The sequence below is a fragment of the Rhodococcus sp. NPDC006774 genome, from assembly GCF_040636045.1.
Lineage (GTDB): Bacteria > Actinomycetota > Actinomycetes > Mycobacteriales > Mycobacteriaceae > Rhodococcoides.
Map to the genome: position 1 here is coordinate 1 of NZ_JBEYIW010000016.1, position 103,992 is coordinate 103,992.

The 103,992-nt window shown below is 65.2% G+C and carries 88 protein-coding genes; 45 read left to right on the plus strand and 43 right to left on the minus strand.

The features are described from left to right. Positions 1-44: 44 nt before the first annotated feature. The 4 genes from ABZ677_RS20805 to ABZ677_RS20820 all read right to left on the minus strand — a co-directional run bounded on the left by ABZ677_RS20805 (position 45) and on the right by ABZ677_RS20820 (position 3,637). Positions 45-329, minus strand: a complete 285-nt coding sequence (locus ABZ677_RS20805) for a hypothetical protein (RefSeq protein ID WP_037191572.1) — start codon at positions 327-329, stop codon at positions 45-47. 172 nt (positions 330-501) lie between these two features. After that, positions 502-1,956, minus strand: coding sequence for an MFS transporter (locus tag ABZ677_RS20810; protein ID WP_358372763.1), 1,455 nt, complete (start codon positions 1,954-1,956; stop codon positions 502-504). Positions 1,957-2,067: 111 nt separating this feature from the next. Continuing rightward, entirely contained in the window at positions 2,068-2,931 is an 864-nt protein-coding gene (locus tag ABZ677_RS20815; protein ID WP_037191576.1) for a hypothetical protein, read from the minus strand. Further along, the gene (locus tag ABZ677_RS20820; protein WP_358372766.1) at positions 2,921-3,637 is read right to left on the minus strand and encodes a metallophosphoesterase; all 717 of its coding nucleotides are present in this window, start codon (positions 3,635-3,637) and stop codon (positions 2,921-2,923) included. Before ABZ677_RS20820 ends, ABZ677_RS20815 begins: the two co-directional genes overlap by 11 nt. A 70-nt stretch (positions 3,638-3,707) precedes the next feature. On the opposite strand from ABZ677_RS20820, the gene ABZ677_RS20825 reads away from it, so the two are divergent. After that, a complete protein-coding gene (locus tag ABZ677_RS20825) occupies positions 3,708-4,301 on the plus strand; it encodes a suppressor of fused domain protein (protein WP_358372768.1) in 594 nt (197 codons plus the stop codon). Positions 4,302-4,308: 7 nt separating this feature from the next. Here the strand turns inward: ABZ677_RS20825 and ABZ677_RS20830 are convergent, their stop codons facing one another. Further along, positions 4,309-5,277, minus strand: coding sequence for a lipase (locus tag ABZ677_RS20830; protein ID WP_358372771.1), 969 nt, complete (start codon positions 5,275-5,277; stop codon positions 4,309-4,311). Positions 5,278-5,415: 138 nt separating this feature from the next. Continuing rightward, entirely contained in the window at positions 5,416-6,504 is a 1,089-nt protein-coding gene (locus ABZ677_RS20835) for a magnesium and cobalt transport protein CorA (RefSeq protein ID WP_037191578.1), read from the minus strand. Positions 6,505-6,561: 57 nt separating this feature from the next. Here ABZ677_RS20835 and ABZ677_RS20840 point away from each other — a divergent pair, with 57 nt between their 5' ends. The 4 genes from ABZ677_RS20840 (at position 6,562) to ABZ677_RS20855 (ending at position 9,751) form a co-directional block, all read left to right on the plus strand. Beyond that, on the plus strand, positions 6,562-7,398 hold the full coding sequence (locus ABZ677_RS20840) for a PHP domain-containing protein (protein WP_358372774.1): 837 nt from the start codon (positions 6,562-6,564) through the stop codon (positions 7,396-7,398). Then, positions 7,395-8,009: a MarC family protein gene (locus ABZ677_RS20845; RefSeq protein ID WP_094633854.1), complete on the plus strand. Its 615-nt coding sequence runs from the start codon at positions 7,395-7,397 to the stop codon at positions 8,007-8,009. The genes ABZ677_RS20840 and ABZ677_RS20845 overlap by 4 nt, the downstream gene beginning before the upstream one ends. Next, a complete protein-coding gene (locus ABZ677_RS20850; protein WP_094633853.1) occupies positions 8,006-8,293 on the plus strand; it encodes a hypothetical protein in 288 nt (95 codons plus the stop codon). The genes ABZ677_RS20845 and ABZ677_RS20850 overlap by 4 nt, the downstream gene beginning before the upstream one ends. Positions 8,294-8,545: 252 nt before the next feature. Further along, on the plus strand, positions 8,546-9,751 hold the full coding sequence (locus ABZ677_RS20855) for an NADP-dependent malic enzyme (protein ID WP_094741313.1): 1,206 nt from the start codon (positions 8,546-8,548) through the stop codon (positions 9,749-9,751). A gap of 78 nt (positions 9,752-9,829) precedes the next feature. On the opposite strand, the gene ABZ677_RS20860 is transcribed toward ABZ677_RS20855, so the two are convergent. From ABZ677_RS20860 to ABZ677_RS20875, 4 genes are read right to left on the minus strand one after another with little or no spacing between them, the layout of a single operon-like run. Further along, positions 9,830-10,522, minus strand: a complete 693-nt coding sequence (locus ABZ677_RS20860; RefSeq protein WP_358372778.1) for an ABC transporter permease — start codon at positions 10,520-10,522, stop codon at positions 9,830-9,832. Further along, positions 10,519-11,184, minus strand: a complete 666-nt coding sequence (locus tag ABZ677_RS20865; protein ID WP_094633851.1) for an ABC transporter permease — start codon at positions 11,182-11,184, stop codon at positions 10,519-10,521. The genes ABZ677_RS20860 and ABZ677_RS20865 overlap by 4 nt, the downstream gene beginning before the upstream one ends. Next, positions 11,181-12,332, minus strand: a complete 1,152-nt coding sequence (locus ABZ677_RS20870; RefSeq protein ID WP_358372781.1) for an ATP-binding cassette domain-containing protein — start codon at positions 12,330-12,332, stop codon at positions 11,181-11,183. Before ABZ677_RS20870 ends, ABZ677_RS20865 begins: the two co-directional genes overlap by 4 nt. After that, on the minus strand, positions 12,332-13,306 hold the full coding sequence (locus tag ABZ677_RS20875; protein WP_094633974.1) for an ABC transporter substrate-binding protein: 975 nt from the start codon (positions 13,304-13,306) through the stop codon (positions 12,332-12,334). The genes ABZ677_RS20870 and ABZ677_RS20875 overlap by 1 nt, the downstream gene beginning before the upstream one ends. Positions 13,307-13,514: 208 nt before the next feature. Here ABZ677_RS20875 and ABZ677_RS20880 point away from each other — a divergent pair, with 208 nt between their 5' ends. After that, positions 13,515-14,408: a glycine betaine ABC transporter substrate-binding protein gene (locus ABZ677_RS20880; RefSeq protein WP_358372785.1), complete on the plus strand. Its 894-nt coding sequence runs from the start codon at positions 13,515-13,517 to the stop codon at positions 14,406-14,408. Here the strand turns inward: ABZ677_RS20880 and ABZ677_RS20885 are convergent. Genes ABZ677_RS20885 through ABZ677_RS20895 form a run of 3 tightly spaced genes read right to left on the minus strand, consistent with a single transcriptional unit; the run spans position 14,364 to position 17,734 of the window. Beyond that, positions 14,364-15,320 carry an alpha/beta hydrolase gene (locus ABZ677_RS20885; protein ID WP_358372788.1) on the minus strand — a complete coding sequence of 319 codons (957 nt, stop codon included), beginning with the start codon at positions 15,318-15,320 and terminating at the stop codon, positions 14,364-14,366. The two genes, ABZ677_RS20880 and ABZ677_RS20885, sit on opposite strands and share 45 nt — an antisense overlap. Positions 15,321-15,332: 12 nt before the next feature. Further along, entirely contained in the window at positions 15,333-16,166 is an 834-nt protein-coding gene (locus tag ABZ677_RS20890) for an SDR family NAD(P)-dependent oxidoreductase (protein ID WP_358372791.1), read from the minus strand. Beyond that, positions 16,163-17,734, minus strand: coding sequence for an NAD(P)/FAD-dependent oxidoreductase (locus ABZ677_RS20895; RefSeq protein WP_037191600.1), 1,572 nt, complete (start codon positions 17,732-17,734; stop codon positions 16,163-16,165). Before ABZ677_RS20895 ends, ABZ677_RS20890 begins: the two co-directional genes overlap by 4 nt. 69 nt (positions 17,735-17,803) lie before the next feature. Here ABZ677_RS20895 and ABZ677_RS20900 point away from each other — a divergent pair, with 69 nt between their 5' ends. Next, positions 17,804-18,463 (plus strand): TetR/AcrR family transcriptional regulator, encoded by a 660-nt coding sequence (locus ABZ677_RS20900; protein WP_094633848.1) that lies wholly within the window; start codon positions 17,804-17,806, stop codon positions 18,461-18,463. A gap of 217 nt (positions 18,464-18,680) precedes the next feature. Here the strand turns inward: ABZ677_RS20900 and ABZ677_RS20905 are convergent, their stop codons facing one another. The 8 genes from ABZ677_RS20905 to ABZ677_RS20940 all read right to left on the minus strand — a co-directional run bounded on the left by ABZ677_RS20905 (position 18,681) and on the right by ABZ677_RS20940 (position 31,916). Then, a complete protein-coding gene (locus ABZ677_RS20905; RefSeq protein WP_082323634.1) occupies positions 18,681-22,475 on the minus strand; it encodes a multifunctional oxoglutarate decarboxylase/oxoglutarate dehydrogenase thiamine pyrophosphate-binding subunit/dihydrolipoyllysine-residue succinyltransferase subunit in 3,795 nt (1,264 codons plus the stop codon). 110 nt (positions 22,476-22,585) lie between these two features. Continuing rightward, positions 22,586-26,320 carry an ABC transporter ATP-binding protein gene (locus ABZ677_RS20910; RefSeq protein WP_358372913.1) on the minus strand — a complete coding sequence of 1,245 codons (3,735 nt, stop codon included), beginning with the start codon at positions 26,318-26,320 and terminating at the stop codon, positions 22,586-22,588. 192 nt (positions 26,321-26,512) lie between these two features. After that, positions 26,513-27,283, minus strand: coding sequence for an ABC transporter permease (locus ABZ677_RS20915; RefSeq protein ID WP_037190341.1), 771 nt, complete (start codon positions 27,281-27,283; stop codon positions 26,513-26,515). After that, entirely contained in the window at positions 27,280-28,320 is a 1,041-nt protein-coding gene (locus tag ABZ677_RS20920) for an ATP-binding cassette domain-containing protein (protein ID WP_358372796.1), read from the minus strand. Before ABZ677_RS20920 ends, ABZ677_RS20915 begins: the two co-directional genes overlap by 4 nt. A gap of 121 nt (positions 28,321-28,441) precedes the next feature. Next, complete coding sequence (locus ABZ677_RS20925; protein ID WP_094633844.1) at positions 28,442-29,281, minus strand: LLM class F420-dependent oxidoreductase; 840 nt, start codon at positions 29,279-29,281, stop codon at positions 28,442-28,444. A gap of 42 nt (positions 29,282-29,323) precedes the next feature. Beyond that, entirely contained in the window at positions 29,324-30,043 is a 720-nt protein-coding gene (locus tag ABZ677_RS20930) for a hypothetical protein (protein ID WP_094633843.1), read from the minus strand. Between the two features lie 47 nt (positions 30,044-30,090). Further along, positions 30,091-31,107 carry a glutathione S-transferase C-terminal domain-containing protein gene (locus ABZ677_RS20935; RefSeq protein WP_358372800.1) on the minus strand — a complete coding sequence of 339 codons (1,017 nt, stop codon included), beginning with the start codon at positions 31,105-31,107 and terminating at the stop codon, positions 30,091-30,093. A gap of 56 nt (positions 31,108-31,163) precedes the next feature. Further along, entirely contained in the window at positions 31,164-31,916 is a 753-nt protein-coding gene (locus ABZ677_RS20940; protein WP_358372803.1) for a GNAT family N-acetyltransferase, read from the minus strand. A 173-nt stretch (positions 31,917-32,089) separates the two neighbouring features. Here ABZ677_RS20940 and ABZ677_RS20945 point away from each other — a divergent pair, with 173 nt between their 5' ends. From ABZ677_RS20945 to ABZ677_RS20955, 3 genes are all read left to right on the plus strand, one after another. Continuing rightward, entirely contained in the window at positions 32,090-32,293 is a 204-nt protein-coding gene (locus ABZ677_RS20945) for a cold-shock protein (protein ID WP_008714360.1), read from the plus strand. A 272-nt stretch (positions 32,294-32,565) separates the two neighbouring features. Beyond that, the gene (locus ABZ677_RS20950) at positions 32,566-33,183 is read left to right on the plus strand and encodes a PadR family transcriptional regulator (protein ID WP_358372807.1); all 618 of its coding nucleotides are present in this window, start codon (positions 32,566-32,568) and stop codon (positions 33,181-33,183) included. Next, the gene (locus ABZ677_RS20955) at positions 33,180-34,634 is read left to right on the plus strand and encodes a DHA2 family efflux MFS transporter permease subunit (protein WP_358372810.1); all 1,455 of its coding nucleotides are present in this window, start codon (positions 33,180-33,182) and stop codon (positions 34,632-34,634) included. The genes ABZ677_RS20950 and ABZ677_RS20955 overlap by 4 nt, the downstream gene beginning before the upstream one ends. Positions 34,635-34,733: 99 nt before the next feature. Here the strand turns inward: ABZ677_RS20955 and ABZ677_RS20960 are convergent, their stop codons facing one another. Beyond that, the gene (locus tag ABZ677_RS20960) at positions 34,734-35,879 is read right to left on the minus strand and encodes an acyl-CoA dehydrogenase family protein (RefSeq protein ID WP_037190332.1); all 1,146 of its coding nucleotides are present in this window, start codon (positions 35,877-35,879) and stop codon (positions 34,734-34,736) included. A gap of 89 nt (positions 35,880-35,968) precedes the next feature. Here ABZ677_RS20960 and ABZ677_RS20965 point away from each other — a divergent pair, with 89 nt between their 5' ends. After that, entirely contained in the window at positions 35,969-36,760 is a 792-nt protein-coding gene (locus ABZ677_RS20965) for an enoyl-CoA hydratase/isomerase family protein (RefSeq protein WP_358372814.1), read from the plus strand. Positions 36,761-36,770: 10 nt separating this feature from the next. Beyond that, positions 36,771-37,712: an adenosine deaminase gene (locus ABZ677_RS20970; RefSeq protein ID WP_358372817.1), complete on the plus strand. Its 942-nt coding sequence runs from the start codon at positions 36,771-36,773 to the stop codon at positions 37,710-37,712. A gap of 19 nt (positions 37,713-37,731) precedes the next feature. Here the strand turns inward: ABZ677_RS20970 and ABZ677_RS20975 are convergent, their stop codons facing one another. Together ABZ677_RS20975 and ABZ677_RS20980 are read right to left on the minus strand one after the other, a co-directional pair. After that, positions 37,732-39,219 (minus strand): molybdopterin-dependent oxidoreductase, encoded by a 1,488-nt coding sequence (locus tag ABZ677_RS20975; RefSeq protein WP_358372820.1) that lies wholly within the window; start codon positions 39,217-39,219, stop codon positions 37,732-37,734. A gap of 134 nt (positions 39,220-39,353) precedes the next feature. Continuing rightward, complete coding sequence (locus tag ABZ677_RS20980) at positions 39,354-40,667, minus strand: D-arabinono-1,4-lactone oxidase (RefSeq protein ID WP_358372823.1); 1,314 nt, start codon at positions 40,665-40,667, stop codon at positions 39,354-39,356. A gap of 127 nt (positions 40,668-40,794) precedes the next feature. Between ABZ677_RS20980 and ABZ677_RS20985 the strand changes: the two genes are divergently transcribed. Both ABZ677_RS20985 and ABZ677_RS20990 read left to right on the plus strand, forming a co-directional pair. Next, the gene (locus ABZ677_RS20985) at positions 40,795-41,436 is read left to right on the plus strand and encodes a helix-turn-helix domain-containing protein (RefSeq protein ID WP_037190327.1); all 642 of its coding nucleotides are present in this window, start codon (positions 40,795-40,797) and stop codon (positions 41,434-41,436) included. Positions 41,437-41,526: 90 nt separating this feature from the next. After that, a complete protein-coding gene (locus ABZ677_RS20990; protein WP_358372826.1) occupies positions 41,527-42,741 on the plus strand; it encodes an alanine racemase in 1,215 nt (404 codons plus the stop codon). Here ABZ677_RS20990 and ABZ677_RS20995 read toward each other — a convergent pair. Continuing rightward, a complete protein-coding gene (locus tag ABZ677_RS20995) occupies positions 42,711-46,160 on the minus strand; it encodes a TM0106 family RecB-like putative nuclease (protein WP_358372829.1) in 3,450 nt (1,149 codons plus the stop codon). The genes ABZ677_RS20990 and ABZ677_RS20995 overlap by 31 nt on opposite strands. A gap of 79 nt (positions 46,161-46,239) precedes the next feature. Here ABZ677_RS20995 and ABZ677_RS21000 point away from each other — a divergent pair, with 79 nt between their 5' ends. Further along, entirely contained in the window at positions 46,240-46,857 is a 618-nt protein-coding gene (locus tag ABZ677_RS21000; protein WP_358372831.1) for an alpha/beta fold hydrolase, read from the plus strand. Positions 46,858-46,917: 60 nt separating this feature from the next. Here ABZ677_RS21000 and ABZ677_RS21005 read toward each other — a convergent pair whose 3' ends face one another. Continuing rightward, a complete protein-coding gene (locus tag ABZ677_RS21005; RefSeq protein WP_170945939.1) occupies positions 46,918-48,705 on the minus strand; it encodes a long-chain fatty acid--CoA ligase in 1,788 nt (595 codons plus the stop codon). Between the two features lie 277 nt (positions 48,706-48,982). On the opposite strand from ABZ677_RS21005, the gene ABZ677_RS21010 reads away from it, so the two are divergent. The 4 genes from ABZ677_RS21010 (at position 48,983) to ABZ677_RS21025 (ending at position 54,425) form a co-directional block, all read left to right on the plus strand. Continuing rightward, positions 48,983-50,776 (plus strand): DEAD/DEAH box helicase, encoded by a 1,794-nt coding sequence (locus tag ABZ677_RS21010; protein WP_037190318.1) that lies wholly within the window; start codon positions 48,983-48,985, stop codon positions 50,774-50,776. 96 nt (positions 50,777-50,872) lie between these two features. After that, a complete protein-coding gene (locus ABZ677_RS21015; RefSeq protein WP_094741326.1) occupies positions 50,873-51,373 on the plus strand; it encodes a 2Fe-2S iron-sulfur cluster-binding protein in 501 nt (166 codons plus the stop codon). Further along, entirely contained in the window at positions 51,370-52,365 is a 996-nt protein-coding gene (locus ABZ677_RS21020; protein WP_358372837.1) for a xanthine dehydrogenase family protein subunit M, read from the plus strand. The genes ABZ677_RS21015 and ABZ677_RS21020 overlap by 4 nt, the downstream gene beginning before the upstream one ends. Next, a complete protein-coding gene (locus ABZ677_RS21025; protein WP_358372839.1) occupies positions 52,362-54,425 on the plus strand; it encodes a xanthine dehydrogenase family protein molybdopterin-binding subunit in 2,064 nt (687 codons plus the stop codon). Before ABZ677_RS21020 ends, ABZ677_RS21025 begins: the two co-directional genes overlap by 4 nt. Positions 54,426-54,441: 16 nt before the next feature. Here ABZ677_RS21025 and ABZ677_RS21030 read toward each other — a convergent pair whose 3' ends face one another. The 4 genes from ABZ677_RS21030 to ABZ677_RS21045 are packed head-to-tail and all read right to left on the minus strand — an operon-like array spanning position 54,442 to position 57,766. After that, entirely contained in the window at positions 54,442-55,188 is a 747-nt protein-coding gene (locus tag ABZ677_RS21030; RefSeq protein ID WP_037190312.1) for an amino acid ABC transporter ATP-binding protein, read from the minus strand. Then, positions 55,185-56,675, minus strand: a complete 1,491-nt coding sequence (locus ABZ677_RS21035) for an ABC transporter permease subunit (protein ID WP_358372842.1) — start codon at positions 56,673-56,675, stop codon at positions 55,185-55,187. Before ABZ677_RS21035 ends, ABZ677_RS21030 begins: the two co-directional genes overlap by 4 nt. A gap of 39 nt (positions 56,676-56,714) precedes the next feature. Further along, the gene (locus ABZ677_RS21040) at positions 56,715-57,197 is read right to left on the minus strand and encodes a RidA family protein (protein WP_037190309.1); all 483 of its coding nucleotides are present in this window, start codon (positions 57,195-57,197) and stop codon (positions 56,715-56,717) included. 14 nt (positions 57,198-57,211) lie between these two features. Next, entirely contained in the window at positions 57,212-57,766 is a 555-nt protein-coding gene (locus ABZ677_RS21045; RefSeq protein WP_037190307.1) for a histidine phosphatase family protein, read from the minus strand. A 78-nt stretch (positions 57,767-57,844) separates the two neighbouring features. Here ABZ677_RS21045 and ABZ677_RS21050 point away from each other — a divergent pair, with 78 nt between their 5' ends. Together ABZ677_RS21050 and ABZ677_RS21055 are read left to right on the plus strand one after the other, a co-directional pair. Beyond that, positions 57,845-59,020 (plus strand): acyl-CoA dehydrogenase family protein, encoded by a 1,176-nt coding sequence (locus ABZ677_RS21050; protein WP_358372846.1) that lies wholly within the window; start codon positions 57,845-57,847, stop codon positions 59,018-59,020. Between the two features lie 16 nt (positions 59,021-59,036). After that, the gene (locus ABZ677_RS21055) at positions 59,037-60,164 is read left to right on the plus strand and encodes an acyl-CoA dehydrogenase family protein (protein WP_037190302.1); all 1,128 of its coding nucleotides are present in this window, start codon (positions 59,037-59,039) and stop codon (positions 60,162-60,164) included. Between the two features lie 72 nt (positions 60,165-60,236). Here the strand turns inward: ABZ677_RS21055 and ABZ677_RS21060 are convergent, their stop codons facing one another. After that, the gene (locus tag ABZ677_RS21060; protein ID WP_358372849.1) at positions 60,237-61,046 is read right to left on the minus strand and encodes an alpha/beta hydrolase; all 810 of its coding nucleotides are present in this window, start codon (positions 61,044-61,046) and stop codon (positions 60,237-60,239) included. Positions 61,047-61,204: 158 nt separating this feature from the next. Here ABZ677_RS21060 and ABZ677_RS21065 point away from each other — a divergent pair, with 158 nt between their 5' ends. After that, the gene (locus ABZ677_RS21065) at positions 61,205-62,116 is read left to right on the plus strand and encodes a phosphodiesterase (protein WP_358372916.1); all 912 of its coding nucleotides are present in this window, start codon (positions 61,205-61,207) and stop codon (positions 62,114-62,116) included. Here ABZ677_RS21065 and ABZ677_RS21070 read toward each other — a convergent pair. The 3 genes from ABZ677_RS21070 to ABZ677_RS21080 form a co-directional block, all read right to left on the minus strand. Next, positions 62,113-63,612, minus strand: coding sequence for a stealth family protein (locus tag ABZ677_RS21070; RefSeq protein ID WP_170945947.1), 1,500 nt, complete (start codon positions 63,610-63,612; stop codon positions 62,113-62,115). The two genes, ABZ677_RS21065 and ABZ677_RS21070, sit on opposite strands and share 4 nt — an antisense overlap. A gap of 153 nt (positions 63,613-63,765) precedes the next feature. Further along, a complete protein-coding gene (locus tag ABZ677_RS21075) occupies positions 63,766-64,128 on the minus strand; it encodes a VanZ family protein (RefSeq protein WP_037190297.1) in 363 nt (120 codons plus the stop codon). A gap of 9 nt (positions 64,129-64,137) precedes the next feature. Then, the gene (locus tag ABZ677_RS21080) at positions 64,138-64,806 is read right to left on the minus strand and encodes a class I SAM-dependent methyltransferase (RefSeq protein WP_358372853.1); all 669 of its coding nucleotides are present in this window, start codon (positions 64,804-64,806) and stop codon (positions 64,138-64,140) included. Between the two features lie 82 nt (positions 64,807-64,888). On the opposite strand from ABZ677_RS21080, the gene ABZ677_RS21085 reads away from it, so the two are divergent. Next, positions 64,889-65,362 (plus strand): phosphoribosyltransferase, encoded by a 474-nt coding sequence (locus ABZ677_RS21085; protein WP_037190294.1) that lies wholly within the window; start codon positions 64,889-64,891, stop codon positions 65,360-65,362. Positions 65,363-65,462: 100 nt separating this feature from the next. On the opposite strand, the gene ABZ677_RS21090 is transcribed toward ABZ677_RS21085, so the two are convergent. Continuing rightward, entirely contained in the window at positions 65,463-65,837 is a 375-nt protein-coding gene (locus ABZ677_RS21090) for a hypothetical protein (RefSeq protein WP_141216668.1), read from the minus strand. A gap of 525 nt (positions 65,838-66,362) precedes the next feature. Here ABZ677_RS21090 and ABZ677_RS21095 point away from each other — a divergent pair. From ABZ677_RS21095 to ABZ677_RS21145, 11 genes are all read left to right on the plus strand, one after another. Beyond that, complete coding sequence (locus ABZ677_RS21095) at positions 66,363-66,965, plus strand: MspA family porin (protein WP_358372920.1); 603 nt, start codon at positions 66,363-66,365, stop codon at positions 66,963-66,965. Positions 66,966-67,066: 101 nt separating this feature from the next. Then, positions 67,067-67,471 (plus strand): hypothetical protein, encoded by a 405-nt coding sequence (locus tag ABZ677_RS21100; RefSeq protein WP_141216669.1) that lies wholly within the window; start codon positions 67,067-67,069, stop codon positions 67,469-67,471. A gap of 110 nt (positions 67,472-67,581) precedes the next feature. Beyond that, positions 67,582-67,866, plus strand: a complete 285-nt coding sequence (locus ABZ677_RS21105) for a hypothetical protein (protein ID WP_358372857.1) — start codon at positions 67,582-67,584, stop codon at positions 67,864-67,866. Next, positions 67,863-70,640 (plus strand): Tox-REase-5 domain-containing protein, encoded by a 2,778-nt coding sequence (locus ABZ677_RS21110; RefSeq protein ID WP_358372860.1) that lies wholly within the window; start codon positions 67,863-67,865, stop codon positions 70,638-70,640. Before ABZ677_RS21105 ends, ABZ677_RS21110 begins: the two co-directional genes overlap by 4 nt. Further along, complete coding sequence (locus tag ABZ677_RS21115; RefSeq protein WP_052047600.1) at positions 70,637-71,404, plus strand: hypothetical protein; 768 nt, start codon at positions 70,637-70,639, stop codon at positions 71,402-71,404. Before ABZ677_RS21110 ends, ABZ677_RS21115 begins: the two co-directional genes overlap by 4 nt. 115 nt (positions 71,405-71,519) lie before the next feature. Next, a complete protein-coding gene (locus tag ABZ677_RS21120; RefSeq protein ID WP_037190289.1) occupies positions 71,520-72,101 on the plus strand; it encodes a TNT domain-containing protein in 582 nt (193 codons plus the stop codon). Positions 72,102-72,175: 74 nt separating this feature from the next. Then, positions 72,176-72,811 carry a hypothetical protein gene (locus tag ABZ677_RS21125; protein ID WP_358372863.1) on the plus strand — a complete coding sequence of 212 codons (636 nt, stop codon included), beginning with the start codon at positions 72,176-72,178 and terminating at the stop codon, positions 72,809-72,811. Beyond that, positions 72,787-73,500, plus strand: a complete 714-nt coding sequence (locus ABZ677_RS21130; RefSeq protein ID WP_358372866.1) for a hypothetical protein — start codon at positions 72,787-72,789, stop codon at positions 73,498-73,500. Before ABZ677_RS21125 ends, ABZ677_RS21130 begins: the two co-directional genes overlap by 25 nt. Beyond that, positions 73,476-73,670 carry a hypothetical protein gene (locus tag ABZ677_RS21135; RefSeq protein ID WP_358372869.1) on the plus strand — a complete coding sequence of 65 codons (195 nt, stop codon included), beginning with the start codon at positions 73,476-73,478 and terminating at the stop codon, positions 73,668-73,670. The genes ABZ677_RS21130 and ABZ677_RS21135 overlap by 25 nt, the downstream gene beginning before the upstream one ends. Beyond that, positions 73,667-74,434 (plus strand): hypothetical protein, encoded by a 768-nt coding sequence (locus tag ABZ677_RS21140; protein ID WP_358372872.1) that lies wholly within the window; start codon positions 73,667-73,669, stop codon positions 74,432-74,434. Before ABZ677_RS21135 ends, ABZ677_RS21140 begins: the two co-directional genes overlap by 4 nt. A gap of 172 nt (positions 74,435-74,606) precedes the next feature. After that, positions 74,607-75,086 (plus strand): hypothetical protein, encoded by a 480-nt coding sequence (locus tag ABZ677_RS21145; RefSeq protein ID WP_358372875.1) that lies wholly within the window; start codon positions 74,607-74,609, stop codon positions 75,084-75,086. A gap of 224 nt (positions 75,087-75,310) precedes the next feature. Here ABZ677_RS21145 and ABZ677_RS21150 read toward each other — a convergent pair whose 3' ends face one another. Then, positions 75,311-76,345, minus strand: a complete 1,035-nt coding sequence (locus ABZ677_RS21150; protein ID WP_358372878.1) for an NADPH:quinone reductase — start codon at positions 76,343-76,345, stop codon at positions 75,311-75,313. 97 nt (positions 76,346-76,442) lie between these two features. Here ABZ677_RS21150 and ABZ677_RS21155 point away from each other — a divergent pair, with 97 nt between their 5' ends. After that, positions 76,443-76,964, plus strand: coding sequence for a DinB family protein (locus ABZ677_RS21155; protein ID WP_094633549.1), 522 nt, complete (start codon positions 76,443-76,445; stop codon positions 76,962-76,964). Here the strand turns inward: ABZ677_RS21155 and ABZ677_RS21160 are convergent. Together ABZ677_RS21160 and ABZ677_RS21165 are read right to left on the minus strand one after the other, a co-directional pair. Then, positions 76,955-77,449 (minus strand): SRPBCC family protein, encoded by a 495-nt coding sequence (locus tag ABZ677_RS21160; RefSeq protein WP_358372881.1) that lies wholly within the window; start codon positions 77,447-77,449, stop codon positions 76,955-76,957. The two genes, ABZ677_RS21155 and ABZ677_RS21160, sit on opposite strands and share 10 nt — an antisense overlap. Beyond that, a complete protein-coding gene (locus ABZ677_RS21165; protein ID WP_358372884.1) occupies positions 77,446-78,282 on the minus strand; it encodes an SDR family oxidoreductase in 837 nt (278 codons plus the stop codon). The genes ABZ677_RS21160 and ABZ677_RS21165 overlap by 4 nt, the downstream gene beginning before the upstream one ends. A gap of 101 nt (positions 78,283-78,383) precedes the next feature. On the opposite strand from ABZ677_RS21165, the gene ABZ677_RS21170 reads away from it, so the two are divergent. After that, complete coding sequence (locus tag ABZ677_RS21170; protein WP_358372887.1) at positions 78,384-79,439, plus strand: iron-siderophore ABC transporter substrate-binding protein; 1,056 nt, start codon at positions 78,384-78,386, stop codon at positions 79,437-79,439. A gap of 158 nt (positions 79,440-79,597) precedes the next feature. Here ABZ677_RS21170 and ABZ677_RS21175 read toward each other — a convergent pair whose 3' ends face one another. Both ABZ677_RS21175 and ABZ677_RS21180 read right to left on the minus strand, forming a co-directional pair. Then, complete coding sequence (locus tag ABZ677_RS21175) at positions 79,598-80,911, minus strand: DUF222 domain-containing protein (RefSeq protein WP_358372890.1); 1,314 nt, start codon at positions 80,909-80,911, stop codon at positions 79,598-79,600. 192 nt (positions 80,912-81,103) lie between these two features. After that, complete coding sequence (locus ABZ677_RS21180) at positions 81,104-82,576, minus strand: cryptochrome/photolyase family protein (RefSeq protein ID WP_037191532.1); 1,473 nt, start codon at positions 82,574-82,576, stop codon at positions 81,104-81,106. Positions 82,577-82,754: 178 nt separating this feature from the next. Between ABZ677_RS21180 and ABZ677_RS21185 the strand changes: the two genes are divergently transcribed. The 4 genes from ABZ677_RS21185 (at position 82,755) to ABZ677_RS21200 (ending at position 86,409) form a co-directional block, all read left to right on the plus strand. Then, positions 82,755-84,356 (plus strand): alkaline phosphatase D family protein, encoded by a 1,602-nt coding sequence (locus ABZ677_RS21185; RefSeq protein WP_230596294.1) that lies wholly within the window; start codon positions 82,755-82,757, stop codon positions 84,354-84,356. A gap of 18 nt (positions 84,357-84,374) precedes the next feature. After that, complete coding sequence (locus tag ABZ677_RS21190; protein ID WP_037191530.1) at positions 84,375-85,217, plus strand: rhodanese-related sulfurtransferase; 843 nt, start codon at positions 84,375-84,377, stop codon at positions 85,215-85,217. A 3-nt stretch (positions 85,218-85,220) separates the two neighbouring features. After that, the gene (locus tag ABZ677_RS21195) at positions 85,221-86,096 is read left to right on the plus strand and encodes a pseudouridine synthase (RefSeq protein ID WP_358372895.1); all 876 of its coding nucleotides are present in this window, start codon (positions 85,221-85,223) and stop codon (positions 86,094-86,096) included. A 97-nt stretch (positions 86,097-86,193) separates the two neighbouring features. After that, positions 86,194-86,409 (plus strand): hypothetical protein, encoded by a 216-nt coding sequence (locus ABZ677_RS21200; protein ID WP_141215313.1) that lies wholly within the window; start codon positions 86,194-86,196, stop codon positions 86,407-86,409. 136 nt (positions 86,410-86,545) lie between these two features. Here the strand turns inward: ABZ677_RS21200 and ABZ677_RS21205 are convergent, their stop codons facing one another. The 3 genes from ABZ677_RS21205 to ABZ677_RS21215 all read right to left on the minus strand — a co-directional run bounded on the left by ABZ677_RS21205 (position 86,546) and on the right by ABZ677_RS21215 (position 93,698). After that, positions 86,546-92,023: a carboxyl transferase domain-containing protein gene (locus ABZ677_RS21205; RefSeq protein WP_358372923.1), complete on the minus strand. Its 5,478-nt coding sequence runs from the start codon at positions 92,021-92,023 to the stop codon at positions 86,546-86,548. Between the two features lie 386 nt (positions 92,024-92,409). Next, on the minus strand, positions 92,410-93,081 hold the full coding sequence (locus tag ABZ677_RS21210) for a TetR/AcrR family transcriptional regulator (protein ID WP_358372898.1): 672 nt from the start codon (positions 93,079-93,081) through the stop codon (positions 92,410-92,412). 14 nt (positions 93,082-93,095) lie between these two features. Continuing rightward, positions 93,096-93,698 (minus strand): dihydrofolate reductase family protein, encoded by a 603-nt coding sequence (locus ABZ677_RS21215; RefSeq protein ID WP_358372901.1) that lies wholly within the window; start codon positions 93,696-93,698, stop codon positions 93,096-93,098. Between the two features lie 222 nt (positions 93,699-93,920). On the opposite strand from ABZ677_RS21215, the gene ABZ677_RS21220 reads away from it, so the two are divergent. From ABZ677_RS21220 to ABZ677_RS21240, 5 genes are all read left to right on the plus strand, one after another. After that, positions 93,921-99,146: an AAA domain-containing protein gene (locus tag ABZ677_RS21220; protein ID WP_358372904.1), complete on the plus strand. Its 5,226-nt coding sequence runs from the start codon at positions 93,921-93,923 to the stop codon at positions 99,144-99,146. 106 nt (positions 99,147-99,252) lie between these two features. After that, positions 99,253-100,467 (plus strand): metallophosphoesterase, encoded by a 1,215-nt coding sequence (locus ABZ677_RS21225; protein ID WP_358372906.1) that lies wholly within the window; start codon positions 99,253-99,255, stop codon positions 100,465-100,467. Between the two features lie 28 nt (positions 100,468-100,495). Next, on the plus strand, positions 100,496-101,335 hold the full coding sequence (locus tag ABZ677_RS21230) for a Cof-type HAD-IIB family hydrolase (protein WP_037191519.1): 840 nt from the start codon (positions 100,496-100,498) through the stop codon (positions 101,333-101,335). 400 nt (positions 101,336-101,735) lie between these two features. Continuing rightward, complete coding sequence (locus tag ABZ677_RS21235; protein WP_094633562.1) at positions 101,736-102,281, plus strand: LpqN/LpqT family lipoprotein; 546 nt, start codon at positions 101,736-101,738, stop codon at positions 102,279-102,281. A gap of 50 nt (positions 102,282-102,331) precedes the next feature. After that, positions 102,332-103,741 (plus strand): plasmid pRiA4b ORF-3 family protein, encoded by a 1,410-nt coding sequence (locus ABZ677_RS21240; RefSeq protein WP_358372910.1) that lies wholly within the window; start codon positions 102,332-102,334, stop codon positions 103,739-103,741. Positions 103,742-103,992 lie beyond the last annotated feature (251 nt).

The following is a 103,992-nucleotide window of genomic DNA, read 5'->3' on the forward strand; positions in this document are numbered from 1 at the left end:
GTCGAGTGCCTTGGAGGGCACTCGACCACACCACTGCGCAGCACTCAGAACGCAGAGCCGGTGCTCGGCAGCTGGTAGCCCTGGAAGAAGTCGAACGGCACCACGTTCGGTGCCGGGTTCTGCAGCTGCGGTGCCGGTGCCTGGGGGAACAGCTCGGGGAGCTCGAATTGGTTCGGTTGGTCGTTTCGGTTGTCGTCGTATCGGGTGTGGTTGTCGCCCCGATCGGTCCACAGCGGATCGGCCGACGCGGTGCCCGCCATCGCCACCAGAGGAATGGCCACCAGAGCCCCGGTCACTGCTGCGCGGGTGAGAATCTTTCGGGTGTTCATGTGTTCCCTTTCGTCGGTGTTCGTACTTCTCCGACGTTAGGTCGACACGGTGGGCCCGCGACAGGGAAAACGGCTGACTCCCAGGAGATTACGAGCGTTCTCCCAAGGGCGACGACCGGTGTTTTCGTTGTTCCCGGCCTGGTCGGACCGGTGCGGTCGTCGTCGGTTGTCGTCAGACGCCTGGCAGTGCTCCCAGCTTCGGCCCCGACTCATCGGTCGATTCGGAATCGGCAACGACGGTCGATTCCCGATCCGGCGGGGTGCTCTTGATGGCGAGGGCCGCAAGGGCGACGACGGCGCATGCTGCAGCACCGGTGAGGAAGGCCGCGGTGTAGACGATTTCGCGGGCGACGGTCGTTCCGTCGATCGTGAACATGGCGAGCACGGTGGAGAGCGTGGCACTTGCGATCGAGGTGCCGACGGTGCGCACGATCGAGTTGACGCTGTTCGCCACTCCGGTGTCCGCTGCGCTGACCTCGGCCATGAGCAGGTTGGGTAGGGCCGCGAACGCGAGGCTGACGAACAGGTTGATGACGATACCGGCGGTGATCAGTTGCCAGGTCCGATCATGGGCGAGCGCGACGAACACGAACCCGATCAGGCCGATCAGCGCTCCCGCCACCAGGACCCGGCGAGGTCCGTACGACCGAATGAGACGGCCACTGACGACAGCCGCGACCACGCCCACCGCCGCGCCGGGCAGGAGGTACACGACGCTCGCTTCGAGCACGTTGGCGGTGAAGCCATAACCTGCCACCGCGCGGGGGGTCTGCACGAAGAACGAGCACGCGAGAAAATTGACGAACATCCCGACGCCGACGAAGAGCGTGGCGACGTTGGTGGCGAGCAACGGCCCGTGAGTCAGCATGCGGGGTGCGACGAGGGGTTCGTCGGTGCGGTTCTCGAAGACCCACCAGATGGTTCCCACCAGCACACCGGTGACGGCGCAGCCGATGGTGGCAACCGAACCCCACCCCCACGTGCGGCCCTGGGTCAGGGCGAGGAACAGCAGAAGCAGAGTCACCGCGAGCAGTGCAGCGCCCCACCAGTCGACGGAGCCGCCGCTGGTTCTCGGCCGCGAGGGAACGCCGAACCAGGCGATCGCGAGCGCGACCACGACGAACGCAACAGTGAGCCAGAACACGCGGTGGTAGTCGGCACCGTTGGCGGTCAGCAGTCCGGTCAACACCAGTCCGAACCCGCCGCCGACACCGAGTGTGCCGGACAGGATTGCCATCGACCCGACCAGTTTCGCGGGCGGCATCTCGTCGCGCAGCACGGCCAGTGCGATGGGGAACAGGGCGTACGAGACGCCTTGCAACACCCGACCGACGAGCAGCCACAGCAGTGAATCCGTCAGGGCGGCCAGCATCGATCCGGCGAGCACCACGGTCAGGACACCGACCAGGACGGGACGCTTGCCGTGCAGGTCGGCGAGCCGTCCGATCACGGGAGTGGCGATCACCGCGGCGAGGAGGTTTGCCGTCAGTACCCAGCCGGCTGCGGTGGTGCTGACCCCGAGCTGGGTGCCGATGGTTCCCACGATGGGTACGACCATCGTCTGCAGGACGGCGAGGGTCATGACGACGAAACAGAGTCCGGGCAGCAGAATGCGGCGGGTGGACATGAACGAACTACCTCGTTACGTGATGGAAGTGCACAATCGCGTGAAAACAAAAATGTTGAACGCATCTAAGTAGTTACCAGACATCGGTCGACTACGGAAACGAGAACGGGGTTACTGCGGACGGGTGGGCTTACCCAGCGCCTTCTGCCGCAGTTCGCTGACGATCTCGTCGTTCCAGACGTGTTCGCGCACCAGGCGGTAACGCTCCCGGCTCATCCAGAGGTACGCCTCGGCGTCGGTGCGGTCTTCGAGGATTTCGGCCGCGCGCACCATGCGCACCACCGGCAGGTATTCCTCACCGAACCAACGTCGCGCGACGGTACCGCGGTCGACGAATTCACCGACCTCCTGCATCAACCGGAAGCCCCATGCCTCCACCGATTCGCTCAGCTGGGCGTAATCGAACGGATCGGTCACCTGAACGGCCTCGCGTGCCTTGCCCACCAACGGCACTCGACTGAGGAAGATGCGCCGGTGATCCTTGATCAGCAGATCGCCACGTCGGGTGATGCCCTCGGGGGAGATGCGCGTGATGATCTCGGTGACAACGGCGTCGATCGACGTTCGGTGCATGGCGAATGCGATGGAGACTCGGTGATGGCCGTCGACGACGAAGTGCATTCCGCCGATGCGATAGACCTGAATCGGCGGCATCGCTTCGCCGCGACGTTGAGCAGCCGCGAGTCGCTGCCAACGTTCGCGGATGCGCGCCGATGTCGGGCGGAAGAAGCGATCGAAGTCGCGTGTGCGATCGACGCTGCCGACGATGGTGTCGACGCGAATGACCTGCAGTCCGAGGTGACGCTCACCCACCTTGCCGAGGGCCGCAACGACCTCGTCGAACGGCAGGATGGTGTTGACGTCGTCGGGTTGACGACGCAGCCACCCGACCAGACGTGCGACGTCGGCGCGTCGGCGCTGGCGGGTGAAGTCGTTCTCCGCATCGGCGGCCGGGAATCCGGTGTCACGTGCCATGTCTGCGCCTCACGATCTTCGGTGTCTCGAAATCCGTTCTCTCGCCGCCCGGTTCGATCTCGAGAAGGGTGTATCCGACGGTGTTGATCACCGTCGCGCCGTGCAGGGTCAGATCGTCCGGGGTGTGACCGTGCGGATGAATGTGGCCGTGCAACAACAACTGTGGGGACAGTCGGCGCGCCACCTCGTCCAGGCAGTCGAAGCCGATGTGCGCGGGGTCGGTGTCGTCGCCGACGCCCAGAGGTGGACTGTGGGTGAGCAGGATGTCGACGGGCCGAAGATCCTTGCGCACATTGCGATGCCATGCGAACGTCCGGGTCAGGGTGCGTGATCGCCGTCGCTGCTGCCGTTGGGTCCACTGATTGGGCCCACCGTTGTAGCGGATGGACCCGCCGAGACCGGCGATCCGCACGCCTGCCGCGGACACGATGCGACGGTCGACGTTGACGGCACCGACCGGTCCGGGCCAGGTGGCGGGCAGCCCGGCGCGCATCCAGCCTGCACGTCCGGCCGAGTAGCCGGTGAGGTCCGCGTCGTGATTGCCCGGCACGAACACGCACGGTGCGTTCAACGCGTCGGTGAGGTACTCGAGATAATCGAACGGAAGGTCGCCCGCGCCGAGAATCAGGTCGACTCCGAGCGACTTCACCTGCGGACTCCACAGGGATTCGATCGTTTCGTCGGCGACTGCGAGAACGGAGACCACGGGTACGACGGTACCCACCTCCGGTGCGGTGGTACCTCCGAACGGACTTCTCGGGCATCGGTGGTGTTGGATGGGTCAGGTGAGCGACAGTGTCATTGCAGCGGTACGCGCACATCTGGTGACCGAGATCGGCGACGAGAATCCGTCGTCGGCGTCGGTGACCTTCCTCGGCCTCGAGTCGCTGGACGTGCTGAGATTCGGCGCGGACTCCGACGTGGTCCGGTACGTCAGTCTCGGCTGCTCTCGTCACCCCATGGCCGATCCCAACGAACTCGTCGCAGATCCCTCGCGCGGCCCCCGCGCCGAACTGGTGCTCACCCTTCGCGGTGGGGCAGGCGTGGCGTCGGGCGTGCACAAGTCCCTGGCCGTGCTCGCTGCCTCTCCCGCGGTGGAGGGCGTCGTTCTCGTCGAGGATGCGCTGCTGGACCTGGGCGAGCCGCTGTGGACCAACGCGCCGTTCACCGCGGTGCTGCTCGGAGCCAGTGATATCGCCGATCTGACGCTGCCCGAGCCCTACGATCCGGTTCGCTTCCTCGCCGCAGTGCCGTTGACCGGTACCGAGGCCGCGTGGGTGCGGTTACGCGGTGCCGCAGCCCTGCGAGAGGCCTGGACCGAGGCAGGGATCGACGTGCGCGATCCGAATCGGTCCGCGGCCAGTCTTTGACGCCCACTCACCGCGCGTAGGACGCCAAATCCGGTTCGGCACCGACGGAATCGTCGATCAGGTGCCGAGGTACCTGGGCCAGATACTTCAGTCCGGTGATCGCCGCACGCGCGTCGTAGCGCAGGTTCGGCATCGCGGTGCTGAAACACAGGTTGTCCGAGATGCGCTCGCGCACAGCAGGTCCGTCGTGGTCGAGCGCGTCGAGGACGAGATGAAAAGCGACGTTGTCGCCGATGATGTCGAAGTGTTCGACGGGCCGCAGCGGACAGATGTCCTGGACGGCGATGTTCGCGGCTCCGGCCAGAGTGCTCGCGTGCGGTTGCGGGTAGATCAATTGGTCGAATGTCGTGAAAATCGAGGTGTAACTGGGTCCCGCAGGCAACGGACGCGCCGCCAGCGCGGTGAGGAATTTCGATCCGGTGGCGATCTGCCAGTTCGCCGGCGGGCACTCCTGCGAGTCGTCGCATCCCGAGCGCGCCGAGTCGGTGCCGTTGTACGGGGTGGCGAGCGAGACGAAATCCGACACCAGAGCGGGCAGGTCCGGCCAGAACGTCAACGCCCAGAGCTCGTCCAGTGGACCGTGTTGGTGGCCCATCATGACGACCTGGCGACCGCTGTCGGCGGCCATGGTGCGGACTGCGTGCACCACGTACTGGGCGGCGATCTGCAGGTCGCCGTACCCCTCGTCGGGAAGGGAGAGGCTGCACACCGGTATCCCTTCGGCCGGCAGTGACTGCAGGTAGTTCCAGCCGAAGGACTGCTGATCGGTGGCGAAGGCCGGTGTGAGCAGGACCGGATCGCGGGTGGCGTCGTGCAGATCGGTGGTGCAGGTGAGGGCCTCGTCGAGATCGGCCTTCGCGACGGTCAGCGGCGGGCCGGCTGGATCTGCGAGAACCGGCTGAGCCGACGCGGCCCCTTGGGCGTACGAAAAGATGATGGCCACGGCCGAAGCCAGTACCAGCGAGCGGATTCTCATCGATCCCTTCCGGATGACACTGCAGGACTTCTGCAGTCTCATCCGGGACGAACCGGTGGGTTCGTCACGTGGAAGCAGTCGGGACAATCACCAACGACCGCTCGATTCGGTTGGACATCGTCCAACCGGGCCCACCTCCTAGAGCCAGTTGTTCTTGTGGAACGTCCGCCACAGTCCGATACAGACACACAACACGACCGCGACCATCAAGTGGTAGCCGTACGTCCAGTGCAGCTCGGGCATGTTGTCGAAGTTCATCCCGTAGATGCCCGCGACCATCGTCGGCACAGCGGCGATCGCCACCCACGACGAGATCTTGCGCATGTCCAGGTTCTGCTGCATCGTCACTCGCGCCAGCGCCGCGTCGACCAGTGAGCTGAGCACCTCGTCGTACTCGGAGATGCGTTCGGCGACCGTCGTGTGATGGTCCTGCACGTCCCGCAGATACCGTCGCACGGCCTTCGGGACGCTCGGCTCCTGCACCAGACGCGCCAGCGGCGTCGACAGAGGTGTCACCGATCGGCGAAGCTCGACGACCTCCCGCTTGAGGAGGTAGATGTTCTCGATGGGCACGTGGTGATGCGGCGAGAACACTTCCTCCTCCATGCCGTCGACGTCTCGCTCGATCGAGTCGGTCACCGCGAGGTACTCGTCGACGACGTGGTCGGCCACCGCGTGCAGGACCGCCGACGGGCCGAGGGCGAGTTGTTCGGGGTTCGCTTCGAGGCGCTGACGCACGCCGGCCAACCCCGAATGCTCTCCGTGCCGGACGGTGATGACGAAGTCACGGCCGACCATCACCATGATCTCGCCGCTCTCGACGATCTCGTTGGCGGTCGTCACCGACTCGTGCTCGACGTACTTCACCGTGCGCAGCACCAGGAACGCGACGTCGTCGTAGCGCTCGAGCTTGGGCCGCTGATGGGCGTGGACGGTGTCCTCGACCATCAGCTCGTGCAGGCCGTAGCACTGGGCGATCGCGCTCATCTGGTGCTCGTCGGGTGCGTGCAGACCGACCCACACGAATCCCTCGCCGCGGGCACGCACCTCTGCGATGGCCGAGGTGTGAGTGAATCTGCCGGGAAGTCGAGCACCGTCGACGTAGACCGCGCAGTCGACGATCGCGCGGGCCGTGGGCACCGGAATCCGCGGTGTCGGCTCGGGACCGGCCTTGGCCGATCGTCGATGCAGTGACGGCAGCGACGGGCGTGGTGGAAGGGACGGCATGGCGGGCAATCGTACGCCAGCAAAACGACGAGAGAGTGGGCCTGGAACACTGTGCAGGTGCTCATCGATCTCCACACCCACTCGACGGCGTCCGACGGCACCGACAGCCCGACCGAGCTGGTCCACGCCGCAGCCGAGGCAGGACTGTCGGTGGTGGCTCTGACCGACCACGACACCACCTCGGGGTGGGACGAAGCGGCCTCGGCACTGCCGCCCGGTCTCACGCTCGTGCGCGGCATGGAACTTTCCTGCACCGGGCGAGGCGAGGACGGCGAGCCGGTTCCGGTGCACCTGCTCGCGTATCTGTTCGATCCCGCGAACGAGGCGTTCGCGGGCGAGCGCGCTCGGTTGCGCGGCGAGCGGGTCACTCGATTGCGTGCCATTGCCGAGAAGATGGCGGCGGACGGTCTGCCCATCGACCCCGACGCGGTGCTGGCCTCGGCCGGAGACGCTGCCGGACGACCGCACCTGGGCCGCGCGCTGATCGACGCCGGCTACGTTCCGAACATGGATGCCGCGTTCGCCGGTCCGTTGGCGACGAGCGGCAAGTACTACGTCGAGAAGGTCGACACCCCCCTCGAGGTCGCGGTGGACATGATCGCCGCGGCAGGCGGTGTCAGTGTGCTCGCGCACGCCAGAGCTCGTGCCCGCGGTCGCATCCTCGACCTCGATCACATTCGCGAACTCGCAGCGCGCGGTCTCGGGGGAGTGGAAGTGCACCACATGGACCACTCGCCGCAGGACACCGCGGTGATGGCCGATCTCGCCGCCGAACTGGACCTGATCGTCACCGGATCCTCGGACTACCACGGCACCAACAAGACGGTGAAGCTGGGCGAATACACCACGGCCCCAGAACAATACGACCGTCTGATTGCGGCGGCACTCCCATGACATTCGACGTGACGCTCTACCTGACCGTGTTGATCACCCTGTTCGTCATCATGGACCCACCGGGCGCGATCCCGGTGTTCCTGTCACTGGTGGGCCGCAAGAGCAAAGAAGCACGCAACAAGGCCGCGTGGCAGGCACCCGCGGTCTCGCTGACCGTCATCTCGGTGTTCGCGATCGGCGGTCAGGCGATCCTGAGCTACTTGCACATCGGCATCCCGGCACTGCAGGGCGCAGGCGGGTTGCTGCTGCTGCTCATCGCGTTGTCGCTGCTCACCGGAAAGGGTGCGGGCGGCGACACCGCCGCGGAGGACGTGAACGTGGCACTCGTGCCGCTGGGGACTCCGCTGATGGCCGGCCCCGGTGCCATTGCCGCGGTGATCGTCTACGTCAGTCAGGCCGACGGTGACGTCGGTTCGTTCCTGGCAATTGCGTTGGGCATCATCACCATTCACGTTCTGTTCTTCCTGGTGCTGCGATTCTCGACGGCGCTGATCCGGCTCCTCGGGGAGGGCGGCATCTCGCTGTTGGCGCGCATCGCAGGTCTGTTGCTCGCCGCCATCGCGGTGCAGTTGATCGCGGATTCGGTTCGCGGATTTGTGGCCGGCGGATGACCGGGGCGTCGTACGGGCTCCGATTCCTGCGCGGGCTCAGCGGCATCGTCACCGCGGGACTGGTGGTACTCGCCATCGGCGTCGCCGTCACGCAGTACCTGGGCCACTCCCGCGGCTTCCCCGGTCCGGGCGGTGTCTCGGTCGCCGCGCACATCGTCGCCGCGGTCGTGGCCGTGTTCGCGCAGCGCATCGCCGATCACCGTCGCGGTTTCTCGGCTGTTCTCGGGGCGATCGTGGTCTTCGTCGTCACCGGCCTCGTCCTGTGGACACAATGGTGGCAGTAGAAGCCGTGGTGGCATAAATCTGCCCGCTCTCGACTCTGTGGTCAGGTGGGGTGGCGATGTGGCACACTGGGGCACCGACAGGGCTACAGCCCATCGCTGATCGTGCAGGCACACCCGCCTCACATGCGAGACACGCTCTCGGCAGTTTGCAGCCAGCACTGGCGCACTCCGACGGCCCTCATTTCCACCACTCACTTCGTTGACATTTCGTCGCCTTGCTGGTCGAGGTCGACAGTGCGAGGAGCTTTCACCGTGACGGCAGTCGAAGACACCGCAGCAACACACACCGCACCGGCAGGGCCGGCAGCGATCACCGACGAGGAGATCTTCGCCGGGCACCTCGGCGGCAAGCTGTCGGTCGAGTTGGCAGCGCCGCTCGACACGCAGCGCGATCTCTCGATCGCCTACACCCCAGGAGTGGCCCAGGTCAGCCGCGCCATCGCCGCCGATCCCGCGCTGGCCAAGCGATACACCTGGACCGATCGCCTCGTCGCCGTCATCTCCGACGGCTCCGCAGTGCTCGGCCTGGGCGACATCGGTCCTCGCGCATCGTTGCCGGTGATGGAAGGCAAGGCCGCACTGTTCAAGAAGTTCGCGGGCCTCGACTCCATCCCGATCGTGCTCGACACCAACGACGTCGACGAGATCGTCGACACCATCGTGCGGTTGCGCCACAGCTTCGGTGCCGTCAACCTCGAGGACATCTCGGCGCCGCGCTGCTTCGAGATCGAACGCCGCGTCGTCGAGGCGCTGGAGTGCCCGGTCATGCACGACGACCAACACGGCACCGCCATTGTCGTCCTCGCCGCGCTCAACGGGGCCGCGAAGGTGCAGGGCCGCAACACTTCCGAACTGAAGGTCGTCATCTCCGGAGCCGGGGCAGCAGGTGTGGCGTGCGCCAACATGCTCCTTCTGGCCGGCATCCGGGACGTGGTGGTGCTGGACTCGAAGGGGATCGTCTCCTCCGATCGCCTGGATCTCACCGGCGTCAAGACCGATCTCGCTGCGCGTACCAACCCCCGTGCGCTGGCAGGCGGAGCCGCCGACGCCCTGGCCGGAGCCGACGTGTTCCTCGGTCTGTCCGCGGGCAGGATCGACGAGAGCTACATCGCTTCGATGGCCGCGGACTCCATCGTGTTCGCGCTGTCCAACCCGGATCCGGAGATCCATCCGGAGGTTGCTAGGAAGTACGCCGCCATCGTCGCGACCGGACGCAGTGACTTCCCGAACCAGATCAACAATGTTCTCGCCTTCCCCGGTGTGTTCAAGGGCGCGCTCGACGCGGGTGCCCGTCGCATCACCGAAGGCATGAAGCTCGCCGCTGCCGAGGCAATCCTCTCGGTTCTCGGCGACGAGTTGGCTGCGGACAAAATCGTGCCCAGCCCGCTCGATCCTCGTGTCGCCCCGGCCGTTGCGGACGCAGTTGCGGCAGCAGCGCGAGCCGAGGGCGTCGCGTAGGAAAACGGAAAGAAACACCGGCGAACCCGGCCCCCACCCGGGCCTGTGGTTCGCCGGTGTCTTTCGTCGTGGGACGAGTCAGACCTTCGCGAGTCCGGTCGGCATCCGCCGCAGGCGACCGGTTCCCGGAACGGACGTCCACACCGCGAGGGCGAGAAGGCCGTCGACGATCAGGGTCAGCAGAGCCACCAGGATCGCGCCGACCAGCACGCGGCCGTAGTCGTAGAGCGCGAGTCCGTCGAAGATGTAGCGGCCGAGCCCACCGAGGTTGACGTAGGCCGCAATGGTCGCGGTGGCGATGATCTGCAGCGTGGTGTTGCGTAACCCGCCGAGGATCAGAGGCAGAGCGTTGGGGATCTCGACCCGAAACAGCACTTGGGTCTCGGTCATCCCCATCGCCCGGGCGGCGTCGACGACGTTGGCGTCGACGTTGGCGATACCGGAGTACGTGCCTGCCAACAGCGGAGGAATGCCGAGCAGCACCAACGCGATGATCGGTGGGACCAGACCCAATCCGATCACCAGAACCAGGAACACGAGAATGCCGAGGGTCGGCAGCGACCGCAGCGCGTTGACGAGCCCGACGACGACGGCCTCACCGCGGCGCAGGTGACCGATGAGCAGACCGACCGGAACCGCGACGGCAGCCGAGAGCAACACTGCCAACAGGCTGTACCACATGTGTTCGGTCAGTCGAGTGCCGATTCCTGTGGGACCGGCCCAGTTTCCGCCGTCGAGAATGTACGAGAACGCCTCGGAGAAGAGATTCATGCGCGTGCCTTCTTCTTCGACGAGCCCGTGCTCAGCCGCGTCCACGGAGTGAGTCGACGGCCCAGCAGGTACAGGGCCGCGTCGAAGATCAACGCCAGGAACACGATCGAGATGATGCCTGCGAAGATCTGGTCGGGATAGTCGCGCTGGTAGCCCTGGGTGAACAGCTGGCCGAGACCGCCGATACCGATGACCGAGCCCACCGACACCAGCGAGATGTTCGTGACCGCCACGACTCTGATGTTGGCGATCAGCACCGGAAGCGCCAGTGGCAGTTCGACGGTCACTGCTCGCCGCAGCGACGAATAGCCCATCGCCTCGGCGGAATCGACCACGGCGAACGGTACCGAATCGAGTGCCTCGGGCACCGCGCGCACCAGTAGCGCGGTCGAGTACACCGCAAGGGCGATCACGACGTTCAACGGATCGAGCACCGGTAGCCCGACCACCGCGGGGATGGTGACGAACAGCGCGAGCGAGGGAAGGGTGAACGCAATGCTGGCCACCGTCAACGTGATTCGACGAACCCAGCGAGTGTTTCGAATGACGGTGCCCAGCGGGATGGCAATGAGCAACCCGACCAGCAGCGGGACGAGCGAGAGATACAGGTGCGTTTTCGTGTAGCCGAGAACCACATCGAAGTTGTCCAGCAGCCAGGTCACTGTTCGGTGTCCCCGCTGGCGAGGAAGTGGTGCCGGTTGCGCTCGGAGTCCTCCGACTTACGTTGTGCAGCAAGGTGTTCGAGGATCTCTGCGCCGTCGACGCTACCCACGGCCGCTCCGGCCGAATCGACCGCGACACCGATTCCCGAGGGCGAGGAGATCGCCGCGTCGAGTGCCTGACGCAGATCGCCACCCTCGAGGAACAGCGAGCCGCCCGCTGCCGTGCTGTCGTCGATGCTCCGGCCGTCGCGCACCTTCTCGACTCCGGTCGCGTCGATCCACCCGAGTGGACGGCGCTGCTCGTCGACGACGAGGACCCACTGCCCCTGGTCCAGTCGGAGGCCGTGGATCTCGTCCTGCGTCGCCGTGTGGATCGGGTGCATGGTCACCGCCTGTGCCGACCGAAACGACAGGCCACGGTAGCCGCGATCGCGGCCCACGAACGACGCCACGAAAGACGTTGCCGGGGCGGCGAGTACGGTCTCCGGCTTGTCGTACTGCTGCAATCGGCCCTGGGGTCCGAAAACCGCGATGCGATCGCCGAGCCGGACGGCTTCGTCGATGTCGTGGGTGACGAACACGATCGTCTTCTTCAGATCGGCCTGCAGTCGCAGCATCTCGATCTGCAGTTCTTCACGAACCACCGGGTCCACCGCGCTGAAGGGCTCGTCCATCAGCAGGATCGGCGGGTCGGCGGCCAGCGCCCGGGCCACGCCCACTCGCTGTTGCTGCCCGCCGGACAGTTGCGCCGGGTAGCGCGAGGCGAATGCCGGGTCGAGGCCGACGCGCTCGAGGACGTCGAGTGCAGCCTTGCGCGCAGCGCGACGTGATTCTCCGTTGAGTACCGGCACCGTGGCGACGTTGTCGACGACGGTGCGGTGCGGCAACAACCCGGCACTCTGAATGACGTACCCGATGCCGCGGCGCAACTTCACCGCGTCGATGTCCGCGATGTTGCGACCGTCGACCGTGATCACGCCCGAGGTGGGCGTGATCATGCGGTTGATCATTCGCATCGACGTGGTCTTGCCGCAGCCGGACGGCCCCACGAACACGGTGAACGAGTGTGGCTCGATCACCAGGTCCAGCGAGTCGACGGCCGTGGTGCCGTCCGGATACGTCTTGTTGACCTGCTCGAAAGTGATCATCAGCTGACCGGCTGGTCCAGACCCTTGTCCTTGACCCAATCCGCCGCTGCTGCCGCGGGTTCGACCTTCTCGTCACCGGACACTCGCGTGTTCAGCGCAATCAGCTCCTCGGTGGTGATCTGTGCCGATACCGCGTCGAGAACCTGGGTGAGCTTGTCGGACTGCTTGGCCGTACGCAGCACCGGAATGATGTTCTGGGCAGCGAAATTGTTCTCCGGGTCCTCGAGGACGACAAGATCGTTCTGTGCGATCGAGGGCGCGGTGGTGAAGATGTCCGCCGCGACGACCTGTCCGGAGACGAGTGCCTCGACCGTGGCCGGGCCGCCGCCGTCGGAGATCGGAATATAGTTGCCGGGCGAGATGTCCAGGCCGTACTTGTCACGCAGACCGGGCAGGCCGCCGACGCGTTCCTGGAATTCCGGGGTACCGGCGAAGGTCACCTCGGAGGAGAACGGGGCGAGGTCGCCGATGGTGGTGAGGTTGCGCTCGGTGGCGGTCTGGCGAGTGACGACGACGGCGTCCTTGTCCTCGCCCGGTGCCTGCGCCGTCACGGTGAGGTCGTCGCCCAGTGCAGCAGGCAATGCGGCCAGGACGTCCTCGGAGGACGTGGCGGTCGCGGATTCGTCCAAGTACTGCAGCAGGTTGCCGGTGTAATCGGGGATCAGGTCGATCGACCCGTCTCGCACTGCGGGAATGTAGGCCTCACGGCTGCCGATGTTGAGCTTGGTGCTCACCTCGAAACCGTTGGCGCGCAGGGCCTCGGCGTAGATGTTCGCCACGGTCTCGGACTCGGGGAAGTTGGCCGAACCGATGATGATCGAGTTGGTGTCGCTGTTGCTCTCGCCGCCCCCGCTGGACAGTGGATCCGAATTTCCGCCGCAGGCGGTCAGAGCGGTGACCGAGAGAGCGAGTGCGGCCACGGCGGCCACTGCCCTCGGAGCGGAGAACGCGCGCGTGATTCGGGAGGTGGTCATGGTGTCCTTCCATCGGTTCGGGCACAGTCCTACCCATCTCCTGTCGACCCCACCCGCGCTGCGGGGGCATCGAAGGAACCAGGACTCGGGCTGCTCGGGATGGTAGTCGAAACCAGCGTGCCCATAAGGTTGGTTCGACTACCGTCTCGTTCGCACTAGTGCCCCGCGGCCGAGATCGGTAAACCACCCGGGCAGTGAACAGGAGAAAATGACAGTGCGATCGTCGGTTCTGGCAGCGGCCGTGGTGATGTCGATCGCTGGACTGGTCGGTGGTTGCAGTGCCGGCGCGTCGACCGACCCTGCTGCCGTGCCCGTCGTCGTCGGATCGGGCAGCTCGGATCTTTCGCGGCTGCTCGCGCAGATCTACGCCGGGGGACTGCGGTCGACGGGAGCGGACGTCCAGGTGAAGGAAGACCTGGGAGATCGGGCCGACTACCTCGCGGCGCTGGACCGCGGTGAGGTGACGATGGTTCCCGACCTGACCGGAGAGCTGTTGCGCACGTTCGACACTCTGTCGGCGGCAACCGAGGCCGAGGACGTGTACACGGAACTGAACCGATCACTACCTGCCGGGTTGTCGGTGGGGGACTACGCCACCGCCGAGGACCGACTTGCCATCGCGGTGGCTCCTGGCACGTCGGCAGCCGACGGGGAAACGGTGACGGACTTTCTGCGTCGAAACGAAGCAACGGTGGGGACGGTCGAGGGGCAGGTACATCCGATGGACGTGATCTCGGAAGGCGTGGGAAGTCCCTCTTTCACCGGGGCCGGTTTCTCCGAGTTCATGGTGTACCCGGACGCACAGTTCGCGGTCGACGACCTGAATTCCGGTGCGGTGGCCGCGCTCGCGATTCGCACCGCGTCGTTCGGCCCGTCGGCGAAGGATCTGACCACGCTGCCCGACGACGATCATGTGTACCCGGCGCAGAACGTGGTTCCGCTCTACGTCGACGGAGTGCTCAGCGAGAGCGCTCTGAGGTCGTTCTCGGTGGTGGCGGGGGAGCTGACGACTGCGGACCTCGCCGACATGATCGGCGAGGTCCGTAGTGGTGTTCCGTCAGGCGAGGTCGCCGGCCGCTGGCTCGGTGAGCGCAACCTGTGACACTGAGCTCGTCTGCGTTGCCCTGACCTTGCGGCCCAGGTACGAGCCCATGTGATGGACGGCCTGGGCCGCCTCCCGCAGGATCGATGCCTGCAGATGGGCCACGTGCCAGAGCTTCTTGTATTCCACGTGTTCGAGCTCGACACCCGACAGTCGCAGCTTGTCCGCGAACGCGGTGATCTGCGCGTACAACACCTCGTCGGTACCGACGTGCATGACGATCGGGGGCAACCCGTCCAGATTTCCCAACAGTGGGGCGAAACCCTGGTCCAGTGGGTCGCCTGCGCCCAGATAGGCGTCGGCCGAGCTGTACGACCACCCGGTGTTGACCACGAGATCGCGGTCCTTGGCTGCGTCGCGCGCACCGGGATCGACCCACGGCGAGATCAGGCCGAGGGCGGCCGGGCTGGTGCCGTCGTCCACCAGACGTCGGGCGGTGGCCACCGTCAGACCTCCACCCGCCGAATCGCCTGCGATGGCGATACGGTCCGCAGTGAATCCGTGCACTCGGACCAGCTCGCGGAACGCCGCCACGGCATCGTCCAGACCTGCCGGGTACGGATTCTCCGGGGCCAACCGGTAGTCGAGCACGTAGACCGCGCTGGCCGATTCCCGGGCCAGATGTGCGGCCAGTGACCGATGCGTGTTGATCGAACCGATCGTGTACGCGCCGCCGTGCAGGTACAGAATCGCGGTGTCGCGTTCGGTCGCCCCGACGGTGATGCGCTCTGCCCGACGCCCGGCGAGCGTCAACTTCTGCGCGACGGTTCCGTGCGGGAGCGTCTGCAGCGGAGCCCCGGCTTCGAGGATCAGCCGCTGCGTGCGGAACGAGAAGCGCGAATTCAGCGCGACGCGATAGAACGGCTTCAGAGCGGCCGCGACGATCGGCAGGGGAACGTAGAAGGACTTCACGATGCGACCCGCCTACTTCTTGGAGCGTGGCATGGCACGCTTGGACACTGCGGCGATCAGGCCTTGGTATCGCGAACCGGTGATGCGCTGCAGCAGATCGAGCGCAATGGCGTCGGACCCGATGAGCACCCGCCCCTTGCCCTTCTCGACGCCCTTGAGGATGGTCTTCGCCGCGTCGATCGGGGTGGTCTTGGCGAGCTTGCTGTCGAAGAACTTGGCCACGTCGGCCTGATCGAAGTTCTCTGCGACGGTGGCGTTGCGGGCGATGGCGGTCTTGATGCCACCGGGGTGCACCACGGTCACCTTCACCGGAGCCTTGGCGATCAGCATCTCCATCCGCAACGATTCGCTGAACCCGCGGACGGCGAACTTCGCCGCGTTGTACGCGGACTGCGACGGCATTGCCAACAGGCCGAAGAGGCTGGAGATGTTGATGATGTGTCCGTCGCCGGAGGCCTGGATGAGCGGCAGAAATGCCTTGGTGCCGTTGACGACTCCCCAGAAGTCGACGTCGACGATGCGCTCGATGTCCTTGAACGAGGACTTGTCGACGTCACCGTGGTAGGCGATACCGGCGTTGTTGTAGATCTGGTTGACCTTGCCGAAATGCGCGACGACGGCCTCGGCGTAATCCAGCACGGTCTCGCGCTGGGAAACGTCCAAGAAATCCGATTTGACCTCGGCACCCAACGCCTCGACCCGTCGAACGGTCTCGTCGAGTCCGGCGGTGTCGACGTCGGACAGAGCCAACTTCGCTCCGCGTCCGGCCAGTTCGAGGGCCAGCGCGCGGCCGATTCCCGAGCCCGCGCCGGTGACGACGGCCACCTTGCCTGTGAATGTGCTCATCGTGCGGACACCTTGTCTGTGTTGTTGCCGGCGGAGTTGTTCGCCGACGATCCGGAGGGCAGGTCTGCGGTAGCGACGCTACGGTACGCATCGAGATCGAAGTTCCTGGTGATTCTGCGGAACTCGAAGGTGAAGCCCGGCCACAGCGTCGTGTTGTTGCCGTGCTTGTCGAGGTACCAGCTGGCGCACCCGCCGTTCATCCAGACGCTCTTGGCGAGCTGATCCTGCAGCGTCACGTTGTACTCGTCCTGCACGTCCTTGCGCACCTCGATGGTGCCGATGTCGTGCTTGTCGATCGTGTTCAACGCGTCGACCAGGTAGTTGATCTGCGACTCGATCATGAACACCATCGACGTGTGGCCCAGACCGGTGTTGGGGCCCACCAGGAAGAACATGTTGGGGAAGTTCGCGACGGCCGCGCCCTTGTAACCCTGCTGTCCACCGTCCTCGAAGGTTTGGGCCAATGTGCGGCCGTCCTTGCCGGTGATGCCGTGGTATGCGGGGGAGTCGGTGACGTGGAATCCGGTGGCGACGACGAGCGCATCGATCGGGCGCTCGGTGCCGTCCTTGGTGACGATCGATCCTTCGCGTACCTCGGCGATGCCGTCGGTGACGAGGTCGACGTTGCTCTGAGCGAGTGCCGGGTAGTACGCGTTCGAGATCAACATGCGCTTGCAGCCGATGCGGAAGTTCGGGGTGACTTTGGCGCGCAACGCCTTGTCCTTGATCTGGGTGCGCAGGTGATTCTCCGACGCCCATTGCAGCGGCTTCATGAAGGCCGGGGCCTTGGCCAGCCCGACGACCTGGGTCTCGCGCATCGCGTAGATGCCGGTGCGGGAGAGGCGCTGGAAACCGGGAACGTGCTTGAAGGCGAAGCGCTCGAGCTTGGTGTACGGGCGGTCCGCGCGGGGCAGGATCCACGGCGCGGTGCGCTGGTACACGTCCAGGTGCTCCACCTGGCCTGCGATGGCGGGCACGATCTGGATCGCCGACGCGCCGGTCCCGATGACGGCGACGCGCTTGCCTGCGAGCGAGACGTCGTGATTCCACTGAGCCGAATGGAAGACGTCGCCCTTGAAGTCGTGAATTCCCTTGATGTCGGGCAGGTTCGGCTCACACAGCGCGCCGACGGCCGAGACGACGATCTTGGCGGTGTAGTTGCCGGTGGTGGTCTCGACATCCCAGCGGCTCGTCTCGGCGTTCCAGCGTGCCGAGGTCACATCCGTACCGAACACGTGCTTGTCCATGACGCCGTACTTGCGCGCCACCCCGGCGATGTACTTCTGGATCTCGGGCTGCGTCGAGAACGAGCGCGTCCAGTCCGGGTTCAGCGCGAACGAGTAGGAGTACAGGTGCGACGGCACGTCGCAGGCGGCACCGGGGTAGGTGTTGTCGCGCCAGGTGCCGCCGACGTCGTGGCCGCGTTCGATGACGACGAAGTCCTTCTTGCCTGCCTTCGTCAGCTTGATCGCGGCACCGAGGCCGGCGAATCCGCTGCCGATGATCAGCGTATCGACGTGACGCGGCGTCGTTGCACGGTCCGAAGTATCTGTTACGGGAAGACTCATGTAGGGGAGCGTAGAAGCTTATTGAGTGTGAGTCAATAGTTATTGACTAACATTCAGTAGGGTGGTTGCATGGCGTTCGTGAACAGCCCCGGCACATCGACAACGAAGAGGACCAGACTCAGTCCGCAGCAACGACGAGCGCAACTGATCGACCTCGGCACCGAGATGCTCGCCGACCGCCCCCTCGAACAGATCTCCGTCGAGGACATCGCAGACCAAGCAGGCGTCTCCCGAGGCCTTCTGTTCCACTACTTCGCCTCCAAGCAGGAATTCCACCTCGAGATCGTGCGTGAATCCTCGCGCGTCATGCTCGAGCGCACCGCACCCGATCCGTCGCTGCCACCGTACGAGATTCTGCGCGATTCCATCGCGAACTACGTCGATTACGTCACCGACAAGCGGCAGATGTACGTCTCGCTCCTGCGCGGCACCCCCAGTGGCGACCCACAGATGCGCGCGGTGTTCGAGGACACCCGCTCGGCGATGGCCGAGCGAACCGTCGCGCAACTCGGGGGACTCGACATCGAGGTCACCCCCACCATCGTGTTGGCCGTCCGCGGCTGGATCGCATTCGTCGAGGAAACGACCATCAATTGGCTCACCGCGCCCGAACTGAGCCGCGACGAACTGATCGACCTCAACGTCAACGCCCTGCCCGCCGTCGCACTGGCACCGGGCATGATCTCCGCGCTCCTGGGAGCCGACGCGACGCCGACGCCTGAGACCTGAGCGCGCCCGCCCGCCCCCCGCCCCCGCACGCGTCAATGGACCCTTGCACTCCTCAGACGTATGCAGGGGTCCATTCACGCAGCCGCTGACTCTGCGTGAATGGACCGTTGCACTGCTCAGACGTATGCAATGGTCCATTGACGCGGAACGGGGAGCCCAGCAACGACAACAGCGGCCCACTTCCGAAGAAGTGGGCCGCTGTTGTTATCGAGTGTTTCTAGCCTTCGCCGACTGCGTTGAAGGCCTCGTCGATGATTTCGAGTTGCTCGACTGCGTGCACCTTGCTCGAGCCAGACGACGGGGCGGACATTGCGCGACGCGAGATGCGCTTGATGCCGACCAGCTTCTCGGGCATGAGCTCGGGCAGTGCGAGACCGAAGAACGGCCAGGCACCCTGGTTCGCAGGCTCTTCCTGAACCCAACGGAATTCCGTTGCGTTCGGGTAGCTTTCGAGTGCTTCCCTGATGCGGCGGACCGGCACGGGGTAGAGCTGCTCGACGCGAACGATCGCGACGTCGTCGCGGTTGTCCTTCTGCTTGCGAGCGAGCAGTTCGTAGTAGAGCTTGCCGCTGACCATCAGCACTCGCTTGACCGCACTGCGGTCACCGGTGCCGGTGTCGTAGGTGGGCTCGTCGAACACCGAGTGGAACTTGCCGTCCGTGAAGTCCTCGATGTTGCTCACTGCTGCCTTGTTGCGCAGCATCGACTTCGGGGTGAAGACGATCAGCGGGCGACGGATGCCGTCACGCGCGTGCCTGCGCAGCAGGTGGAAGTAGTTCGCGGGGGTCGAGGGGAGTGCGACGGTCATCGAGCCCTCGGCGCACAGTGTCAGGAAGCGTTCGATGCGTCCGGACGTGTGGTCGGGACCCTGGCCTTCGTGGCCGTGCGGCAGGAGCAGCACGACGTCGGAGAGCTGGCCCCACTTGGCTTCACCGGACGAGATGAACTCGTCGATGATGGACTGCGCGCCGTTGACGAAGTCGCCGAACTGCGCTTCCCACATCACCAGTGCGTCCGGGTTGCCCACCGAGTAGCCGTACTCGAAGCCGACGGCTGCGAACTCGCTGAGCGCGGAGTCGTAGACCATGAACTTGCCGGGGTTGTCGCTGCCGATGTTCTGCAGCGGCGTGTACTCGGCACCGGTCTTGCGGTCGATGATCACCGAGTGACGCTGGGTGAACGTGCCGCGGCGGGTGTCCTGGCCGGAGAAGCGGATGTTGCGTCCCTCGTCGACCAACGATCCGAGCGCCAACAGTTCGCCGAAGGCCCAGTCGACCTTGCCCTCGTGCGCCATCTCGCGCCGCTTCTCGAGCACCGGCTTGACGCGCGGGTGCACGTTGAACCCGTCGGGAACGTCGAGGTGCGCATCGCCGATGCGGTGCAGCACGGCCTTGTCGACGGCCGTGGTGAGCTTGGCAGGCAACTGCTGGTCGAGTTCGACCGATTCGCTGGGCTCCGGGGTGTACTTCTCGAGTTCGCGTACCTCGTTGAAGACGCGTTCGAGCTGGCCCTGGTAGTCGCGGAGTGCGTCCTCGGCTTCCTTGAGCGAGATGTCTCCACGGCCGATGAGCGATTCGGTGTAGCTCTTGCGGACGCTGCGCTTGGTGTCGATGACGTCGTACATCGCCGGCTGCGTCATCGAGGGGTCGTCACCCTCGTTGTGGCCGCGACGGCGGTAGCAGATCATGTCGATGACGACGTCCTTGTGGAACTTCTGACGGAAGTCCACCGCCAGCTGAGCCACCCAGGCGCAGGCCTCGGGGTCGTCGCCGTTGACGTGGAAGATCGGCGCGGCGATCATCTTCGCCACATCGGTGCAGTACTCGGACGAACGCGAGAACTCCGGTGACGTGGTGAAGCCGACCTGGTTGTTGACGACGATGTGCACGGTGCCGCCGGTGCGGTAGCCCCGCAGATCGGACAGGTTCAACGTCTCGGCGACCACGCCCTGGCCTGCGAATGCAGCGTCTCCGTGCAGCATCAGCGGCAGGACGGAGTAGCCGCCCTGGCCGGTGCCCTTGTCCAGCAGGTCCTGCTTGGCGCGGACGAGGCCTTCGAGAACCGGGTCGACGGCTTCGAGGTGCGACGGGTTCGCGGTGAGCGAGACCTTGATGTCGTTGTCACCGAACATCTGGATGTACGTGCCCTCGGCACCGAGGTGGTACTTCACGTCGCCGGAGCCGTGTGCGGCGGCCGGGTTCATGTTGCCCTCGAACTCGGTGAAGATCTTCGAGTAGGGCTTGCCGACGATGTTGGCGAGCACGTTCAGTCGGCCGCGGTGCGGCATACCGATGACGACCTCGTCGAGGGCGTACTCGGCGCTCTGGTCGATGACGGAGTCCATCATCGGGATGACCGACTCGGCACCTTCGAGCGAGAAGCGCTTCTGCCCGACGTACTTGGTCTGCAGGAACGTCTCGAACGCCTCGGCTGCGTTGAGCTTGCTCAGGATGTACTTCTGTTGCGCCACAGTCGGTTTGACGTGCTTGGCCTCGACGCGCTCCTGCAACCAGGTGACCTGCTCGGTCTCGAGGATGTGGGTGTACTCGACGCCCACGTGGCGGCAGTACGAGTCACGCAGAACGCTGAGCACGTCCCGCAGCTTCATCTTGTCCTTGCCGTGGAATCCGCCGACCTTGAATTCGCGGTCGAGATCCCACAGCGTGAGGTCGTGGCTGATCACGTCGAGGTCCGGGTGCATCCGGAACTTGTCCTTGGTGAACTGCAACGGATCGGTGTCGGCCATCAGGTGACCGCGGTTGCGGTACGCCGCGATGAGTTCGAGCACGCGAGTGTTCTTGTCGACCGTGCCCTCGGGCAGATCCTTGCGCCAGCGAATCGGCTCGTAGGGGATCTTGAGCGAGTGGAACAGCTCGTCGTAGAACTCGTCGCTGATCAGCAGGTTGTGGATCGTCTTGAGGAAGTCGCCCGACTCTGCACCCTGAATGATGCGGTGGTCGTACGTCGAGGTCAGCGTCATGAGCTTGCCGACGCCGAACTCGGCGAGACGCTCGTCACTGGCTCCCTGGAACTCTGCCGGGTACTCCATGGCACCTGCACCGATGATGGCTCCCTGGCCGTTCATCAGACGCGGCACCGAGTGCACGGTTCCGATTCCACCGGGGTTGGTCAGCGAGATGGTGACGCCCTGGAAGTCCTCACCGGTGAGCTTGCCGTCGCGAGCACGACGCACGATGTCCTCGTACGCGTTGTAGAACTGCGTGAACGTGAAGTCCTGCGTGTTCTTGATGGCCGCGACGACGAGGGAACGGTTGCCGTCCTTGCCGGGCAGGTCGATCGCGAGACCGAGGTTGATCGCTGCCGGAGTGACGGCGTTCGGCTTGCCGTCGACCTCGGCGAAGTGGCGGTTCATGTTCGGGAACGCCTTGACGGCCTGCACGATGGCGTAGCCGAGCAGGTGCGTGAACGAGATCTTGCCGCCGCGGGTGCGAGCGAGATGGTTGTTGATCACGAGGCGGTTGTCGACCATGAGCTTGGCCGGGATTGCACGCACGCTGGTCGCGGTCGGAATCTGCAACGAGGCGGACATGTTCTTCGCCACCGCTGCGGCAGCGCCGCGCAGAATCTTGCTCGACTCTTCACCGAACTCGGCTGCGGCGGGCTTTGCGGGAGCGGACTTCGCAGGCGCTGCCTTCTTCTCGGCAGGCTTGGCGGCAGCGGCGGGCTTCGAGGCCTCGGCCTTGGGAGCGGCGGCCTTGGGTGCTGCGGCCTTCGGCGCGTCGGTCTTGTCGGGAGCAGAGGCGGCCGGCTTGGCTGGTGGCGCGGGAGCTGCGGGAGGCGCGGACTTGGTGGAGCTACCGTTCGAGGCTGCGCCGTTGCCGGCCGCACCGTTGGATCCGGCGGTCTCGTCGGTCACGGCATCGGGGTCGTAACCGGTCAGAAACTCGTGCCAGCTCGCGTCGACGGATGAAGGGTCCTGCTTGAATCGCTGGTACATCTCGTCGACCAGCCATTGATTTTGTCCGAATTGGGTAGTAGAGCTGCTGCTCACGGCAGTAGTTCGCCTCGTTTCTGTCTTCGTTCCCGTTCAGCGCGCGTACGTGTCCAGGCTAGACCGTTGGTCCAGCTCACGTGCGTCCGGGACGTAGCTGTGATATGTACTCACCGGTAACCATCGGCCTCGTTGTCGATGACTCCTTGGACTATCGAATTATTCCCTCGGTTCGTTTCGGCTGCAGTCCACAGTTGCGCGTAGAAGCCGCCCCGCGTGCGGAGCTCCGAATGTCGACCTACTTCCACGATACGGCCGCCGTCGACCACCACGATCAGGTCTGCTCGTGCGGCGGTCGCCAAGCGGTGCGCGACGACCACTGCGGTTCGGGTCCGGGCGACGGCACTGCTGGCTGCCAGCACGGTGCGTTCGGTCGCGGGATCGAGCGTGGCGGTGGCCTCGTCGAGCAGGAGAAGGTCGGGGTCGACCAACTCGGCCCTGGCCAGTGCGATCAGCTGCCGTTGACCCGCGGACAGCCCTTGCCCGCGCTCGCCGACGGGTTGGTGCATACCGCCGCGAAGTGCAGCGATGGTGCTCAGAGCACCCACCGAGCGGGCAGCGTTCTCGATGTCGGCGCGGGTGGCGTCGGGCCTGCCGTAGGCGATGTTCGACGCGACGGTTCCGGTGAACAGGTGCGCTTCCTGCGGTACGACGCCGAGTCGGTGCCGGTAGTCCGAGAGGCGATAGTCACGTAGATCGTGGCCGCCGACGCGCACAGATCCGGAGGTCGGATCGTAGAAGCGGGCCAGCAGTTTCACCACGGTGGATTTGCCCGCGCCGGTGCGTCCGACCAGCGCGACGGTGGTGCCGGCGGGAATCGTGAGATTTACCTCACTCAGCGCGTCGCTCTGGGCTCCGGCGTAGCGGAAACCGACGTCGACGAGATCGATGTCGGCGCGCAGACGTCCGCCAGGGAGGGCTGTGGCGTGCGCGGCGGTGGCAGTTTCGATGGAGCTGGTGGTGCGCAGCAGATCCCCGATCCGGCCGACACCGACACGTGCCTGCTGGTAACCGTCGAACACCTGCGAGAGCTGCTGGATCGGTCCGAAGAGCAGCCCGAGATAGAGCACGAACGCGACGAGGGTGCCCGCGGTGGTGGTGCCGGTGGCGATCTGATGTGCGCCGACGAACACGACGACGGCGAGGGCGACGTCGGAGAGCAACGTGATGAGAGGGAAGAACACCGAGATCGCGGTCTGCGATCGCATTCGGCTCGCCCGGTAGCGGTCGGAGCGTTCGGCGAACCGGGTTGCGGCGTACTCCTCGCGCCGATACGCCTGTGCGGCGCGCAGTCCCGTGACGTTCTCCTGGAAGTCGGCGTTGACGATCGAGATGCGCTCACGGGACGTCGAGTACGCCGCCGAGGAGATGCGCCGAAATATCACGGTGGCCACGGCGAGGGGCGGTACGACCGCCAACGCCACCAGGCCGAGAGTGGGGTCCGTGACGAGCAGGGCGGCCGCTATACCGACTACGGTCAACACGCTCACCACAGCGGTCGACGCCCCGGTCTGAATGAACGACGACAGTGCATCGACGTCGGTGGTCATTCGGGTCATGATCCGACCCGAGAGCTCACGCTCGTAGTAGTCGAGGCCGAGCCGCTGAATGTGCGCGTAGCTACGCACACGGAGACCGAAGAGGACTCGCTCGCCTGCCCGCGCAGTGATGACCGTCGTCCAACAGACGACGAACCAACTCGCCGCTGCCAACACGACGCCGATCGACGTGGCGATCCACAGCGTGTTCGAGTCTCCGCTCGCCACTCCGCTGTCCACCGCATAGCGAACGAGCGAAGGGAAGGCGATCGAGGCCAGTGAGTCCAGCGCGAGGAGCACCACAACCGCTGCGAGCAACGAGCGCACCGGGCTCAGCAGTCTGGACAGTCGAAATTCAGGGTCGGGTCGACGCAGGTCGGATCCCGATGTGCCCGGGTCCTCGGTAGCGGGAGGCAGGGCCGCGACTGCCCGGGAGATGGCCGGTGTGGGTGCGAGTGAGCCGAATGCCCCGGCCATCGCAGTTCCGTGACCACCTCCACCTCCGGGCGCGGGTGTCGCGGTTGCGCCGGGTGCGACCGTTGCCTCCGGCGGCGAATCGGGCCAGAGGGTGTCGGCGGACGGGTCCACGATCGGCTCCGCACCGGGGGCGTCGTCGAGTTCGCCATCGCCGCCGGCCAGGAGCGCCCGGAACAACGGACAACGCTGATCCAGTTCGTCGACCGTTCCGGTGTCGATGATGCGGCCGTTGTCGAGCACGGCGACGCGGTCGGCCAGGGTCAGGGTCGAGCGGCGATGAGCGAGAACGAGAGTCGCGCGCGTGCGGACGCCGCGCAACGCGTCGAAGATGGCGGCCTCGGTCTCGGCGTCCACGGCGGAGGTGGCGTCGTCCAGGATCAGAATTCGCGGCTCGACGAGAAGAGCGCGGGCCAGTGCGATGCGTTGGCGCTGACCTCCGGACAGGGTGAGTCCGCGTTCACCGACGAGGCTGTCGTATCCCTCGGGCAGCGCGTCGATGAAGTTGGAGGCCTGCGCCAGCCGTGCCGCACGCTCGATGTCCTCCGCCGTCGCGTCGGGCCTGCCGAGCGCGATGTTGGCGGCGATGGTGTCGGAGAAGAGGAACGGCTCGTCGAACACCAGGGAGATCGCCTCGCGTAGTGACGTCGAGTCGAGGTCGTCGATATCGATCGACGTTCCGTCGGACGTCAGCGCAATCTGTCCCCGAGAGGGGCGGTAGAAGCGGGGGAGCAGCAGCGCGAGTGCGGTCTTTCCCGAGCCCGCGTTGCCGACGACGGCCACCGTCTCGCCGGGCGAGATGGTCAGGTCCAGGCCGGTGAGCACGTCGCGTTCGGGCTCGAATCCGAAGGTCACCTCGGAGATACGGACCCCGAGCGGGCCGTCGGGCAACGCGACGGGTTCGGCCGGTTCCGGGTCGGACGGCTCGGTGTCGACCACCTCGTAGACGCGCTCGACGGCCGCACGGGAGAGCTGAGCCATGATCACCACCGACGAGACGGTCCGGGTCACGGCCGACAGGGTCGCGACGTAGGTGGCGAAGGCCAGGAACGTGCCGATCGTGATGTGGCCCTGTAGGGCGAGATAGCCGCCGAGGGCGATGACTCCGACGAGCCCGAGTTGAGGAATGGTGGCCATCGACGGTGCGAACCGCGAGTTGATCCTGGCCGATCGCATCCACTCGGCGAACAGCGTGCGCCCCAGTGTCTCGATGCGATCCACCGCGCGTGCTTCCTGTCCGAAGCCCTTCACCACTCGGACGCCGGTGACTGTTTCCTCGACGTGCTGAGCCAGATCGGCAGCGCGTTGTTGAGCCGACCAGGTCGCCGCGAAGAGAGTGGGCCGCATTCGGTAGACCACGATGCCGACCGCAGGAACGATGAGTACCGCGACGACCGTGAGCAGCGGCGACAGATACGCCATGACCACCAGCGCCAGCACGAACTGCAGGACGGCACCCGCCGACAACGGCACCATGGCCAGCAGCCCCTGCACCAGTTGAAGGTCGGTGATGGACCTCGAGACGACCTGACCGGTACGGATTTCGTCCTGCTTGCGCCCGTCGAGCCGCTGCAGTGACGCGAGCAGGTCGAGGCGTAGATCGTGCTGGACGTCGATCGAGAGCCGGCCGGCGAGCATGCGTCGGCCGAATTGGCACGCGAACCGCACCAGACCCAACAGAGCGATGGCGGCTGCAACGGTGGCGATCTTCTCGCCGTTGCCTGCGGTCGCGTCGTCGATCGCCACTCGGGTCAGCAGCGGGAACGAAATGTCGATGACGGCCGCGATCATCGTCACGCCCAGGGCTCCCAGTGCGGTACGGCGATGCAGCATGCACTGCGCGATCAGACGTCTGATCCATCCACGCCGGGTACTCGACGCGGGTTCTTCGCTACCGAGTGTCGACGAGCTGCGTCGGGGTGCCGCTGCACGGTCTTTCACCGCATTACTGTGTGCCATCGATTCACCACGGTAGACCCGAGTACCGACACGGTCCGCCTGCGAACATAGGCACCGGCACCGACCTCAGCCGATGTCGCGGGTTCGAGCCAGGAACCAGCCGACGCCGACGAGGATCGCCGCCCACAGCGCGAGTCCGAGCGGTGCCCACGGCCACGACGCCAGGTCGCCTGCGCCGTCGAGTTGAGTCGCTGCCATCGTCGGCAGAGTCAGGTTCGACGGAAGCGCCACGGCGACCGATCCGAGCCCGACTCCGAACAGGATCAACGAGAGCAGACCCTCGCCGAACGGCAGCCAGGCAACGAGCACGACCGCAGCCCACGTCGGGGATTTGAGCAGCAGACCGAGGCCGGCGCCGATCAGCGACCACAGCACGACGGCGAGGAGGCACGACGCCACCACGCCGATGAACGCGCCGTCGAGCAGCACGGTCCGCTCGTTGAAGATCAGCAGGCAGATCAGGCTGGCCAACAGCACCACCAGCCCGTATCCGAGGCCGAACAGCGCAGTGACGATGAGTTTGGCGGCGATCACTCCGTCTCGGCCACGAGCGGTGAGGAAGCTGGTGGTGATGGTCTGGTGGCGGAATTCGGTTCCGGTGTTGACGGCACCGAAGATGCCTGCGAACAGAATTGCGGCACCGGCGGCGACGTACAGGCCGATCGAGGCGACCCCGCCCGAGATATCCAGGTCTTCCTCGAACTCGCCCAACTGGTTCGCGATCACCGACGTGATGACGGAAGCGAAGATTCCGACGACGAGCGGTGCGATCGCCAGCGCCCACCAGAATTTCAGTGTCGTGACCTTGCGGATCTCCGACGTCAGCAACGCGTTCATCGCGGACCCCCGTTCCAGTTCTGCGGCGCACCGTAACCGGGCGGCGGGCCGTAGCCCTGGTGGTGACCCGGCGGCGGGCCGTAACCATGCGGCGGCCCGCCGTACGGATTCTGCTGAACGGGTGCAGCGTTGTACTGACCCGCGGTCATCGACAGGAACACCTGCTCGAGGTCGACGTGTTCACCGGTGGTCCCGAAAATCGTCACCTGGGCGTCGGCAGCGATGCGAGCGATCGTTGCCGCGTCGGTACCGGCGACGCCGATGCGTCCGTCGGGCAGCAGTTGACTGTCGTTGAATCCATTCGATGCCAACGCCAATGCCAATGCCGCGGGGTCCGATGCGGCCACGAGTACGCGGCTCGGACGCGTCGATCGCAGTTGCGCGATGGATCCCTGGTAGACGAGTGCACCGGCGCTGACGATCACCAGATTGTCGACGGTCTGCTCGATCTCGCGCAGGATGTGACTCGACACCAGCACGGTGCGTCCCGACGCGGCGAATGCCTTCAGGAAGTCGCGCAGCCAGGCGATGCCCTCGGGGTCGAGACCGTTCGCGGGTTCGTCGAGCACGAGGATTTCCGGATCCCCCAGCAGCGCGGTTGCCAACGTGAGGCGTTGACGCATGCCGAGGGAGTAGCCGCCCGCGGCGCGGTCGGCGGCGTCGCCGAGGCCCACCAGGTGCAGCACGTCGTGGGCGCGACTGTCGGGTACGCCGATCGCGGCGGTGTAGATCTTCAGGTGATGTGCAGCGCTGCGCTTGGGGTGCAGGCTCAGCGAGTCGAGGACGGCTCCCACCGTGCGAGCCGGGTGGGTTGCCGTGCGGAACGGAACGCCGTTGACGAGGCCGACGCCGGAGGTGGGTGCAACGAGCCCGAGGAGCATGCGCAGTGTCGTCGATTTACCCGATCCGTTGGGGCCGAGGAATCCGGTGACGGTTCCGCGTGGAACCGCGAAGCTCAGGTCCGAGACCGCGCGAACAGTACCGAACTGCTTGGTCAGTGCGTGCGCTTCGAGCGCTACTCCCGAGTAGCTGGTCATCCGTGCGCACTCCCCCTCACCGTGAAACACCTCGTGTACCGGCTGCGCGCGGCAACCGGTACACGAGGCTACGGGGTGTGACCGACATCCGGGCCGACCACTCGCACACGAGCCCTCCGCGTCAGCGATGCAGCGCGGCGGCGATCTCTCGGTAGGTCTCGAGCGGATCGGCCATGTCGGGTAGAGAGTGCAGTGTCACGTGCGATGCACCTGCGTCGAGGTGCTCGTTCAATCGTGCTGCGATCGCGTCGGCCGTGCCGTGCGCAACCAACGCGTCGATCAGTCGGTCGCTGCCGCCGTCGCCGATCTCCTCGTCGGAGTAGCCGAGTCGGTTCAGATTGTTGGTGTAGTTGCGCAGATGCAGGTACGGGTTGTTGACCGGTGGCCGGCCGATCGAGCGGGCCTTCTCCGGATCCGACTCGAGGACCACTTTGTGCTCGGGTGCCAGAATCTTGTTCGGTCCCAGTGCTTCTCGCGCTTCGCGGGTGTGCTCGGGGGTGGTCAGGTAAGGATGCGCACCTGCGGTGCGGTCGGCCGCCAGCGCGAGCACCTTCGGGCCGAGAGCCGCCAGGACGCGTCGTTCCACCGGGACCCCGGCCTCGTCGAGAGCGTCGAGGTACGCCACCAGAGCGTCGTACGGCTTGGTGTATTCCTGCGTCGCCTCCGGGTGGCCTGCGCCGATGCCGAGGACGAAACGGCCCGGGTGCTTGCTCTCCAACCGGTGATACGACGCCGCGACGTCGGCCGCTGCGTCCGACCAGATGTTGACGATGCCGGTGGCGACGACGACCGTCTCGGTGGCGTCGAGGATCTCTTCGGTGGTGGTCAGATCCGCAGGCGGCGAGCCGCCGAGCCAGATCGTTCCGTAGCCGAAGGACTCGATCGCCCGGGACAGTTCGGGAGTGAACGCCGAGTGCAGTCGCCAGACGCCGTACGTGCCGAGTTCAGGTGTGGAAGTCATGCTCGTGTCAACGCGTCCGACTCGTGAAGATTCCGTGAGCGCTCATTCGTCCGGCTCGATGATGCGATTCTCCGGGAACCGGGCCGGTGGCGGACCGAACGCGTCGCGGGCGTTCTTGATGACACCCTTGCCGACCGCGCGGTTGCCTGCGCCGCCGATCGCCGCACCGATTCCGGCGGGGAGCATCTTGCCGACCAACAGCGCGCTGCGCTTGGCGAGGTACTTGGTGATGAACTTCTTCACCAGCGACTTGTTCATCGTCGCCATCGAGCCGCCCGGGATGCGGGAGGTGATCAGCGGGCCCCAGTTCTTGGCCGTCTTGCCGACTGTTCGTTGCACGATCTGCATGCCCGATTCGCCGAGCGCGACCGACAGCACCAGAGCGCGCCGTTGCTGGTGGTTCTCGACGGGAATGCCGTGCACTGACGCGACCGAGAGTGTCAGCAGCGCCGAGGACTCGATGAAGAACGCGGTTTCGGCACCCACCGCGGCGAGCGAGGCGGCGGTCCCGACGCCGGGGATCGCCGCGGCACCGCCCACTGCCGAGCCGCTGCCGGTGACCGCCAGCAGGAACCGCTTCTCGAGGCGTTCGATGATCTGTGCCGGGGTGTCGTACGGGTGTGCTCGACGCACGTGCGCGACGTACTTGTCGACGGCGGGTCCCTGCAGGCGGCTGGCGTTGTCGAGAATGTTGACCAGCGCGCGTTCGAGCTTGCCTCCGCCCCCGACCTCGACCTGTGCGTCGTCCTTCTTGCCTGCCATCGATCTCTCTTTCGGTTGCGAGTGTGGTGGCCGGTCGATCCGCAGGGTCAGCGCACCCAGTGATCGGGCGGAACGAGCTCGTCGGGCTTCGGCGGTGGGGGAGCGGTGCCGTCGCCGAAGGGTGATCCTCCCAGGGATTCGCGACCGTGGGGTTCGAGCCAACCGGTCAGGTCCGGGCCCTTGGGCACGATGCCCGACGGATTGATGTCGGTGTGCACCTCGTAGTAGTGCCGCTTGATGTGGTCGAAGTCGACGGTGTCGCCGAATCCGGGGGTCTGGAACAGGTCGCGTGCGTAGTTCCACAGCACCGGCATCTCGCTGAGCTTGCTCCGGTTGCATTTGAAATGGCCGTGATAGACGGGATCGAAGCGAACGAGCGTGGTGAACAGTCGTACGTCGGCCTCGGTGATGTGGTCACCGATCAGGTAGCGCTGTGTCGACAAGCGTTCGACTAGCCAGTCGAGGCGGGCGAACAGTCGGTCGTAGGCCTTGTCGTACGCCTCCTGGGAGCCGGCGAATCCGCAGCGATAGACGCCGTTGTTGACGTCCCGGAACACGAGATCGGCAACCTCGTCGATCTCGCCGCGCAGCGCCTCGGGGTACAGATCCGGGGCTCCGTCGCGGTGGTACTGCGTCCACTCGGTCGACAGGTCGAGGGTGATCTGTGGGTAGTCGTTGGTGACGACCTCACCGGTGGGGACGTCGACGATGGCAGGGACGGTGATGCCGCGCTCGTAGTCCGGGAAGCGGGCGAAGTACGCGTCCTGCAACCTCTGGATCTGCAGAACGGAGTCGACGCCGCCCGGCTCCTCCTGGAAGTTCCAGCTGCGCGGGTCGTGGGTCGGTCCCGGAATGCCGAGGGACAGCACATCTTCGAGCCCGAGCAGTCGACGAACGATGATGGACCGATGCGCCCACGGGCAGGCGCGTGCGGCGATCAGTCGATATCGACCGGGCTCGACCGGGTAGCCGTCCCGGCCGTCCGCGGTGATTCGAGTCGGAATGTAATTGGTGTCGCGCGTGAATTCTTTACCCGGCTTCACGTAGGCGGCATCGTCGGCCATGCTGTTCACTCCTCGCATCGAACTGTTCTGTCGACGCTACCCAGTTCGGAGCCGACTCAACCTCGATCAGCGCGAAGCACTGCGGTGTGACACGCGCCGATCTCGACGTAACCCAGCCGCGCGGCGAGGCGTCGAGCAACGGCGTTCTCCGGTCGCGATCGCCACTGCGGAATCAGGCCGTCGTCGATGGCGTCGTTGGTTGCCAGCCTGCCGACCACCTGGGCGTGGCCCCGCCGGCGATGGTCCGGGTCCGTCAGGACCCGCATGTCGGCCAGTATCAGCTGCTCCTCCGAGTAGCCGGCCGAGGCAAGGGAGTGCGCCGAGTCGGCCGGTCGGTCATCGCCGAGCAGAGTGAACCAGTTCCGCGAGACCGGTTCGCCGAATGCTTCGGCGACGTCGGCGTCACTGCAGTGCGCGGCGAGGTTGCGGGCGTGCTCCGCGTCGTGGGAGATCAGCGGGTCGTGGACGTCGATGGTGTGGCCGATGTCCGATCCGTAAGCCAGCGTGTGGGTGCCGATCTCGTAGCGATCCGAGCGGTCGCCCAGCAGCGACGAGATCCAGGTGCGGTCGATATGGGCGTGGCCGGCGATCGCCCGCGAGGCGTCCACGGCCCAGGACGGACCGGCGATCAGGGTGGTCTCGGCCAGTCGCAGGACGGTGATGTCCTCGGTGGCACCGACATGTTCGACGCGGTCCGCATCCGTGTCGAGGGCACGATCGTCCATCTGCAACCGTCGACACCAGGCCAACCGGACGATGTCGAGACGGTGGCGATCGAACGGGCCGGCATCGAGAAGGGGGAAATCCACGTCTGAACCCTAGCCACAGAGACGCTGGGCGACGTTTCGGTTTCACCGTCCCAAAGCAATCTTTCGAACTTTTTTGCCCCCGGTGTTTCGCTCAGCGCCGATAGATGGCAGACTCGCATTTGAGATTAGAGCTTCGACGTGAAGATCTAGCTCGCTTACAGAAGGTTTACAGAATGACGCAGGGCAGTGTGAAGTGGTTCAACGGCGAAAAGGGCTTCGGCTTCATCGAGCAGGATGGTGGCGGACCGGACGTTTTCGTTCATTACTCGGAGATTCAGGGTAGCGGCTTCAAGTCGCTCGACGAGGGCCAGCGCGTGGAGTTCGAGGTGGGCCAGGGTCAGAAGGGCCCCCAGGCTACCGGCGTCCGCGCCATCTGATTCAAGCTTCGTAACCCGATTTCTCCTGGTGGAGTGAACTTCTCGAAGTAAGTTCCGCCAGAAACTCGGTGACAAGGCCGGATACACGGAAGTAATTCCGAGTATCCGGTCTTCGTCTGTTCGAACGGGACATCGACGGTGGTCGGTGTCCTTTTTCGTCTGTATGTCCGGATAACCCCAGGTCAGAGCATTGTCCGGGTTGCCAATCCCAGATCTGTCGGTCTATATTCCAACTGGAATAATTCAGCCGGGACATTCAGATCTGAGGTGCGATGCGAGGCGAGGCAGTGAACCCGCTGGGCGTCTCGGTTCTCGCCCTGTTGTCCGAGAGTCCGATGCATCCCTACGAGATGTATCAACTTCTGTTGGAGCGCAAAGAGGATCGGATCGTCAAGGTTCGACCCGGATCGCTCTACCACGCCGTTGCTCGCCTCCATGGGCAGGCGCTGGTCGCCGAGGTCGGCACCGACCGCGGCGGCAACCGACCCGAACGCACCACGTACGAGATCACGCCCGCAGGCCGACGAGTTCTCGTCGATCGCCTCGCCGAGATTCTCCGCACCCCGGTGCGCGAATATCCGCAGTTCACCCTCGGCCTGTCCGAGATGCACAACCTGGCGGCGTCCGAGGCGATCGCGTTGCTCCGCGCACGCATCGAGGACCTCGAGGTGGAGATCGAGGAACTGTCCGGCTATCAGCGGTTGACGGCCGACCGCAACATATCCGAAATCTACTGGGCTGGAATCGATTACACGTACCACATGTTGTCAGCCGAAGTGAACTGGTTGACGAGTTACATCGCTCGGGTCGACAGTGGCGAGCTGGCGTGGCCGCACGAGATATCCACACACCACACGACCCTGACGGATCGAAACCAGGAGAGCACATGAACGTCGTCGAGACCGCTCCGCCACAACGAGAGATCAAGCCGTGGCCCGCCCTGTGGGCGCTTTGCCTGGGCTTCTTCATGATTCTGGTCGACACCACCATCGTGGCCGTCGCGCAGCCGGCGATCCTCACGGGCCTGAACACCGACATCAACAACGTCATCTGGGTGACCAGCGCGTATCTGCTGGCCTACGCGGTGCCCCTGCTCGTCACCGGGCGTCTCGGTGACAAGTTCGGTCCGCGAAACCTCTACATCGCCGGCCTCGTTCTGTTCACACTCGCGTCCGCCTGGTGTGGCCTCTCCGGGTCCATCGAGATGCTCATCGCGGCGCGTGCGGTCCAGGGTCTCGGTGCTGCGATGATCACTCCGCAGACGATGGCCGTGATCACCCGGGTGTTCCCCGCCGAGAAGCGCGGAACGGCCATGGGCGCGTGGGGTGCCGTTGCAGGCGTGGCGACACTCGTCGGCCCGATCCTCGGCGGCGTCCTGGTCGACTCGCTCGGCTGGGAGTGGATCTTCTTCATCAATCTGCCGGTCGGTGTTCTCGCAATCGTGTTGGCGCTGAAGTTCGTTCCCGTGCTGCCCACCCACGATCACAAGTTCGATCTGCTCGGCGTGGCGTTGAGCGCCATCGGACTGTTCTGCATCGTGTTCGGTATCCAGGAGGGACAGAAGTACGACTGGGGAACGGGCATCTGGATCCTCATCGGCACCGGTTTGCTCGTCTTCGCCGGGTTCGTCTACTGGCAGGCGGTGAACAAGAGCGAACCGCTGGTCCCGTTGGCGCTCTTCCGTGATCGCAATTTCTCGCTCTCCAATATCGGTATCGCCGCAATGGGTTTCGCGATGTCCGGCATGATGCTGCCGATCATGTTCTACGCGCAGAGCGTCACCGGGCTCACCCCTACCCGTTCGGCACTGCTGTTCGTCCCGATGGCGCTGCTGACCGGCATTCTCGCCCCCAATGTCGGCAAGCTCGTCGACAAGACGCATCCCCGCTACATCGCTGGTTCCGGATTGTTCATCCTGGCGGCCTCGCTGCTGTGGTTCGCGTACGAGATGACGCCCACCACCGCGATCTGGAAGCTGCTTCTGCCCATCGCGGCGATGGGCGTGGCGAACGCGTTGATCTGGTCTCCGTTGGCGGCCACCGCAACTCGTAACCTGCCGATGAGTCAGGCGGGCGCAGGTTCGGGTATCTACAACACCACCCGCATGATCGGCTCGGTTCTCGGTAGCGCCGGCATCGGCGCGCTCATCCAATCGCGCTTGGCCGCCGAACTACCTACCGGTGGATCGACTTCGGGGGCAAACGAATTCGCCGGCCGAGTGCCCGAGATGCTGCGTGACGGCTTCACCACCGCCATGGCGCAGTCTCTGATTCTGCCCGCCGTCGTGCTCCTGGTCGGCATGGTCGCGGTCTGCTTCTACGCCCGGCCTGCGTTCGAGTAAGTGCCTGCGGCAGTGGTGCGGTCATGCGCCTTCCACGGCACCTGACCGCACCACCGCTCATCGGGTCGTTCCGCAGGCTCCACTCCTACGCGAAGCGCACTACAGGCCCAGATCGCGTCCGATCAGTTCCTTCATGATCTCGTTCGATCCGGCCCAGATCTTGGTCACGCGAGCGTCTTTCCACGCCCGAGCGGCGCGGTACTCGTTCATGAATCCGTAGCCGCCGTGCAGCTGTACGCAGTGGTCGAGGATTTCGTTCTGCACCTGCGAGCTCCACCACTTGGCCTTGGCTGCATCGATGGCCGTCAGCTCACCGATTCCGTGCGCGGCGATGCAGTTGTCGATGTATGCCTGTGCCACATCGAGTTTGGTGACGAGCTCGGCGAGCAGGAACTTGTTCCACTGCAGTGAACCGATCTGCTGGCCGAATGCCTTGCGGTCCTTGGCGTACTGCAGTGTCTCCTCGAGAATGGGGCGGACGTGTCCGAGGTTGGCCACCGAGCAGCTGATGCGTTCCTGGGGGAGTAGCTGCATCATGTGGATGAAGCCGCCGTCGAATTCGCCGATCATGTTCGAGCTCGGAACACGCACGTTCTCGAAGAACAGCTCGGCCGTATCGGATTCGGGCTGGCCGACCTTGTCGAGCTTGCGGCCGCGGGAGAATCCTTCGGTGCCGTTCTCGACGGCGAAGAGCGTGATGCCCTTGGCCTTCTTCTCCGGCGTCGTGCGGGTGGCGACGATGACGAGATCGGCGGAGTTGCCGTTGGTGATGAAGGTCTTGGAGCCGTTGATGATGAAGTCGTCGCCGTCCTTGACGGCGGTGGTCTTCAGCGCGGCCAGATCGGAGCCACCGGAGGGTTCGGTCATCGCGATCGCGGTGAGGATTTCGCCGCTGCAGAAGCCGGGCAGCCAGCGCTTCTTCTGCTCCTCGGTGGTGAGCTTGACCAGATACGGCGCGACGATGTCGACGTGAATACCGAAGCACGACGCCACCGCGGCACTCGAGCGGGCGAGTTCCTCGGCGAGGACGGCGTTGAATCGGTAGTCCTCGGCTCCGCTGCCGCCGTATTCCTCCGGTACCTCGAGGCCCAGGAAGCCGTTGCGTCCGGCTTCGAGCCAGATCTCGCGGTCGATGTATCGCTGTTCGACGAGCTTCTCCTCGACCGGCGTGATGGTTCGGGTGACGAATTCTCGAACCGATGCGCGGAAGTCCTCGTGGTCGGACTCGAACAGACTGCGCTTCATCTAGGTGTTCCTCTCGGTAACGTTCACTTTCCTGCGCACAATACTCGGTGGTAACAAGGTCCTCGGACGGGTGTGGCACTATGCGAACCATGGCTGACGCACCCACTTCGCTCGTTCGATCGACCACCACGGCCGGCGCGGAGGTCGCCGTCCTCACCTTCGACCACGGTCCGCTCAATCTGTTCGATCAGGCCATGTTCGACGCGGTGGCCGCGAACGTTGCCAATCTCGTCGCGCGACCTCCGCGTGCGGTATTGCTGCGCGCCGAGGGCAAAGTCAACTCGGCAGGCGTCGACGTTCATGTCTTCGAGGGCCTGTCCGCCGCGCAGGGCGCCGATCTGTGGCGTGGTCTGTTCGCGCAGATTGCTCATCCGCTCGAGGCGTTGCCCTGCCCGGTGATCTACGCCGCGCACGGGTTGACGCTCACCGCGGCGTTCGAGATTTCGTTGGCCTGCGACATCATCCTGGCCGGACCGAAGGCGAAGTTCGGTCTGGTCGAGACCGTCGTCGGTCTGACGCCGTCGATGGGTGGGCCGCAGCGTCTGGCCGAGCGGGCCGGTTCGGGTCGGGCTCGCGAGCTCGTCATGACCGGTGATCTGTACGACGCCCAGACGCTGAAGGAGTGGGGCGTGGTCAATCAGATCCACGACGACGTCGACGCCGCCGCGCTCGCGCTGACGCATCGACTGGCCGACGGCCCCACCGTCGCGCACGCGGCAACCAAACAGATTGTGGCAGCGTGGCGTTCCGGTGGTGTGGCCCACGCGGACGAGATCACCTCGGAGGTCTCCGGGGCACTCTTCGAGACCGAGGATCTGCGCGGCGCAGTGAAGAGCTTCCTCGAGGTCGGCCCGGGTAAGGCGACGTACACGGGCAAGTAGAATCGTATGAGTGAGTAATGATCAGCTGGCCGAACTGCACCTGCACATCGAAGGGTCGCTCGAACCTCCGCTGATCTTCGATCTTGCCGAGCGCAACGCAATCACGCTGCCGTACAACGACATCGAAGAACTGCAGGCGAAATACGAGTTCACCGACCTGCAGTCCTTCCTCGATCTGTATTACGCGAACATGGCCGTGTTGCAGACCGCCGAGGATTTCGCCGACCTGGCCCGCGCGTACTTTCGCCGCACCGCGCAGGCCGGGGTGACGCACGCGGAGATCTTCTTCGACCCGCAGGCGCACACCGAGCGTGGTGTCCCGCTCGCGGCCGTCGTCGAGGGATTGGCCGACGCCTGCGCATCCAGCGAGCGCGAATTCGGCGTCACCAGTGGGTTGATCGCGTCGATCCTGCGCGACAAGCCGGTGCTGCACGCCAATCAACTGCTGGAGGATCTGTTGGCGATGCAAGCCCCGATCATCGGGCTCGGTCTCGACTCCGCCGAGGTTGGCTATCCGCCGTCGCTGTTCGTCGACGTATTCGCCAAGGCCCGCGCCGAGGGTTTGCATGTCGTCGCCCATGCCGGTGAGGAAGGCCCGCCCGACTACATCTGGCAGGCACTGGATCTGCTGAAGGTCGAGCGCATCGATCACGGTGTGCGGTGCCTCGAAGACGAGGCACTGGTGAATCGACTTGTCGAGGAGCAGATTCCGCTCACCGTCTGCCCGCTGTCCAATGTCCGGCTCAAGGTGATCGACGACGTCGAGCAGCTGCCCTTGCGGCAGATGCTCGAGCGCGGCCTGTCGGTGTCGATCAATTCCGACGATCCCGCCTACTTCGGCGGGTACGTCGACGACAACTTCGCTGCCCTCGAAGCTGGCATGGGTCTCACTGCGGCCGAGCGACAGCAGTTGGCCGAGAACTCGATTCGCGCGAGCTTCGCAACTGTCTAGATCAGCGCGACTGTCTGGATCAGCTCGCCGTCACCGAGATCCTCGGGTAGCCGGTCGCTCCGTCGGGAACGGTGTCGGCGGTCTTGTTGGTCTGCAGCTCTCCCGCGGAGTTGGTGGCCCGGGCGCGGATCGCGTGCTGCCCGGCAGGCAGGTCCAGCTCGACCGTCCATTGCCGCCAGGTGTCCTTGGAGTACTCCTCGGAGAGAGTGGCCGGCACCCAATTGCCCTCGTCCACTTGCACTTCCACGCCCTCGATGCCGGTGTGCTGATCCCAGGCGACGCCCGCGATCACCGACTTCCCGGCCGGCACCGAGCTGCCCGATCTCGGGGTGTCGATTCGTGAGGCGGTCTTGATCGGTCCGAGTGCGCCCCAGCCGCGATCGGTCCAATAGGCCGTCACCTTGTCGAATCGGGTGATCTCGATGTCGGTGACCCACTTGGTCGCCGAGACGTATCCGTACAGACCGGGGACGACGAGTCGCGCCGGGTAGCCGTGCTCGACGGGCAGCGGCGCACCGTTCATCCCCACAGCCAGTAAGGCGTCGCGGCCGTCGAGCAGAACCTCGAGGGGCGTGCCGGCGGTGAAGGCATCGCTGCTCGACGACAGCGCCATGTCGGCGTCGGGCGAGATGCCCGCTTCTTCGAGAATGTCCTTGAGCGGGTAGCCGATCCACGTCGCATTGCCCACGAGATCGCCGCCGACGATATTGGACACGCAGGTCAGGGTGACCGTCTTCTCCACTGCCTGGCGCTCGGCGAGGTCGGCGAATGTCAGCTCGATCTCGCGGTCCACCATGCCGTGGATGCGCAACGACCACGTATCCGACGCCAGGCGCGGAACGACCAACGCGGTGTCGATGCGGTAGAAGTCGTCGTTCGGGGTGATGTACGACGCGAGGCCGTCGATCTTCAGGTCCGCCCCCTCCGGAATCGGGGGTTGCGGCGTCGGCGTGGGCAGCATGAAACCGAGTCGATCCGCGGTGACAGCTCGGGCCGAGGTCAGCATCCGTCCGGCTGTTCCGGCGACGACGCCGAGCACCGCAGCACCGGCGGCGAGAGTCAGGAAGCTGCGTCGGGTCATTCCTTCGGTCGCCGGGGTGGCGGCACCGATGAGGGCGTGCAGCACGACGATGCCGACGATGACGCCGCCGATGGTCGGGACTGCGGACAAGGCCGTCGCGTCGGGTCGGGTCATTGCCGCGAGTACGCCCACGACGCCCAGAACTGCGAACACCACGGCACCGATGGGTTTGCGGGCAATGCCTGCCGCTGCGGCGATAGCGCCGATCACCACGGCCATGCCGATGAACAGGGCGAGCTTGTCGGAGGTGCCGAACGTGTCGATGGCCCATTCACGGACCGGGGCCGGACTGTGGTCGACGGCCGAGGACCCGACGGCGGTCAGCGGTGACGAGTTGGGTCCGATGGGGACGGCGATCAATTCACCGACGCCGAGGACGACTCCGGCGGCGATGATGCCGGACAGCGCGCGTTTTCCTGTGCTCACTCGTTCCAATGTAAGCGTGCGGGGAGTGGCTGCGTGCACGGGACGCTCCACTCGGAGCGTTGGCCTGGGGAAACCCACTCGAAGGTCGCAGAAGTGGAGCACAAATTGCGCGCATCGTCACGCCGATCAACCGCTCAGGACAGCAGGTGTTCGAGGTAGTCGCTGCCGAACAATCGTTTCGGGTCCATCGAATCCCGAACACGCAGGAAGTCGTCGAAGTGTTCGTAGGTATCGCGGAGCTCATCGCCGCCGAGGGAATGCAGTTTGCCCCAGTGCGGCCGGCCGCCGACGCTGCGGCAGATGGCTTCGACGGCGTCGAAGTATTCGCGGTGATCTCGTCGGTGGTACTGGTGCACGGCGATGTACGCCGTCGGGCGCCCATAGGCCGTGGAGAGCCAGATGTCGTCGGCTGCGGCGAATCGTACTTCGACGGGAAACGCGATGGAGATCGAAGACTGCTCGAGCCAGCGATCGACCTCGCGCAGCACCCAGCCGATCTCGGCTGCAGGAACGGCATATTCCATCTCGACGAACTTGACGGTCCGCGACGACGCGAACACCCGGTACGAGCGGTCGGTGTACTCGCGGGCCGACAGTGCCCGGGCCGAGACCGCGTTGAGCCGGGGGATCAAGGCCGGCATACGCGTCACCACGCGGTTGAGGCCCTCGAAGACCGTGTTGGACAGCAGTTCGTCGTCGAGGTACGAACGCACCTTGCCCAGCGGGCGCAGCGCAGCGTCGCCGGGCAGGCGGGTGTTGTGTTTGGTCAGCACCCGGTCGGTGTGCGGAAACCAGTAGAACTCGAAGTGGTCGACGCCTGCGACGGTCGCATCGAGCTCGGCGAGCGTTGCCCGTAGCGTCGACGGCTCCTCGACGGCCCGTAGGGCGAAGGCCGGAACGCAGTCGAGCGTGACCCGGGTGATGACGCCGAGCGCACCGAGCCCGACGCGGGCCGCGTCGAACAGATCCGTGTTCTCGTCGCGAGAGCACCGAACGAGCCGGCCGTCTGCGGTCATCAGCTCCACCGCGCACACCTGCGTGGCGATGCCGCCGAAGCGGGCTCCGGTTCCGTGAGTACCCGTGGAGATGGCACCGGCAACCGATTGTTCGTCGATGTCGCCCAGGTTGGTCATGGCAAGGCCGAGGTCCCACAGCCGCGCGGTCAGCTCGCGCAACCGGGTGCCGCCGAGCACCGTCACCTGGGCGGACCCGTCGTCGTGGCGGGCGACCGATTCGATCCCGCGCAGTGAATCCAGGCTGACCTGAACGCCGTCGGTGACCGCGATCGGGGTGAAGGAGTGTCCGGCACCCACGCATCGCACCGTTCGAGACCTGTCGACGGCACGCTGCAGAACGCTGCGCAGTTCGTCCACCGATGCGGGCTCGGCACGCTGCGCCGGATACGCATGCTGATTGCCCGCCCAGTTCTGCCACGACCACTCGATCATCCGATCACTATCGCACTCCCGAAACCCCAGGGTCATTCCGCAGGCTCCACTCCTGGGTCCGCCCCACACCGAGCTCCCCGTGGGTCAATACGAGGCACAGACCTCGGCAGCGCCCTAGTATCGGGTCATGCAATCGAGGCTGCCCGCTGATGTGCGACGCGCACAACTGGTGCAGTCTGCGATCGACGTCGCCGAGCGGGTCGGGATCGAGTCCCTGACCGTGCGTGCTCTCTCGGAACAAGCCGAGGTCACCAAGGGCATCGTGCAGTACCACTTCGAGACCAAGCAGGATCTGGTGATCGCGATGGGGGAGCACCTCATCGTCGATGTCACCGAGATTCTGCACGCCGCGTTGGACAGTGCCGTGGGCACGCGCGAACTCCCAGGCGTTCGTGGCCTGCGCGAGCTGGTGCACGGCGGTCTGAGCGCGGTGTGGTTGCTGATCGAGAAGTCGCCGGATCGGCAGTTGCTCGCCTACGAGATCAAGACCTATCTGCTGCGCCATCGCGCGCTCGGGTCCGCCACGGCCGCCGAGATCGCCAGTGGGCAGTACCGAATCCGGGACTCCGAGGCCCGGTTGTTCTTCGAGAAGTGTTCCGCCCACACCGGGACGCGATGGATCGAGCCGGTGGCGTCGATCGCGCGTTTCGGGATGGCCACCCTCGACGGGCTGGTGCTGCGGTGGTTGGTCGACGGCGACGATCTCGAGGTGCTGGCGCAGATCGACGACCTGTCGGGGCTGATTGCAAGCAAGGCCTTGGACTGCTGAGGACCGGCGTGGCAGATGCTCGCTGGGACTTCTGGGCTGCGGAGTGTTTGACTGTGTAGGCCTGGCAACGACGACGAAGGAATACGCCGCATGAGTTCGATCGCCGGTGTCGCAACCACCGACACGACACCACTGTCCCGTATCGCCGCTGCCACCGAGGGTCTCGAATCACCTTTGGCTGCAGTCGATTCCGCCGCTCTCGATGCCAATGCTGCTGCTCTGCGGGCACGGGCGGACAGAGTGCCGATCAGGATCGCGAGCAAGTCGGTTCGGTGCCGGGCGGTACTGGATCGGGTGCTCGCATCCGACGGCGTGAGCGGGGTCATGGCGTACTCGCTGCGTGAGGCGATCTGGTTGGCGCGCCACGGCGTCGAGGACATCCTCATGGGGTACCCGACGGTCGATCGCACCGCCCTCGCCGAGGTCGTGAACGATCGTGTTCTGTCGGGGCGCATCACGCTGATGGTCGACGACGTCGCACAGCTGGACATCGTGCGCGACGCGACCGCCAGCGATCTTCTCAAGCCGCGTATCTGTATCGACGTCGATGCCTCGCTGCGGATCGGTCCGCTGCACATCGGTGTCAGACGTTCGCCGCTGCGCGAACCCGAGCAGGTCGCCGCCTTCGCGCGGGTGGCGCAGGCGCGTGGGTTCCGGGTGGTCGGTCTGATGTTCTACGAGGCGCAGATCGCCGGTGTGCCCGATTCCAATGTTGCGGTGGAATGGATGAAGTCGCTGTCGTCGCGTGAGATCTCCACGCGCAGAACGGCGGTGGTCGAGGCCGTGACCGCGGCCGTCGGGCGGATCGAGATCGTCAACAGTGGCGGTACCGGGTCGATCGACTTCTCGGCGGCCGATCCGGTCGTCACCGAGGTGACCGCGGGATCGGGCTTGTTCGCGCCGACGCTCTTCGATCGGTATCGCGCATTCTCGGCCGAGCCCGCGTTGTTCTTCGCGCTACCCGCGGTGCGCAAGCCGACGCCGCAGATCGCCACGCTGTTCGGTGGTGGCTACATCGCGTCGGGTCCGGCGTCGACGTCGAGGTCCCCGCGGCCGATCGCCTGGTCGAGAAAGGCCAGGGGCGTGGTGACGTCCGGTCTGAGGCTGCTGCGCAACGAAGGTGCGGGCGAGGTGCAGACTCCGGTCAGTGGAGCGGAAGAGATCCGGATCGGTGATCGCGTCTGGTTCCGGCACGCCAAGGCGGGCGAGCTGTGCGAGCGATTCGACACCCTGCATCTGGTGCACGCCGACGGGTCCGTCGAGGCGGTCCCCACTTATCGTGGTGAGGGCATGGCGTTCGGCTGAATTCCGTTCTCGCACAGGCTCATGAAGGTGCCGAGGGTGACCAGTCCGGCCGGGGTGGACGGCAGGTATCGGGTCAGTGCCCGCGACCGGATCAGTATCGCGGCCCACTGGCCACGCGAGACGGCGACGTTGAGTCTGTTGCGGGACAACAGAAAGCCCATGCCTCGCGGAACGTCTTCGATCGCCGACGCGGCCATCGAGATCAGCACCACCGGTGCCTGTCGTCCTTGGAACTTGTCGACGGTGCCCACCGAGACCTCGTCGAGTCCGGCGGCCGCGAGTCGTTCGACGATGACGGCCACCTGCGCGTTGTAGGCCGCGACGACCAGGAAGTCGCCCTGGTCCATGGGCCGCGCACCCTCGAAGGACTGCGGGTCGCTCCACGGTCGGCCGAGCAGATTCTGCACGTGAGTGACGATCTCGTCGGCTTCCTCCACCGAGTCGGTGGAGTTGCCGTGGTGGTCGAGGTAGACGATATGCAGGCCGGGCTCGAGCGAGTCCAGTGAACGTGCCTGTGTCACAGCACTGTTGGATTCGAGCTTGCCCTCGTACGACAGTGCCGAGACCGGCGCGCACAGATCGGGATGCATCCGCCACGTCGTGGCCAGGAAGTACCCGCGGTCGGCGGGCAGCGTCGGGTGACCGCTGGTGATCCAGCCCAGCGCCGACTCGTCGACGGGTTCGGGGTGGGTGCCCTGGCTGACCTGCGGCAGCTGGGCCGGGTCGCCGAGCAGCAGCAGGTTGCGTGCGGACACCGAGACGGCGATGGTGTTGGCCAGCGAGAACTGCCCGGCCTCGTCGATGACCAGGAGATCGAGCGACTCGGGCGGGATGCGGCCGGGGTTGGAGAAGTCCCAGGCGGTACCGCCGATGACGCAGCCGTCCTCGGCGTCGGTGACGAAGCGGGCGTAGTCGGTGGGTTCGACGACGGTGTGGGCGGTCGGTGCCTTCTTGCCCACCTCGGCCGGGTCCACCCCTGCCGCCACGATGGTGTCGAGCAGATTGTTCACCACGTGATGCGATTGGCCCACCACGCCGACCTTCCAGTGATGTACATCGACCAATTCGGCGATCACCCGTGCAGCGGTGTACGTCTTCCCGGTCCCGGGCGGACCCTGCACGGCAACGTAGGAGTGATCCAGATCGAGCAGCGCCGCCGTGACGGCCGTCGCGTAGTCACCGGCGTGCACCTCGGGAAGGCCGGTGCCGGAACGGGTTCGGGGCGGCGACAGCGTCAGCAGATCGGCGACGGCCGCGCGTGGAAGGTCCGGCAGTGCGGCGTGGACCTCGGCGGCGACGGCAACGATCGCCTGCTCCAGATACTTGGTCGCCGGGGGCGGTTCGGGTGCGGTGGCGACGGGGAAGTCGGGGTACTCGTCCACTCCCTTGCGTAGGTTCTCCTGCACCACCACCATGTCGAGGGTGCCCTCGTAGCCCGCCTCCACGATCTCGACCGTCGTGGTCGCGCGATGGGTCGGCTGCTGTTTCGGTAGTCCTTCCGGGGCCGGGTCGTCGTAGAGCAGCTTGACCTTCGAGCTCGACAGGACGCCGCTGCTCAGGTGTCCCAACAGCTTGATCTGTCGTCGCATGACCCGTTGCTTCGGTGCAGTTTTCATCCAGTCGTGCACCAGCTCGGCGCGCTCGACCTTCAGCACGTCGGCCGCGTCGGCCCACTCGTCGAGCGGGTGGGTCAGCCGATCGAAGTGAGCCCACCAGAACGGCTTTCGTTCACGTCGGTGATACCCGATGGAACCGGAGAACAATGCGACGGCCTGCTGCGTCGAGGTGCGCTCCCACGGCAGACCGGCGTAGTCGGCGAGTTCGAGCTCGAGCGGGCTCGCGGTGTCGGGTGCACCGTCTTCGAGCTCGAGATGCTGCGTTGCCCGTGGGTGCACACCGGCATCCGACGCGCGCGCGAGCAACCAATCCCGCAGTCGCAGCGTCGATTCGCAGTCGGTGCGGTTGTACTCGGCGATATCGGCGAGCAGAGCAGCGGCCTCGGCGTCCTTCCCCTGGTCTCGTAGATCGCACCAGTTCGCGTATTCGACGATCGACGCGGCCGCGTCGGTGACGTCTCCGTCGCGGGCCGCGGGCATGTACAGGGGTTCGAGCTTCTTGATGCTGTAGGACCTGGCACCGATGCGCACCGCAGATCGCACGATCGGATAGAGGTCGACCAGAACGTTGTCCCGCAGTAGGTCGTCGACCGCGTCCTCACCTACTCCGTAGCGACCGGCGAGGCGCAGTAGCGCGGTCTTCTCGTACGGCGCGTAGTGGTAGACGTGCATGTTCGGGTACGCGGCACGGCGCGCGGAGACGTAGTCGAGAAAGTCGATCAGGGCGCGGCGTTCCTGTGCGCGATCGTGCGCCCAGAACGGGAGGAAGTCGCCGTCGGCGGTGTAGACGCCGAACAGGTACTCGAGACCCCATTCGGCACTGCCGGCCTCGGCCCACAACGGGTCGCCCTCGAAGTCGAAGAAGATGTCGCCCGGATCGGGCTCGGGGATCACGCCGAGTGCATCGGCGTCGAAGATCTCGAACTCGGCGTCGCCGCTGTGTTCCTGGCGAACCTGCAGCGCGGCCTGAGCTCGCAGATTCGTGACCGTGCGAGACGACATGCCGTCCACGTTCGCGGTCGATGCAGCGAGTTCGTCGACCGTCGAGATGCCGGCGTCGAGCAGTCTGTCCCTGGTACTCGCGCGCATGCCGGCGACGAGTACCAGGTCGCGGTGCTGTTCCACCTCGACCGTGCATGCCTCGCATTGCCCGCAGCCGGAGTAGCGCGAATCGAACCAGTCGACGACGGTGCCCTCGGCGTGGTGTTCGTCGAGTATGTGTTGCAGGTGTTCCCGGGACTGCCGGTAGACCGGAAGGATCTCGGTGAGCGAGTGCGCGGAGTCGCTGCCGTCGCCGAGCATCAGGTGTACCTCGTCGCTCGGGACGATCCCGCCGGATCGGAGCGCGTCCGCGTAGGCCGCCAGCTGCAGCAGGGCCGACACCTTCGCGTGCCGCGACAGTTTGGTGTCGTACACGGCGTACCGATCGCCCTCGGCCACCAGAAAGTCGCAGAATCCGAGAAATCGGCCGTCGAAGAAGGTGGCCTGATACACCACGGGTGTCCGGGAGGTGAGGGCGGTGAACGTCGCCCAGGCCGCGTCGGCCAATTCCTGTGCGGTGCGTCCCGGTCGGTCCATCGTCAGGACACCGCCGGGAAACCGCTGCTGGAATGTCTCGAGCTGGCGGCGTTCGTGCTCGAATCCGAGTGCAGAGGTGCGGTCCAGCATCGGATCCGGCGCGGCGGTTGCGCGCGGGATCAGACCGGTGAGGCCGTCGAGTCGGCGCAGCAGTCCGAATTCGCACGACGCTGCCGAGGCGAGGTCGCTGGCGCTGTAGATGACGCGATCGCCGATGAGGAACACGCGCCCACCCTAGTCACCACCACGCGCGGTACCGGTCACGTTGCGCGCGGATGCCGCCGCGAGGAGGCAAAATGATCGAATGCCTTTTTTCGACGGAGCCACCGGTGCTGTCCATTACCGAAACTGGACTGTTCCCGATGCTCGTTTCGGTCTCGTTTTTCTGCACGGTCTCGGCCAGAACAGCGGCCACTATCACCGTTTCGCCCGGGTCCTCAACGGACGCGGAGTCGACGTGTGGGCGGTCGATCACGTGGGCCACGGCCTCACCGAGGGTGAGTTGACGGATGCCGCTCAGATCCCCGCACTCGCTCGGAACGCGCTGCAGTTGCTGGACATGGCCGAGGCCGAGCACCCGGAACTGTCGTTCGCTCTGATGGGTCATTCGTTGGGTGCGGCGACGGCCATCGCTGCCCTCGGCGCGCATCCGGAGGCAGTGCGGTGCGCCGTGCTGTGCGGAACGCCCAAGTCGGTGACCGGCTCGGTCATCGACCTCGCAGACAATGTGATTCCGCTTCTGGCCGTGCACGGCGTGGACGATCGTCTGGCTCCGATCGATGCGGTGCGCGAGTGGATCGGCGGTGTTCCCGACGCGTCCCTGCGTGAGTTCGAGGACGGTGGTCACGACCTGCTGCACGAGAAGATCCACCTGCAGGTGACGTCGGTGGTGGCGGAGTTCCTCGACGACCACATGTCCTGACAACGAAGAAAAGAAGGGCCCGGCGCGAACATCGCGCCGGGCCCTTCTCGTGTGGTCGATCTACGTGTAGATGGCTTCGATGTCGCTGCCGCGCTCGGCGTGAATGATGTTGCGCTTGAGCTTCATCGTCGGGGTGAGCTCACCGGTTTCGACGGTGAAGTCGTTCTCGAGGATCGTGTACTTCTTGATCTGCTCGGGGTTGGAGACCTTCTTGTTGGCCTCGGCGACGGCCTTGTCGATCTCGGCGACGAGGTCGGCGTTCTTGGACAGTTCGGAGAACGGAATGTCCGCGGACAGATCGTGCCGTTGGAGCCAGCCCGGCATGGCCTCGGGGTCGAGGGTGATCAGCGCACCGATGAACGGCTTGGCGTCGCCGACGACGAGGCACTGGCTGATGATCGCGTTCGCGCGGAGGGCGTCCTCGAGCACTGCGGGGGCGACGTTCTTGCCGCCCGCGGTCACGATGATCTCCTTCTTGCGGCCGGTGATCGAGACGTAGCCTTCCTGGTCGATCGCGCCGAGGTCGCCGGTGTGGAACCAGCCGTCGACGATGGCCTCGGCCGTGGCCTTCTCGTTGTGCCAGTAGCCGCTGAACACGACCGGTCCCTTGAGCAGCAGTTCACCGTCTTCGGCGACCTTGACCGAGTGGCCGTCGATGGGCTTGCCGACGGTGCCGACGCGCTGTTCCTTGGTGGTGTTGACGGTGATGGCCGCGCTGGTCTCGGTCAGTCCGTAGCCCTCGTAGACCGGGACGCCTGCACCGCGGAAGAAGTGGCCGAGGCGGGCACCGAGAGGTCCGCCGCCGGACACCGCGCGGGTGCAGTTGCCGCCGAGTGCTGCGCGCAGCTTGGAGTACACGAGCTTGTCGAACACTGTGTGCTTGAGGTTCAGAACCAGCCCGGCTCCGCCCTTCTCCTGGGCCTCGCTCCACTCGATGGCCGTCGCGGCGGCCTTGTCGAAGATCGAACCCTTGCCGCCGTCGTGCGCCTTCTGCTTGGCGGAGTTGTAGACCTTCTCGAACACGCGCGGCACCGACAGGATGAAGTCCGGCTTGAACACGGCGAACTGATCCACCAGAGTCGTCACGTCCGAGGTGTGTCCGACGGTGACCTTGGACTCGAACGAGCCGAAGGACACGGCACGGGCGAACACGTGCGCCATCGGGAGGAACATCAGTGTGCGGTTGCCCTCCTTCATCGAGTCGTGCAGCGCGATCTGGGTGGCCTGAACCTCGGCGTAGAAGTTGGCGTGGGTGAGCTGAACGCCCTTGGGGCGGCCGGTGGTGCCCGAGGTGTAGATCAGGGTCGCGGGCGATGCGGCGCTGACCTGATGGCGTCGCGCATGCAGATCCTCGTCGCTGACTCCGGCACCGCGGGTGGTCAGTTCGTCGATGGCTCCGGCGTCTATCTGCAGAACCTCACGCAGATCCTTGGCACCTTCGGTGACCTCTTTGAGGTTCGAGGCGTGCGCTGCGGTCTCGACGACGAGCAGCTTGGTGGCGGAGTCCTCGAGAATCCACTGCGCCTGGTCGGCGGAGGACGTCTCGTAGATCGCGACGGTGCATCCGCCTGCGGACCAGATGGCGTAGTCGAGGACGACCCACTCGTAGCGCGTCGCGCTGAGGATGGCGACGCGGTCGCCGAGTTCGATCCCGGAGGCGATCAGTCCCTTGGCAGCTGCCGCGACCTCGGCCGCGAACCGAGCTGCGGTGACGTCGGTCCAGTTGCCATTCACCAGACGTTGGAACGGTACGAAATTCGGCGATTCCTTCTCGTACCTGTAGACGGTGTCGGCCATGGATGCGTCGTCAGGAATGGTGAACGACGCCGGCACAGAATATTCGCGCACTGCTGGACCCCTTACGGAAAAATAGCGTGGTAGTTGTGCATTTCATCACATTCGGGGCCGTGGCGCACCATCCGGGGTGTCCGGTTTGTCGACTTTGCCGCGAGTCCGAGGGGGTTGAGTGTGACTCGGAGTACAACTTAACCGCCTGCGCGTGCGCTCGGGTGTCGGGTCGCCGGTGTGAGGCCGCTCGCACCGCACGCCGCCGCGGCCGTTTTCGTCACCTGATCAGCGTAGAAGGGTTCGCGGGGGCCGAGCAGGTACTAAACTCGTGCGACATATGAGCACTTCAGAAACTGATCAGGATGCCGCCGTGACGTCTGACGAGACGAGTTCGCCCCTTTCGGAGTCCGCTTCCGTCCCAGCCGGCGACGACATCACCTTTGCCGATCTCGGAATCGACGAGCGGGTCCTGAAGGCCCTCCGCGATGTCGGCTACGAAAGCCCGTCGCCCATCCAGGCGGCCACCATCCCGCCGCTGATGGCAGGCAACGACGTCGTCGGCCTCGCGCAGACCGGTACCGGCAAGACCGCCGCGTTCGCGGTGCCGATTCTGTCCCGTCTCGACGTCTCGCGTCGGACGCCGCAGGCATTGGTGCTGGCCCCGACGCGCGAGCTCGCGCTGCAGGTCGCCGAGGCGTTCGGTAAGTACGCCACCCACATCCCCGGTCTGCATATTCTGCCGATCTACGGCGGTCAGGCGTACGGCATCCAGCTCTCGGGTCTGCGTAAGGGCGCGCAGATCATCGTCGGCACTCCCGGTCGAGTCATCGACCATCTCGAGAAGGGCACGCTCGACCTGTCCGGGCTCGAGTACCTCGTGCTCGACGAGGCCGACGAGATGCTCAAGATGGGCTTCCAGGAAGACGTCGAGCGCATTCTCTCCGATACCCCGGAGTACAAGCAGGTGGCGTTGTTCTCGGCCACGATGCCTGCCGCGATCCGCAAGATCTCCAAGCAGTACCTGCACGACCCGGTGGAGATCACCGTCAAGACCAAGACCTCGACGGCACCGAACATCACCCAGCGGTACGTCCAGGTGGCCCATCAGCGCAAGCTCGAGGCACTGACTCGAATCTTCGAGGTCGAAGAGTTCGAGGCCATGATCATGTTCGTGCGCACCAAGCAGGCCACCGAGGAACTCGCCGAAAAGCTGCGCGCACGGGGCTTCTCGGCCGCTGCGATCAACGGCGACATCGTGCAGGCCCAGCGTGAGCGCACCATCGGGCAGCTCAAGAACGGCCAGATCGACATCCTGGTGGCCACCGACGTCGCGGCCCGCGGTCTCGACGTCGACCGCATCTCGCATGTCATCAACTACGACATCCCGCACGACACCGAGTCCTACGTGCACCGCATCGGTCGTACCGGTCGCGCCGGTCGCGCCGGTCAGGCTCTGCTGTTCGTCGCACCGCGCGAGCGGCACCTGCTCAAGGCCATCGAACGTGCGACGCGTCAGCCGATCACCGAGATGCAGCTCCCGAGCGTCGACGACGTCAACGCGCAGCGCGTGACGAAGTTCAAGGACTCCATCACCGAGAGCCTGGGCAACGAGAATCTGGCGCTGTTCCGTCGTCTCATCGAGGACTACGAGCGTGAGCACGACGTGCCCTTGGTCGACATCGCAGCCGCTCTGGCCATCCAGTCCCGCGACGGCGAAGCGTTCTTGCTCAAGCCCGAGCCGCCGGCCCCGCCGCGGGCACCGCGCGAGCCTCGCGAACCGAGACCACCGCGCACGTTCGACGAGGACGCGGCCAGTTCGCACCACCGCAAGACGGGCCAGGAGATGGCGACTTACCGCATCAGCGTCGGCAAGCGGCATCACGTCGCTCCGGGTGCCATTGTCGGTGCCATCGCCAACGAGGGCGGTCTGCGTCGAAGCGACTTCGGGCACATCAGCATTCGTCCCGATCACTCGTTGGTGGAGTTGCCTGCCGACCTCGCCGACGAGACGGTCGAGGCGTTGCGCCGCACCCGCATCAGTGGCGTGTTGATTCAACTGCAACCCGATTCCGGCCCTCCCGGACGCAGCGGCGGTCCACGCGGCGGCGGAAAGTTCAAGGGAAAGCGCTGACGCACGTGCGCGGCAATTCGTAGTCCACTACGAGTCTCCGCGCACGACCTCGGGGTCGAGCGTTTGACGGTCGAGGCCGCGGGTATCCACCCGCCCATGACCCACGTCACTCTCCGTGTCAACGGCACCGATCGCGAGTTCGACTGCGACACGCGAACCACCCTGCTCGACGCCCTTCGGGAAAACCTCGACCTGATCGGTGCCAAGAAGGGGTGTGACCACGGGCAGTGCGGAGCGTGCACGGTGTTGGTCGAGGGGCGGCGTATCAACAGCTGCCTGACGTTCGCGGTTGCGCAACAGGATCGCGACATCACCACGGTCGAGGGACTGTCCGACGGCGACACGCTGCATCCCGTGCAGCAGGCCTTCGTCGACCGTGACGCGTTCCAGTGCGGGTACTGCACTTCCGGGCAGATCTGTTCGGCGGTGGCGGTGATCGAAGAGGCCAAGCAGGGTTGGCCGAGCGCGGTCACCGAGGACATCGAGGCCGCCGATGTCGAACTCGATTCCGACGAAGTACGAGAACGGATGAGCGGCAACCTCTGTCGTTGTGGTGCCTACTGCAATATCGTCTCGGCAGTACGGGACGCATCGTGAAGACCTTCGAGTACGACGCAGCCACCGCAGTCGACGACGCCGTGGCCCGCCTCGCCGAGAACGAGAACGCGATGCTGCTCGGCGGGGGAACCAACCTCGTCGACCTGATGAAGCTCGGTGTCGTGGGCCCGACGACGCTGATCGACGTGACGCGTCTTCCGCTGCACGACATCGACGTGTCGGACGACGGCTCGCTTCGTGTCGGTTCCGGCGTGACCAACAGCGATCTCGCGGTGCACCCGGTGGTGCGTCAGCGTTATCCGGTGCTCTCGCGGGCGGTGCTCTCCGGAGCCTCGGGCCAGTTACGCAACATGGCCACCACCGGCGGAAACCTGTTCCAGCGCACCCGGTGCGTCTACTTCATGGATTCATCGAAGCCGTGCAACAAACGCGAACCCGGTTCGGGCTGCCCGGCCCGGACGGGTGAGCACAGGAATCTCGCGATCCTCGGGGCTTCGGAGGCGTGCGTGGCGACGCATCCGTCGGACATGGCGGTTGCGCTGTCGGCTCTCGATGCGCGTGTCGTCGTGCGCGGAGTCGACGGTGAGCGTGTCGTGCCGATCGACGACTTCTACCGACTTCCCGGCGACGATCCGGAACGTGACAACACGGTCGCGCGGGACGAAATCGTCACGGCCGTGGAAATACCGGAATTGGCGGACGGCACCGTCTCCACGTACCGCAAGGTGCGGGATCGGCAGTCCTACGCGTTTGCGGTCGCATCCGTGGCCGCCGTACTCGATGTCGAGGACGGGATCGTGCGTGGGGTGTCGATCGCGCTGGGCGGTGTGGCGCACAAGCCGTGGCGGGCTCGCACGGCCGAGCACGCGCTGCTCGGCGCGGCCGCCGACGAGGCGTCGTTCCGGCGGGCGATCGCATTGGAACTCGACGCGGCAGAGCCGTTGCGCGACAACGCGTTCAAGATTCCGCTGGTGACCAACCTCGTCGCCCGCACCCTGGTGGAACTCACAGATTCGGGGGATCGGTCATGACCGCATCGATCGGGCAACCGATTCAGCGCACCGAATCGATAGCGAAGGTGACCGGCCGGGCTCGGTACGCCGCCGAGCAGCCGCCGGCCGTCGGGCAGTTGTATGCCTGGTACGTGCCCGCGACAGTCCCTGCAGGCACGGTCGAGCACGTCGAACTCGCTACCGACCCCGCGGTGCACGCCGTCCTGTGGCACGGCAACGCCGAGAAGCTCGGCGAGGTCGAGGACGCCGAATTGCATGTGCTGCAGTCGAACACCGTCGCGTACCGCGGCCAGATCGTTGCCGTCGTCGTGGCCGAGACCCTGCAGGCCGCGCGGGCCGCCGCTGCCCAGGTGCAGGTGCAGTACGCCGACGTCCGCTCTCCCGACAACACATTGACGGCGGAGCACAGCACGCTCTACGCGCCCGAGTCCGTCAATGCGGGGTTCCCCACCGACGTGACCGTCGGCGATCCCGACGCTGCGCTGGCATCGGCCGAGCACCTCGTCGACAATTGGTACTCCACCGCGCCGATGCACAACAGTCCGATGGAGCCGCATGCCACCACGGCGCAGTGGTCCGACGGCGTTCTGACGCTGTGGGATTCGACGCAGGCACCGTCCGGTGTTCAGGGCGACCTCGCCACGGCGTTCGACCTCGAGCCCGAGAACGTTCGCGTGATCGCGGAGAACGTCGGCGGCGGATTCGGAGCCAAGGGCAGTACTCGGCCCAATGCGATCCTCGCGGCGATGGCTGCACGGGCCACCGGCAGGACAGTGAAGCTGGTCCTGCCGAGGCAGGCCCTGTTCGATGTCGTCGGCTATCGCACCCCGACGCTCAATCACGTTCGTCTGGGCGCTGATTCGACCGGAACTCTGCAGGCGATCGCACACGATTCGTTCCAGCAGACCAGCACGATCTTCGAGTTCTGTGAGCAGACCTCGGAATCGACTCGGCACATCTACGCGGCTCCGAACCGTCGCACCACCCACCGGCTCGCACAGCTGGACGTCGGAACCCCGCGGTGGATGCGGGCACCCGGCGAAGCGCCGGGCATGTTCGCCGTCGAGACGGCCATCGACGAATTGGCCGTGGCCACCGGTATCGATCCGATCGATCTGCGGATTCGCAACGAGCCGGACGTCGATCCGGCCAGTGGTAACCCGTTCAGCTCACGCAGCGTGGTGCAATGCCTCCGCGAGGGAGCCGAGAAGTTCGGCTGGGACCGCCGCAATTCCGCGCCCGGTCAGCGTCGAGAAGGCAACACTCTGGTCGGCATGGGGGTCGCGACGGCCAGCTACCCGGTGCTGATCTCACCGAGTACCGCGTCGGCGCGCGTGGAGCAGGACGGCACGATCACGGTCTCCGTCGCCGCGTCGGACATCGGAACCGGCGCGCGCACCGTGCTGCGCCAGATCGCGGCCGATGCGCTCGGGGTGGACGCGGACACCGTCACCCTCGAACTCGGCGACAGCGCACTGCCGAAAGCGCCTGGAGCAGGCGGCTCCTCGGGCACCTCGTCGTGGGGCTGGGCCGTCACCAAGGCATGCCACGCGCTGAAGGCTCAGGGTTCGTACGAGCCGGGGAACTCGGCCGAGGCCGACACCACCGACGACGTCGAGGGTCAGAAGGAGCTGGCGCGCATGGCTTTCGGTGCCCAGTTCGCCGAGGTGGCGGTCGACATCGACACCGGTGAAGTGCGGGTACGAAGGATGCTCGGCGTCTTCGGTATCGGCGCGGTGATGAATCCGCGGCTGGCCAGGTCTCAGCTCATCGGCGGCATGACGTTCGGACTCGGCATGGCGCTGATGGAGAACGGCATCACCGATCGCGAGTTCGGTGGATTCGCCAATCATGATTTCGCGGAGTACCACATCCCGGCGTGTGCGGACGTCACCGATCTCGAGGCCGTATGGGTCGAGGAAGTCGACACAGAACTGGTGCCCATGGGCGGCAAGGGAATCGGTGAGATCGGTGCAGTCGGATCCTCGGCGGCCATCGGCAATGCCGTCTACAACGCCACCGGCGTCCGAGTCCGTGACCTCCCGATCACCCTGGACAAGGTGCTACCGCACCTCTAGAACGGGCGCAGCCCCTCTACGCCAGTATCCGCTGCAGGAATTGACGGGTCCGGGGCTCGGTCGGGTTCACCAGCACCTGTTCCGGTGTGCCTCGTTCCAGGACGACGCCGTTCTCGATGAACAGCACCTGATCGGCGACCTGCTGGGCGAAGCGGATTTCGTGGGTGACGATCACCATCGTCCAGCCCTGTGCGGCAAGGCCTTTGATGACGGCAAGAACTTCGCCGACGAGCTCGGGATCGAGTGCCGAGGTGGGCTCGTCGAACAGCATCAACTTGGGGCGAAGTGCGAGAGCTCTCGCAATTCCGACGCGTTGTTGCTGGCCGCCGGAAAGCTGGAACGGGTACTGGTCGGACTTGGCGTCGAGTCCGATCTGATCGAGGATTGCGTGCGCGTCCCGAATGGCGTCGTCCTTGGCGCGCTTCTGCACGATCACCGGTCCCTCGATGATGTTCTGCAGCACCGTCTTGTGCGGAAACAGGTTGTGGCTCTGGAACACCATGCCGCTCTGGGCGCGGAAATGTCGGAGCTGCGCCGCGCTGACGGAGTCTGCGAAATCCACCGATACGTCCCCGATACGGATGATGCCTGCGTCGGCCTGATCGAGTGCGTTCAGTGTGCGCAGCACCGTGGTCTTACCGGATCCGGACGGTCCGATGATGACGGTGACGGTGCCGGAGGGCACGGTGAACGAGATGTCCTTCAACACTTCGAGTGGTCCGAACGATTTCTTCAGTGCGGATACTTCCAGCAGGTCTGTCATTTGGCCACGTACCTGTCGAGTCGGACTTCGAGTTTGCCTTGGAAGAACGAGAGAACGATGCAGATCACCCAGTAGTAGAGCGCTGCAACTGTGTAGAGGGTGAAGAAGTCGAATGTCGGGGCCGCCGCGAGTTGCGCGACGCGCAGCAGCTCGGTCACCAGGATGGTCGACGCGAGCGAGGTGTCCTTGACCAACGAGATCAGCGTGTTCGACAACGGTGGTACCGCGGTGCGCAGTGCCTGTGGAAGCACGATGCGCTGCAACGTCGTTCGGTATCCCATCCCGATGGTCTGCGCGGCCTCCCACTGGCCCTTGGGAACGCTCAGGATCGCGGCACGGATCACCTCGGCCGCGTAGCCACCGACATTCAGCGAGAACGCGACCACCGCGGCCGGGAACGGCGAGATCACGATGCCGAATTGCGGGAGCCCGTAGAAGATGATGAACAGCTGCAGCAGCAGGGGAGTACCGCGGATGATCGAGACGTAGAACCGGGCGACCGCAGCGAGCGGCGTGATCGACGAGATGCGAGCGAGCGCAACCGCGAGAGCGATCACGAGTCCGATCACGAAGCTGATGGCGGTCAGCGGAATCGTCATGGTCACCGTGGCTTTGAGCATCGGCCACAGGTTGTCGAGAACCAGCTGTGTCTTCGAGGGCGCAGTCGAACCCTCGTCGTCGCTCACCGGGACCACGGTGTCGGCCGTCGGTGCGGCGACGTCGCTGCCGAAGTACTTGTTCGAGATCTCGGCGATGGTGCCGTTCTCGCGGAGTGTGTCGATGGCGGCGTCGACCTCGTCCATCAGCCCACTGTCCTTGCGAGCCACGAAGGATTGCAGGGTCGTGTCTCCGGTCTCGCCTGCGATCTTGACTCCGGTGTCGCCGGTCTGCTGCAGGTACTCGGCGATCGCGAGGGAGTCGTTGACGGTGGCGTCGACGCGGCCGTCCTTGACGAGCGTGACGGCCTGGACGAATCCCTCGACGGCTTCGACGTTCGCGCCCGCGTCCGCCGCGACCTCTGCCCAGTTGCTCGTCGAGGATTGGGCGGTGGTCTTGCCGGCCAGGTCGGCGAGAGAGGTGATGGTGGACTCGTCTGCGGCGGTGAGGATCTGGCCTTCCGACACCGTGTAGGGCGTCGACAGGTCGTAGGCCGACTGGCGCGCAGGGGTGATCGAGACCTGGTTGGCGATGAGGTCGAAGCGTTGGGATTGCAGTCCGGCGAAGATCGAATCGAACGGGGTCTGCACGAAGTCGACGCGTACGCCCAACTCGGCACCGACGGCGTTGATGACGTCGATGTCGTAACCGGTGAGTTGTCCGTCGCCGCCCTGATAGCTGAACGGGCTGTAGGTGCCCTCGGTGCCGACGACCAGTACGCCCTCGTCCTTCACCCGGTCCAGCAGCGACTGTGAGGACGAACTGCAGCCGGACAGCCCCAGGATGCCGATAAGGATCGCGACCAGAGCAAGAATCGATCTGCGCACCATCTGCGCCCGCTTTCGCCGTATGTACGAGTGGAGAAAAACCTACCCGTCGATCTCCAGTTCCGCTGACACCACGACGGTGTTGTTCATCGGCAGGGCTGCCACCCCGAGTGCGGTGCGGGCATGGGCACCGATCTCCGGACCGAAGATTGCGAGCACGAGATCCGAGAAGCCGTTGACGACCGTGGTGGTCTGAGTGAAGCCGTGGTCGGCGTTGACCGATCCGGTGACGGTCAGCCACGCGCTGATTCGATCGAGATCTCCGACGGCACGGGCGACGCTACCGAGGAGCGCCAGTGCGGTGTCGCGGGCGGCGTCGGTTGCGGCGTCGAGATTCACCTGTGACGGCACAGCGCCGAACGGGCCGGCCAGAGTTCCGTCCGGTGCCAACGGAGAATGCCCGGACGCGAAGACCCGGTTGCCGCGCACGCGCACCCATTCGAACGAGAACTCGAAACCGGGCGGGGCGGTCGGTTCACCGGGCAAGGTGAAGCCCAGTTCGGTGATGCGACGTTCGATCTCCATGGAGGAAAACTCTGTCAGACCGGGATGCCGTTGATGGTGCGAACGGTCCAGCGAGAACCGTCGTGTTCGAGGGTGGAGACGCCCGCGTTGAGGATGCGCGGCGAGTGCCGCCGCCGAATCGCGTCGAAGATCGCCCGGATGACGCCGCCGTGCGCCACGGCGATCACCGCGGAGTCCGGGTAACGCGCGGCGATGTCGTCGACGGCGCGCACGCCTCGGACGATCAGATTCGAGCGGGGCTCCAAGCCGGGGTACATGCCGTTCGGCCAGTGCGAATACGCATCCCAGTCGGTGAATCCTTCGGCCTCGCCGAAGTGTCGTTCGGCCAGATCGGGGAACTCGGCGGTGCGCGTCAGGCCGAGGTGCGCACCGATGATGTCGGCGGTCTCGGCTGCTCGGATCAACGGTGAACTGACCAGGTGGTCCCACTGGCGGTACTCGAGTTCGTAGCCGGCCTCGCGGGCCTGAGCACGGCCGGTGTCGTTGAGAGGAATGTCCGACGAGCCCTGCAGACGCCCGTGCAGATTCCAGTTCGTTTCACCGTGCCGAACCAGTGCCAGAAGAGTCATAGTGAGCGGAGAATATCCCAGAGTTACCAGGGAGTACGGTCGATACGAAGATACGTGAACGAGCTTGGAGGATTGTCGATGAATCTTGCCCTGACAGAAGAAGAGGCCGCGTTCCGTGACGAGATGCGGACGTTCTTCACCACGAAGGTCCCCGCCGAGATTCGCGAGAAGAGCGCGACGGGTCAGGAGTTGAGCAAGGACGAGGTGGTGACGACCATGCGAATCCTCAACGAGAACGGCTTGGCGGTCCCACATTGGCCCGCCGAGTTCGGTGGCCGCGACTGGACCGCTGTGCAGCGCCACATCTGGCTCGACGAAATGCAGCTGGCGTCGGTGCCGGAGCCGCTGGCGTTCAACGCCTCGATGGTCGGCCCGGTCATCGCGACGTTCGGCTCTCAGGAGCTCAAGGAGAAGTTCCTGCCCAAGACGGCGAATCTCGACATCTGGTGGTGCCAGGGCTTCTCCGAGCCCGAGGCCGGATCGGACCTGGCGTCGTTGCGCACCACCGCCATCCGCGACGGTGACGACTACATCGTCAACGGACAGAAGACGTGGACCACGCTCGGCCAGTACGCCGACTGGATCTTCGCGCTCGTGCGCACCAACCCGGACGCGCCGAAGAAGCAGGCCGGAATTTCGTTCCTGCTCATCGATCTGAACACTCCCGGCATCGAGATGCGCCCCATCAAGCTGATCGACGGCAGTGTCGAGGTCAACGAGGTCTTCTTCGACAACGTCCGCGTTCCGGCCGAGAACCTCGTCGGCGAGGAGAACCAGGGTTGGAGCTACGCCAAGTTCCTGCTCGGTAACGAGCGCACCGGCGTCGCCCGCGCCGGACACACCAAAGTGCATCTGGGACAGGCGAAGAAGCACGCCGCGCAGACCAAGGTCGGCAGCGGCACGCTGCTCGAGGACCCACTGTTCGCGGCCAAGATGGCCGAGGTCGAGAACGAACTGCTCGCCCTCGAGCTGACTCAGCTGCGCCTGGTGTCCAGCTCGGACGACGGCAAGCCGAATCCGGCGTCGTCGATCCTCAAGCTGAGGGGATCGGAATTGCAGCAGACCACGACCGAGTTGCTGATGGACGTTGCCGGGCCGGACTCACTGCCCTACGAGGCGGGCGAGGACATCGAGAGCGAAGGCTGGGCGCAGCGCTCGGTACCGGGGTATCTCAACTTCCGCAAGGTGTCGATCTACGGCGGCTCGAACGAGGTTCAGCGCACCATCATCGCCTCGGCGATTCTCGGACTGTAAGGGAGCATCTGAAGACATGGATTTCGAACTCAACGAAGAGCAGAAGCTGCTGCGCGACACCACTCGTGAGGTGCTCACGCGGGCGTACGACACCGAGAAGCGCAACAAGATCGTTGCCGGTGAGCTGGGCTGGAGCACCGACGTCTGGAAGCAGTTGGCCGAGGTCGGCCTGCTGGGTCTGACGTTCAGCGAAGAGGACGGCGGCATGGACGCCGGTCCCGTGGAGATCATGGCAGTGATGACCGAGGTCGGACGACGGCTCGCGCCGGAGCCGATTCTCGACGCCGTGCTCGTCCCCGGAGGGTTGATCTCCGAACTCGGCAGCGCCGATCAGCGCGCGCGGCTCCTGCCGCCCGTCGCCGAGGGGTCGTCGATGTTGGCGTTCGCGCACAACGAATCCGGCAGCCGCTGGCCCAACATCGAGGTCGCGACCACCGCCACCGAGGACGGTGGATCGTGGTCGATCAACGGCGTCAAGAACCCGGTTCCGCACGGCGGTAGTGCAGACGTGATCGTGGTCAGTGCCGCGCTGCCCACCGGTGGAACAGGACTGTTCGTCGTCGACGCCGACGCGACCGGTCTCACACGCAAGTCCTACGCCACCCATGACGGTCAGCGCGCCGCGCAGATCGAATTCGTCGACGTCGCAGCCGAACCGCTCGGCACCGCCGAGAACGCAGCTGCAGCGATCACCGGTGCCGAGGTGCGTGCCCAGGCCGCGTTGTGCGCCGAGGCGATCGGTGCCATGGAGGAGGCGCTGCGGCTGACCACCGACTACCTGAAGGCGCGCAAGCAGTTCGGGGTTCCGCTGGCCAAGTTCCAGGCGCTCACCTTCCGTGCGGCGGACATGTACGTGCTGCTCGAACTCGCCCGCAGCATGAGCCTGTACGCCACGATGTCGTTGGCCGACGGCAACGTCGACCCGACGATCGCCTCGCGCGCGAAGCTGCAGATCTCACGGTCCGGTCGCAAGATCGGCCAGGAGGCGATTCAGTTGCACGGCGGAATCGGCGTCACGGCCGAATATCCGGTCGGGCACTACACCAGTCGGCTGGTGGCCATCGAGCACACCCTCGGCGGCGCCGACGAGCACCTGCGCATCCTGGCGTCGAAGGTCGCCGATCACGATCTGATCGGGATCTGACGCTCGTCAGAAGACTCCTCGGGCCCGGCCACCGTCGACAGGTGGCCGGGCCCGAGGTCGTTGTGCGAGGTGTCAGCTGCCCGAATCCGCTTCGGCGACAAGGTCGGCCACAGCAGCGGGGTTGGAAACCAGGATCGCGTGCGAACCCGGCACCTCGGTCACCTGGGCACCGGCGCGCTGCGCCATGAACCGCTCGGCCGATGCCGGGATGATCTGATCCTGCTGGGGGATCAACGCCCACGACGGCGTGTGTGCCCAGGACGGCGGACCGCTCGGCTCGAGCAGTGCTCCGGCGGCGATGGTCTTCTGATGCGCAGCCATGCGCGCGGCTTGCTCCTCGGTGACGTCAGGGGCGAAGAACGGCCGGAACAGGGCGGGTGTGATGTACGAGTCGACGTTCTTACCGATCAGGTTGGAGGAGTCGTCGACGATCGACAGGCCGATCACCGGCGGCACCAGCGCGGTCACCGGGAATCGGATGGGGTCGAGTTCCAGGGCGACGGGTTCGCCTTCGACCGGCATGAAGGCCGCGACGTAGACCAATGCTTCGACGTTGTCGGCGTGCACGTTACTGATCACCGTGCCGCCGTAGGAGTGGCCCACCAGGATCACCGGACCGTCGATACTCTCGACCACATCGGTGACCGAGGCCGCGTCGACGGCCGGTCCGCGCAGTGAGTTGTCCGCAGTCACCACGGAGTAACCGCGGCCGCGTAGGTTCTCGGCGACGCCGTCCCAGCTGGTGTTGTCCGCGAAGGCTCCGTGCACCAGCACCACGGTCGGCAGCTCCTGCGCGGCGGCGGGCGCGACGCCGATGCCGACCATCGACCCCACTGTCACTCCGGCAGTTGCGAGAAGGGTGGTCAGCTTCGGTTTCGTCATGCTCTCAACCTGTCACACGCCGGATGTTCGTGCGGTGTTCACCACGTAGATCCGACCAGCTTTTTCTCAGTGAACGCTCGTATGCTTGGCTTGCAGCAGTGGCGTTCGCCCGGCCGGGTGAACGTGAAACGGTAGGTCCGATCGTGAGCGAGAGTTCGATGAAGTCTCGGATGGCCGAGTACCCACGTCCCCATCACTGCTTGCTGCATGTGAGCGACACGCATCTCGTCGACGGCGGAGGTCGGTTGTACGGCGGCGTGGACAGTCAATTGCGGCTCGAGCAGGTGATGACCGACGTACGCAACTCCGGTGTGCGGCCCGACGCATTGGTGTTCACGGGGGATCTGACCGACAAGGGTGAGCCGGGCGCGTACGAGAAGCTGCGGGCGTTGGTCGAGCCGGTGGCCGAGGAACTCGGCGCACAGATCGTCTGGGCGATGGGCAATCATGACGACCGGGCGACGTTCCGTCAGAAGCTTCTCGACGCAGAGCCGAGTGGCCAGTCCATCGATCGCGTGCACGACGTCGATGGCCTCCGTGTCGTCACGCTCGACACGACGGTCCCGGGAAGGCACCACGGCGAGCTCGGCGACGAGCAATTGGCCTGGCTGGCCGACACACTCGCGACGCCCGCCGAGTTCGGCACGATCCTGGCGATGCATCATCCGCCGGTGCCGACGGTGCTCGATCTCGCAGTGCTGGTGGAGCTGATCGATCAGCCGCGGCTCGCGGACGTGCTACGCGGAACCGATGTGCGGTCCATTCTTGCTGGGCACCTGCACTATTCGACGACGGCAACCTTCGCGGGTATACCCGTCTCGGTGGCGTCGGCCACGTGCTACACCCAGGATCTCAATGTGCCCGCGGGCGGATTACGCGGACGCGACGGTGCCCAGGGATACAATCTCGTCCACGTCTACGAAAACACCGTAGTCCATTCGGTGGTGCCCACAGGGTCGTACGACACTGTGGGAGAACCGGTCTCGGCGGAGGAGACCGCACGCAGGCTGAGTGCAGCGGGGGTCACCATCGCAGACAGTGCCCGCCGAAAGACGTTCAGCGACGCCTAGCGCTGTTCGCGTTCCCACGGCGCGACGATGGGGAAGTACTTGTCCAGGAACTGAGTCACGGTCCTGGTGCGCAGGTCCAGGTCGACTTCCGGGAAGCTGCCGTCGTTGAGGCAGAAGAAGTCGACCGATCGCTTGGGGAGCAGCTTCTCCATCAAGTCGAGACCTGCCACGGACGTGGTGTCGATGTACCGAACCTTCGCGTCCTTCTGCACCACCGCGCGCCCGCTCATCAACGCGTAGTAGTGGTACAGCGAGTTCGTCACCGAGATGTTGGTACTCGCTCGGAATGCGCTCGCCGCAGTCGAGGCGAACTCGTCCGGAAACTCGTTTTCCATCTGCTGCATCACGCTGCGGCGCAACGGAGTTGCTGCATGTTCGAGATGCCGGGTTGTGGTCATCCCGAATCGGTCCTGCAGGATCCGACGGTTCACCCGCGCCGCGTTCTCGAAGCCGCTGCGGTCGGCGTCGCTGTAGCCCAACCCGATTCGCGTTGTCGCTTCGATGAACATACTGATTCCGCCGGGGGAGAAGAACATCGACGGGCTGACCGGTCGGCCGAAGAACATGTCGTCGTTCGAGTACAGGAAGTGCTCGGACAATCCGGGGATGTGGTGCAGCTGGCTTTCGACGGCCTGCGAATTGTGGGTCGGCAGAACGGAGGTGTCGACGAAGAAGGCCTCGCTCGGCACAAAGGTCACCTTGGGGTGGTCGGCGAGCCACGCCGGCCTCGCCGAGTCGGTGGCCACGAAGATGCGCCTGATCCACGGTGCGTACATGTGAATCGACCGCAGCGCGTACTTCAGTTCGTCGATCTGCCGGTATCGGGCAGCCGAATCGTCGCCCTCACCGACGACGTAGTTCGCCATCCGCCGCGCACGCTGAGCCTGGAACTCTGCCGACGAGCCGTCGACCCAGGAGAACACGATGTCGATGTCGAAATTGATGTCCGACGCGTGGTCGGCGAACATGTTCTCGATGGTCGGCCAGGTTCGTCCGAAGCGTTCGACCGTGCCGCGGACGGCCTCGTCGGGCCGGATGTTGCGTCGGGTCAGCGAGTTCTCGATCGGCAGCACGATCTCGGCCGGGGAGAACGACCACAGCTCGATCTGCACCGCCGTCGACGCGCCGTAGTACAAGCCGCTGAACGGCTCGACGCGCGGTCGGTACAGGCGCACGATCCGTGCGTTCGCGGACGGCGAGAGTGTGCCGTCGGCGACCAGTACTGCTTTCCCGCGGGCGTCGACGGTCTTCGAGTAGAACGGCTCGGCGCGGCAGGCGTGTACCAGTGCGGTGGTGAGCGCGTCTCGGGCAGCCAACTCGATGGCAATGACCGGGCGTTCGTCGTTGCCGCGAACGAGTAGGTACTTGATTCGCGCGGAGTCGAGCACGGCGCGGACGAACAGTAGATCCTCGACCATCGCCTGGTGTGGGGTGGTGGAGGTGATCGTCAGGGCGTAGCGGCCGTCGTGGCTGACCACGTCGGATCGTTCGCTCAGGCGTGCTGCGGATGCTGCTGATTCTCTGGTGACGGCATCGTTGGTCTCGTGCTCCGGTGGAACGAGGTAGATATCGTGCGGGGCAGAAGACGAGGTGATGGCGTTCCTTCCGGAGTGAACTCGCTGGCCGAGGAAACCCGGTGCAGAATCAGTCTAGTGCAGGTCCGCGGCTTTCCTGACGCGCTGCGGTAGAACCCGGCTCGCCGCGACCGAGCCCACCGCGACTCCGGCAGCGTCGGCCAGAGCGTCGGCGACCGATCCGGAGCGCCCCAGAGGCAGGTTCGCCTGCAGGACCTCCGAGATCGCCGCGAATGCCAGTACCCACAGCGCGGTCCTGACCCAGTCGATTCCGGCCAGTCGCGACGTATACGCCAGGGCCGCGAACAGTACGAAGTGGATGATCTTGTCGCTGTGCTGAAATCCCGAGGGCACCCCGGACGCGGGGGTGAACAGTACGATCAGCGCAACCACGAACGTGACCGCCAGGGGAATTCGATACGTCGACGGTGAGAACACCGCCCGAGTTTAGCGGCGCTGCAGCACCACGACCGTGTCGATGCGTTCGTCACCGTCGGGCGTGATGCGGGTGCGATGTTCGGCGTGGATCACCTCGAACCCGTCGCCGGCCGCAGCGACGACCGGTTCCGGAGCGAACAGTCGGTGCTTGGCCGGGTGCTGCGAGGCGTGACTGTCGCTGGGGCTGTGGCCGACGATCAGCAGTCGTCCCTTCGGTGCGACCGCGGCGGCGAACCTGCGGGTGGTCAGTTCGAGTTCGTCCGGTGGCACCTGGAGGAAGTGCACCGACACCAGATCGAACGCCGTTGCCGGCGGAGTCCAGTCCAGAACGTCCTCCTGTTGCCAGGTCACCGCGAGTGTCCGCGGCTCGAGTGCTTGTTGTGCTGCGCGAGCGCGGCCGAGGGCGACGTCGGAGATGTCGACACCGGTCACGTTCCAGCCTCGACCGGCCAACCACAGTGAGTCGGCACCTTCCCCGCAGCCGATGTCCAGGGCGCGTCCCGGAGTCAGCGCGGACGCTTCCTGTACCAACACGGCGTTGGGATTTCCGCTCCAGATGGTGGTGCGCTGGTTGTAGAGGTCGTCCCAGAATGCTTCGTCGAAGGCACCGTTCTCGAAATCCGGCTCTGCGTGGGTCCGGTCGGCGGGATGGGTGTGAGCATGTGTGTGGTCGGCCATGGTTCGAGACTGCCCGCTGCCGGCCGTTGACGCAAACCTATTTGCCGTATCGGCAAAATTGCTGTGGGTAGAGTGATGCGGCATGACCGAACCGGAACGTGAAGTGCTGACGTGGGCGACGTTCGGAGACGCGTCGCGCGACCTGACCGAGAAGATCGTCGACGACGGGTTCGTTCCGGACATCGTCATCGCGATCGCTCGCGGTGGGCTCATCCCCGCGGGTGCGATCTCCTACGCGATGGGCGTCAAGGCTGCCGGCACCCTCAATGTCGAGTTCTACTCCGACATCGAGGAGACCCTGCCCGATCCTGTTGTCCTCGAACCTCTTCTGGACACCGACGCAATCGTCGGCAAGAAGCTGCTCGTCGTCGACGACGTGGCCGACTCCGGCCGCACGCTGGCTCTGGTCATCGACCTACTGAAGGCTCATACCGCCGACGTGCGGTCGGCAGTCATCTACACCAAGCCGAGAACCATTGTGCAGCCGGATTATTCGTGGCGCGAGACCGACAAGTGGATCAACTTTCCATGGTCCACGCTGCCGGTCATCACCTGAGCTGCCGGTCTGGGCGACTGCGCCGTCGGGCCGGGGTGGTCGACGTGATCGATCGTGTCGGCCGGAGTTCGAAAGATCATCGGCGCACCGTGTTCGACTGCTACGTGTAGCCCCAGGTGTGGAATCTGGTGGCCGAGCAGTCTGGGCAATACTGCTCGTCGTCACCCATGGTCCAGCCAGGTTCGGGCGCGATCATCGCAGCAACTCGGCGGCCGTCGTAGACGACCAGACCGCACCCGCTGCAGCCTTCGGTGCTGTGCTGGACGCCTTCTGTGCGGCCGGCGCGAGCTACGACCGTTCTGGCCAGAACGGTCACCGTGGCCGGAACGAGAAGGAAGGTCGCTGCGCAGCCTGCCGCTCTCAGCAACTGAGCACGCCTGCTGTGGGAATGATCGGCGTCGACGCTGCCGAATTCAGGTGTCGTGTCACCGTTGAAGCTGCCTCTCGAACTCGCACAGTGCATGCCCGCGGGCATCGCGGTACGACAGATAGTACATACGGTGCGTGGAGGGTGCCGCCTCGGAGCCGCGGCAAACAGCAGTTCTGTGAAGCCCGTCGAGTGGCTCGAAACCGACTCGCTGGGGAAGCGCGGCTTCGGACATTGCAGAGCGTGCCCTCGTAATCCCTACTGCGTCAGGGTTACTGGAAGTTTTCGTTCTCTATGGGTCGTCACCATTCTGTGACTATGAGGCGCGTCACTCGCTGTGGTGCGGTAAATCGCCTGGTCGTGCGTGTCCGGAGATGTTTCTGTCACGTCCGGGTGGGGGTGTCGCCGGCGTGATTCGGGTGTCGAGGGCCTGTCGTGGATGCGTGGGGTGTTGTACCGTCCCGGGCAGATCTTCAGTTATCTTTCAGCAATCATTGTGGTCGATGGAATCACCGAATCGTGTACGGAGACTCGCTCATGGAAACGATGGCACGCGCTACGACTGGTTCGGCGGTGCGGGGACGTGGCGTATCGAGGGCTGTGGCTGGTTGTGTGGTGGTGTCGGCGGCAGTGATGGTGGGTTCGCTTGCGTTCGCGGGCAGTGCGTCGGCGACGCCGACGCCGTTGGCCGACAAGTTCGCGAGCACGGTCACCGATGACGGCTGGACGTTGGATCTCACTGCCAGCAACTTGTCGGTGAACCCGGTTCCGAACGTGGCGACGACGGCGTTCACGCGGGAGGGGTTCGTCTCGGCGAAGGTCACCGGCACCATCACCGGTGCCGGTGGCACGGCGGTGAAAACCGGGTACATCGAACAGGGCCTGCAGATCGGGTGTCAGATCGATGTCTCCTCCGGACTCGGTGTGGGGCTCGGGTTCTCGTTCGGTCCGTCGGTGGGTGTGTCCATCTCGGGGGTTCCCTCGGCGAACCTCGGTGTCAACGCGTCGGTGAACCCGAGTATTCAGGCCACCATCGCGCCGGGAACGATCACCACGATTGCGCTGGGCACGAAGGATCTCGAGGCGTCGAAGGCCTCGATCACGGCGGAGAACGTGCACGTGAAGGTCGATGCGTGCGCGGGCCCGGTCACGGTCCGCTCCTATGCGCAGTTCGCGGTGTCGACGGCGACCTCGGACAACAGTGTGTTCGTGTACTCCGACCCGACTTGGCTCTGACACACAACATCGATTCCAGCCGGCAACGGCTCTACATGCATGCGCAGCGATTTCGATTGTCGACCAACAATTTCCGCACTCACCCTTACCTGAGGAGCATCATGTCTTTCACTCGTACGAAGCGAATCGCAGCCACCACCACAGCAGCCACGCTTGCTGCCGGCGGGGTTCTGCTTGCCAACGCCCCGGCCGCTGCAGCTGTTCCCGTGACGACCGAAGGGCCGCTTCCGGCGTACTACGGCGCGCCGGTGGTGCAGGTTCCCCTCAATCACGCCCTGACCGTCGCGGCCCGTGACAGTGGTATCCCAGCCGCTCTGGCCAACGCGGATATCACGATTCCGGTGCAGGGGTGGGAGAGGGTGATCGACTCCTCGGCCAACGTCCTGGCAATCGCGACCGCTCGGGCTGCGCAGTACCCCAACGGTTGCGCTTCCTACGAGTTCTACCTTCCGCCGAGCGGGAAGTGGGCAGCCGCAGCCGCCTCGTACATCAACTGCCCCTGGTAGAGAACACCTTCTTCCTGTCCACATGCATCTCCTCCCGCTCTCCGACCCAGCGGGTTGCGGGTATCTCGAGTCCCGCGTTTCTGTCTGGAAGAGAAAGGCATTCACTTTCGATGACCACTTCACCGGCCGACCCGATGACCCCACCGACCCGCCGCCACGGTGCAGTAGGCAACGAAACCTCGACGGCGGTGATCGCGACAGTGTTCGGGCTCGGGTTGTTGATTGTGGCGTTCGCGGTGATCGGACGCCTCGCCGGATGGGCTGCCGATCACGGGACGATCCTGGTGTATCTGGCGTTCTTTGTGTGGATGTCGATCGCAGGGCGGGTGTTCTGGTGGGGCACCGACAAATTGGTTGCCACGGTCCGGAAGACGGCGGCCCAGGACCACCGATGAGGCCGGAACCGATATCGAAACCGACTGCGGCATCGAGGAACCCGACGCTGCGTAGGTCGGTGGCGGGAGTCCTCGCTGCCGGGGCATTGTTGACCGGGGCTGCCGGGGTGATCGGTGCCGCGATCGTGCTCACAGCGGGACCCGCCTCGGCGGGACCGGCGGAGGATTGTGCGGCGGTGCGGGCGCGGGATCATCAGATCTACCTGAACTTGATTGCCTCTCTACCGCCGGGCTCTCCGGTCCCACCGGAGTACATCAATCCGTGCCTGACCGCGCCGTCGACGACCACGACTGCTCCGCCGACGAGCACCGCGGGACTGCCGGGCGCGCAAGCACCCGGCGGTGGCCCGAACGTCGGAGCGAACGCTCCGACGAACTTTCCCACCTACAACGGCACCCCCATCGTCCCCGGCCCCGGCCCTGTCCCTGTGCCGGGGGTGGTGCAGACCGTGACACCCGGCGCACCAGCGGCCCCGGGTGGTGAGAGTCCTGCAGGAGTCCCGGCTGCGACGGCGACCAGTGGTGGTGCTCCGTCGTCGCCGCAGCCTGCGGGATCGACTGCACCCACTGCGGTTCCCGATCGGGGGCCGGGACCGATACCCACCGATACCGATTCGAATACCGCACCGGCGCAACCGGTTCCGGACGCTGGATCCCCGACTGTGGGGGTCGGCCAGGGCGACGGGCGTGAGCGCTATCTCGAACTGGTGTTGGTCGGTGCTGCCGCGTTCACTGCCGGCGGGATCGGTGTGCGTGGGCGTCGTTCCCCGTTCGGTGCCCGGACTCCGGAATCGGTACTGTCCCAAGCGGTCGGCACTGTTGCTTCGCCGTTGATGCAGTACGACAAGGGTGGGCAGTCGAAGATCACCGTCCCCGATCCGGGTGGGGGACAGCGCACGTTGTTCTTGATCCACGACCGGTCGTCGTCGCACGAATCGGTGATTCCTGTCGACGTGCCGCCCGGGGGGCGCATGTCGGTCGATCCGGACGGTTCGGTGACCGTCGTCGACGCCGACGGAAACCCGGTGTCGACGGTCGCCGCGCCGTGGGCGTACGACGCCGACGGCACACCGATTCCCACGCACTTCGAGATCCGCGACGGACATCTGGTCCAGGTCGTCGACACTGTGGGCATCGAGAACATTCTGTATCCGATCCTCGCGGACCCGCCGTCCGGCGGTGAGAACATCGCTACCGGCAGAGAGATGACGGCGATACCGTTGTACAACGGGCAGGACGCGATCAGTGGTCAACCCGGCGGTATCGCCGTCGTCGGTGATCCCGACCCCGGATACAGCCCATATCAACCGACCACCGACACCGTCAAGGACGGTACCGACCTCACCGTCGACCAAGGTAACGGCACCACCAACCGCTACACCGGCACCGGCACCGATGCCGGTTTGCCTTACACCACCGAAGCGACCACCGACACCTATCAGCAGATGGCCGCAGACCAAGCCGCCGCTGAGCAGGCCGCTGACGATGCCGCGGCGCGGCTCGAGTCTGCGCAGGCCCCGCCGGTGAGTGAGAGCGGGATCGAGCCCGGCGACCTCGAGGGCCGTGCCAGCGAGGTGGACAACGTCTGGGCCTGGACCTACACCGACCCGGACGGGCTGACCCGCAACTTGCAGGTCACCTACGACGACGACGGTCGACCGTGGCGGGTCTTCGACCATGCCACCGGAAATCTGTACCTCTACGACTGGAGTACCGGCGAGCCGGTCCTGCGTCAGTCGCAGCACCTCGACTCCGGCTCCGTAGTGGATCAGACCCCGGAACTCATGAGCTTGATCGTTCCCCCACTGCGCGGGACACGCGCGATCTCGGGAGCTCTACGCCTCGACGACCTGATCATCTCGGCCAAACCACCCACCCGGCCGAACCTCGGTCCCGGAACATCGACCCGGCCTCGAGACCGGCCCGTACCCGCTCTCGACCCCACCGGCATCCCCATGGACCCGACATCGGGTGATCCCGCCGCCATCACCCCGGCACCGACCGAGACCGACCGGGTCGTCCCCGATCCCGAGGCTCCCGGGGCACCGCGCCGGCCCGGCCTCGACGACTTCGACCCCTACGCTCTCGACCCCACCGACCTCGACGACCCCACCGCACTCGACGACCCCACCGACCTGCCCACCGTCACCGCACCCCCGACCTCGTCCACCCCTGCCGCACCGACATCGCCGCCGGAATCGAGCTACGCCCCGAAACTCGGCGACGGCGAGAGCGCACCGAACTTCATCGACGTCCCCGGTCACGGCACCCTCGACATCGGTGCACTGGCACGCCCCGAGATCGGCGATCCCGACCTCGGGAACTATCCGGACCTCGGCGAACCCCGACTCTGGGCACCCGCAGGCGAAGGTCCCCGCTACACCCCCGACGGTCGACTCAAGGATTACCGGGTGATCCAGGAATTGGCCACCGGGATCGACGGCGACGTCGCGTACACCATCAACGGAGTCAAATTCGACGGCTGGTTCCCCGACGACGGCATCGTCACCGAAATCAAAGGCAACTTCGCGTTCCTCTTCGACTCCGCCGGCAACCCCACCACCTGGGGCGCAGACATCTGGCAGGTCAAATGGCGTGATCAAGCCCAAGCACAAGCCCGAGCCCTCGACACCACGGGCCAGAACATAGAACACATCTGGGTAATGTTGCAGGAGAACACCATCGACCTCGCCGAGAGAGTATTCAGTGCGAACGGTCTAGAAAATATCGACGTATTGTCACTTGCCGACTGGCTCGAAAGGATCCGACGATGATCGATCTGCACGCTCCGACGGTGATCGGCTACTGGCACGATCGCTCGCAGAGCGTCGATCGTCCTCGGAGCGCCGAGGACCTCGCCGCCACGACCCGGGCGTTCCTCGATACCCTAGCCGCGATCGATCCCGCTCTCGTGCCGGAGCTGTTGCTGCTCGGGGAACACCAGAGCGGTCACCCGGCGGATCTGAGTATCGAGGGACTCCGCCGGATCTACCACCGCAGAAAACAAGACGATCCCCCCTCGGGGTCCTACGTCTCCGGCTACTCGGTGCACCTCGTGCACCCCGATCACCGGCAGAGACAGTCGGTGAGCTTCTCGGTCGGAGCGACCGCGGGAACGAACGTCGTCCATGTGACTCTTCCTCGACCGGAGCACGCCGTCGGGGACGCATCCGAACTGCTCACCGCCCGCGTCGGGGATGCGGTACTCAAGGCGATCCTCGACCACTGGAACGCCACTGAAGCTCACTGGGACCTGGAAAAGTATTCCCGACCTCAGCGAGACTTGGTCCTCGGTAAAGCATCGAGCACATCATGGACAGAGCGACGCGAGGCCAGGAAACGATGGGCGAAGGAACTTCAGATCGGGTGGGAAACTCTCATCCCACCGCAGGTGCCTCTCGACCGCACTCTGTTGCCTGCTGTCGCCGACATCGAGACAGTGACCGCCGGTACTTTGGTTCGGCTCGGTGACGCGCCACTCGATGTCGACTTCGAGGACATTCTCGATCTCCGCCGCGCCCTCGGCTACCCGACATGATCCTCCGTCGCTTACTGTTTCGGTTCTCTCCGAATGTGAGCGGTAGCAACAGAATAGACGGACGTGCCGAAGTGGGGTCGGATCTGCGGGGATCGGGCGAGGCCATAAAGCAGTCGTGGACTACAACCGGGACCCCAGCGGTACTGCCGGTGACGCGCTGTTTAGTGCTCTGCGGCTCGATTCCGTGGTTGCTTTGCCCTCCGGTCCGTTCGCCCAAGCCGGAGCGTCGTCGAGAACGGAGCAACGTCGAGGGCGTGTCCACTACCCCAAGCACTACGGTTTCGATTGCGACACCGTCACGAAAAGACCGATCTACGAACGGCTATCGCAGTTCCCGGCCGGAGCGGCCTTCGACCGCTTCGGCTCACCCAACGGCTACTTCCTCGGGGCGGACCACGATATGTTTCCCACTCGGAGTGTTCCGCCGGAGAGTGCGGCCGAGGAGTACTACCGATACATCGTCGGTCAGCCGCTACCGGCGAATCTCGCGGTGCTCATGGGCGAAATTGAGGAGGCATTCGCTGCTCCTGGCGGTGGGACCCAATACATGGTCATCCGCATCGACACAACGACCGGACTCCCGACCCTGCGTCGGAGTACTGACTACGCGGACATCACGAACTACTTCCGGCTGACCATCGAGCAAATGATGGATGCGGACATCATCGAACTGGTCTATCCGCGAGCTACCCCGTGACCTGCGGCCTTGCGCGTATTCGGCGGGCCGCGGGAGATTGGCATCGACAGGTGTCACCACAGTCAGGAGCGAGTATGACCAGGAATCCTCTTCGTGAGGCGGAGGAGAACAATTCCCTTGGTGTGGGGTCGTTGACCGATGACGAGGTGGCTCAGTTCACGGCGGCGGTGGAGTATTTGCGGTCGGTGATTGTTGCCGCGTTCGGGGTGGAGTGGACCGATCCGGTGTTTTCCGGTGACGGGTACGTCGTGACCGAATTTCCACGCAGTGGTGGTGGGTACTTCGACGGGTATCGCGGGGTGCGCAAGACTGCGCGTGGGTATGCGCTGATGTCAGGCGACGAGCGGGGTTACGAGGGTGGGTCGGTGACGTTCGGCCGGTTCGAGGATGCGGTGAAAGGCTACGCAGCTGGGGTGATTCGTTCGTTTCGGATGGAGCGCAGTGGCCTTTACCTGGGCAGTGTGGCGTGGATGTGGAACGGCACGACCGGACCCGGTGTGGTGAGGCAGTCGTTGAATCCGCCGTACGACACGGATTTTCGCTATTTCCTCGAAGATGATCCGAGTGCATGGCTCGAAGGCGACAAGGTGGTTGCGACGTTGTCGCATGGTTTGGGTATGTCGGTTGCGGCGTTCATTGCGGTGATCGTCGCGCATCCGAAGGTGACTGCCGAGGATGCGACGGCATGGCCGAAACCGGTGCGACCCTGACCCTTCGACCGGTATGGCTGGTTCGGCATCGTGAGAAGCACATCCAGTCAGGAGTGAACATGATCAGGAACCCTCTTCGTGAGGCGGAGGAGAACAATTCCCTTGGTGTGGGGTCGTTGACCGATGGCGAGGTGGCTCAGTTCACGGCGGCGGTGGAGTATTTGCGGTCGGTGATTGTTGCTGCGTTCGGGGTGGAGTGGACCGATCCGGTGTTTTCCGGTGACGGGTATGTCGTGACCGAATTTCCACGCAGTCGTGGGTACTTCGCCGGGTATGACGGGGTGCGCAAGACTGCGCGCGGGTATGCGGTGATGTCGGGCGACGAGCGCAACCTCGAGGGTGGGTCGGTGACGTTCGGCCGGTTCGAGGATGCGGTGAAAGGCTACGCAGCGGGGGTGCTCGATTCGTTTCGGACGTGGCGCAGCGGCCGTTACCTGGGCAGCGTGGCGTGGATGTGGAACGGCACGATCGGGCCCGGTGTCGTTGCGCACCTGTTGGGTCGGTCGAATACTCAGTTTCGTTATTTCCTCGAAGATGATCCGAGTGCATGGCTCGAGGGTGACAGGGTGGTTGCGACGTTGTCGCACGGTTTGGGTATGTCGATTGCGGCGTTCATCGCGGTGATCGTCGCGCATCCGAAAGTGACTGCCGAGGATGCGACAGCATGGCCGAAACCGGTGCGGTCCTGACCTTCTCGACCCGTATCGATGGCGGCGCGCCCGCGGTTCGACATCCGATGTCAGGAGTGAACTCGAGCAGGAACCCTCTCGGTGAGGCGGAGAAGAACAGCTTCGAGGACGACCTCGAGCAGATCGACGTACTGTCACTTGCCGACTGGCTCGAAAGGATCCGACGATGATGGATTTACACACTCCGACGGTGATCGGCTACTGGAGTGATCGCTCGCAGAGCGTCGGTCGTCCTCGGAGCGTCGACGAGCTCGCCGCCACCACCCGGGCGTTCCTCGATACCCTCACCGCGATCGATCCCGCTCTCGTGCCGGAGCTGTTGCTGCTCGGGGAACACCAGAGCGGTCGTCCGGCGGATCTGAGTATCGATGGACTCCGCCGGATCTATCAACGCAGAAAACGAGACGATCCACCCACAGGGTCCTACGTCTCCGGCTACGGGGTCCACTTCGTGCACCCCGACCGTCGGCAGAGGCAGTCGGTGAGTTTCTCGGTCGGAGCGACCGCGGGAACGAACCTGGTCAATGTGACTCTTCCTCGACCGGAGCACGCTGTCGGGGACGCATCCGAGCTGCTCACCGCCCGTGTCGGGGATGCGGTACTCAAAGCGATCCTCGATCACTGGAACGCCGAGAACGGGCGCTGGAGCGTCAGCAAGTATTCCCGACCGCAACGGGAACTGGGCATCGATTTCACCGGCCTCGACGCCCTCGACCGGCAACGCGCCATCAACACCCGACTGGCGAAGGAACTCAAGATCGGGTGGGAAACTCTCATCCCACCGCATGTGCCTCTCGATCACACTCTGCTGCCTGCTGTCGCCGACACCGAGACCGTGACCGCCGGTACTTTGGTTCGGCTCGGTGACGCGCCACTCGATGTCGACCTCCAGGACATTCTCGACCTCCGCCGTGCCCTCGGCTACCCGACCTGACCCGCATTGGCACCCGGATCCTCGCTCGGCCCGCTCTGCCGGTCACCCCTGCCCCACTGTCTGGGCGCAGTGTCTCGACGCCCGTCGTTCGCCCCGTCTGGCGGGTACACCTCAGGTGTGGACGTCGCCGTACCGGCGATGAGTCGACACCACCGCCTCAGAAGGGAGCCTGATGTTTCTGTTCGTATCCAACGGCGGCAAGCAAAAAATGATCGAGCATCGGATCGACGCTCCCTGGCAGTTCGGTCAGCTGCTCTCGCGGTTCGATGGAATACAGCGATCCGCGTTGACGGTCTCGAAGGTCCCAGAGGGCCGGTACTACGAGGATCTCAGCGACGACGAGAAAACCGCGATGAGCGAAAGCTACATCCAAGCCGCTGGGTCGGCGCAGGCGATGTCGGTCGAGTTGAGGTTTCTCATCGACGGTGTTCATCGCCTGTTCGTCATCGGCCGACCCGGCCCCCGATATGGCGAACCCGCCGTCGAAATCCCCTTCTTCGGCGGCAAACACTCCCTCACCGTCTACTCCGAAGAGGTGTTCACCGCTGATGACGCGGCGCAGTTGTTCTTCGAGTGGGCCACCAACGGAGACATCGACCGCACGAAACACCACCTCCGCGAATTCGACCTCGACGCCTTCTACCCAACCTGAGGCCAGCCTGGTCTTCTCCGATCCGACCGGGCGTGCACCCGACTTGTGGTTGCCCGCATCGACGATTGTGCCGGTCGCGATCACCCCGAAGTCGCAGCCTCCGATGTTGGGGCGTTTGTCAGCGCCTGCCGATCTCAGAATCGTTGAGCAGCAGTACTACTGGCAGCGTATGACCGGCAGGTGGATCGTTTTCCCGTGGTCCACGTTGCCGGTCATCATCTGACTTATTCGCTGGAGACGTCGATCAGCACCTTGCCGACGGCACCGTTCTCCACGGCGTCGTGCGCTGCGGCGGTCTCGCTCAGCGAGAAGCGTTGCAGCGGTAGACCGGTGGCCTCGCCCACCTCCAGAACACCTGCGGCTGCCGCAGCACTGACGTCCGCCTCGGCGTTGCGAAGAGCCTCGTCGCCCACGGTGTACAGGAGGACGAACTGGTAGCGAGTGTTGAGCACCATGTTGGGTCGAACGTCGAGGGTCACGGTGTCGCCACCGTTGTTGGCGTACACAGCTATCGAGGCGCGGTTCGCTCCCACGGCCGCGTTGAGTGCGGCGTTCTGTGCGGGAGCAACCTCGACGATGAGATCGATTCCGGCAGGGACCAATTCACGAATTTCGACGGCGGCGTCGCCGGCCTTGTAGTTCACCACGTGGTGCGCGCCCGCCGCGGTCGCCAGCGCGCCCTTCTCCGGTCCGCTGACCGTCGTCACCACGGTCGCGCCCGCCCAGCGGGCCAATTGGATCGCGGCATGGCCGACGGCACCGGCACCACCGGCGACGAGTACCGACTTACCCTCGAGTGCGCCCGGGTGCAGCCGGGTGGGTCCGTCCTCGGAGACGGTCAGCGCGCGGTGCGCCGTCATCGCGGGCACTCCGAGGCTTGCGCCCACGTCGAATCCGACGCCATCCGGCAGCGGAACCACTCGGGAGGCAGGCAGGATTGCGAAAGACTGGGCTGTACCGGTCGGGCGCTGATGCTGGGCCAGGTATACCCAGACTCGATCTCCAACGGAGACGCCGTCGACGTCGGGGCCCACGGCGTCGATCACTCCGGCACCGTCCTGGTTCGGAACCACCTCGTCGAATGCCAGCTTCTCACCCGGTCCGGAACCGGTTCTGTTCTTCCAGTCCGTCGGATTCACTCCCGAGACCACGATGCGCACGCGGACTTCGCCTGCGGCAGGTTCGGTCACCTCGCGATCTTTCAGTTCGAGGACGGACGAGTCGCCGGTGCGGGTGTACACAATTGCTGGAGCAGTCATATCCGGTCCAACGCGCTCGGGCCGCCCCGATGTTCCCTGCGAGGCAATCGGGGTATGCATGACTGGTTATCAGTGCTCGACGAAAGAGGCGTAATCAATGAACCACAACGACCTGCTCACCGACGCGTTCGGCCGCATCAAGGAACTCGTCCACGCGGTACTGGACGACATCCCCGCGGCCGCGCTGACGTATCGACCCGATTCCGACGCCAACAGCATCGCGTGGTTGCTGTGGCACCTGACGCGGGTGCAGGACGATCACATCGCGGGCGTGGCCGGGAGTGAGCAGGTCTGGACGTCGGACTCGTGGTTCGAGCGTTTCGGACTATCGTTCGACAAGTCGGACATCGGGTACGGCCAGTCGTCCTCGGACGTCGCTCAGGTCACCTCGAGCGCCGAGCTGCTGCGTGAGTACCACGATGCCGTGTACTCGAAAACCGTTGCCTACCTGAGCAGCATCTCGACCGACGATCTGGACCGGATCGTCGACGAGAACTGGGATCCGCCGGTCACACTGGGTGCGCGGCTGGTGTCGGTGGTGTCCGACGACCTTCAGCATGCCGGGCAGGCGTCCTACGTTCTCGGCCTGTACACCCGGCAGGCTCGAGATCAGGCGTAGACCTTCTGCAGGTTCTCCAGCGTCTTGCGAATGTTGCGACGCTGGAACTGCGGGAACGTCTTACCGCTGGTGACGATCTTGTCGAACACGAGAGCCAGCGCGTCGGGCCACTTCGTCCGGTCGTCGGTCCAGGTCTCGGTGACTTTCGTGCCACCTGCGACCGGTTCGAAGTCGTAACGCCAGGTTGCGTTCGCGCCTGTGATCTTCGGAGCGCTCTTGCCGATGGCGTGGACGCGGAACTCGAAGGTCTTGCCAGGCTCGGCCGCTGTGACGGTGCAGCGAGTGACCCACTTCGCTCGGCCGCGCTTGTTGGTTCCGTCGAACACCATTCCCACGTAGGCACTCTCGCGGGGTTCGTGGACGGTGGCACCTCTGTTTTCGGGGCTCCACTCACCCATCCGCGTAGGGTCGCTGATCGCGGCGTACAGCGTGTTCGGATCGGCAGCGATGACGATGCTGTCCGAAACGGTGAGTTCGCGGCTCATGACGAGGCTCCCTTGCGGGCGTTCTTGCCCAGGCCGGGGTGAATGCGAGTGAGCATGGGCACCAACACTGTTCGCGGGGTGATCTGCGCGAAGATGGACCCGATGCGGTTGGCCGCTCCCGGAATCGACACCATGCGCCCCTTGGCCATGTCGTCGACGGCAGTCCTGGCCACCGTTTCCGCGTCCACCCACATGATCGGTGGAAGTGCTTTCTCAGCATCGTCTTTCGCGAATCCTGCGGCCTCGCCGAATCCGGTGTGTACCGGTCCGGGGCACAGTGCGGTGGCGGTGACGCCGGTTCCGCGCAGTTCACCGGTGAGAGACTGCGTGTACGAGAGCACGAATGCCTTGCACGCGCCGTAGCCGGCCTGACCGGGCAGAGGTTGAAAGGCGGCAGTCGAGGCGACGTTCAGCAGTGCGCCGCGTCCTCGCTGAGTCATGCCGGGGAGAAATCGGGTGCAGAGGTCTGCAACTGCGACCACGTCGACCTCGATCATGTTCATTTCCGCATCCGGATCCGATTCTGCGACCGGTCCGAGCGTGGACAGTCCGGCGTTGTTGATCAGGATGTCCGGGATGAGGCCGAGCTCGGTGATGCGGTCCAGTAGTTCGGCGCGAGTGCTGCGATCGGACAGGTCTGCTGCGAGCACGTCGGCTCGGACTCCCCGAGCGCGGATTTCCTGTGCCAAATCTTCGAGCTTGTCGGCACGCCGGGCGACGAGGGTGACGCCATGGCCTCGGGACGCGAGCACGCGCGCGATCGCGGCTCCGATTCCCGAGGACGCTCCGGTCACGACGGCTGTCCGATCAGGGGCGGGACGAGGAAGGCTCATGGCTCCCACCGTAGCGAACGCCCAATGTGCAGTGCATTCGAACGGCTCTTGTAGGTTAGCCTTGACTTACTTTCAACCCGCTAGTCTGTCGAGAGGTTTCCATGTTCTCTGCTTCAACTGCCGGTCGACGTTTCACTCGCCGCGCGTCCCTCCTGTCCGCGCTCGCGGTGTCGGCCCTGGTGGCCGGTGCGTGTTCGAGCACCGATACTGCCGAGTCGGAACAGGGCGACTCCGGAGACTTCGCCACCGTCACCATCGACTCGGCCTTGGGCCAGGCTGTCATCACCGAGAAGCCGGAGCGCATCGTCACGCTCGGCCAGGGCTCGGCCGAAACGGCGATCGCGCTGGGCACCGTTCCCGTCGGCGTCGAGGAGTATTCGTGGGGTGCCGACGACACCGGGTATCTGCCGTGGGTTCACGACGCGGTGACCGAGCTGGGTGCCGAACTTCCCCAACAGTTCACCGGTGGAACCGAACTGAACATCGAAGCCGTGGCTGCCCTCGAACCCGATCTGATTCTGGCCCCGTGGTCCGGCGTTACGCAGGATCAGTTCGACAAGCTGAGCGCATTCGCACCGGTGGTCGCGTACGAGGAGCAGCCGTGGACGATCACCTGGGAAGACCAGATCACCGTCATTGGCAAGGCCATGGGGGAGGAGCAGAAGGCGGCGGAAGAGATCGAGAAGATCAAAGGCCGCTTCGCCGACGCCACCACCGAGCATCCCGAATACGCGGGGGTGAGTTTCTCGTACATCTACAACACAGGGCCGGGGACACTCGGAGTGTTTCTTGCCGACGAGCAACGCGTTGCGATGGTGCGAGCACTCGGGTTGCAGGTCGATCCGGTGGTGAACACGCTCGACGAGACGGAGGGCACCGACTCGTCGGTCATCGGGTTGGAGAACGCGAATCTGTTGAACGACTCGGATCTGATCTTCACCTTCTACTCGGATCCGCAGAACCGCACCGACACCGAGAATCAGCCTGCCTACAAGCAGATCCCGGCCGTGTCCCGCGGTTCGGTCGTGGCGCCGACGGATCAGTCGTTCGTCACCGGGTCGTCCATCATCAATCCGTTGACGGTGCCGTGGGCACTCGAGCGATACGTGCCGATGATCGACGAGGCTGTCGCGAAGCTCGACGCCCGCACGTCATAGCTTGATCGAGCGAAGCGGAGAAACCACGCGACTCGTGGTCGAGGTGATGTGGCACTACCGCGATGACTGATCCCTGATTCGGCCCTATCGATTTGTAAGACAATCGCTTCCAGCCCCGCACCGTGTTCTCGGTGCGGGGCTGGAGTCTTTCCTGGGGTTCAGGCGATGTGGGGGCCTGCGCGGGCGTGGGATGGTCTCGGTTGTCGGTAGGGATCCACGGTTGCGGGTGGTACGAACCAGGGGTGGTTGTCGGTGCCGATGAACACTTCCCAGTCGGAGTGGTGGATGAGGCGGTGGTGGAATCCGCAGAGCAGGACGAGGTTGTTCATGTCGGTGGGGCCGCCGTCGCCCCAGTGCCAGATGTGGTGGCCTTCGGTCCAGGCGGCGGGTTTTCCGCAGCCGGGGAACGCGCAGCCGTGATCGCGGGCGGTGAGAGCTTTACGTTGTTTGGCGGTGACGGTACGGGCAGTGCGGGCGAGGTTCAACGGGTTGCCGTTCTCGTCCATGACGATGGCGGTGAGGACACAGTCGCAGGCCAACTGGCGGGAAGTATTGCGGGAGAGGGGTCCCATCCACGGGAGCCACCCGACCGTGGTGCCGTCGCCGAACAAGTCGCGATACGCGCCGCGATCGGCGGTAGGCCCGGCAGCGGGTTCGGTTGCAGTGCGGGTGTTCTCGTCGTCGGTGATGTCGTCGGCGTCGCCGCAGTTCTGGAGGTCGGTGAGATCGCGCAGGCTGATGTGCAGGTTCAGATGCGGGCGTTCACCGCCTTCGATGGGGCGATCACTCGAGGCGAGGTATTGGTCGAGGATGTGTCCGAAGGCGTCGGCTCTGCGCTTGGCGGGGCTGCGGTCGTCTTGGGTTCCGTCGGCGGCGGGGTGGGGTTCGGTCAACGGCGAGAGTGCGGTGAGCAGCTTTTCTCCGGTGATCGCATCGAAGTCGCCTTTGAGTACCAGTCGCCCGTTCAGGGTTGTGGAGGCGAAGAGTTCGTTGCGGTCGGTGTTCTCGGCGGGTGGTTTCTTGCTGCCGAAGCTGTCTTCGAGTCTGGTGATCGCTGCACGGATCCGGCCAGTACGAGCGTCGGGTCCTGTCGCAGCCTTGATCAGAGCTTTACGTGCGGCATCGCGACCCTCTTCCGGCAGGTTCTCCGGGGGTGTTTCGGCGAAGGTGAGGATCAACGCGGCGTGATCGATCGACATAACACCGGTGTTCACGGCGTCGGCGATGTCGGGAAATGCAGCCATGCCGCGGGCGAGGGCGACGATCTTGGTGGCCTTGGACGGTGAGAGCAGGGTGGTGTAGGTCAGCCAGCCGGCGGGTCCTGGGAAACCGAGCTTCTCCCGGCTCACGCGGGTGTCGATCTCGGCGACGAGAGCAATCCGCCGGGCCTCCAACAACTGGATCCGGTGAGAGACCGCAGCGGCATCGGCGAGGAGTTCACTCTCGCTCAGTTGCCAGATCTCCGTGGTCATGCGAGCAAGTGTATCGAACGCGCGTTCGACTGGCAACCATAGTGCAATCGAAAACTATTGCTGTGCATAATGATTCGCGAATCGGAACCTGTCGGTACGTCGTGGTAGAGGACCGGCGGCACCCAAAGATTGCGCGTCTCGGCCACTTTGCTGTGACGAATGCACCCGAACATCGGTGCATTTCCTGATGCGTCAGTACACCTCGCGTTGCCGTTCCTGTTCCAACACCTGCTCGAGGTCGCTCAATCGGTTCATCGACGACACCTGACGCGCCGTCCGGTGATTGAGCGCCAACATCTCGCGGTGCCGGTGGACGAAGGCCCAGTAGCCGGCGGTGAACGGGCAGGCGTCGTCGCCCAGTCGCTTCTTCGGGTTGAACTCGCACGGCTTGCAGTAGTCGGTCATGCGGTTCAGGTACGCCCCGCCCGAGGCGTAGGGCTTGGTTGCGATCACTCCGCCGTCCGCGTGCTGACTCATGCCGATGACGTTCACCGGCATCACCCAGGCGAACCCGTCGACGAAAGCCGTTGCGAACCAGTCGGTCAACGCTCGCGGATCCCAGGCATGTTGCAGCGCAAAGTTTCCAAGGATCATCAGTCGGGGAATGTGGTGCACCCAGCCGCGGTCGCGCACGCCGTCCACCGTCGACGACAGGCACTTCGCCACCACGGCGTCGCCGTCCAACTCCGTCAGCCAATTCGGCAGTGGCTCATGCGCTTCGAGCTTGTTGCGCTCGAGGTACTCCGGCCCCAGATGCCAGTACAGGTGCCACACGTATTCGCGCCAGCCGAGGATCTGCCGAACGAAACCCTCTACGCTCGCCAGCGGGGTGCCGTCTCGGTGGGCGTCCTCGGCGGCGTGCGCCACGTCCAGCGGTTGCAGCAGGCCGAGGTTCAGCGGGACCGAGAGCAGTGAGTGCGACATCGTCCAGTCGTCGGCCATCACTGCGTCCTCGTACTTGCCGAAGTCGTCCAGGCGATAGTTCACGAAGTGCGCCAATGCTTCCGACGCCTCAGAAGCAGTCACCGCGAACACGCGAGGTCCGTCGACCCCGACGGTGTCGAGGCCCCAGTCATCGAGGTCGGCGCGCACCTGGTCGTCGATCGCGTCCTCGGTCGGCCACCAGGGTTCCTCGACGCCCAGGGTCAGGCGTCCCTTCGGTGGCGGCGACTGGTTCTCGGCGTCGAGGTTCCATTTGCCCGAGACCGGTTCGGATCCCTCCATCAGCACCCCGAACTTCTTACGCTGTTCGCGGTAGAACGTCTCCATCCGAAAGGTGCCGCGCTCGGCTGCCCACTCCGCGAAATCGGCGCGGGGAAGTGCGAACATCGGCGTCGGCAGAATCTCCGAAACCAGGCCCTCCTCGTGCAACGCGGCGACGAACTTCTCCGCCGCGTGTGAGGTGGGCTCGAACACCACCACGGGCTTTCCGTACTCGGCCAACCCTTCCCGATATGTCTCGGTCTGCAGGTAGGTGACGCGATCACCCAGCTCCTCGGCCAGGTGACGCATGCCCGACAACACGAGATGCAGCTTCTGCCGGTGGTATCTCCGACGCCGGAACACGCGCCGGGACTCGATCATCAGCACGTCTCGCTCGGCATGCTCGTCCACCGAGTGAAAGTGCGGGCCGAGCTGATCACCGAACAACCACAGAGCGTCCATTCTCGGAGTGTTCTCCCGCAGCGACGAAGGCAAACCAGTATCCGGCTCATGGCCGGTCGGTGAACACTGTGGCCGACCCAGGCGCGCCTTACTTGACCATCGACCGTCCATCGCATGGACTGACCCGATGCACGCTGAGTCTGCGCTTTCCAGAAGGACGTTTCTTCGCTCGTCGTCGGTGGCGGTCGCAGTGGCCGGAGTGGCCACGACCCTGCCGGCGACTGCCCACGCGCAGGGCAGCGATCGAGGCTTTCTGCACGGGGTGGCGTCGGGAGATCCGTTGCCCGACGCGATCGTCCTGTGGACCCGCATCACCCCCACGCCCGACGCCACCCCGGGCTCCGGCGTCGGCCCGCAGGTATCGGTGACGTGGCGCATGTCCCGTAGTGCGGACATGGGCGACGTGGTTGCCTCCGGAACCGTCGCAACCGGTCCCGACACCGATCACACCGTCAAGGTCGACGTCGACGGCCTCGCAGCAGACACCACGTACTTCTACGACTTCCGGACGAGCGACGCGGCATCGGCCGTCGGCACCACGCACACCGCCCCGGCCAACGATGCCGATATCGACGCGATGCGATTCGGGGTCGTCTCGTGCTCCAACTGGGAGTCGGGCTACTTCGGGGCCTACCGGCATCTGGCCGCCAGGACGGACTTGGACGCCATCGTCCACCTCGGTGACTACATCTACGAATACGAGACGGGCGGGTTCCCGGGCCGCGACGGGGTGATCCGCCAGCATTCGCCCACGCACGAGATCGTCACGCTCGCCGATTACCGTCAGCGCCACGGTCAGTACAAGTCCGACCCGGATCTGCAGGCCGCCCACGTCGACGTGCCGTGGATCTGCACGTGGGACGACCACGAGTCCGCCAACGACGCCTACGACGGCGGCGCGGAGAACCACACTCCGGCCACCGAGGGTGATTGGTACACGCGCAAGGCCAATTCCGAGCAGGCGTACTACGAGTGGATGCCGGTGCGCGCCGCAGGCACCGCGACCAACCGTCATCTGTACCGCAGGCTCCGGTTCGGCAACTTGCTCGAACTCTCGATGCTGGATCTGCGTACCTACCGCTCGCAGCAGGTGTTGCCGTTCAACGGGCCCGAGGTCGATTCGCCCAACCGGACCATCACCGGTGCCGAGCAGATGCAGTGGCTCACCGACGGCATTGTCTCGTCGCCGACGCAGTGGAAGATCGTCGGCAACCCGGTGATGATCACGCCCACTCTCATCCCACCGCTCGACCGGGATGCAGCCAGGGCCGTCACCTCGCTTCTCGGAATCCCGGAGGGCGGCCTGCCGTACAACGCGGATCCGTGGGACGGGTACACCGCCGACCGCCGCAAGCTGCTCGGTGCCATCGTGGACGCAGGCGTCGACAACACCGTCTTCATCACCGGCGATATCCACTCGGCCTGGGCCTGCGAGGTGCCGCTCGACGCGGCGCACTACGCAACGACGGAGCCTGCTGCCACCGAGCTGGTCGTCACCTCGGTGAGCTCGGCCAACATCGACGACCTGACGCGTACTCCGCCGCACACGCTGGGCCGGGTAGCCGAGGAGGCGTTCAAGGCGCTCAATCACCACGTGAAGTTCGTGGACCTCGACAGTCACGGCTTCGGCGTCTTCGAGGTCACCAAGACGGCGGCTCGGATGGACCACTGGTTCCTCACCGCCAAGGAGGATCCGCAGACCGCGGTCTACTGGGGAGCGGGCTTCACCGTCGACTCCGGCACCCAGCGCGTCCGGGCGGCGGCACCACCTGCCGGGTAACGCGCCATACTGGTCGGCGTGGCTGTACCGAAAATCGTCCTGTTCTACGTCTTCACTCCGCTGCCCGATCCCGAAGCGATCAGGCTGTGGCAGCAGACGCTGGCCGCGTCGAACAATCTGACCGGACGCATCCTCATCTCCGAACACGGCATCAACGCGACCGTGGGCGGCGACGTCGACGACGTCAAACGCTATGTGCGCGGCACCCGTAGCTACCCGGCGTTCAAGTCGGCCGACATCAAGTGGTCCGAGGGGCTCGGAAACGATTTTCCGCGCCTGAGCGTGCGAGTCCGGGACGAGATCGTCACCTTCGGTGCCCCCGGGGAACTGAAGGTCGACGCCGACGGGGTTGTCGGCGGCGGCACTCACCTGAGCCCGGAGCAGGTGCACGAGCTCGTCGATTCCCGCGGGGACGACGTCGTCTTCTTCGACGGCCGCAACGCTTTCGAAGCCGAGATCGGAAAGTTCAAGAACGCGGTGGTGCCCGACGTCGAGACGACGAGGGATTTCGTCTCCCAGCTCGATTCCGGTGCCTACGACCATCTGAAGAAGTCCCCGGTGGTCACGTATTGCACCGGGGGAGTCCGCTGCGAGGTGCTGTCTTCGCTGATGGTGGCCCGTGGTTTCGAGGAGGTATATCAGCTCGACGGCGGAATCGTTCGGTACGCAGAAACTTTCGGCGACGACGCGCTCTGGGAGGGGTCGTTGTTCGTCTTCGACAAGCGGATGGCGCAGAACTTCTCCGACCACACCGCCGTCATCGGTCGCTGCAGTGCCTGCGGCAACCCGACGTCCCGGTACCAGGACTTCGACGGCGACGCCGGCCGTGGTCTGCGGTTGATCTGTCTCGACTGCGCCTAGACAATGCTGCCCTTCCGGGACGGTCTCGCTCCGCTGAGACTGCTGTTGCCGCATGGTGATTCGGCCACAACCATTGTGGAATATCTCGAACGACAGATGCCCGAAGACGACTGGCGACGGGCCATTCGCGACGCCGAAGTGGTCGACGAGAAGAGCAGGCCGATCTCCGTCGACACGCGGTATCGCGCCGGCAGTCAGGTGTACTTCTATCGTGTTCCAGCGCAGGAGGTTCCGGTGCCGTTCGAGATCGGTATCCTGCACGAGGACGAAAATCTGCTGGTGGTCGACAAGCCGCACTTCCTCGCCACCATTCCACGCGGTCGGCACGTCACCGAAACAGCGACCGTGCGCCTACGCAGGCAGTTCGACTGCCCCGACCTGACGCCCGCGCATCGACTCGATCGCGCGACAGCCGGGGTGTTGCTCTTCACCAAGACCAAGCATGCCCGACGGCCTTATCAGGAGCTCTTCTCCTCGCGCAACGTCACCAAAGAGTACGAGGCCGTTGCGGGATTCGATGCAGCACTGGATTTTCCGCGCGTGGTGCGAAGCCGAATCCTCAAAGAGCATGGGGTCATGACGGCATACGAGGAGCCGGGGGAGCCGAACAGTGAGACCCTGATCGAACTGGTCGATACGTTCGGTGCCGCCGCCCGATATCGACTCTTCCCCAAGTCGGGCAAGACGCATCAGCTGCGAATCCATCTGTCGTCGTTGGGAATTCCGATCGCGAACGACCCGTACTATCCGGTGTTCTCTTCCGTCCCGGCCGATGACTTCACCCGGCCGTTGCAACTCCTCGCCCGGGCTCTGAACTTCACGGATCCGCTCACAGGCGAGCCCAGGCGCTTCGTCAGTGCCCGAACCCTCGAGCTCTGACGGCCGGCCATCGTTCGTTCGGACGATTGTGACAATTGGGACGCGAGGTTAGCGTGTCGAGCGAACCATGTCCGATGGAAGAGAAGAGGAGAACAGCGTGAAGCGTCGTATTGCTGTTGTGTTGGGAGCCGCAGTCATCGCTATCGCGTCGCCGGCAGTCGCGGTGGCCGATACCGGCAGCGCGAGCACCGGAAGCTCGAGCGGAGTGTCGAGCTTGTTCTCGGATCTGTCGCGGCTCTGGGAGGCCTGCGCGGTGACCATCTTCACCGGTCAATGCACCGGTATCGTCGCAACGGACGTGACCTACTGGTAACGCGTGCCCTGAGCCGAACCCTCCGCCGAACCCCCTCAACCGACAAACGCGCGCGCATTCGCCAGACGCTCGCGGAACAGGTAGCCATTCCGCGAGCGTCCAGCAAACGCGCGCGCGTGTGCGTGGAGCCAGAGCCCTACTTCGCCAAAGACCGCGCCATTCCGCGTTCGATTGCGGCGACCAGTTGCGGGCGCAGCTCGGCGGCGGGGACGATGTGGTGCACCGATCCGACGTTCTGTGCTCGCTGGATGTTGTGGATGGCCTCGAATTCGGCTGCCACTTCACCCAGTTTGGCGTTGCGTGCGTTCGCTCGCACGGCGGCCAGCTCGACACGCAGGGCCGAGCGGGTGGCGTCGTCCTCGGCGGTGTTCAGCGCCGTCTCGAGTTCCTTGACGGTCGGGTCCGCTGCGGTGCGGGCGTTGACGTCGCGGGTGAACACCACTGCTGCGGCCGGGGCTCCACCGAGCACGGAGGCGAAGGAGCCCTCCACTGCGAGGACCTCCATGTTGTCGTTGAGCGCTCCGGAGAACACCACGAAAGCGCCTCCGTGGTAGCGCGAGACGACACAGAACACGACCGGTCCGTCGAAGTTGACGATGGCGCGGCCGATCTCGGCACCGTATTCGAGCTGGATGTTGCGCAGCGATTCCGGTGATCCGTCGAAGCCGGAGAGGTTGGCCAGCACCACGATCGGCCGGCTTCCGCTGGCGGCGTTGATGGCGCGGGCCGTCTTCTTCGACGAGTTCGGGAACAGGGTGCCCGAGGTCCACTGATCGGGGCCGTCGGACGGGAACCAGCCCTTACGAGGGATGGCTCGCGATTCGATACCGATGACGGACACCGGGATTCCGGCGAGGTGGGCGTCGAACACCACGGAGGTGTCGGCGTCGGCCATGTCGGCCCAACGCTCGAGTACCGAGTGGTCCTGGTCCACCACGGCGCGCATCACGGTGCGAATGTCGAACGGCTTCTTGCGGTCCGGGTTGGTGACCGAGGAGAAGATGTCGCCGACGGTGGTGAAGTCGCTCGATGGGTGGACGTGCGGGTAGGTACGCACGTCGCGCTCGGTCGGGTCCGCGGTGGCAGCGCGGCGTGGGAAGCGTTCTCCCGGTGCGGCATACGCGTGGTCGTAGTGCGCGAACAGGATGTCGCACGCGGCCCGCAGGTTCGGTGCCCAGTACTGCGCCTGGCCGTTGGGGCCCATGACGCGGTCGTAGCCGCCGATGCCGAAGTTGTCCTCGGCCGAGACGCCACCGGAGTAGTCCAGGGACTGCTTTCCGGTGAGCACCATCGCACTGTCGGGGGTCATCACCAGGATGCCCTTGGTGTGGGTGAGCATGGTGGCTTCGGCGTTCCAGTACGGCTGCGCGCCGACGTTGATGCCCGCGACGACGATGTTGATCTCACCGCCTGCCTGGGTGAAGGTGATGATGCGACGCAGGCCGCGCGAGACCCAGTCCATGTTCTCGGTGCCCGATTCCATGGAAATCGTTGCACCGGAGGACAATGCGAACCATTCGACGGGTGCGCCGAGCTGCTCGGCGAGGTCGATGGCCGCGACGATTCGCGAGCACTCGGCCTCGGCGACGGTGCCGAGTGCCTTGGTCGGGTCGCCGAACAGCGCGACGCGAGTGATGCCCTCGGGGTACTTGGCCGTCGGTGTGGTGGCCACGCCGACGATGACGCCTGCGGAGTTGCGGCCGTAGGGACGGTCGACCGGTGCAAGCACACCGTCGGCGTCGAAGTCGTACTCGGTGAACGTGCCGCCGTTGCTGCTCAGCAACGGAATCAACTCGTACGGGTACACGGTGCCGCGTGCCTGGGACCGCTGCACCTTCTGGGTGTACTCGTCGAGCGGACGCATCGGCTCGGTCGGCGGCGGCGTCACCTTGGCGACGATGCCTGCACCGGATCGGTACGACAGGCGCAGTGCCACTTCGCGCGGGGTTGCGCCGGGCTTCTCGGCCAGGCGCGCGATGAGGGTGATCTCCTCGAGTCCTGCACCGATCGTCAGCGGCGCGATGTGCCGGGCGATGGTGGCGATGCGGTCGGCGGGCACGTTCAGTACCGGCCAGACGTAGAGCACGACGCGGTTGGCGTCGAGTCGCTTCTTGCCGCGTCCGGCCTGAGCGCGGCGGATGCCGTCGAGGCAGGCAGCGACGGTGCGCTCGATCTCGGGTACCGCGACGATGTTTCCGGCGTCGTCCAACTGTGTTGTGACGCCACGAATCTCGGCGAGTGCGACGAGTCGCTCGTCGGATGGGTTGGCCTTGGACGTCAGGTGGAACAGGTACGTCCCTGCGCTGGCGGGCAGACGAACTCCGTCGAAGTTCTTCAGTCGCCACAGGTCGAGTCGCTGACCGGTCAGTGGGTGCATGTCCCGGATGATCGTGTCCTCGGCGAGGGGTTCGGATCCCTCGACCGTGGTGCGGCGGTAGGTCATCTTTCGGGTGGCGGAACCGAAGGCGGTCACGGTGACTCGACGCCAGCGGCCGGTGCTCGGGTGCGCGGCCAGCGCAGCCTGGAGTTGTTCCGAGAGGGCGTCGCCGTCCGTCGGCGCGTCCGGCCAGGACAGGTAGAGGTCCACGGCCAGGTGCTCCGGTGACGGACCGGCGATGTCCTCGACAGCGTCGAGAGTAGCTGCGAGAGAATCGAAGTCGGTAGCCGTCGAGACGAGGTGCAGTCGTTCGCCCGAGAGCTCGAAGTTACCGGTGACGAAGTGCTTGCCGTCGCGGTCGAAGGCCTTGACGTCTTCGAGGGTTCGGATCTCGTAGTACTGGCGGGTGATCACTTCGAGCAGGGCACCGGGATCGGTGATCCGTTGTGCCAGAAGCTCGATCAGCGGTTCCGGGGTGGCGACGAGCGCCGCGATGCGGGCCGAGTAATCGGCCGCGTCGGGGTTCTCGGCGAGGTACTGCAGGCTGCCACGGACGCCGTCGTAGATCTTCTCGCGTGCACTGCGGATCTGCGGCTCGTCGAACAGCCGGAAGCGCAGGTTGCGAGCGACGTCGCCGATGACGGGGTAGCGGGCCTGGGTGGCACCGATGAGGCGCTCGAGGACCTCGGCCATGGCCGGGGTGGCTTCGGGCTGCGCCGAGCAGTCGCTGAGCCAGTGGCCGAGCAGGGCCGCGATGACCGGAACCTGGTTCTCCATGCGCTGCAGAGCGAGGAAGACGCGGTAGACGGCTTCTTCGAGTTCGGGGGTGCGGCCCTCGTCGATGGCGGCATCGTAGTGCGCGAGTGCGCGAGTGAGCTTGGCGCGGAACGAATCCGGCAGCCCCTGCACGTCTGCGTCGAGCGAGTGCAGGAACGAGTGGAAGTGCTCGCGAGGGGAGTGGACGCGCTCGTCGTTGCTCTCCTCGTCCATCGTCGGACGGTTGCGGGAGAGTTCGCAGATGTCTGCGAACGTGTTGAGCAGATCCAGCTCGGCGGAGACCACTCCCGAATCGTTGCGAGGAACGTCGGCACGCAGAGTCTCGTAGGTGGACAACAGGTTTCGCGCGCGGGCTCCGCTGACGTCGAAGCCGGTGATGAGGGCGGCGAGTTCGTCGAGTCGGTCCAGTGCCCGGCGCTGCGGCGAACGCTGTGCGGCGTCGTCGATACCGCGGAACTGCACGCGCGGTGCCTGCTCGGAGACCTTCTGCTCACCGGCCTGATCGACGCGCAGCAGTGCCGCTCCTGCGTCGACCTGTCCGTTGACCGAGGCCAGTACCTCACGCACGGTGCCCGCGTAGGGAGACCGGACGGCGGTTTCCATCTTCATCGATTCGAGGACGACGAGGGTCTGTCCCGCTTCGACCTCGTCGCCGACGGCGACCGGGACGGCCACCACGACGGCGGGTGCCGGTGCGCGGACCAACCCGGCCTCGTCCTGCGAGATCTGATGGCTGATGCCGTCGACCTCGACGAGGAAGTGCGCGGCTCCGGCGACGGTGACCACCTGGTAGCGACGGTCGCCGATGACCAGACGGCTCTCGTACGTGCCGAGGCGCTCGACGTCGACCTGCAGATCGCCGATGCCGTCACCGTCGATGCTGTAGCGGTGCGTGCCGGTCTGGCCGACCTCGAGCTTGTAGGCCTGACCCTGGTAGTTCAATTCGACGGTGCGGCCGATGGCATGGGTGGCGCGTGGCCGGCCGCCGCGTGCGGAGCTGAGGAACGCGGTGCGCTCGCGGCCTTCCTCGGCGTCGTAGGCGTCGATGGCCGCGGCGATGATGGCGATGTCGGCGACGGCGGTCGGGCCCACCTGAGATCCGGCCTCGGTGCGGTCGAGCCAGCCGGTGTCGGCGGAGGCGGAGATGACTTCCTCGCGGTCGAGCAGGCTCAGCAGGAACGACTTGGTGGTGGTGCCGCCGTCGATGACGACGGTGGTCTCCCGCAGCGCGTTGCGCAAGCGAGCCAACGCTTCGCTGCGGTCGCGACCCCAGGCGATGACCTTGGCGACCATCGAGTCGTAGTCGGGCGGAATGACGTCACCCTGCGCGATACCGGTGTCGACGCGGATGCCGGTGCCGAGGGGGAACTTGAGCAGCTCGACGGTGCCGGGAGCCGGTGCGAAGCCGTTGTCCGCGTCCTCGGCGTTGAGGCGAGCCTCGACTGCGTGACCGAACTCGGTGGGGCACTCGCCGGGCAGTGCCTGGCCGTCGGCCACGAGGATCTGCAGCTTCACCAGGTCGATGCCGGTGGTGTATTCGGTGATGGGGTGCTCGACCTGAAGGCGGGTGTTGACCTCGAGGAAGGTGAAGATCTTCTGCTCGGGCTGGTACAGGTACTCGACGGTGCCTGCGCCCTGGTAGCCGGCGGCCTTGACGAGTTCGGCAGAGGCGGTGCGCAGCTGGTCGGCCTGCTCCTTGGTCAGCAGCGGTGAGCTGGACTCCTCGATGACCTTCTGGTTGCGGCGCTGGATGGAGCAGTCGCGCACGCCCGGGGCCCAGACATTGCCGTGGCTGTCGGCGATCACCTGAACCTCGACGTGGCGGGCATCGGTGACGAGCCGTTCGAGGAACACGACGGGGTCACCGAACGAGCGCTCGGCCTCACCCTGGGTGCGTTCGAGGGAGAGTTCGAGTTCGTCCTCGTGGAAGACCTTGCGGATACCGCGGCCACCGCCGCCGGAGCGGGCCTTGATGATCAGCGGGTAGCCGATCGCCGCTGCATGACGCCTGGCGTCGGCGCGGGTCTCGACCGGGCCACCGGACCACGGTGCGACGGGGACGCCGACCTTCTCGGCGAGGATCTTGGCCTCGACCTTGTCGCCGAGCAGGCGCATCGCGTCGGCGGAGGGGCCGATGAAGGTGATGTTCAGGCGGGCGACGAGATCGGCGAACGTGGGGTCCTCGGCAACGAAGCCCCAGCCGACCCACACTGCGTCGGCACCGGACTCGACCAGGGCGGCTTCGAGGACGCCGTAGTCGAGGTAGGCCGAGCCGGTGGCGGGCTTGCGCAGCGTGACCGCCTCGTCGGCCTGACGGACGAACATGGCCCGCTTCTCCGCTTCGGTGTGCAGCGCTACGGTGCGGATGCCGTAATCGTGTTCGGCGTTGAGCTCTCGGACGGCTCGGATCAGGCGTACTGCTGCCTCGCCTCGGTTGACTACTGCAATCCGCTTGAACAACGTATCTCTCTTCGCTCGGTGTGGGCGCACCGCGTCGGTGCACTCGATGGAACGTGGATTGGTGCCGGGCATGTCGATTTCCTGTTCATCATGCGGCACTCCGATCGGCTCATTCTAACGGTAACGAGGCCCTGTGCATCGCCAACGGCGTTCGGCGTGAGTGTGATTGATCACCAACAAGTGAATCATATTCTGTTACAAGCACTTTGGCTGAGAACGGGCTGTCGGGGCCTGTTCACCTCGCTAACGTACTCGCGAGTAGCGTTGGCGCGAGGCGTAATTCGCCATTCGGTGACTTACGTTGCTACCGGCGGGTACATTACCGACGGGTACAACTCGAGCCGATCGGCTCGAGTTGCCTCGCTTGTCGCCGAGTGCGGTCTCCCTCACCTGTCACCCTCGCTCGCCCGCGGCAGTCGCAGCGCGTTGACCCACAGTCTCGTCGCGGTCGCAAGCAGATCCTCGGAGTCCGCGGGCGAGTGGCCGTCCGCGGCGTCGACGACGAAGTGATTGAACGCGAGCCGGCTGATCATCGAGGACAGTGCGCGCGAGGCGAGCAGGGGATCGAGTTCCGCATCGGCCAGACCGCGGTTCTGCAGGCTCTCGATGCTGCGGGCGTTGCGCCTGACGAAGGCATCGGCGCGTTCACGGCGGAGGCGTCGGAACTCGGGATCGATGTTGGAGACCTGCTCGAGCAGTGCCATCAGCTTCGCGTTGCGTCGGTAGGCCTCGAAGTACGCACGGTTGCTCGCGGCGATCACGGCAACCGGGTCGTCGTGCGGGTTCACTCGCTCGGTCCCGGGATGCAACATGTCGTCCCGTGCCTGCTCGAGCACGGCGGCCAGGATCTCTTCCTTGCTGGTGAAGTAGGTGTAGAAGGTTCCTGCGGAGCATCGAGCGGCGCGGGTGATGTCGATCAGACGTGAGTCGAGGTAACCACTGTCCTCGAACACTCGACGGGCGGCCGCCACGAGCGAGGATCGGGTTCGCAGTCCGCGCGGGGTGGTCGGCAGCTCCCGATTCGGCAGCTCACGGTCTGGCTCCGGCGCGGCAGGCATTCAGTCTTTATACGTCATCGTTCGCGCGCATCCCGGCGGATGAACCGGGTGAATCTCACCCCGCTGTCGAACTGGCGTGATTCGAGGTGCTCGAACTGCTGCGCGGGGAACGGATCGGGACCGATCCCGGACGAGAACAGGCCGATGCCCCTGCCGAGAACGCCGGGATTGACCTTGAGGAACAGCTCGTCGATCTCGGGCAGCAGTTGACCCGCCAGGTTTCCGCCTCCGCAGATCCAGACGTCGAGCTCGGACTCCTCGGCTACGAGGCTCCTGACGAGTCCGATCGGATCTTGGTTCACGACGGTGAGAGTCGGGTCGTTCGACGGGGCGAGAGTGCGAGAGAAGACGTACTGGCGTAGGTGGGGATAGGGGCTGGCGATGCCGACGTCGAGCGCCGGTTGCAACGTCTCGCGGCCCATGACGAGGGTGTCGAATCGCGCGGGCGGACCGTCCAGGCCGAACGCTGCACGCACGTGGACCGGCAATGTCTCGGGCAGCTCGGCCACGATGGCGTCGAGGTGATCGCCCTCGGGAACGAAACAGTCGTAGTTGCCGTCCGGTGCAGCGATGAAGCCGTCGAGGGAGACGGCGACGTAGTAGACCAGTTTGCGCATGGGGCTCCTGTCTCGTGGTCGACGGGTGAGAAACCCGAGGGTCGGCCGGTGGGTCCGCTGTGGGGGATCCAGCGACCGAAGTGGGTCTTTGTGACCCAGCACTAGAACGTATTTTGTGTGCTCAGGACGCGATGAACAACTGGTTTTCAGCGGCTAGTGTGGCCCGGGTGTGCAAACACCGTCCCTGGATCGGACGACCATTCGAGTATTTGTGGGGAAACTGTGACGGCTGCAGCGGCTACCGGTCGTGAACACGACGACGAGCTCAAGAGCAGGGTTCAGCGCCTGCTGCGTTTTCTTCGCGAGATCGTCGAGGCGCGTTCGAACCCGGTGCTGCGTTTCGACGACCACGTTCAGGTCGAGTGGGTGCATGCCGGGGACGTACCCATGCAGCTCGACCCACGGGCCAAGCAAGGTGGTGTGGTCCTGCGCGCGCCGCGCATCGCGGTCGACGAGCCGCCCGAGCCGCCGGCGCTGTTGTCGGGTTGGCTCGATCCCCAGATCGTTGCAGACAGTCGCTATCGCGAACTCGAGCTGGCCGACGCATCCTCGGTGACGTCCCGCCGTCGAGCGGAGGCGCAGGAGTCCGATGCCGACTTCGACATCCGCAAGGCCTACGAGATCAAGCAGGCCTTCGAGGAGTACTCGGAATCGTGGAAGGAATGGGCGCAGGAGGATCGGGATCGGCGCCCGCAGGCTGCTCTGTACCAGGCTCTGCAGCTGATGATGCAGGAGCTCGCCTCGCGGCCCGAGTCGATCGAACTGGTGGTGGCCTCGGGTCTGCTGACGTCGAGTAACACCGACCCGCAGCGCAGCGTTCGCACTCACCTGATCACGCAGTCGGCCAGCATCGAACGGGACGTGCGCACCGGTGACCTGTTGGTTCGCCTCGCCGCGAGCACAACCCCGCGCCTCGAGGACGGCCAGCTGCTGACCGGCTCGGACGATTTCGACACCTCCGGCTCGGTGGCTCTGGCTCGAGAATTGCACGACACCGTCACCTCACCCATCGGAGCCGGCGTCGAACAGTTCCTGAGGAACTGGGCGGCGAAGGTGCCGCGGCAGGAGATCGAGGTGCTCGATCGTCTCGGGCCGCCCGGGGCTCTCGCCTACATCGACGACGACCGCACCCTGACCGTCTCACCAGCCCTCGTTCTCCGCGTTCGAGACTCGTTCGCACTGGTCGAGTACTACGAGCAGATGATCGCCGATCTCGAGTTCGCCGACTCTCCGGTACCGCTGGGGCTCGCGCAACTCGTCGACGCCATCGAACCGGCAGATCGGATGGCCTGGCTCGAACGCACTGGGGCGGGGGAGTCGGCGGCACTGGCGGAGGATCCGCTGTTTCCGCTGCCGGCCAACGCCGAGCAGTCGCAGATCATCGAACGGCTCGGGCGTGACAGCGGCGTCGTGGTCGAGGGACCACCAGGAACGGGCAAGACCCATACGATCGCCAACCTCATGTCCGGGCTGTTGGCGCGCGGTCAACGGGTTCTGGTCACTAGTGAAAAGTCACAAGCTTTGCGCGTGCTGCGGGACAAGCTCCCGCCGGAGCTGCAGGAGCTCTGTGTGTCCATCACCGACCTCTCTCGCGGTGGTTCGGACGAGCTGAACCGCAGCGTGGCGAAGATCGCCGAGCGCAAGACCTCGTTCGACGAGGCCAGCGAGGTGCAGAAGATCGAGGCGCTGACGACGCAGCGCGCCTCGGCTCTTGCCCGACGGGCCGAGCTGCTCGATCATGTCAGCGCGCTTCGCGAGTCGGAAACCGTTGTGCACGAATACGTTTCCGATGGATACGACGGCACGGTGTCGTCCATCGTACGTAAGGTCAAAGCGGCCGAAGGTGCCCACGAGTGGCTGCCCGGCCCACTGCTCGCCGATCGACCGCCCCTCGACGGTGTCCAGGTCGATCAGCTTCGCAAGCTCATCGCCGGCTCCGACGGCACTCGTGAACTCCGCTCGCGTCAGGTGCTGCCGCGTCCGGAGACGATACTGCCGAATTCGGCCGAACTCACGTCGCTCTGTCGGCGCGCAGGTGCACAGATCGATGACCTCTCGCCCCAGGCGGCGGACCTCGTGGCGTTGCTCGACGGCGTGGAACCCGCTGTGTCCTCGGAGATCGAGCAACTGTGCGAGGAGCTCGCCGCTCGCGTGCGAGCGGTCGTCGAACTCGACGGCTCCTACCCACGCCTGACCGATTCCGTGCTGTCCGGAGAGGCCGCCCACCTGTGGTCTCGGGTCAGCGGAATCGACGCGATGGTCGAGACGGCAGCTGCGTCCGATCGCTACGTCGGTGGGCACGATGTGCAGTGCTCGTCGAGTTCGCCGGCGGCACTCACGGCCATGGATGCGTTCGCCGGTGCGTTGGAATCGGGTATTGAGTGGAAGCCCCGGTTCCGTCGCAGCGAGGAGCAGAAGGCCGTCGAGGCTCTCGATATCGTCGCTACCGTCGACGGGCAACCCGCGACGACGGCGATGGCCGCGCGTCTGGTGGCCGAACACATTCGTGCGCTCGAGACCGTGCAGACCGCAGCGGTGCTCCTGGCCGACCTCGCGATCGTCGTTCCACTCGACGGCACGCGTTCGATTCGCGTCAACAACGTGGCGCGGATCGCCGACCGGCTGGGGCTGGTGTCCGCAGTCGTCGCGGCCCGTGACGCCCTGGTGCACCGGCTGTACACCATTTCGCCTGCAGCACCGTGGATTCGGAGCCTGGTCGACGCTCAGGAGGTCGCCGGGGCCGCCGACGCCATTGCCGCGCGAATCGACATCGATGCCGCACGAGCCGAGCTCGACGCCCTGCAGTTCGCGGTCGCCACTCGCATCGATGCCGGGCCGTCGCCCGAGGGCTCGAATCTGGTGAGCGCGTTGAGCACTGCGGATCCGTTGGAATTGGCTGCTGCCGTTGCTGCGTACTCGAAGGCGTGTTCCGAGCAGGAGGATCAGCTTCTGCTGGAATCGATGTCGGCGTCGTTGTCCGAGGTCGCACCCGCATTGTTCGACCTGGTCGAGAGCACCGCTGGTGATGTCGAATGGGACGAACTGAGCTGGCAGATGTCGAAGGCCTGGGCGTGGCGTCGAGCACGCGAGTGGGTCGGTGAGCAGCACCACGGCGGTCTCGAGCAGCAACTGGAAGCGGATCTGGCCGCTGCGGATACCGACATCGCCTACCTCACAACACGTCTCGCCGCCGCCAGTGCCTGGCGCAACAGTCTCGAACGAATGACTGCCGTCGAGGTGCGTGCGCTGCAGACCTACCGCGAGCACATCTCCAGTATCGGCTCGGGGGCCGGCAAGTACGCCGAAACCTATCGCAGTGCAGCACGATCGGCGATGCGTGAGGCGCAGAGTGCGGTGCCCGCGTGGGTCATGCCTCTCTCTCAGGTGCTGGCGTCGATTCCGCCGGTGCCGGGCAGTTTCGACGTCGTCATCGTCGACGAGGCGAGTCAGGCCGACATCACCAGTCTCTTCCTGCTGTACCTCGCACCCCGTGTCATCGTCGTGGGTGACGACAGGCAGTGCGCACCGGCCGATGTCCCGCAGACCGGAACGCTCGAGGACGTGTTCGATCGGTTGGACGTCTATCTGCCCGATCTACCCGAGCATGTGCGTGCGACGCTGACCCCGAGGTCGAGCCTGTTCTCCATGCTGCGCACCAGGTTCGGTCAGGTGGTGCGGTTGCGTGAGCACTTCCGCTCGATGCCCGAGATCATCAACTGGTCGAGTCAGCAGTTCTACGGAGACTCTCCGCTCGTTCCCGTGCGGCAGTTCGGTGCGGATCGCCTACCGCCGTTGCGGCACACGTACGTTCGCGGAGCGACGGTGACCGGAAAGAACGCCTCACTGGTCAACCGTACCGAGGCCATCGCGATCGCCGAACAGATCGCACATTGCCTCGAGGACCCCGCGTACGACAACCGGACCTTCGGAGTGGTTGTGCTGCAGGGCCAATCGCAGGTCGACGAGATCCGCAACGAGTTGATCAAGCGGATCGGCATCGAACAGTGGGAACAGCGTCGGCTTCGCGTCGGTACGCCGCCGGACTTCCAGGGCGACGAACGCAACGTCGTCTTTCTGTCGATGGTGGTGGCACCCGATCAGAACTTCGCCACCCTCACCGCCAATCAGTACAAGAGGCGGTTCAACGTGGCGGCGTCGCGGGCACAGGATCAGCTGTGGCTCTTCCACTCGGTGACTGTCGATCGGCTCAAGCGAGCGGACCTGCGCAACTCGTTGCTGAGCTACGTCACCTCCGTCTCGCCCGCTCCTGCCGATCCCATGCCGGTCGATGTCTCGCGCGAGATCCGGAAGGCGCCATTCGAGACGTTGCTCGAGCAGCAGTTGTGGAACGACCTCGTCGAGCGAGGTTTTCACGTCAATCCCGGCGTCGAGGTGAACAACAGACGTCTCGCCCTGGTCGTGACCGGCGACTCCTCGCGTCTCGCCGTCGAGTGCGATGGCGACACGTTCCTGTCGACGCCGGCTCAGCGGTTGGCGGACCTGCAGCGTGAGCAGGAGCTCAAGCGGTGCGGCTGGACCTTCTGGCGGGTGCGCGAATCCGAGTACTACTTGGACCGCGACGCGGCGCTGGAAAGCCTCTGGGCCACATTGGCCCGTTTGGGAATCAAGCCCAACAGCGTTGTCGTGGAAGGTCTCGAGAGCTCGGACGAGGCCTGGACCCCGGTCCCGCTCGAGTCCTCGCAGTTCGACGATTCCGGCGTCTTCGAAACGTCCACGCATGCAGACTCGTCCACACGCCACGAGTCGGTGTTGTCTCTGTGGACGATGCCGCGCATCGACATCCCCACCGGGGAGCCGTCCGAATCGGACGCTCGCGGAGGTGACCGCGCAGGATCGGCACCGTCGACGACCAACGGTTCCGGAATGACCAACGGAACCGGAGTCGAGAACGGGTCGGGCACCACGAACGGTTCTCGACCGACCAACGGCTCGGGAACGTCGAACGGTGCAGCCGCCACCAACGGTGCCACCCACGGATCCGGGACCGGGGAGTCGGGCGGTTCCCGTGGCACTGCTCGGCCGATCGCGTCGTCGGCATCGAGCCGCCCAGCGATGACCAACGGCTCCACACCTGCACAGGACGCAGAGAGCGATGCGTCGGCGCGGGTGCGCGACTCCGCGGCGAGCAGCGAGTCGGCAGCCGACTCGTCCACCGAGTTCGGCGGAACCGCGAACAGTACGACAGCGGCCACGGACCGGGTCGGGGACGCCGACGAGACGGTCGCATCGGACGAGGCCGCGGACAGCGTCGAGGCTGCCGAGCTCGATGGATCCGATCCGGCCGACACACAGGGTGATTCCACGGAAGCGACGACGGCCGATGTCGAGCCGAGCGGCGGCCTGGAGGCACCCGAGGACGAGGGCATCGCCGAACACGAGTTGCCGCTCAACGGATTTCGCGGATACACCACCCGCCGTCGGCCGTAACTCCGGCTCCTGACCGGCGGGCTCAGCGCCCGCGCCGAACCCGCCGAGCCGACGTAGTCTTGGCCTCGGATTGCGCGCACGTACGAGTGAAGAGGGTTCGACGCCGATGACAGATCGACAGACACAGCGCCCGGAACAGTCGGTCTCCCCGGACGGGTCGACGCGACCGCGATCTCGGCGAGTTGTCGTGCCGACCATCGTTGTTGTGGTCTGCGCGGTGCTTGTCGGCCTGCCGGCCTGGACCGTCGTGTTCGCGGGCGCGCAGTGGCCGGCGATTGCACAGTCGATCGGCTCTGCGGTTGCGATCGGCGTATTGGTGGCACTGCCTGCAGCGATGTACCTGGGTCACCGGCCGAGTGCAGAGGGGGTCTCCAAGGACGCGTGTGCGCGCGTCGGAGACGTGTTGTTGGGCATGGCCTGGATCGCGTTCGTGTGGTCGGCACTTTCGCTGCTGCTGCGGCTCGGTCTGTGGATGGCTGGGGTCGACGACCCTCTTCGGTCGCGGATCGTGTCGGTGACGACCGTCGTCGTCGTAGTCGTCCTCGCAGTGTGGGGTCATTACGAGGCGATGCGAACTCCCCGCGTGCGACACACGACGGTCAGGATCGACCGGCTCGGGGCTCGATTCGAGGGTCTACGAGTGGTTCTCGTGACCGACACGCATTTCGGCCCGCTCGATCGAACGACGTGGTCGCACCGATTGACCGATGCCGTCAATGCACTCGAACCGGACGTGTTGGCCCACGTCGGCGATATCGCCGACGGCTCGGTCGATCGGCGACGAGCGCAGGCCGCGCCGTTGGAGGCAATGCTCGCGAGTGCGGCGCGCGTGTACGTCACCGGCAATCACGAGTACTTCGGCGAGGCGCAGGAGTGGCTCGATCACATGCAGGACCTCGGCTGGAATTCCCTGCACAATCGCCACGTGGTGCTGCATCGTGGTGAGGACGCGCTGATCATCGCCGGCGTCGACGACGCCACCGCCGCAGGCTCGGGTGCGCCCGGTCACGGTGCGGATCTCGCTCGCGCACTTGCCGGAACCGATCCGTCGATGCCTGTGCTGTTGCTGGCACACCAACCGAAACAGATCACTGACGCCGTGGACGCCGGCGTCGACCTGCAGGTCTCCGGCCATACGCACGGCGGTCAGATCTGGCCGTTCTCGGCCTTGGTTCGGCTCGACCAACCGGTGGTGCACGGGCTGAGCAGACACGGCGCGCGAACTCAGCTCTACACCAGCCGCGGATCGGGATTCTGGGGTCCGCCTTTCCGGGTGTTCGCGCCCAGTGAGATTTCCGTTCTGACGTTGGTCGCCGGCTGAGAGATAAGCACCTGGCAGTATCGGTGGGGTGAAGAGAACCGAAGAGGTCGTCGTTGTCGCAACCGATCTCGACGGCACCCTGTTGCGTTCGGACCGAACTGTGTCTGCTCGAACGGCCGCTGCGATGGCTGCGGCAGACGCAGCCGGAATCAGGGTGGTGTGGGCCACTGCTCGCGCGCGCCACTCGATCGACGAACTCGCTGCGTCCTGCGGATTTCGCGGGACGGCCATCGGTGCCAACGGGGCTGTTGTCCTCGACCTGGCCGACGGATACCCGGCCATCGTCGGCACCACGTCGGTACCGGCCGAGACGGTGGCCTCGGCCAAGTCGATCGTGCGCTCGCTCGTCCCCGGCGTGGCCTTTGCGACGGTCGGTGCCACGCGATTCGTGGCCGAGCCTCGGTACGCCGAGCTGTGCGTATTCGCGGACCATCACCGGCAGCCGCACGAGATGGAACTCTCGGAGCACGGCCTGTCGGTCGACGTCGAGCCAACGGTCAAAATCGTTGCCCGGCACAGTGATACGCCGAGTGAAGAGTTGTACGAGCTCGTCGCTGCTGTCGGGGTCGACGGAGTGGAGTTGACGCATTCAGGCGCCCCGTACATCGAGATGTCCGCAGCGGGAGTCTCGAAGGCCAGTGCGCTGCAGGAGTTGTGCGAGCGGTGGGGGATTTCTCCTGGTTCGGTTGCGGCAGTGGGGGATGCGCGCAACGATCTGCCGATGCTGAGTTGGGCGGGTACGGCGTTGTGCCCGTCGAATGCTGCTGAGCCCGTGCGATCCGTTGTCGATCGCGTCCTCGAATCCAACGACGACGATGCGGTCGCGCGCTATCTGGAGGAACTCACCGCGCGCAGAGCGAGACCGTAACGTCCGGCCCGTTCGTCACGACCCTGTGGGGTCGGTCGGAGATTCCACGGCCGCCGGTGCAGCAGTCGAGTCGGTTCTGCGCTGAATTCAGTGCATTCGGACAGACCGAGTGGTCGATGCAGGATCAGGCGACGTTCGCGGCGGGCCTGTCGTGCATTCCGGACACTGCACCGGTGGTCGAGATGACGAACAGTGTTGCACCCGGGGTAGCGATTGTGGCGCAAGCGAATTCAGGTTCGTTCATCGACGCAACTGCCATGCTCGACGCGGTCGGCGCATGGTTGGAGTCGCACAGCACTCAGCTACCCGCCGGTCACTGCCTCCAGGATCCGATGACGAGCGGACCGGCGCGGGTAGCCTCTGGCGTGTCAGTGAATCGTCCACCACGAAAGGCCCTGCTGTGAACGACGCCCTGTCGACGGAATCGTCCGAGCCCACCACGATCGCCGAGTACCTGAACGCACACGCGTTGCGGGTGTCGCCGCTCGACGGGCCCGCGGCGGCCGAGCTCGGCATCACCGTGCCGATTCCTGCGGGATGGCAGACGCTCGATCCCGCGCAGTTTCCCGGGGCGACTCAGGTGATCGTGGAACCGAACCTCGTGGAGAACGGATTCGCGCCGAACGCGGTGCTTCTGGTCGGTGCGTTGTCGCGCACGATCGACCCGGAAGCGTTGATGGCACTGGGTTTCGGCGACGGACGTGCGATGCCCGGCTGGGTGGAGCGCGAGGCGAGCACGGCATCGTGGCTCGGCTGGCCGTCTCGATTCATTCGGGGGACGTACGTCGCGCAGCAACTCGAGGCCGCCGTGACGACGCGGTATGTGGTGGTGGGCGTCGATACCCAGTACCTGGTGCAGTTGACGGTGACCACGTTGGCATCGCAGCTCGATGCGTTGGCCTTCGACGTCACCGCGATCAACGACGGTTTGACCACTGGCACGTAGAAGCCGCGAGCCCCTGTGTCCGACGCACTGCTCCGACTAGGGTCCATTCCATGTCGATGAGAACCGGTCGCGTCCGGCACCTGTCGGTGGTGCCGAGTTTGTCCGACACCGACGAGCCGGCCGACGCCAGCGCGACCGAAGCCACGCGGCGGGGCCTGGTGAACCTGGTGCTTCGGGTGACCGTGGATCACACCCGTCCGCAGATTTGGCGTCGGGTGCGGGTGCGCTCGGACCTGCTGCTGTCCGAACTGCATGCGGTGCTGCAGAAGACTCTCGGTTGGGAGGACCGGCATCTGCATGCGTTCAGCGTGAGGGCTGCCGGTGCCACGCGTCGATTCGAGATGGAAGAGACGCTCGACGACGGACCGGACGACGAGGCGTCGAGTGAGGAGCGAGTGCGGATCGACGACGTACTCACGGCACCGGGATCCACCATGACGTACGAGTACGACTTCGGTGACGGATGGACGCACACGATCTTTCTGGAGCAGATCGATTCCGATATAGACGACCTCCGATCGGTCTGCCTCGACGGGGCGCGCGCATGCCCACCCGAGGAATCCGGCGGACCTTCGCGGTACGCACAGGCACTGGAGATCGCAGCCGACCCGTCCGATCCCGAACACGCAGCCCTTCTCACGAGGTGGGGTGCGGCCTTCGACCCCGCTCTGTTCGACGCCGATGCCGTCAACACAGTGCTGCACTCGTTGGACGTGGGGCGTTCGGTGCTCGCCGAAGCAGTGGCAGCGGCACCGGCCATCGGAAAGCTGTTCGATCGGGTGCGTCCTACGGAGGTGCCGTCACTCATGGCGTTGCTTCCACGATGCGAACTCACCATCGAGAGCTCCGTCGACCTACCCGTCGCCGAGATTGCGATGGCCAAGTTGACGTGGTTTCTGCACAGAATCGGCGACGAGGGGGCCGACCTGACCGGTGCCGGCTACCTCAAGCCGGCATTCGTAGCGGCAATTCGCGAGGAGCTCGATTGGGGTCTGGGGTGGGTGGGGCCGAGCAATCGCGAGATCGATCATCATCAGGTGACCGATCTGCGCGAGGCGGCGCGGCACCTCGGGTTGACCCGCACATCGAAGGGCAGGTTGCTGCGCACCAAGCTCGGCGCAGCGTTGGCCGACGACCCGGTAGGCATGTGGCGACATGCGGCCTCGCGACTTCCGCTGGGTAAGGAGACGTACGAGACCGACGCGGCGACTCTGTTCCTGATCTCCCTCGCCGCCTCGGCATCCGCGACGCACCGCAACGAGATGCTGATAGAGACTGTCGCCGAATTGGGTTGGGCCAGCGAAGATTCCGGTGTTTTCGACGCTCAGTTCGCAGCGCAGGCCACGGTGAGCTTCCTCGATCTCATCGGGGCCCACGGTCCGCGGTTCTACTTCCGGCAAGGGGTGGCGGACTCACCGAGCTGGTCTCGCAGGTTCGCGCGGGACGCATTGCTGAGCTGAGTCGAAGAGATGCGGTCCCACGACTGCCCACACAGGGCTCGGGCCGCGCACGACCGCCGCTGAGCAGGCGATTTGCGTTGGTGTGGTTGGTGGCGTAACTTTTGTCGAGTCAGAGCGACGGACACCGACCCGGTCTTCACGGACTGGGTGAACGAGGTTGGACGTGTGGCTCGGCAGGTTTTATCCCCCAAGAGTCGGGCCTTGTGTCCGAGACCAAGCTGGGATAGGCTGGAACAGTTGCCCTTGAGGCC

Excerpts from the sequence above, each read along its gene's own strand:
- ABZ677_RS20805 (WP_037191572.1), bottom strand. The coding sequence starts at position 329 with ATGAACACCCGAAAGATTCTCACCCGCGCAGCAGTGACCGGGGCTCTG.
- ABZ677_RS20810 (WP_358372763.1), bottom strand. The coding sequence starts at position 1,956 with ATGTCCACCCGCCGCATTCTGCTGCCCGGACTCTGTTTCGTCGTCATG.
- ABZ677_RS20815 (WP_037191576.1), bottom strand. The coding sequence starts at position 2,931 with ATGGCACGTGACACCGGATTCCCGGCCGCCGATGCGGAGAACGACTTC.
- ABZ677_RS20825 (WP_358372768.1), top strand. The coding sequence starts at position 3,708 with ATGGGTCAGGTGAGCGACAGTGTCATTGCAGCGGTACGCGCACATCTG.
- ABZ677_RS20830 (WP_358372771.1), bottom strand. The coding sequence starts at position 5,277 with ATGAGAATCCGCTCGCTGGTACTGGCTTCGGCCGTGGCCATCATCTTT.
- ABZ677_RS20835 (WP_037191578.1), bottom strand. The coding sequence starts at position 6,504 with ATGCCGTCCCTTCCACCACGCCCGTCGCTGCCGTCACTGCATCGACGA.
- ABZ677_RS20845 (WP_094633854.1), top strand. The coding sequence starts at position 7,395 with ATGACATTCGACGTGACGCTCTACCTGACCGTGTTGATCACCCTGTTC.
- ABZ677_RS20850 (WP_094633853.1), top strand. The coding sequence starts at position 8,006 with ATGACCGGGGCGTCGTACGGGCTCCGATTCCTGCGCGGGCTCAGCGGC.
- ABZ677_RS20860 (WP_358372778.1), bottom strand. The coding sequence starts at position 10,522 with ATGAATCTCTTCTCCGAGGCGTTCTCGTACATTCTCGACGGCGGAAAC.
- ABZ677_RS20870 (WP_358372781.1), bottom strand. The coding sequence starts at position 12,332 with ATGATCACTTTCGAGCAGGTCAACAAGACGTATCCGGACGGCACCACG.
- ABZ677_RS20875 (WP_094633974.1), bottom strand. The coding sequence starts at position 13,306 with ATGACCACCTCCCGAATCACGCGCGCGTTCTCCGCTCCGAGGGCAGTG.
- ABZ677_RS20880 (WP_358372785.1), top strand. The coding sequence starts at position 13,515 with ATGACAGTGCGATCGTCGGTTCTGGCAGCGGCCGTGGTGATGTCGATC.
- ABZ677_RS20890 (WP_358372791.1), bottom strand. The coding sequence starts at position 16,166 with ATGAGCACATTCACAGGCAAGGTGGCCGTCGTCACCGGCGCGGGCTCG.
- ABZ677_RS20895 (WP_037191600.1), bottom strand. The coding sequence starts at position 17,734 with ATGAGTCTTCCCGTAACAGATACTTCGGACCGTGCAACGACGCCGCGT.
- ABZ677_RS20900 (WP_094633848.1), top strand. The coding sequence starts at position 17,804 with ATGGCGTTCGTGAACAGCCCCGGCACATCGACAACGAAGAGGACCAGA.
- ABZ677_RS20910 (WP_358372913.1), bottom strand. The coding sequence starts at position 26,320 with ATGCTGCATCGCCGTACCGCACTGGGAGCCCTGGGCGTGACGATGATC.
- ABZ677_RS20915 (WP_037190341.1), bottom strand. The coding sequence starts at position 27,283 with ATGAACGCGTTGCTGACGTCGGAGATCCGCAAGGTCACGACACTGAAA.
- ABZ677_RS20920 (WP_358372796.1), bottom strand. The coding sequence starts at position 28,320 with ATGACCAGCTACTCGGGAGTAGCGCTCGAAGCGCACGCACTGACCAAG.
- ABZ677_RS20925 (WP_094633844.1), bottom strand. The coding sequence starts at position 29,281 with ATGACTTCCACACCTGAACTCGGCACGTACGGCGTCTGGCGACTGCAC.
- ABZ677_RS20930 (WP_094633843.1), bottom strand. The coding sequence starts at position 30,043 with ATGGCAGGCAAGAAGGACGACGCACAGGTCGAGGTCGGGGGCGGAGGC.
- ABZ677_RS20935 (WP_358372800.1), bottom strand. The coding sequence starts at position 31,107 with ATGGCCGACGATGCCGCCTACGTGAAGCCGGGTAAAGAATTCACGCGC.
- ABZ677_RS20945 (WP_008714360.1), top strand. The coding sequence starts at position 32,090 with ATGACGCAGGGCAGTGTGAAGTGGTTCAACGGCGAAAAGGGCTTCGGC.
- ABZ677_RS20950 (WP_358372807.1), top strand. The coding sequence starts at position 32,566 with ATGCGAGGCGAGGCAGTGAACCCGCTGGGCGTCTCGGTTCTCGCCCTG.
- ABZ677_RS20955 (WP_358372810.1), top strand. The coding sequence starts at position 33,180 with ATGAACGTCGTCGAGACCGCTCCGCCACAACGAGAGATCAAGCCGTGG.
- ABZ677_RS20960 (WP_037190332.1), bottom strand. The coding sequence starts at position 35,879 with ATGAAGCGCAGTCTGTTCGAGTCCGACCACGAGGACTTCCGCGCATCG.
- ABZ677_RS20965 (WP_358372814.1), top strand. The coding sequence starts at position 35,969 with ATGGCTGACGCACCCACTTCGCTCGTTCGATCGACCACCACGGCCGGC.
- ABZ677_RS20980 (WP_358372823.1), bottom strand. The coding sequence starts at position 40,667 with ATGATCGAGTGGTCGTGGCAGAACTGGGCGGGCAATCAGCATGCGTAT.
- ABZ677_RS20985 (WP_037190327.1), top strand. The coding sequence starts at position 40,795 with ATGCAATCGAGGCTGCCCGCTGATGTGCGACGCGCACAACTGGTGCAG.
- ABZ677_RS20990 (WP_358372826.1), top strand. The coding sequence starts at position 41,527 with ATGAGTTCGATCGCCGGTGTCGCAACCACCGACACGACACCACTGTCC.
- ABZ677_RS21000 (WP_358372831.1), top strand. The coding sequence starts at position 46,240 with ATGCCTTTTTTCGACGGAGCCACCGGTGCTGTCCATTACCGAAACTGG.
- ABZ677_RS21010 (WP_037190318.1), top strand. The coding sequence starts at position 48,983 with ATGAGCACTTCAGAAACTGATCAGGATGCCGCCGTGACGTCTGACGAG.
- ABZ677_RS21015 (WP_094741326.1), top strand. The coding sequence starts at position 50,873 with ATGACCCACGTCACTCTCCGTGTCAACGGCACCGATCGCGAGTTCGAC.
- ABZ677_RS21025 (WP_358372839.1), top strand. The coding sequence starts at position 52,362 with ATGACCGCATCGATCGGGCAACCGATTCAGCGCACCGAATCGATAGCG.
- ABZ677_RS21030 (WP_037190312.1), bottom strand. The coding sequence starts at position 55,188 with ATGACAGACCTGCTGGAAGTATCCGCACTGAAGAAATCGTTCGGACCA.
- ABZ677_RS21035 (WP_358372842.1), bottom strand. The coding sequence starts at position 56,675 with ATGGTGCGCAGATCGATTCTTGCTCTGGTCGCGATCCTTATCGGCATC.
- ABZ677_RS21040 (WP_037190309.1), bottom strand. The coding sequence starts at position 57,197 with ATGGAGATCGAACGTCGCATCACCGAACTGGGCTTCACCTTGCCCGGT.
- ABZ677_RS21045 (WP_037190307.1), bottom strand. The coding sequence starts at position 57,766 with ATGACTCTTCTGGCACTGGTTCGGCACGGTGAAACGAACTGGAATCTG.
- ABZ677_RS21050 (WP_358372846.1), top strand. The coding sequence starts at position 57,845 with ATGAATCTTGCCCTGACAGAAGAAGAGGCCGCGTTCCGTGACGAGATG.
- ABZ677_RS21055 (WP_037190302.1), top strand. The coding sequence starts at position 59,037 with ATGGATTTCGAACTCAACGAAGAGCAGAAGCTGCTGCGCGACACCACT.
- ABZ677_RS21060 (WP_358372849.1), bottom strand. The coding sequence starts at position 61,046 with ATGACGAAACCGAAGCTGACCACCCTTCTCGCAACTGCCGGAGTGACA.
- ABZ677_RS21065 (WP_358372916.1), top strand. The coding sequence starts at position 61,205 with ATGAAGTCTCGGATGGCCGAGTACCCACGTCCCCATCACTGCTTGCTG.
- ABZ677_RS21080 (WP_358372853.1), bottom strand. The coding sequence starts at position 64,806 with ATGGCCGACCACACACATGCTCACACCCATCCCGCCGACCGGACCCAC.
- ABZ677_RS21085 (WP_037190294.1), top strand. The coding sequence starts at position 64,889 with ATGACCGAACCGGAACGTGAAGTGCTGACGTGGGCGACGTTCGGAGAC.
- ABZ677_RS21090 (WP_141216668.1), bottom strand. The coding sequence starts at position 65,837 with ATGCCCGCGGGCATGCACTGTGCGAGTTCGAGAGGCAGCTTCAACGGT.
- ABZ677_RS21095 (WP_358372920.1), top strand. The coding sequence starts at position 66,363 with ATGGTGGGTTCGCTTGCGTTCGCGGGCAGTGCGTCGGCGACGCCGACG.
- ABZ677_RS21100 (WP_141216669.1), top strand. The coding sequence starts at position 67,067 with ATGTCTTTCACTCGTACGAAGCGAATCGCAGCCACCACCACAGCAGCC.
- ABZ677_RS21105 (WP_358372857.1), top strand. The coding sequence starts at position 67,582 with ATGACCACTTCACCGGCCGACCCGATGACCCCACCGACCCGCCGCCAC.
- ABZ677_RS21110 (WP_358372860.1), top strand. The coding sequence starts at position 67,863 with ATGAGGCCGGAACCGATATCGAAACCGACTGCGGCATCGAGGAACCCG.
- ABZ677_RS21115 (WP_052047600.1), top strand. The coding sequence starts at position 70,637 with ATGATCGATCTGCACGCTCCGACGGTGATCGGCTACTGGCACGATCGC.
- ABZ677_RS21125 (WP_358372863.1), top strand. The coding sequence starts at position 72,176 with ATGACCAGGAATCCTCTTCGTGAGGCGGAGGAGAACAATTCCCTTGGT.
- ABZ677_RS21130 (WP_358372866.1), top strand. The coding sequence starts at position 72,787 with ATGGCCGAAACCGGTGCGACCCTGACCCTTCGACCGGTATGGCTGGTT.
- ABZ677_RS21135 (WP_358372869.1), top strand. The coding sequence starts at position 73,476 with ATGGCCGAAACCGGTGCGGTCCTGACCTTCTCGACCCGTATCGATGGC.
- ABZ677_RS21140 (WP_358372872.1), top strand. The coding sequence starts at position 73,667 with ATGATGGATTTACACACTCCGACGGTGATCGGCTACTGGAGTGATCGC.
- ABZ677_RS21145 (WP_358372875.1), top strand. The coding sequence starts at position 74,607 with ATGTTTCTGTTCGTATCCAACGGCGGCAAGCAAAAAATGATCGAGCAT.
- ABZ677_RS21150 (WP_358372878.1), bottom strand. The coding sequence starts at position 76,345 with ATGACTGCTCCAGCAATTGTGTACACCCGCACCGGCGACTCGTCCGTC.
- ABZ677_RS21155 (WP_094633549.1), top strand. The coding sequence starts at position 76,443 with ATGAACCACAACGACCTGCTCACCGACGCGTTCGGCCGCATCAAGGAA.
- ABZ677_RS21160 (WP_358372881.1), bottom strand. The coding sequence starts at position 77,449 with ATGAGCCGCGAACTCACCGTTTCGGACAGCATCGTCATCGCTGCCGAT.
- ABZ677_RS21165 (WP_358372884.1), bottom strand. The coding sequence starts at position 78,282 with ATGAGCCTTCCTCGTCCCGCCCCTGATCGGACAGCCGTCGTGACCGGA.
- ABZ677_RS21170 (WP_358372887.1), top strand. The coding sequence starts at position 78,384 with ATGTTCTCTGCTTCAACTGCCGGTCGACGTTTCACTCGCCGCGCGTCC.
- ABZ677_RS21175 (WP_358372890.1), bottom strand. The coding sequence starts at position 80,911 with ATGACCACGGAGATCTGGCAACTGAGCGAGAGTGAACTCCTCGCCGAT.
- ABZ677_RS21180 (WP_037191532.1), bottom strand. The coding sequence starts at position 82,576 with ATGGACGCTCTGTGGTTGTTCGGTGATCAGCTCGGCCCGCACTTTCAC.
- ABZ677_RS21195 (WP_358372895.1), top strand. The coding sequence starts at position 85,221 with ATGCTGCCCTTCCGGGACGGTCTCGCTCCGCTGAGACTGCTGTTGCCG.
- ABZ677_RS21210 (WP_358372898.1), bottom strand. The coding sequence starts at position 93,081 with ATGCCTGCCGCGCCGGAGCCAGACCGTGAGCTGCCGAATCGGGAGCTG.
- ABZ677_RS21215 (WP_358372901.1), bottom strand. The coding sequence starts at position 93,698 with ATGCGCAAACTGGTCTACTACGTCGCCGTCTCCCTCGACGGCTTCATC.
- ABZ677_RS21225 (WP_358372906.1), top strand. The coding sequence starts at position 99,253 with ATGACAGATCGACAGACACAGCGCCCGGAACAGTCGGTCTCCCCGGAC.
- ABZ677_RS21240 (WP_358372910.1), top strand. The coding sequence starts at position 102,332 with ATGTCGATGAGAACCGGTCGCGTCCGGCACCTGTCGGTGGTGCCGAGT.